The 111,831-nt window shown below is 68.8% G+C and carries 110 protein-coding genes and 2 pseudogenes (1 of these 112 running past the window's edge); 60 read left to right on the top strand and 52 right to left on the bottom strand.

Features of this window, described 5'->3' with window-relative positions; genetic code table 11:
• Positions 1-2,144: the 3' portion of a S9 family peptidase gene (locus tag ASE10_RS09090; RefSeq protein WP_055908495.1), read on the top strand. It extends 85 nt beyond the left edge of the window; 2,144 of the gene's 2,229 nt are visible here — the last part of the coding sequence; the start codon falls outside the window, past its left edge; it ends in the stop codon at positions 2,142-2,144.
• Between the two features lie 2 nt (positions 2,145-2,146).
• A complete protein-coding gene (locus ASE10_RS09085; RefSeq protein ID WP_056304715.1) occupies positions 2,147-2,986 on the top strand; it encodes a transglutaminase-like domain-containing protein in 840 nt (279 codons plus the stop codon).
• A 9-nt stretch (positions 2,987-2,995) separates the two neighbouring features.
• On the opposite strand, the gene ASE10_RS09080 is transcribed toward ASE10_RS09085, so the two are convergent.
• Positions 2,996-3,553, bottom strand: a complete 558-nt coding sequence (locus ASE10_RS09080) for a hypothetical protein (protein WP_055907674.1) — start codon at positions 3,551-3,553, stop codon at positions 2,996-2,998.
• 59 nt (positions 3,554-3,612) lie between these two features.
• Positions 3,613-4,137, bottom strand: a complete 525-nt coding sequence (locus ASE10_RS20565; RefSeq protein WP_162250469.1) for a hypothetical protein — start codon at positions 4,135-4,137, stop codon at positions 3,613-3,615.
• 131 nt (positions 4,138-4,268) lie between these two features.
• Here ASE10_RS20565 and ASE10_RS20560 point away from each other — a divergent pair, with 131 nt between their 5' ends.
• The gene (locus tag ASE10_RS20560; RefSeq protein WP_055907668.1) at positions 4,269-4,712 is read left to right on the top strand and encodes a cytochrome c oxidase assembly factor Coa1 family protein; all 444 of its coding nucleotides are present in this window, start codon (positions 4,269-4,271) and stop codon (positions 4,710-4,712) included.
• A 140-nt stretch (positions 4,713-4,852) separates the two neighbouring features.
• Positions 4,853-6,655: a DUF885 domain-containing protein gene (locus tag ASE10_RS09065; RefSeq protein WP_055907664.1), complete on the top strand. Its 1,803-nt coding sequence runs from the start codon at positions 4,853-4,855 to the stop codon at positions 6,653-6,655.
• A gap of 81 nt (positions 6,656-6,736) precedes the next feature.
• Here the strand turns inward: ASE10_RS09065 and ASE10_RS09060 are convergent, their stop codons facing one another.
• Positions 6,737-9,013, bottom strand: coding sequence for a serine hydrolase domain-containing protein (locus tag ASE10_RS09060; RefSeq protein ID WP_055907661.1), 2,277 nt, complete (start codon positions 9,011-9,013; stop codon positions 6,737-6,739).
• A 257-nt stretch (positions 9,014-9,270) separates the two neighbouring features.
• On the opposite strand from ASE10_RS09060, the gene ASE10_RS09055 reads away from it, so the two are divergent.
• Positions 9,271-10,005 carry an XRE family transcriptional regulator gene (locus ASE10_RS09055; RefSeq protein ID WP_082559859.1) on the top strand — a complete coding sequence of 245 codons (735 nt, stop codon included), beginning with the start codon at positions 9,271-9,273 and terminating at the stop codon, positions 10,003-10,005.
• Positions 10,006-10,083: 78 nt separating this feature from the next.
• Here ASE10_RS09055 and ASE10_RS09050 read toward each other — a convergent pair whose 3' ends face one another.
• Entirely contained in the window at positions 10,084-10,767 is a 684-nt protein-coding gene (locus ASE10_RS09050) for a YdcF family protein (protein ID WP_055907658.1), read from the bottom strand.
• Between the two features lie 227 nt (positions 10,768-10,994).
• On the opposite strand from ASE10_RS09050, the gene ASE10_RS09045 reads away from it, so the two are divergent.
• The 4 genes and pseudogenes from ASE10_RS09045 to ASE10_RS21000 all read left to right on the top strand — a co-directional run.
• Positions 10,995-12,176, top strand: coding sequence for a beta-ketoacyl-[acyl-carrier-protein] synthase family protein (locus tag ASE10_RS09045; RefSeq protein WP_056304713.1), 1,182 nt, complete (start codon positions 10,995-10,997; stop codon positions 12,174-12,176).
• The gene (locus tag ASE10_RS09040) at positions 12,173-12,952 is read left to right on the top strand and encodes a beta-ketoacyl synthase chain length factor (RefSeq protein WP_055907652.1); all 780 of its coding nucleotides are present in this window, start codon (positions 12,173-12,175) and stop codon (positions 12,950-12,952) included. Before ASE10_RS09045 ends, ASE10_RS09040 begins: the two co-directional genes overlap by 4 nt.
• Positions 12,945-13,772, top strand: coding sequence for a glycosyltransferase family 2 protein (locus ASE10_RS09035; protein ID WP_055907649.1), 828 nt, complete (start codon positions 12,945-12,947; stop codon positions 13,770-13,772). Before ASE10_RS09040 ends, ASE10_RS09035 begins: the two co-directional genes overlap by 8 nt.
• Before the next feature lie 34 nt (positions 13,773-13,806).
• Positions 13,807-13,959: pseudogene (locus ASE10_RS21000) on the top strand (cation:proton antiporter); the annotation flags it as partial.
• 26 nt (positions 13,960-13,985) lie between these two features.
• Here ASE10_RS21000 and ASE10_RS09025 read toward each other — a convergent pair.
• The 10 genes from ASE10_RS09025 to ASE10_RS08980 all read right to left on the bottom strand — a co-directional run bounded on the left by ASE10_RS09025 (position 13,986) and on the right by ASE10_RS08980 (position 21,759).
• Positions 13,986-14,468 carry a hypothetical protein gene (locus ASE10_RS09025; protein WP_082559857.1) on the bottom strand — a complete coding sequence of 161 codons (483 nt, stop codon included), beginning with the start codon at positions 14,466-14,468 and terminating at the stop codon, positions 13,986-13,988.
• Between the two features lie 130 nt (positions 14,469-14,598).
• Complete coding sequence (gene fabG, locus ASE10_RS09020) at positions 14,599-15,336, bottom strand: 3-oxoacyl-ACP reductase FabG (RefSeq protein WP_055907637.1); 738 nt, start codon at positions 15,334-15,336, stop codon at positions 14,599-14,601.
• Positions 15,337-15,419: 83 nt separating this feature from the next.
• Positions 15,420-15,905: a hypothetical protein gene (locus ASE10_RS09015; RefSeq protein ID WP_055907634.1), complete on the bottom strand. Its 486-nt coding sequence runs from the start codon at positions 15,903-15,905 to the stop codon at positions 15,420-15,422.
• A 72-nt stretch (positions 15,906-15,977) separates the two neighbouring features.
• Positions 15,978-16,409 (bottom strand): hypothetical protein, encoded by a 432-nt coding sequence (locus ASE10_RS09010; protein ID WP_055907632.1) that lies wholly within the window; start codon positions 16,407-16,409, stop codon positions 15,978-15,980.
• Positions 16,396-18,741 carry an MMPL family transporter gene (locus ASE10_RS09005; RefSeq protein ID WP_055908492.1) on the bottom strand — a complete coding sequence of 782 codons (2,346 nt, stop codon included), beginning with the start codon at positions 18,739-18,741 and terminating at the stop codon, positions 16,396-16,398. Before ASE10_RS09005 ends, ASE10_RS09010 begins: the two co-directional genes overlap by 14 nt.
• Complete coding sequence (locus ASE10_RS09000) at positions 18,738-19,331, bottom strand: LolA-related protein (protein WP_235565881.1); 594 nt, start codon at positions 19,329-19,331, stop codon at positions 18,738-18,740. Before ASE10_RS09000 ends, ASE10_RS09005 begins: the two co-directional genes overlap by 4 nt.
• Positions 19,332-19,368: 37 nt before the next feature.
• A complete protein-coding gene (locus tag ASE10_RS08995; RefSeq protein ID WP_055907629.1) occupies positions 19,369-20,394 on the bottom strand; it encodes an acyltransferase in 1,026 nt (341 codons plus the stop codon).
• On the bottom strand, positions 20,391-20,672 hold the full coding sequence (locus ASE10_RS08990) for a dehydratase (protein ID WP_055907626.1): 282 nt from the start codon (positions 20,670-20,672) through the stop codon (positions 20,391-20,393). The genes ASE10_RS08995 and ASE10_RS08990 overlap by 4 nt, the downstream gene beginning before the upstream one ends.
• A 77-nt stretch (positions 20,673-20,749) precedes the next feature.
• On the bottom strand, positions 20,750-21,439 hold the full coding sequence (locus ASE10_RS08985; RefSeq protein WP_055907623.1) for a hypothetical protein: 690 nt from the start codon (positions 21,437-21,439) through the stop codon (positions 20,750-20,752).
• A gap of 50 nt (positions 21,440-21,489) precedes the next feature.
• The gene (locus ASE10_RS08980) at positions 21,490-21,759 is read right to left on the bottom strand and encodes a phosphopantetheine-binding protein (RefSeq protein WP_055907620.1); all 270 of its coding nucleotides are present in this window, start codon (positions 21,757-21,759) and stop codon (positions 21,490-21,492) included.
• A gap of 123 nt (positions 21,760-21,882) precedes the next feature.
• On the opposite strand from ASE10_RS08980, the gene ASE10_RS08975 reads away from it, so the two are divergent.
• From ASE10_RS08975 to ASE10_RS08965, 3 genes are all read left to right on the top strand, one after another.
• The gene (locus tag ASE10_RS08975; RefSeq protein WP_082559856.1) at positions 21,883-23,304 is read left to right on the top strand and encodes an NAD(P)/FAD-dependent oxidoreductase; all 1,422 of its coding nucleotides are present in this window, start codon (positions 21,883-21,885) and stop codon (positions 23,302-23,304) included.
• Positions 23,305-23,330: 26 nt separating this feature from the next.
• Positions 23,331-24,320, top strand: a complete 990-nt coding sequence (locus ASE10_RS08970) for a hypothetical protein (protein ID WP_055908485.1) — start codon at positions 23,331-23,333, stop codon at positions 24,318-24,320.
• Positions 24,321-24,640: 320 nt separating this feature from the next.
• On the top strand, positions 24,641-24,889 hold the full coding sequence (locus ASE10_RS08965) for a hypothetical protein (RefSeq protein WP_055907617.1): 249 nt from the start codon (positions 24,641-24,643) through the stop codon (positions 24,887-24,889).
• 275 nt (positions 24,890-25,164) lie between these two features.
• Here the strand turns inward: ASE10_RS08965 and ASE10_RS08960 are convergent, their stop codons facing one another.
• Positions 25,165-26,721 (bottom strand): ABC transporter ATP-binding protein, encoded by a 1,557-nt coding sequence (locus ASE10_RS08960; RefSeq protein WP_055907614.1) that lies wholly within the window; start codon positions 26,719-26,721, stop codon positions 25,165-25,167.
• Positions 26,718-27,557 (bottom strand): ABC transporter permease, encoded by an 840-nt coding sequence (locus ASE10_RS08955; RefSeq protein WP_055907611.1) that lies wholly within the window; start codon positions 27,555-27,557, stop codon positions 26,718-26,720. Before ASE10_RS08955 ends, ASE10_RS08960 begins: the two co-directional genes overlap by 4 nt.
• 115 nt (positions 27,558-27,672) lie before the next feature.
• On the opposite strand from ASE10_RS08955, the gene ASE10_RS08950 reads away from it, so the two are divergent.
• The 8 genes from ASE10_RS08950 (at position 27,673) to hemB (ending at position 35,227) form a co-directional block, all read left to right on the top strand.
• Positions 27,673-28,107, top strand: coding sequence for an Rrf2 family transcriptional regulator (locus ASE10_RS08950; protein WP_200949781.1), 435 nt, complete (start codon positions 27,673-27,675; stop codon positions 28,105-28,107).
• Positions 28,104-28,337 carry a YezD family protein gene (locus ASE10_RS08945; RefSeq protein WP_055907605.1) on the top strand — a complete coding sequence of 78 codons (234 nt, stop codon included), beginning with the start codon at positions 28,104-28,106 and terminating at the stop codon, positions 28,335-28,337. The genes ASE10_RS08950 and ASE10_RS08945 overlap by 4 nt, the downstream gene beginning before the upstream one ends.
• 121 nt (positions 28,338-28,458) lie before the next feature.
• Complete coding sequence (locus ASE10_RS08940; protein ID WP_056304712.1) at positions 28,459-29,922, top strand: porin; 1,464 nt, start codon at positions 28,459-28,461, stop codon at positions 29,920-29,922.
• A 61-nt stretch (positions 29,923-29,983) separates the two neighbouring features.
• Positions 29,984-30,988, top strand: coding sequence for a sulfate ABC transporter substrate-binding protein (locus tag ASE10_RS08935; protein ID WP_055907597.1), 1,005 nt, complete (start codon positions 29,984-29,986; stop codon positions 30,986-30,988).
• A gap of 142 nt (positions 30,989-31,130) precedes the next feature.
• Positions 31,131-32,000 (top strand): sulfate ABC transporter permease subunit CysT, encoded by an 870-nt coding sequence (gene cysT / locus ASE10_RS08930; RefSeq protein WP_055907595.1) that lies wholly within the window; start codon positions 31,131-31,133, stop codon positions 31,998-32,000.
• On the top strand, positions 31,990-32,859 hold the full coding sequence (gene cysW / locus ASE10_RS08925; RefSeq protein ID WP_055907592.1) for a sulfate ABC transporter permease subunit CysW: 870 nt from the start codon (positions 31,990-31,992) through the stop codon (positions 32,857-32,859). The genes cysT and cysW overlap by 11 nt, the downstream gene beginning before the upstream one ends.
• Before the next feature lie 148 nt (positions 32,860-33,007).
• Positions 33,008-34,051 (top strand): sulfate/molybdate ABC transporter ATP-binding protein, encoded by a 1,044-nt coding sequence (locus ASE10_RS08920; protein WP_055907590.1) that lies wholly within the window; start codon positions 33,008-33,010, stop codon positions 34,049-34,051.
• Positions 34,052-34,234: 183 nt separating this feature from the next.
• Positions 34,235-35,227 carry a porphobilinogen synthase gene (gene hemB / locus ASE10_RS08915; protein WP_055907587.1) on the top strand — a complete coding sequence of 331 codons (993 nt, stop codon included), beginning with the start codon at positions 34,235-34,237 and terminating at the stop codon, positions 35,225-35,227.
• 171 nt (positions 35,228-35,398) lie between these two features.
• Here hemB and ASE10_RS08910 read toward each other — a convergent pair whose 3' ends face one another.
• Positions 35,399-36,310 carry a PD40 domain-containing protein gene (locus tag ASE10_RS08910; protein ID WP_055907582.1) on the bottom strand — a complete coding sequence of 304 codons (912 nt, stop codon included), beginning with the start codon at positions 36,308-36,310 and terminating at the stop codon, positions 35,399-35,401.
• A 50-nt stretch (positions 36,311-36,360) separates the two neighbouring features.
• On the opposite strand from ASE10_RS08910, the gene aroE reads away from it, so the two are divergent.
• From aroE to ASE10_RS08890, 4 genes are all read left to right on the top strand, one after another.
• The gene (gene aroE, locus ASE10_RS08905; RefSeq protein ID WP_056304711.1) at positions 36,361-37,206 is read left to right on the top strand and encodes a shikimate dehydrogenase; all 846 of its coding nucleotides are present in this window, start codon (positions 36,361-36,363) and stop codon (positions 37,204-37,206) included.
• A gap of 69 nt (positions 37,207-37,275) precedes the next feature.
• Positions 37,276-37,623: a hypothetical protein gene (locus tag ASE10_RS08900; RefSeq protein ID WP_156087512.1), complete on the top strand. Its 348-nt coding sequence runs from the start codon at positions 37,276-37,278 to the stop codon at positions 37,621-37,623.
• Between the two features lie 39 nt (positions 37,624-37,662).
• Positions 37,663-38,010: a DUF952 domain-containing protein gene (locus ASE10_RS08895; protein WP_162250468.1), complete on the top strand. Its 348-nt coding sequence runs from the start codon at positions 37,663-37,665 to the stop codon at positions 38,008-38,010.
• A gap of 10 nt (positions 38,011-38,020) precedes the next feature.
• Positions 38,021-38,308 carry a zinc/iron-chelating domain-containing protein gene (locus ASE10_RS08890; RefSeq protein ID WP_055907571.1) on the top strand — a complete coding sequence of 96 codons (288 nt, stop codon included), beginning with the start codon at positions 38,021-38,023 and terminating at the stop codon, positions 38,306-38,308.
• A 144-nt stretch (positions 38,309-38,452) separates the two neighbouring features.
• Here ASE10_RS08890 and ASE10_RS20110 read toward each other — a convergent pair whose 3' ends face one another.
• The 8 genes from ASE10_RS20110 to ASE10_RS08855 form a co-directional block, all read right to left on the bottom strand.
• A complete protein-coding gene (locus tag ASE10_RS20110) occupies positions 38,453-38,632 on the bottom strand; it encodes a hypothetical protein (protein WP_056304710.1) in 180 nt (59 codons plus the stop codon).
• Positions 38,633-38,714: 82 nt separating this feature from the next.
• Positions 38,715-40,064, bottom strand: coding sequence for a DUF58 domain-containing protein (locus ASE10_RS08885; protein ID WP_055907568.1), 1,350 nt, complete (start codon positions 40,062-40,064; stop codon positions 38,715-38,717).
• Positions 40,061-41,053: a MoxR family ATPase gene (locus tag ASE10_RS08880; RefSeq protein ID WP_055907564.1), complete on the bottom strand. Its 993-nt coding sequence runs from the start codon at positions 41,051-41,053 to the stop codon at positions 40,061-40,063. The genes ASE10_RS08885 and ASE10_RS08880 overlap by 4 nt, the downstream gene beginning before the upstream one ends.
• The gene (locus ASE10_RS08875) at positions 41,050-42,198 is read right to left on the bottom strand and encodes a DUF4350 domain-containing protein (protein WP_055907561.1); all 1,149 of its coding nucleotides are present in this window, start codon (positions 42,196-42,198) and stop codon (positions 41,050-41,052) included. The genes ASE10_RS08880 and ASE10_RS08875 overlap by 4 nt, the downstream gene beginning before the upstream one ends.
• Positions 42,195-43,898, bottom strand: coding sequence for a hypothetical protein (locus ASE10_RS08870; protein WP_055907557.1), 1,704 nt, complete (start codon positions 43,896-43,898; stop codon positions 42,195-42,197). The genes ASE10_RS08875 and ASE10_RS08870 overlap by 4 nt, the downstream gene beginning before the upstream one ends.
• On the bottom strand, positions 43,895-44,932 hold the full coding sequence (locus ASE10_RS08865) for a stage II sporulation protein M (protein WP_055907554.1): 1,038 nt from the start codon (positions 44,930-44,932) through the stop codon (positions 43,895-43,897). The genes ASE10_RS08870 and ASE10_RS08865 overlap by 4 nt, the downstream gene beginning before the upstream one ends.
• Positions 44,929-45,609, bottom strand: a complete 681-nt coding sequence (locus ASE10_RS08860) for an RDD family protein (protein WP_055907551.1) — start codon at positions 45,607-45,609, stop codon at positions 44,929-44,931. Before ASE10_RS08860 ends, ASE10_RS08865 begins: the two co-directional genes overlap by 4 nt.
• Before the next feature lie 130 nt (positions 45,610-45,739).
• Positions 45,740-46,285, bottom strand: coding sequence for a gamma carbonic anhydrase family protein (locus tag ASE10_RS08855; RefSeq protein WP_055907548.1), 546 nt, complete (start codon positions 46,283-46,285; stop codon positions 45,740-45,742).
• Positions 46,286-46,598: 313 nt separating this feature from the next.
• Between ASE10_RS08855 and ASE10_RS08850 the strand changes: the two genes are divergently transcribed.
• The 5 genes from ASE10_RS08850 (at position 46,599) to ASE10_RS08830 (ending at position 51,150) form a co-directional block, all read left to right on the top strand.
• The gene (locus tag ASE10_RS08850) at positions 46,599-48,020 is read left to right on the top strand and encodes a coniferyl aldehyde dehydrogenase (RefSeq protein ID WP_055907544.1); all 1,422 of its coding nucleotides are present in this window, start codon (positions 46,599-46,601) and stop codon (positions 48,018-48,020) included.
• A gap of 257 nt (positions 48,021-48,277) precedes the next feature.
• Positions 48,278-48,688 carry a hypothetical protein gene (locus ASE10_RS08845; RefSeq protein ID WP_055907542.1) on the top strand — a complete coding sequence of 137 codons (411 nt, stop codon included), beginning with the start codon at positions 48,278-48,280 and terminating at the stop codon, positions 48,686-48,688.
• Positions 48,689-48,768: 80 nt separating this feature from the next.
• The gene (locus ASE10_RS08840) at positions 48,769-49,791 is read left to right on the top strand and encodes a L,D-transpeptidase family protein (RefSeq protein WP_055907539.1); all 1,023 of its coding nucleotides are present in this window, start codon (positions 48,769-48,771) and stop codon (positions 49,789-49,791) included.
• A 26-nt stretch (positions 49,792-49,817) separates the two neighbouring features.
• Positions 49,818-50,498 (top strand): murein L,D-transpeptidase catalytic domain family protein, encoded by a 681-nt coding sequence (locus tag ASE10_RS08835; protein ID WP_055907536.1) that lies wholly within the window; start codon positions 49,818-49,820, stop codon positions 50,496-50,498.
• Between the two features lie 79 nt (positions 50,499-50,577).
• Positions 50,578-51,150 carry a GNAT family N-acetyltransferase gene (locus ASE10_RS08830; RefSeq protein WP_056304707.1) on the top strand — a complete coding sequence of 191 codons (573 nt, stop codon included), beginning with the start codon at positions 50,578-50,580 and terminating at the stop codon, positions 51,148-51,150.
• 43 nt (positions 51,151-51,193) lie between these two features.
• Here ASE10_RS08830 and ASE10_RS08825 read toward each other — a convergent pair whose 3' ends face one another.
• The 6 genes from ASE10_RS08825 to ASE10_RS08800 form a co-directional block, all read right to left on the bottom strand.
• The gene (locus ASE10_RS08825) at positions 51,194-54,439 is read right to left on the bottom strand and encodes an efflux RND transporter permease subunit (RefSeq protein WP_055907530.1); all 3,246 of its coding nucleotides are present in this window, start codon (positions 54,437-54,439) and stop codon (positions 51,194-51,196) included.
• Positions 54,432-55,502 carry an efflux RND transporter periplasmic adaptor subunit gene (locus ASE10_RS08820; RefSeq protein WP_055907527.1) on the bottom strand — a complete coding sequence of 357 codons (1,071 nt, stop codon included), beginning with the start codon at positions 55,500-55,502 and terminating at the stop codon, positions 54,432-54,434. The genes ASE10_RS08825 and ASE10_RS08820 overlap by 8 nt, the downstream gene beginning before the upstream one ends.
• A 15-nt stretch (positions 55,503-55,517) precedes the next feature.
• A complete protein-coding gene (locus ASE10_RS08815; protein WP_055907524.1) occupies positions 55,518-55,721 on the bottom strand; it encodes a DUF2892 domain-containing protein in 204 nt (67 codons plus the stop codon).
• Complete coding sequence (locus ASE10_RS08810) at positions 55,718-56,293, bottom strand: cytochrome b/b6 domain-containing protein (protein WP_055907522.1); 576 nt, start codon at positions 56,291-56,293, stop codon at positions 55,718-55,720. Before ASE10_RS08810 ends, ASE10_RS08815 begins: the two co-directional genes overlap by 4 nt.
• Positions 56,290-57,600: an FAD/NAD(P)-binding oxidoreductase gene (locus tag ASE10_RS08805; RefSeq protein WP_055907518.1), complete on the bottom strand. Its 1,311-nt coding sequence runs from the start codon at positions 57,598-57,600 to the stop codon at positions 56,290-56,292. Before ASE10_RS08805 ends, ASE10_RS08810 begins: the two co-directional genes overlap by 4 nt.
• Positions 57,601-57,703: 103 nt before the next feature.
• Positions 57,704-58,231 carry a hypothetical protein gene (locus tag ASE10_RS08800; protein WP_157480814.1) on the bottom strand — a complete coding sequence of 176 codons (528 nt, stop codon included), beginning with the start codon at positions 58,229-58,231 and terminating at the stop codon, positions 57,704-57,706.
• Between the two features lie 529 nt (positions 58,232-58,760).
• Between ASE10_RS08800 and ASE10_RS20995 the strand changes: the two genes are divergently transcribed.
• From ASE10_RS20995 to ASE10_RS08780, 5 genes and pseudogenes are all read left to right on the top strand, one after another.
• Complete coding sequence (locus ASE10_RS20995; RefSeq protein WP_235565880.1) at positions 58,761-59,462, top strand: MBL fold metallo-hydrolase; 702 nt, start codon at positions 58,761-58,763, stop codon at positions 59,460-59,462.
• A 78-nt stretch (positions 59,463-59,540) separates the two neighbouring features.
• Complete coding sequence (locus ASE10_RS20990; RefSeq protein ID WP_235565879.1) at positions 59,541-60,083, top strand: MBL fold metallo-hydrolase RNA specificity domain-containing protein; 543 nt, start codon at positions 59,541-59,543, stop codon at positions 60,081-60,083.
• A 71-nt stretch (positions 60,084-60,154) separates the two neighbouring features.
• Positions 60,155-60,805 (top strand): BON domain-containing protein, encoded by a 651-nt coding sequence (locus ASE10_RS08785; protein WP_055907513.1) that lies wholly within the window; start codon positions 60,155-60,157, stop codon positions 60,803-60,805.
• A 119-nt stretch (positions 60,806-60,924) separates the two neighbouring features.
• Positions 60,925-61,071, top strand: a pseudogene (locus tag ASE10_RS20985) (cytochrome d ubiquinol oxidase subunit 2); the annotation flags it as partial.
• A 144-nt stretch (positions 61,072-61,215) separates the two neighbouring features.
• Positions 61,216-61,989, top strand: a complete 774-nt coding sequence (locus ASE10_RS08780) for a glucose 1-dehydrogenase (protein WP_055907510.1) — start codon at positions 61,216-61,218, stop codon at positions 61,987-61,989.
• A 31-nt stretch (positions 61,990-62,020) separates the two neighbouring features.
• On the opposite strand, the gene ASE10_RS08775 is transcribed toward ASE10_RS08780, so the two are convergent.
• Positions 62,021-62,704 carry a hypothetical protein gene (locus ASE10_RS08775; protein ID WP_055907507.1) on the bottom strand — a complete coding sequence of 228 codons (684 nt, stop codon included), beginning with the start codon at positions 62,702-62,704 and terminating at the stop codon, positions 62,021-62,023.
• 53 nt (positions 62,705-62,757) lie between these two features.
• Positions 62,758-63,822, bottom strand: a complete 1,065-nt coding sequence (locus ASE10_RS08770; RefSeq protein WP_200945879.1) for a type IV toxin-antitoxin system AbiEi family antitoxin — start codon at positions 63,820-63,822, stop codon at positions 62,758-62,760.
• Positions 63,823-64,047: 225 nt separating this feature from the next.
• Here ASE10_RS08770 and xth point away from each other — a divergent pair, with 225 nt between their 5' ends.
• Positions 64,048-64,815 carry an exodeoxyribonuclease III gene (gene xth, locus ASE10_RS08765; RefSeq protein ID WP_055907501.1) on the top strand — a complete coding sequence of 256 codons (768 nt, stop codon included), beginning with the start codon at positions 64,048-64,050 and terminating at the stop codon, positions 64,813-64,815.
• 534 nt (positions 64,816-65,349) lie between these two features.
• Here the strand turns inward: xth and ASE10_RS08760 are convergent.
• Together ASE10_RS08760 and ASE10_RS08755 are read right to left on the bottom strand one after the other, a co-directional pair.
• Positions 65,350-65,622 carry a GlsB/YeaQ/YmgE family stress response membrane protein gene (locus ASE10_RS08760; RefSeq protein WP_055908482.1) on the bottom strand — a complete coding sequence of 91 codons (273 nt, stop codon included), beginning with the start codon at positions 65,620-65,622 and terminating at the stop codon, positions 65,350-65,352.
• 174 nt (positions 65,623-65,796) lie between these two features.
• Positions 65,797-67,158 carry an AMP-binding protein gene (locus ASE10_RS08755; protein ID WP_082586082.1) on the bottom strand — a complete coding sequence of 454 codons (1,362 nt, stop codon included), beginning with the start codon at positions 67,156-67,158 and terminating at the stop codon, positions 65,797-65,799.
• 184 nt (positions 67,159-67,342) lie between these two features.
• Between ASE10_RS08755 and ASE10_RS08750 the strand changes: the two genes are divergently transcribed.
• From ASE10_RS08750 to ASE10_RS08710, 9 genes are all read left to right on the top strand, one after another.
• Positions 67,343-67,945 carry a 4'-phosphopantetheinyl transferase superfamily protein gene (locus tag ASE10_RS08750; protein ID WP_082586081.1) on the top strand — a complete coding sequence of 201 codons (603 nt, stop codon included), beginning with the start codon at positions 67,343-67,345 and terminating at the stop codon, positions 67,943-67,945.
• A 33-nt stretch (positions 67,946-67,978) separates the two neighbouring features.
• Positions 67,979-68,674 (top strand): 16S rRNA (guanine(527)-N(7))-methyltransferase RsmG, encoded by a 696-nt coding sequence (gene rsmG / locus ASE10_RS08745; protein ID WP_055907500.1) that lies wholly within the window; start codon positions 67,979-67,981, stop codon positions 68,672-68,674.
• 101 nt (positions 68,675-68,775) lie between these two features.
• Positions 68,776-69,591: an AAA family ATPase gene (locus tag ASE10_RS08740; RefSeq protein WP_056097713.1), complete on the top strand. Its 816-nt coding sequence runs from the start codon at positions 68,776-68,778 to the stop codon at positions 69,589-69,591.
• Positions 69,588-70,490: a ParB/RepB/Spo0J family partition protein gene (locus ASE10_RS08735; RefSeq protein ID WP_055907493.1), complete on the top strand. Its 903-nt coding sequence runs from the start codon at positions 69,588-69,590 to the stop codon at positions 70,488-70,490. The genes ASE10_RS08740 and ASE10_RS08735 overlap by 4 nt, the downstream gene beginning before the upstream one ends.
• 47 nt (positions 70,491-70,537) lie before the next feature.
• A complete protein-coding gene (locus ASE10_RS08730) occupies positions 70,538-71,296 on the top strand; it encodes a suppressor of fused domain protein (protein ID WP_055907490.1) in 759 nt (252 codons plus the stop codon).
• 86 nt (positions 71,297-71,382) lie between these two features.
• A complete protein-coding gene (locus ASE10_RS08725) occupies positions 71,383-71,829 on the top strand; it encodes a hypothetical protein (protein ID WP_055907486.1) in 447 nt (148 codons plus the stop codon).
• Between the two features lie 251 nt (positions 71,830-72,080).
• Positions 72,081-73,046 carry an NAD-dependent epimerase/dehydratase family protein gene (locus ASE10_RS08720; RefSeq protein WP_055907483.1) on the top strand — a complete coding sequence of 322 codons (966 nt, stop codon included), beginning with the start codon at positions 72,081-72,083 and terminating at the stop codon, positions 73,044-73,046.
• Positions 73,047-73,239: 193 nt separating this feature from the next.
• Positions 73,240-73,971: a glycosyltransferase family 2 protein gene (locus ASE10_RS08715; RefSeq protein ID WP_055907480.1), complete on the top strand. Its 732-nt coding sequence runs from the start codon at positions 73,240-73,242 to the stop codon at positions 73,969-73,971.
• A 5-nt stretch (positions 73,972-73,976) separates the two neighbouring features.
• Positions 73,977-74,312 (top strand): lipid-A-disaccharide synthase N-terminal domain-containing protein, encoded by a 336-nt coding sequence (locus ASE10_RS08710; RefSeq protein WP_055907477.1) that lies wholly within the window; start codon positions 73,977-73,979, stop codon positions 74,310-74,312.
• Positions 74,313-74,409: 97 nt separating this feature from the next.
• Here ASE10_RS08710 and ASE10_RS08705 read toward each other — a convergent pair whose 3' ends face one another.
• Positions 74,410-74,805, bottom strand: a complete 396-nt coding sequence (locus ASE10_RS08705) for a GFA family protein (RefSeq protein WP_055907476.1) — start codon at positions 74,803-74,805, stop codon at positions 74,410-74,412.
• Positions 74,806-75,131: 326 nt separating this feature from the next.
• On the opposite strand from ASE10_RS08705, the gene rpmB reads away from it, so the two are divergent.
• The 3 genes from rpmB (at position 75,132) to ASE10_RS08690 (ending at position 79,398) form a co-directional block, all read left to right on the top strand.
• Positions 75,132-75,368: a 50S ribosomal protein L28 gene (gene rpmB, locus ASE10_RS08700; RefSeq protein WP_055907473.1), complete on the top strand. Its 237-nt coding sequence runs from the start codon at positions 75,132-75,134 to the stop codon at positions 75,366-75,368.
• Between the two features lie 11 nt (positions 75,369-75,379).
• Positions 75,380-75,544, top strand: coding sequence for a 50S ribosomal protein L33 (rpmG, locus tag ASE10_RS08695; RefSeq protein ID WP_036168663.1), 165 nt, complete (start codon positions 75,380-75,382; stop codon positions 75,542-75,544).
• A gap of 413 nt (positions 75,545-75,957) precedes the next feature.
• Positions 75,958-79,398 carry a PAS domain-containing hybrid sensor histidine kinase/response regulator gene (locus ASE10_RS08690; RefSeq protein WP_055907470.1) on the top strand — a complete coding sequence of 1,147 codons (3,441 nt, stop codon included), beginning with the start codon at positions 75,958-75,960 and terminating at the stop codon, positions 79,396-79,398.
• 28 nt (positions 79,399-79,426) lie between these two features.
• On the opposite strand, the gene ASE10_RS08685 is transcribed toward ASE10_RS08690, so the two are convergent.
• Complete coding sequence (locus ASE10_RS08685; protein WP_055907466.1) at positions 79,427-79,960, bottom strand: SRPBCC domain-containing protein; 534 nt, start codon at positions 79,958-79,960, stop codon at positions 79,427-79,429.
• Between the two features lie 74 nt (positions 79,961-80,034).
• Entirely contained in the window at positions 80,035-80,703 is a 669-nt protein-coding gene (locus ASE10_RS08680; RefSeq protein ID WP_055907463.1) for a response regulator transcription factor, read from the bottom strand.
• An 89-nt stretch (positions 80,704-80,792) separates the two neighbouring features.
• Between ASE10_RS08680 and ASE10_RS08675 the strand changes: the two genes are divergently transcribed.
• The gene (locus ASE10_RS08675) at positions 80,793-81,167 is read left to right on the top strand and encodes an endonuclease domain-containing protein (RefSeq protein WP_055907460.1); all 375 of its coding nucleotides are present in this window, start codon (positions 80,793-80,795) and stop codon (positions 81,165-81,167) included.
• A 203-nt stretch (positions 81,168-81,370) separates the two neighbouring features.
• Here ASE10_RS08675 and acs read toward each other — a convergent pair whose 3' ends face one another.
• Positions 81,371-83,323, bottom strand: a complete 1,953-nt coding sequence (gene acs, locus ASE10_RS08670; protein WP_055907456.1) for an acetate--CoA ligase — start codon at positions 83,321-83,323, stop codon at positions 81,371-81,373.
• 260 nt (positions 83,324-83,583) lie between these two features.
• Here acs and ASE10_RS08665 point away from each other — a divergent pair, with 260 nt between their 5' ends.
• From ASE10_RS08665 to ASE10_RS08650, 4 genes are all read left to right on the top strand, one after another.
• Positions 83,584-84,984, top strand: coding sequence for a DcaP family trimeric outer membrane transporter (locus ASE10_RS08665; RefSeq protein WP_055907455.1), 1,401 nt, complete (start codon positions 83,584-83,586; stop codon positions 84,982-84,984).
• Positions 84,985-85,002: 18 nt separating this feature from the next.
• Positions 85,003-86,667 carry an MFS transporter gene (locus ASE10_RS08660; RefSeq protein ID WP_055907452.1) on the top strand — a complete coding sequence of 555 codons (1,665 nt, stop codon included), beginning with the start codon at positions 85,003-85,005 and terminating at the stop codon, positions 86,665-86,667.
• 175 nt (positions 86,668-86,842) lie between these two features.
• The gene (locus ASE10_RS08655; RefSeq protein ID WP_200945878.1) at positions 86,843-87,244 is read left to right on the top strand and encodes a tetratricopeptide repeat protein; all 402 of its coding nucleotides are present in this window, start codon (positions 86,843-86,845) and stop codon (positions 87,242-87,244) included.
• Positions 87,245-87,416: 172 nt separating this feature from the next.
• Positions 87,417-87,815, top strand: a complete 399-nt coding sequence (locus ASE10_RS08650; protein WP_055907446.1) for a cupin domain-containing protein — start codon at positions 87,417-87,419, stop codon at positions 87,813-87,815.
• On the opposite strand, the gene ASE10_RS20735 is transcribed toward ASE10_RS08650, so the two are convergent.
• Complete coding sequence (locus tag ASE10_RS20735; protein ID WP_156087507.1) at positions 87,812-87,967, bottom strand: hypothetical protein; 156 nt, start codon at positions 87,965-87,967, stop codon at positions 87,812-87,814. The genes ASE10_RS08650 and ASE10_RS20735 overlap by 4 nt on opposite strands.
• A 142-nt stretch (positions 87,968-88,109) precedes the next feature.
• Between ASE10_RS20735 and ASE10_RS08645 the strand changes: the two genes are divergently transcribed.
• Together ASE10_RS08645 and ASE10_RS08640 are read left to right on the top strand one after the other, a co-directional pair.
• A complete protein-coding gene (locus ASE10_RS08645) occupies positions 88,110-88,787 on the top strand; it encodes a CGNR zinc finger domain-containing protein (protein WP_056304706.1) in 678 nt (225 codons plus the stop codon).
• Positions 88,788-88,814: 27 nt separating this feature from the next.
• On the top strand, positions 88,815-89,315 hold the full coding sequence (locus tag ASE10_RS08640) for a hypothetical protein (protein WP_055907436.1): 501 nt from the start codon (positions 88,815-88,817) through the stop codon (positions 89,313-89,315).
• 6 nt (positions 89,316-89,321) lie between these two features.
• On the opposite strand, the gene ASE10_RS08635 is transcribed toward ASE10_RS08640, so the two are convergent.
• From ASE10_RS08635 to ASE10_RS08615, 6 genes are all read right to left on the bottom strand, one after another.
• A complete protein-coding gene (locus ASE10_RS08635; protein ID WP_055907433.1) occupies positions 89,322-90,143 on the bottom strand; it encodes a penicillin-binding transpeptidase domain-containing protein in 822 nt (273 codons plus the stop codon).
• A 33-nt stretch (positions 90,144-90,176) separates the two neighbouring features.
• Entirely contained in the window at positions 90,177-90,527 is a 351-nt protein-coding gene (locus tag ASE10_RS08630) for an EF-hand domain-containing protein (RefSeq protein WP_055907430.1), read from the bottom strand.
• A 191-nt stretch (positions 90,528-90,718) separates the two neighbouring features.
• Positions 90,719-90,892: a hypothetical protein gene (locus ASE10_RS20100; protein ID WP_156087506.1), complete on the bottom strand. Its 174-nt coding sequence runs from the start codon at positions 90,890-90,892 to the stop codon at positions 90,719-90,721.
• A complete protein-coding gene (locus ASE10_RS19590) occupies positions 90,889-91,479 on the bottom strand; it encodes a redoxin domain-containing protein (protein ID WP_162250467.1) in 591 nt (196 codons plus the stop codon). Before ASE10_RS19590 ends, ASE10_RS20100 begins: the two co-directional genes overlap by 4 nt.
• A 211-nt stretch (positions 91,480-91,690) precedes the next feature.
• Positions 91,691-92,896: a fatty acid desaturase gene (locus ASE10_RS08620; protein ID WP_055907424.1), complete on the bottom strand. Its 1,206-nt coding sequence runs from the start codon at positions 92,894-92,896 to the stop codon at positions 91,691-91,693.
• A 305-nt stretch (positions 92,897-93,201) separates the two neighbouring features.
• Positions 93,202-94,107, bottom strand: a complete 906-nt coding sequence (locus ASE10_RS08615) for a CHAD domain-containing protein (protein ID WP_056306765.1) — start codon at positions 94,105-94,107, stop codon at positions 93,202-93,204.
• Between the two features lie 72 nt (positions 94,108-94,179).
• On the opposite strand from ASE10_RS08615, the gene mutM reads away from it, so the two are divergent.
• From mutM to ASE10_RS08600, 3 genes are all read left to right on the top strand, one after another.
• Positions 94,180-94,992 carry a bifunctional DNA-formamidopyrimidine glycosylase/DNA-(apurinic or apyrimidinic site) lyase gene (gene mutM / locus ASE10_RS08610; RefSeq protein WP_055907417.1) on the top strand — a complete coding sequence of 271 codons (813 nt, stop codon included), beginning with the start codon at positions 94,180-94,182 and terminating at the stop codon, positions 94,990-94,992.
• Positions 94,993-95,087: 95 nt separating this feature from the next.
• Complete coding sequence (locus ASE10_RS08605) at positions 95,088-95,651, top strand: ECF-type sigma factor (protein ID WP_055907413.1); 564 nt, start codon at positions 95,088-95,090, stop codon at positions 95,649-95,651.
• A gap of 12 nt (positions 95,652-95,663) precedes the next feature.
• Positions 95,664-98,483, top strand: a complete 2,820-nt coding sequence (locus ASE10_RS08600) for a serine/threonine-protein kinase (protein WP_055907410.1) — start codon at positions 95,664-95,666, stop codon at positions 98,481-98,483.
• Between the two features lie 155 nt (positions 98,484-98,638).
• On the opposite strand, the gene ASE10_RS08595 is transcribed toward ASE10_RS08600, so the two are convergent.
• The 6 genes from ASE10_RS08595 to ASE10_RS08570 form a co-directional block, all read right to left on the bottom strand.
• Positions 98,639-98,926 (bottom strand): colicin immunity domain-containing protein, encoded by a 288-nt coding sequence (locus ASE10_RS08595; protein WP_157480813.1) that lies wholly within the window; start codon positions 98,924-98,926, stop codon positions 98,639-98,641.
• Positions 98,916-102,440 carry a colicin D domain-containing protein gene (locus tag ASE10_RS19585; RefSeq protein WP_162250466.1) on the bottom strand — a complete coding sequence of 1,175 codons (3,525 nt, stop codon included), beginning with the start codon at positions 102,438-102,440 and terminating at the stop codon, positions 98,916-98,918. The genes ASE10_RS08595 and ASE10_RS19585 overlap by 11 nt, the downstream gene beginning before the upstream one ends.
• A 59-nt stretch (positions 102,441-102,499) precedes the next feature.
• Positions 102,500-105,466, bottom strand: coding sequence for an RHS repeat protein (locus ASE10_RS08585; RefSeq protein ID WP_082559849.1), 2,967 nt, complete (start codon positions 105,464-105,466; stop codon positions 102,500-102,502).
• Between the two features lie 252 nt (positions 105,467-105,718).
• Complete coding sequence (locus ASE10_RS08580; protein WP_055907402.1) at positions 105,719-106,339, bottom strand: thymidine kinase; 621 nt, start codon at positions 106,337-106,339, stop codon at positions 105,719-105,721.
• 135 nt (positions 106,340-106,474) lie between these two features.
• The gene (locus ASE10_RS08575) at positions 106,475-107,242 is read right to left on the bottom strand and encodes a hypothetical protein (RefSeq protein WP_055907399.1); all 768 of its coding nucleotides are present in this window, start codon (positions 107,240-107,242) and stop codon (positions 106,475-106,477) included.
• A 135-nt stretch (positions 107,243-107,377) separates the two neighbouring features.
• The gene (locus tag ASE10_RS08570) at positions 107,378-108,172 is read right to left on the bottom strand and encodes a sel1 repeat family protein (RefSeq protein ID WP_055907396.1); all 795 of its coding nucleotides are present in this window, start codon (positions 108,170-108,172) and stop codon (positions 107,378-107,380) included.
• A gap of 120 nt (positions 108,173-108,292) precedes the next feature.
• Here ASE10_RS08570 and ASE10_RS08565 point away from each other — a divergent pair, with 120 nt between their 5' ends.
• The 3 genes from ASE10_RS08565 to ASE10_RS08555 all read left to right on the top strand — a co-directional run bounded on the left by ASE10_RS08565 (position 108,293) and on the right by ASE10_RS08555 (position 111,361).
• On the top strand, positions 108,293-110,272 hold the full coding sequence (locus tag ASE10_RS08565) for a UvrD-helicase domain-containing protein (RefSeq protein WP_056097690.1): 1,980 nt from the start codon (positions 108,293-108,295) through the stop codon (positions 110,270-110,272).
• Between the two features lie 26 nt (positions 110,273-110,298).
• A complete protein-coding gene (locus ASE10_RS08560) occupies positions 110,299-110,811 on the top strand; it encodes a GNAT family N-acetyltransferase (protein WP_055907390.1) in 513 nt (170 codons plus the stop codon).
• A gap of 85 nt (positions 110,812-110,896) precedes the next feature.
• Positions 110,897-111,361, top strand: a complete 465-nt coding sequence (locus ASE10_RS08555; RefSeq protein ID WP_082586080.1) for a Rid family hydrolase — start codon at positions 110,897-110,899, stop codon at positions 111,359-111,361.
• The last annotated feature ends 470 nt before the right edge of the window (positions 111,362-111,831 follow it).

Genomic DNA, 111,831 nt, shown 5'->3' with positions numbered 1-111,831 from the left:
CCGGCGACGCACCGCTGTCCGGTCCCAGCCTGACCAAGCCGCGCGTCGCGCCCGACGGCAGCCGGGTCGGTTTCCTGCGCGGCAAGGAGCGCGACAAGAACCGCCTCGACCTGTGGGCCTACGACATCGCCAGCGGCAAGTCGACGCTGCTGGTCGATTCCGACGACGTGCTGCCGGGTGCGGAAGTGCTCAGCGACGCCGAGAAGGCGCGCCGCGAACGCCAGCGCATCTCCGCGCTGTCGGGCATCGTCGATTACCAGTGGTCGCCCGACGGCAAGACCCTGCTGTTCCCGCTCGGCGGCGAGCTCTACCTCTACGACTTGGGCATCGCGCGCTCGTCGAAATCGGGCAAGGCCGCGGTGCGCAAGCTGACCCACGGCGAGGGCTTCGCCACCGATCCCAAACTGTCGCCCCTGGGCGGCTACGTCAGCTTCGTGCGCGACCGCAACCTGTGGGTGATCGACCTGGCCGACGGCAAGGCGACCCAGCTCACCCGCGACGGCAGCGACACCATCGGCAACGGCATCGCCGAATTCGTCGCCGACGAAGAGATGGACCGCCACACCGGCTACTGGTGGGCCCCGGACGACTCGGCGATCGCGTTCGCGCGCATCGACGAAAGCCCGGTGCCGGTGCAGAAGCGCTACGAGGTCTACCCCGACCGCACCGATGTGATCGAGCAGCGCTACCCGGCCGCGGGCGACCGCAACGTGCTGATCCAGCTCGGCGTGATCGCGCCCAAGGGCGGCCAGGCGCGCTGGATCGACCTGGGCAAAAACCCCGACATCTACCTGGCCCGCGTCGATTGGCGCGACGGCCGGCACCTGAGCTTCCAGCGCCAGTCGCGCGACCAGCACCTGCTGGAGCTGATCGAGGCCGACCTCGACAGCGGCAAGCAGCGCGTGCTGGCGACCGAGCGCGCCAAGACCTGGGTGCCGCTCAACAACGACCTGCATTTCCTCAAGGACGGCCGCATTCTCTGGAACAGCGAGCGCAGCGGCTACGAACACCTGTACCTGCTGTCCGCCGACGGCCGCAAGGCCACCGCGCTGACCTCCGGCGACTGGCCGGTGGACGGCGTGCTGGCGGTGGACGAGGAGGCCGGCCAGGTCTACTTCGCCGCCGGCAAGGACTCGCCGCTGGACGTGCAGATCTACCGCGTGGCCCTGAGCGGCGGCCCGATCGAGCGCCTGTCCAAGAGCGACGGCATCCATAACGCCAGCTTCGCGCGCAATGCCAGCGTCTACGTCGACAACTGGTCCAACCCCTCGACCCCGCCGCAACTGGAGCTGTACCGCAACGACGGCAGCCGCATCGCCGCGCTGATCGACAACGACCTCGCCGACGCCAAGCACCCGTACGCGCGTTACCGCCAGGCCCATCGCGACATCGAGTTCGGCACGCTGACCGCCGCCGACGGCAAGACCCGCCTGCAGTACAGCGTGCTCAAGCCCTCCGGCTTCGATCCGGGCAAGCGTTACCCGGTCGTGGTCAACGTCTACGGCGGTCCCGCCGCGCAGACGGTCAAGCGCACCTGGGCGCCGGACTTCAACCAGTACCTGGCCCAGCACGGCTACGTGGTGTTCTCGATCGACAACCGCGGCACCCCGCGCCGCGGCGCGGCCTTCGGCGGCGCGCTGTACGGCAAGCAGGGCACGGTGGAAGTCGCCGACCAGCTCAAGGGCGTGGCCTGGCTGAAATCGCAGCCCTGGGTCGACGGCCAGCGCATCGGCGTGTACGGCTGGTCCAACGGCGGCTACATGACCCTGATGCTGCTGGCCAAGGCCAGCGACGCCTACGCCTGCGGCGTCGCCGGCGCGCCGGTCACCGACTGGGCCCTGTACGACAGCCACTACACCGAACGCTACATGGGCCTGCCCGACAAGAACGTCGACGGCTACCGCGAAGCGCGCGTGCTCGAACACATCGACGGCCTCGAGTCCAAGCTGCTGCTGATCCACGGCATGGCCGACGACAACGTGCTGTTCAGCAATTCCACCGTGCTGATGAGCGCCTTGCAGAAGCGCGGCCAGCCGTTCGAACTGATGACCTACCCCGGCGCCAAGCACAGCCTCAAGGGCAAGGACAATCTGCACCGGCTGCGCATCACCGAGGACTTCTTCGCGCGTTGCCTGAAGCCGTGAGCTTGCGCGCACCGTCGCGTTGGCGGCTGCCGCTGGCGGCGGCGCTGATCGTCGGTGCCGCCGCGCACGCCGGCACGCCGACGCTGGGCGCGACCGAGGCGCAGGCGCGCGCCGCGATCCATGCGCGCCTGGTCGCATCGCCGTACAAGATGTCCGAGCGCGCGCGCAGCGGCCGTATCCGCTACGCGCTCGCCTTCGAGCCCGCGCTGGCCTGGCCGTGGCCGGCCACCGGCGAACAGCGCGTGCAGCCGCGCGATGCCACGGCCGCGACGGCGCTGATCGACATCTGCGGCGACTGCGGCGACGAGGCCGCGCCCGACGCCGCCGAATTGCGGCGCCACCTCGCGTCCAACGCCTGGGTCGACAGCGACGAGCGCAGCGTGCGTGCGTTCGCGCGCACTCATGTGCGCGGCCGCGGCGTCGAGCACCGCATGCAGTCGCTGGTCGAGGCGGTGCAGCAGCACATGAACGGGCCCATCGCCTACCGCGACTATCTCAGCGCCTCGCAGGCGTTGAGCGCGCGCAGCGGCGACTGCACCGAGTTCGCCTTGCTGCTCGCGGCACTGGCGCGCGCCCAGGGCATTCCGACCCGCATCGTCTACGGGATCGCCTACTCCAGCCGCTTCACCGGCCAGAGCCACGTGTTCAGCCCGCATGTCTGGGTACAGAGCTGGAACGGCCGGCGCTGGATCAGTTACGACGCCGGCCTGGGCCGCTTCGACAGCGGCCATATCGCGCTGCGGGTCGGCGACGGCACGCCACAGGACGGCGCCGGCGTGATGCAGGCGATCGGCCGATTGAAAGTGATCGAGGCGACCGGCGTGACCGCCGCCGCCCGCTGAAGGCAAGGCTCAGTGCGCAGGGCGCGAGACCCCGTCGGCCGCGTCCACCCGCGTCGGTGCGGCGTCCGGACTCGCGGCATCGCGCATCGGCAACTCCGGCAGATCGCTGTCGTCGATCCACTGCGCGTCCTGCGGATTCCTGACGCCGCCGCCGACCACCGTGACGAATTCGAGCTCAGCCGACTTTTCGCCTTCCGTCGCCGCTTGCGACGGCAGCAGCGGAGCCACGGCGACCGGAGACGTCACCGGCCCGGTGGTGGTGGCGGGCGCGAGCAGCGACGGAGGATCGGCCGCGGGCGCACCGCCGGCGAACGCACCGCCCGACACCAGGGTCGCGGCGATCGCGATACCGAAACCGGCGCCACGACGGGCGGATGCCGGACGCGGCACACGGTAGGACACGCAGATCGGCCCAGCCGCCGCCCGCAGCAAGGCCTTGCGTTCCTGTTCGTCCATGCTGTCCAGGGCATGCACGTTCGTGCCGCAGTGCCCGCAGTAGCCTTGCAGGCGTCGCAGCTCATCGATGCCGAGCGGGCAAGGCGAATCGATCTTGGGAACCAGGGCCATGGCGCGTACTCGTGTGGGTGGGTCGTAAATCCCGGAACGGCTAGCGGCTCGGAACGGGGTTAACGACGGGGGTTAACGACCTGGGCCGAGACGGGCGCGCTCCCGACCTGCTCCAGCTCCTCGGCTTGGCGCATCGGCAGTTCGGGCAGATCGCTGTCGTCGATCCATTGCGCGTCCTGCGGATCGCTGACGCCGCCCACGAAGACGATGCGTTCGTCCTCATCCTCGCCGCCGGCCTGCCCGGACGGGACCAGCGGTGCGGCCGCGGTCACCGGCGGAGCCTGCTCGCTGGCGACGGGCGGCAGCAGCGGGGGCGGATCGGTCGCGAATGCGCCGCCCGACACCAGGGTCGCCGCGATCGCGATACCAAAGCCGGCGCCGCGACGCACCGGGCTCGGCCGCGCCGACCGGTAGGACACGCAGATCGGGCCGGCGGCGGTGCGCAGCAGTGCGCGCCGTTCGGCATCGTCCATCGCGTCCAGCGCATGCACGTGCTTGCCGCAGCGGCCGCAATGGCCGTCCAGGCGCAACTGCTCGTCTATCCCCAAAGGACAGGGCGAATCGATCTTCGGTACCTGGGCCATGCTCCCCTCCTGCATGCTCCTCTCTTGTAGCCCGGGTTGTATCACGGCCCGGCGCATCGCAGCAGACGCGTCTTGGCGCCCACGTCGCCGCTGCGGATACTCTGCCGGACACCGCTCCGGAATCCGCCCGCATGACCGCCGCCGCTCTGCCGCCGCCCCTGCCCCAGCGCGACTGGGCGCAGCGCAACCGCTACTGGTTCCTGCCGCTGTTGATCCTGGCCTCGGTCGGCCTGCTGCTGGGCTTCGTGCTCGGCATCGGTTCGCTGGTGATCGGGCAGCTGAAGTCCTCTCCGGCCTACATCGAAGGGGTGAAACGCGCGCGCGCCGATCCCGAGGTGATCGCCGCGCTGGGCCAGCCGATCGAGGAAGGCTGGCTGGTGATGGGCAGTTTCCGTCAGAGCAACGAGGAGGTCGACGTCACCATCAACGCGCCGCTGTCCGGCCCCCGCGGCGCGGCGCGGCTGTGGGTGACCGGCACGACCCGGGGCGAAGGCTGGGCCTACACCCAGATGAACGTGCAGCTGGAAGGCAGCAGCCAGCGCAAGATCGATCTGCTGGATGCGCCGGCGGACTAGCCGGTCCGGGTGCGTGTCCGCGCGGCGCGCAAGCCGACGAAACCGCCGCAAGGAAACGTGACCTACGGCGGATGCCCTCGCCCGGCGCAGGGCCTAAGGTCGGCGGACCCACTCCGGACCGCCACCAGGACCGCCATCTCATGAAAGCCCTCGCTCTAGCGATTTCCCTGGCGCTGTTCGCGCCGACCGCGGTGCTCGCCGCGCAGGCCGCCGCGAAACCCGCCGCAGCCGCCGCCAAGCCGGTGCCGGCCTGGGTCACCACGAGCAACGGCTACGCGCAGATCCTGCTCAAGGCCCAGGGCGAATTCGCGCCCGAACAGATGTCGTTCTTCGGCGTGCCCGGCTTCGACGAGCGCGTGAGCGACCTCAACCCGGACAACGGCAAGCGTTTCCGCGCCGCGATGGCCAAGGGCAAGGCGGAACTGCAGGCCAAGCTGGAGACCGAGCGCAATCCCGACGTGCGCCAGGATCTGGAAATCATGATGGCCGCCGCCGATCAGAACATCGAAGGCAGCGAGCTCAACGAACGTCTGGCGTTGCCGTGGAACGACGCGCCGCAGTTGGTGTTCCAGGGCATGCAGGGCCTGCTGTCCGACCAGACTCCGCCGGAACGCCGCGCACGCGCGCTGGCGCGGCTGAAGAACTACGTCGGCCTGGGCGCGGACGGCAAGCCGATCACCACGCTCGCGCGCGAGCGCTACGAGGAGCGCGCCGGCGACAAGGCCATGCTGCGTCCGACCAAGCTCGAAGTCGAACAGGCGCTGGGCAATGTCGAGACCTACGCGGCCGGCGTGCGCAAGCTGTTCGAGAAGTACAAGATCGCCGGCGCCGACGCCGCGCTGGCGGCGATGGACCAGCAGTTCAAGGACTATGCGGCCTGGGCGCGTTCCACCGTGCTGCCCGAGGCGCGCGGCGACAACCGCCTGCCGCCGGAGCTGTACGCGTTCCAGCTCAAGCAATACGGCATCAACATCGATCCGCAGCTGCTGATCCGCCGCGCCCAGGTCGAGTTCATGGAAACCCGCGCGGCGATGCGCCAGCTCGCGCCGCTGGTCGCGCAGGCCAAGGGCATCACCGGCGTCGATGGCCACGACTACATCGCGGTGATCCGCGCGCTCAAGCGCAACAGCATTCCCAACGACCAGCTCGAAGCGCGCTATCGCACCGTGATCGACGCGATCGACCCGATCATCCGCAAGGAGAAGATCGTCGACGTGCCGCAGCGGCCGATGGTGATGCGCCTGGGCAGCGAGGCCGAATCGGCGGCGCAGCCGGCGCCGCATTTCCTGCCGGCGCCGCTGGTCGGCAATACCGGCCAGCAGGGCCAGTTCGTGCTGCCGGTGGCGGTGCCCAACCCCGACGGCACCGCGCTGCAGTACGACGATTTCAACTTCGACTCGGTCGCCTGGACCCTGTCGGCGCACGAAGGCCGCCCGGGCCACGAGCTGCAGTTCACCGCCATGGTCGAGCGCGGCGTGTCGCTGGCCCGCACCATGTTCGCCTTCAACTCGGTCAACGCGGAAGGCTGGGCGCTGTACGCCGAAGCCGAGATGGTGCCGTACGAGCCGCTGGACGGTCAGTTGATCGCGCTGCAGTTCCGACTGATGCGCGCCGCGCGCGCGATGCTGGACCCGATGCTCAACCTGGGCATGACCGACCGCGAACGCGCCGGCAAGGTGCTGCTCGACGAAGTCGGCCTGTCGCCGGCGATGACCAAGCAGGAACTGGACCGCTACACCTTCAATGCCCCGGGCCAGGCCGGCAGCTACTTCTACGGCTACAGCCGCATCCTGGAACTGCGCATGGAGACCGAGCTTGCGCTGGGCGACAAGTTCGACCGTCTGGCGTTCAACAACTTCCTGCTCGACCAGGGCCTGCTGCCGCCGGATCAGTTGGCCAAGGCGGTGCGCGAGAACTTCGTGCCGGCCCAGCGCAAGCGCTGAGCGGTCGCGATACAGGCAGGGCCCGGACTGCGACGCGGTCCGGGCCCTGCGTTTTGTTTTTTGTTTTTTTGGCGCCGCGGCTCAGTAGTTCAGGTCCAGGCTCAGCAAACGCAGGCTGAGGACGAACCAGACCAGCGCGGTGCAGGCCAGCGCGATCAGGCTCGCGCCCAGGCGGCGCCAGCGATCGCGCGGCGCGCGCCAGGCTTCGATCGCGTTGCGGATCGCGAGCAGCGCGACCGGCAGCGACAGCAGGGCGAGCAGTTGCGCGAAACGGATCCAGCCGTCGAGGCCGCCGTCGAAATCGGCGATGCGGGCATCGGCGCGCGACAGCAGCCACAGCCACAGCAGGGCCATCGCCAGGTTCGAGATCAGTCCGAGCCGGGTCGCCAGGCGCCAGCGCTGCGCGGCCTGGGTCAGAGTCAGCCGGCGGCCGTAATGACGGCGTACCAGCGCCGCGACCGGCCACAGCAGCAAGGCCGCCGCGTGCAGCGCCAGCGCGCCGATCAGCAGGGGCAGCGACCAGCCCGCCGAGCGCCAGGCCGGCACGGGCTGCAGCCACATCGCCGGCGGATGCGCGTCGCTGGCGACCGCGATCACGCGGCCGCGGGCGAGCTTCGCCGCCAGCAGCGCGTCGCCGCCGACCTCGCGCCAGACATAGGGCCGCACTTCGCGCCAGCGCCGCGGTTGCTCGTCCAGACCGCGCAGCGACGACACCGTGAGCGTGGCGTCGTCGTTCAACACGATCCGGCTCTGCGACAGCAGGTTGGCGATGGCGAAGAAGTTGCTGAAGGAGGCGCGACTGCTGCCGTAGCGGCCGACCAGCTGGCGGCCGTGCTCGCGCGCGCTCGCCAGGGTCGGCTCCGGCGCCGGCGCTCGCGGAAAATAGCGCTGCTGGAAGCCGCGCACGATCTGCCGCCGCAGCGCGGACGCCGCGTCGCCGGAGCCGTCGACCGAGACGAACAGGCCGACCTGGGCGTCGGGGAACAGCAGCAGCGAACTCTGGAAGGCTTCGGTGGCGCCGTCGTGGCCGATGGTGAGCGGGCCGTTGCGGTCGTTGCGGAAGAAGCCCAGCGCCATCGCGTTCAAGGCTGGGAACGGTCGCTGCGCGGCCGCGTGCATGCGCCGCAGGGTCGCCGGCTGCAGCAGTTGGGCCTGGTCCAGGCGGCCATCGCCCAGCTGGGCGAGCATGAAGCGCGCCATGTCCTCGGCCGTGGCCGACAGGCTGCCGGCGGGCGCCGGGTTGACCAGTTCGAACGGGCGCGGCGGCGCGCCGCGGCCGTCGGCGTAGGCGCCGGCCATGTTCGCGGCCAGGAGCTTGGGCAGCGGCTGGCGGAAGCTGGAGCGGTACATGCCCAGCGGGTGCAGCACTTCGGCTTCGATGTAGTCGTCGTAACGCTGCCGGGTCACGCGTTCGACCACGTAACCGGCCAGCGCGGCGCCGTAGTTCGAATACGCGGGCACCTCGCCGGGCGCGAACACGCGCTCGGGCTGCACCGACTTGAGATAGCGGCCATTGCCGATCAGCGACGACGGACGGTCGGCGAACAAATGCCCGATCGATTCCTCGAAGCCGGGCGTGTGCGTCATCAACTGGCGCATGGTCACCGGCCGGCCGCGGTAGGGCGCGATCTTGAAGTCGAGGTAGCGGTTGATGTCGGCGTCGAGATCGATCCGGCCGCGTTCGACTTGCTGCATCACTGCGGTCCAGGTGAACAGCTTGGACACCGAGCCGGGGCGGAACAGCGTGCGCGCCGGATCGACCGGAATGCGGCGGGCGACATCGGCGTAGCCGTAGCCCTTGCTCAGCAGCAGCTGGCCGTCCTTGACCACGGCCAGGGTCACGCCGGCCACATCGCTGCGCGCGATGCCGTTGCCGATCAGGCCGTCGAAGTAGGCCAGGGCATCGGCGGCGTCGAGTTGCGGCGCGTCGTCCGCCTGCAAGGCGATCGCGACGGGAGGCGCGGTCGTCGTGGCGAGCGCGGGGTCCAGGATCGGCAACACCGTCGTCGGCGCGGGGCCGGCGACTTCGTTCGCGGTGACCGCCAGCGGCTCGACCACGGCCTGGTCCGTCGGCACGGTCTCGCCCGTCGGCACGGCTTCGCCGGTCGCGGCGGCATCGGTGCTGGAAGTGCGGCTGGGCGCGGCGTCCGGGCGCGGGGTTTCCTGCTCGAACACCACCGCCGCCGGATCGGCATTGGCTTGCACAGCACCAGCCGGCGGCGCGGCGGCGGTCTGCTGCTGGGCCGCTGCGGGCGCGGCGGCCTGCGGCGCGGCGGCGAGCGGCCGCCATCCCGCGGTCGCGACCACGATCAGGACCAGACCGATCCGGCCCTTGAACGAACCCAGCGACTTGCGCATTGCCAACGACTCCCCGGTGCGGCCGCGCGAACGGCGCGGCGACGCGCATCATCCTAAACGGCGGCGGCCGGGGGCGGGTCCGCGGCGATGCGATCGGCGCCGAGCGGAGCCATGCGGCCAGAGGCGGCGCCGTCTAAAACCGCGCCGTCCCGATCCGCGCCCATTCGTACTGCCGGGCCGTTTCTGTCCCGGACGACGGCCCCGGTCGCTTTGCAGCGCTCTCGTCTTGGCCCTAAAGTTCGGCCATGACACCAAAAATGCGCACCGCCCGCCCCAAGTCCAGCTCGCGGGGCGGCGCTTCCGAGTCTGCGAGCCAGCCGGGCGACACCCTGCGCATGCTGCGTACCCAGCGCGGCTGGACCCTGTCCGAACTCAGCGACCGCACCGGGCTGCCGATCTCGACCCTGTCCAAGGTCGAGAACAACCGCATGTCGCTGACCTACGACAAGCTGACCCGGATCAGCCGCGGGCTAGAGGTCGACATCGCCGACCTGTTCGGATCGCAGTCGGCGGCGCCGCAGCAGGTGCCGACCGGCCGCCGCAGCATCACCCGCGCCGGCGAAGGCTATTCGATCGAGACCGAGAACTACGGCCAGCGCTTCCCGGCCTCGGAACTGCGCCAGAAACGCTTCACGCCGATCATGGCCGAGGTGCGCGCGCGTTCGCTGCAGGAATTCGGCGAACTGGTCCGCCACTCCGGCGAGGAGTTCGCGCTGGTCCTGGAAGGCTCGCTGGAGCTGCATACCGATCTGTACGCACCGGCGCGGCTGGAAGTCGGCGACTCGATCTATTTCGACAGCAACATGGGCCATGCCTACATCGCGATCGGCGACGCGCCCTGCCGGGTGCTGTCGGTGTGCACCGAACCGGATTCGCCCTACGCCAGCGCCAGCGCCGGCGCCGGTGGCGATCACTTGCACGGTCTCGCGACCGGGCGCAGCGCCGGGGCTGTCGCCCCGCCGGCCCCGGTGCGCCGCCGCGCTGCAGGCTGATTCCGCGGCATCGAGCGCCGCGATTCATTGATGTAGTCGATATCGATCGGCGCGCCCCGATGCGGCGCGCCCAGACGCTCAAGTCACCCGCGCCAGCATCCGGCGGTGCCCGATCAGGCGCGCCCAGCGCGCGCCGATGTCGCTCATGCACACATAGGCCGCTTCGCCGGCCAGGCGCAGGACCATGCGCGGGCCCAGTTGCAGGCGCGGTTCGGCCGCGCACAGCTCCCAGTCGAACCCGAGCTGGCGCGCGAACAGGGCGCAACGCGCCAGGTGGTAGCGGCTGCTGAGCAGGGTCACCCGCGAGCGCATGCCCTCGCCGAGCAGGTGGCGGGCGTTACGCAGGTTCTGCAGGGTGTCGCGCGATTCGGCCTCCAGCCGCAGCGGCGCGTCCGGCGACAGCCCGCGCGCGAACAGACCGCCGCGCGCGACTTCGGCCTCGCTGGGTTCGTCCGGGGCGCCGCCGCCCAGCAGCACCACGCTCGCCGGCGGGCGCTGGCGCCACAGCGACACGGCGCGGTCCAGGCGCGCTTCGAAATCGCGGTCGATGAGTCCGCGCGGCGCGTGCTTACCGAACAGCAGCACGCATTCGCCGCGCTCGGGCTGGCAGGGCGCGTTGCGCGCGACCCGCAGCACGTGCACGAAGTAACCGACGTAGACCAGCCCCGCGCTGAGCGCGCACACCGCCGTGGCGACCGCGCAGGCGTGCAGCACGTCGCGGTCGCCGAACAGGGCCAGGCGGTGAGCGGTACGGCTGGACATGGCGGCGCGGACGGGAAGGAACGGCGGGACGCGCAGTCTACGCCTGCGCCGCTCCCACGCCGCGTGCCGGAAGACGCACCGCCGGCATGAAAGCTGCGCACGGCGGCATGCGCGCCCGCCGGCAAGCTGAACGGCGCGGCCCGGCCGTGGAACCTCGCGCTGGCTATACTCCGGCCTCATACCGCCCGGAGTCCTGCGTGTCGTTTGAGCCGTTGCCGCCCCCGCCGATGCCCGCGCTGGCGATCCGCGCGTACACCGCGACCACCGCACTCGGGCGCGGTCGCCAGGCCCAGGCCGAAGCCCTGCGCGAGCGTCGCGGCGGCCTGCGCCGCAACGACTTCGGCGGCGAGCCGCTGGACTGCTGGATCGGCCGCGTGGACGGCCTCGAAGACTCGCCCCTGCCGGCCGAATTCGCCGACTGGGACTGCCGCAACAACCGCCTGGCCTGGCTGGCGCTGAACCAGGACGGCCTGCGCGAGGCCCTGGCCGCGCTGGTCGCACGCCGCGGCGCCGAGCGCGTCGCCCTGGTCCTGGGCACCTCGACCGCCAGCATCGGCGCCACCGAGGACGCCTATGCGCGCCTGAGCGACGGCCGTTTCCCCGCCGACCTGGATCGCCCCCACGTCCACCAGCCGCATTCGCTGGGCGGTTTCCTGCAGCAGGCGACCGGCCTGCGCGGCCCCTGCGTCACCGTCGCCACCGCCTGTTCGTCCAGCGCCAAGGTGTTCGCCCAGGCCGCGCGCCTGATCGCCTCGGGCTACGCCGACGCCGCCCTGGTCGGCGGGGTCGATACCCTGTGCGGCAGCGTGCTGTTCGGCTTCAACTCGCTGCAACTCGTGTCCGCCGAACCCTGCCGCCCGTTCGACGCCGAGCGCGTCGGCCTGTCGCTGGGCGAGGCCGGCGGCTACGCCCTGGTCGAACGCATCGACGGCGACGACGCCGGCGCGCTGCAGTTGCGCGGCTACGGCGAATCCAGCGACGCCCACCACATGTCCGCGCCGCATCCGCAGGGCCTGGGCGCGCAGCTGGCGATGCGCGACGCGCTCGCGCGCGCCGGCATCGGCGCGGGCGAGGTCGGCTATCTCAACCTGCACGGCACCGCGACCCCGGCCAACGACCAGGCCGAAGCGATCGCGGTGGCGGCGCTGTTCCCCGAGGGCCTGCACGCCAGTTCCACCAAGGGCTGGACCGGCCACACCCTGGGCGCGGCCGGGATCGTCGAATCGGCGATCGCGCTGCTCGCGCTGGAGCGCGGCGAGCTGCCCGGCATCCTCAACAGCGTCACGCCCGATCCGGTCTGCGGGCCGCAGATCCGTTTCGGCAACGCCCAGGCGCAGATCCGCTACGCCATGAACAACTCCTTCGGCTTCGGCGGCAACAACTGCTCGCTGGTGTTCGCACGCGCATGAACGCTCCCGTCGTCATCGAAGGCATCGCCTACTGGAGCCGCGGCCTGCCGTCCTGGGCCGCCGCGCGCGATCACGTCCATGGCGCCGCGATGGCGGACGACGCACCCGCGCGGCCGTCGCCGCAGCTGCTGCCGGCGAACGAACGCCGGCGCGCGCCGGAAACCGTCGCGGTCGCGCTGGACGTCGCCCTGGCCGCCTGCCAGGCCGCCGGCCGCGATCCGGCGACGCTGGCCTCGGTGTTCGCCTCCGCCCACGGCGATCTGGCGATCACCGACTACATGTGCGCGACCCTGGCCGGCGATCCGCGCTCGGTGTCGCCGACGCGTTTCCACAATTCCGTGCACAACGCCGCCGCCGGCTACTGGACCATCGGCGCCGGCTGCATGCGCGCGGCGACCGCGATCAGCGCCGCCCAGGCCAGTTTCGCCCAGGGCCTGATCGAAGCCATGGCGCAGCTCGACGACGGCGCCGAGGCGGTGCTGCTGGTCGGCTACGACGGCGAATCCGCCGGCCCCCTGGCCGCGGTCACGCCCAGCGGCGGCCTGCTCGGCGGCGCGCTGGTGCTGTCGCGCACGCCGCGCGCGGGCGCGCCGCAGCTGCGCGCGCAGCTGCGCGACGGCCAGGCCGATCGCGGCGGCACGCTCAGCCGGCTCACCCAGGCCAATGCGATGGCGCCGATGCTGCCGCTGTTCGATGCCCTCGCCGGCGCCGGCGGCGTGGTGCGCCTGGCCGCCGGCGCCGGGCGCGTGCTCGAACTGGACATCGGCCATGGCTGAATCGCAACGCCCGGAGCGCGACACGGTCGCGGTGGTGATCCCCGCGCTCAACGAGTCGCTGCGCATCCGCGAGACCGTCGCCGGCGCGCTCGCGCATTGCCCGAACGTGATCGTGATCGACGACGGCTCCGACGACGGCACCGCCGACCGCATCGCCGACCTGCCGGTGACCGTGCTGCGCCATGCCCAGCGCATGGGCAAGGGCGCGAGCCTGCGCGACGGTTTCCGCGAAGCGCTGCGGCGCGGCTACGCCGGCGTGCTGACCATGGACGGCGACGGCCAGCACGACCCGGCCGACCTGCCGCGCCTGCTCGCCAGCGCGCAGCGCCACCCGCACTGCATCGTGATCGGCGCGCGCCTGCGCAAACGCGCGGCGGCGCCGACCTACCGGCGCCTGGCCAACGAATTCGGCGACTGGGGCATCGGCTGGGGCTGCGGTTACCGCATCGCCGACAGCCAGAGCGGCCAGCGCTACTACCCGGCGCAGGTGTGCGCGCTGGAAGACGTGCCCGGCGAGGACTTCGTGTTCGAAGCGCAGATCCTGATCTCGGCCGCGCGCCGGCTCGGCATGGGCGTGGTCTCGGTGCCGATCGAATCGCGCTACCAGCAGGCCGACGCCACGGTGCAGTACCGCAAGAGCCATTTCCGCCCGCTGCGCGATCTGTACCGCATCACCTCGCACGTGGTCTCGCAGGTCTGGAGCTACGGCCGGCTGGTGGACGAGTACCGGCGCACCCGCGCCGCCGCGCCGGTCATCGACGATCCCAGCGGCGAGTTCGCCGCCGCGCCGCCGCGCGATCTGCCCGCCGAACCGCGCTGACCCTTCCGCACCCGCATCACCGAGTAGCCGCTCGATGACCCATATGCTGCTGTTGCAGCTGCTGGTGATCCTGGTCGTGGCGCGCATCTGCGGCGCCTTGCGGCGCCGGCTCGGCCAGCCGGCGGTGGTCGGCGAGATGGCCGCCGGCTTCGTGCCCGGTCCGGTCGTGCTCGGGGCCTGTGTGCCGCGCGACGACCGTCTGCTGCGCGCCCTTCAGTTGCGCGGCGGTGCCGGCGGTGGCGGCGCGTTCGGGCCCGGATCGCCCAAGGGCGGCGGATTGGCGACGTAGATCGCCACGCCGTGGCCGTACTTCTGGCGCGGCGTGATGTCGACGCCGACGCCGCCGGAACTGAAACTGCGGCCGCCGTAACGGCCGCCGCCGGCGCCGACGCTGACTCCGCCGCCGCCGTAGCCGTCCTCGGTGCCCTGGAACAGCACGCCGTTGGCGCCGAGCTTGGCGGCCTCGTTGCGCAGCTTGCCGATCACCGAGTTCATCTTGTTCTGTTCGCCGTAGGTGAAGGCGCCGCTGTTGCTCTGGAGCATGGCGATCTGCTCGTAGCCGCCCGGCGGCGGCGTGAAGTACACCCGCACCTGGGCCGGATCGATCGGCGGCCGCGGCGAGCCGACCAGGACATGCGAACTGGCGCAGGCGGCCAGCAGCGGAATCAGCATTGCGAGGGCGAGATGACGGCGCATGGCGCGCTCCGCTCGTGGAGGTGTGCGGCCATGCTAACTCCGCGCCGGGGCGGCGGGGTGACGGCGCGCCGAACGGGCGCGCGGCCCCGACCGGTGGCGCCCGGCGTCCGCTGCGGCCGCTCGCGCGGGCTCAGCCCATGCCGCCGTTGATGCCGATCACCTGGCCGTTGATGTAGCCGGCGGCGTCCGAACACAGGAAGCCGACCAGGTCCGCGACCTCCTGCGGCCGCCCGGCGCGGCCGGCCGGCACCAGCTGACGGATCGTCTCCGGCGGAAACGCGTCGGCGGCCATGCGGCCTTCGATCACGCCCGGCGCGACCACGTTGACGGTGATGCCGCGCGAGGCCATCTCGCGCGCCAGCGACATCGAGGCGCCGTGCAGTCCGGCCTTGGCCGCGGCGTAGTTGGTCTGGCCGCGGTTGCCGAGCACCGCGGCGACCGAGGACAGGTTCACGATCCGGCCCCAGCGCGTGCGCGCCATCGGCAGCAGCAGCGGCTGGGTGACGTGGAAGAAGCCATGCAGCGACACGTCGATCACGCGCTTCCATTGCGGCTCGCTCATGCCGGCCATCGGCGCGTCGTCGTGCACGCCGGCGTTGTTGACCACCACCTGGATCGGGCCTTCGCCCAGCAGGCCTGCGATCGCCGCGCGCGCGGCCTCGCCGTCGGCGACGTCGAAGGCCACCGCCTCGGCGCTGCCGCCGAGCTCGCGGATCGCCGCGACCGTGGCCTGGGCGCGTTCGAGGTTGGCGTTGGCGTGCACGATCACGTGCAGGCCGTCGGCGGCCAGGCGCGCGCAGATGGCCGCACCGAGATCGCCGCTGCCGCCGGTGACCAGGGCGCGGCGGGTGGTGGGAGGCTGGCTCATGCGTTGGACTCGCGGCGACGGAAACCGCGATTGTCCGCGCAGCGCGGCCACGGAGGAAGCGGCAGGCTTCAATACGGCGCGCTTCAGTACGGTGCGAACCCTTCCGGATACGGCGGATCGCCGTCGTCGCCGCTGCTGTTGCCGGTCTGGACCAGGGTCTGGGTGCTGATCGCGCCGGTGTCGGTGCAGGCCAGTTCCTGGGTGCCCTGCCATACCGCCCAGTCGTCGCCGTTGCCGTCCAGGACCACGATCCAGAACTGCAGCGTGCGCCTCGCGTACGGCTCCATCCGCATCGACGGCGGATCCACGAAGCTCACCGTGGCCGCGCCGCTGTCGTCCTGGGACTCGTTCCAGCCGTTGAACACCGTCGACTGGCCATGCACCAGCTGGTACAGGTCGGTCCAGGTGTCGGGCTCCATGCCGGCCACATAGGGACGGTCGCTGCGCTCGATCCAGTTCAGGCGCGCGTTGTCGCGCTCTTCCAGGGCGATGCGCAGGGTGAAGGTGTGACCGAACTGGCCCGCGGCCTGGTACGGCTCCACGCTCAGCAGCTCGAATTCGATGGCCATGGCGGCTCTCCGGCAGTGCGCGAACGCGCGCGATACCTACCTGGAACGCGCCGCCGCCGGCGCCGTGAACGCTCAGTCCGGACGCAGCATCACCGCTGCCCGGCCCGAGGCGAGCAGGACGCCGTCGTGGTGCAGGGCGAACTCGTACTGCCAGCTGCCGCCGCCGTCGATCAGCTTGCGCGCCTGCGCTTCGATCGCGCCGGGCAGGTCGTCGATGCGCGCGCGCTGCAGTTCGACGCCGCGCAGGGCGACCAGCAGACCGGGTCGCGCGGTCGTGCCGGCGTCGCGCGCGAGCAGGCCGCCGTGCACCGCCATCGCCTGGGCGCCGTACTCGCACAGATGCACCGCGCGCAGGCGGCCGCCGCTGCGCAGCGGGTGCGCCGGATCGCGGTGGCCGTGGCTGCGCAGACGGATGCTGTCGGCGTCCCAGTCCAGCACTTCTTCCCACAGGCACATCGCGCCCTGGTGCGGGATCAGCGCGGCGATCGCCTCACGCGTGCGCATCAGCATCGCCCTGCATGGTCGCTGGCTCGCGCACGATCAGCAGCGCGAGCACGAAGTTGAAGGCCACGCCCAGCGCGACCGTGGCGCCGATCGCGCGCAGCACCGGGATCGACGACAGCGCCAGCAAGGCGAACACCAGCAAGGTGGTCAGGCTGCAGACGATCACCGCGTGCAGGGTGCGCAGTTGTTCGGCGTAGTCGTCGCCGGCGTGGTCGAAGAACAGCGCATAGTCCAGGCCCAGGCCCGCGGCCAGGATCAGCGCGACCAGGTGGAACAGGTTGAGCTCGATGCCCAGGCCGCGCAGCACCGCCAGGATCAGCAGCGTGGTCAGCGCCATCGGCGCCAGCACCCGCAGCACCCGCCGCGGCGAGCGCAGCGCGATCCACACCGTCGCCGCCAGCAGCACCGCCGCCAGCGCCAGCGCCCACAGCACGCGGCCGCGGTAGGCGGCGACCAGCGATTCGGAGGCTTGCTTCAAGTCCAGCAGCTGCGCGCCGTGCGCGGTGGCGATGCGCGCGACCGCGGCCGGATCGTTCAAGCCGCTCAACGACACCAGCGCGGTGGCGTGGCCGGGCCGCTGCAGCAGCAGACCGGCGACGCTGGCCGCGAGCGGGGTGCCGTCGAGATCGGCCGCGGTCAGCGGCGGCGCGCTGCGCGCGGCGGCGACATCGGCGGCGAAGCCGGCGAAGGCATCGGCGCGGAACGGGCTGTCGGCGACCGCGCTGGCCAGCGCCGCGTCCAGGGTGGCCGCGCCCGGCAACTTGATCTGGCGCGCGCGCTGGGTCGCGGCGCTGGGCAGGTAGCGCGCGGCCAGGTCGTAGCCGGCGATCGCGCCCTGCGCGCGCAGCCGGTCCAGGGCCGGCAGCAGGCCTTCGGAACCGCGCAACGCGGCTTCGGCGTCGCCGGCTTCCAGCGCGATCACGTAGCGCACGTCGGGCGCGCCGAGTTCGCCGCGCAGTTGCGCGTCGCGCGCGAGCGCGTCGGCCGGCACCGGAGTGAGCTTGGCCAGATCGTTCTGCCAGAACGGGCCCGGCGCCAGCCAGGCCAAGGCCAGCGCCAGCGCGGCCAGCAGCGCGATGCCGATGCCGCGCAGCCGCGGCAGCCGCGCCAGAGCGGCCCAGGCGCGCGCCAGCCAGGCCGAACCGGCGGCGTCGCGCGGCGAAGGATCGATCAGCGCAGGCAGCACGAAGCGCGTCGTCAGCGCGGCCGTGCCCAGGCCGACGATGGTGAACACCGCCAGCTGCTTCAACCCATCGACGCCGGAGACCATGAAAGTCAGGTAGGCGATGCAGGTCGAGGCCACGCCGGTGCCCAGGGTCGGCCACAGCGCGCGCGCGCTGGCCCACGGCGACAGGCCGGGACGCTGGTGACTGAAGAGGTGGATCGGGTAGTCCTGGGCGACGCCGATCAGGGTGAAGCCGAACGCGACGGTGATGCCGTGCACGCCGTCGAACAGCAGCGCGACCGCGCCCAGCCCGGCCAGGCCGGCGCTGGCCAGCGGCAGGCCGCCGAGCAGCGGCGCCTTCCAGCTGCGGTAGGCCAGCCACAGCAGCAGCACGAACACCAGGCTGTCGATGGTGCCGATCAGACTGGCCTCGCGCGCGGTGCGGCCGCCGATCTCGACCGAGAATGCGCCCGGACCGCTCAGGGTGAGTTGCGACTTCGACGCGCCGCGCGCCTGCGCGAACGCGGCGCGGATCGCGTCGATCGCGGCCTGCTGGCCGGTGGGATCGAAGCCGGCGGCGCGGGTTTCCAGCGCCAGCAGCGCTTCGCGACCGGCGCGGTCGAACCAGACGCCATGCAAACGCTGCGGCGCGTTCGCCGGCTGCCAGGCCTCGGCCAGCTTCAGGGTTTCCAGGGTCGGATCGTTCGGCAGCAGCGGTTCCAGCATCGCCGAAGCCGGCGAGCCCAGGTCCTGCACCCGCGCCTGCAGTTCGTCGCCGAGGTAGGCCGCGTCGAAGAGGTTCGTATCCAGCGTCGGCGACAACAGATAACGGTAGGGACGCAGGCGTTCGGGGATCGCATCCAGACCGACGTCGGCGCCGTTGGCGACCAACTTGAATTCCGGCTTCGTCGCCAGCCCATTGCGCATCGCCTCGGACTGCGCGGCCAGCGCCTGCGGCGTATCGCCGGACAAGGCCACCAGCAGCAGGCGCGAGCCCGGGCCTTCGCCGAGTTCGTCGATCAGCAGCTTCTGCGCCGGGGTCTGCGCGCTGGGCATGAAGCGGCGCAGGTCGCCGCTGAGTTGCAGGCGCTGGCTGATCGCCCAGCCCGCGAGCGCGAGCGCGGCCAGCCACAGCAGCGCGAGGGCAAGACGACGCGCTGGCGTCATCGCTGCGCGGCGCCGTGGCCGCGGCACAGCGCGGCGAGCTGGCTGGCGTCGACGATGCCGGCGGCCTCGCGCGCGGCGCCGGCCAGCAGGGTGCGTTGCAGCTCGATCCCGCCGCTGGCGTCCGAACGCGCCGGGCGCGCTTCGATGCAGCGCAGTTCGGCGCCGCGCCCGCGCAGGGTGATGCCCTGCAGCTTGGCCGCGACCGCGCTGCTGCGCGGCGTCAGGACCATGGTCCATTGCTGGTGCGTGCCTTCGGCGGCGACGCGGTAGTGCTGTTCCAGGCGCTTGCGGTCGCCGGCCAGCAGGGCGCCGAAGCTGGCCTGCAAGCCGGCCAGTTCCGGCGCGCGCGACAGCGAAAAGGTGCGCGCGGCCTTGCCGGCGCGCTGGATCTTCACTTCGCCGGCGCGGATGGTGGTGGTTTCCGCATACGGCGCGCGCACGTCGCGGATCAGGGTGTCGTCTTCCATCCGCTGGTACTCGCCGCTGAGCCGCAGCGGCGCCTTGAGCAGCGCCGAACCGCGGATCTCGACGAACGAGGTCCGCATCGCCGCCGGCTGCGCCAGCCGCGACAGGATCCAGTCCGGGTCCACCGCTGCGCCCGCGTCGGGGGTCGGCGCCGCGGCCGGCTCAGGGGGAGCGGCGTACAGCGAGCCGGCGGCGCAGGCCAGCGCCAGCGCCCAGGCCCAGCGCCGCGGCCGGATCGTCGTGCGCGCCCGGGTCGGCGCCGTCGTGAGCTGTGCTGTCTTGAACCGCGTCATCGGCATGCCAGAAGTCGTAGAAGTTGAACCAGTTGTAGGGCGCGTCGCAGGCGTGGTGCTGCAGGCGCGCGGCGTAGCGTTCGATCATCGCCGGCAGCGCACGCGACCGATCCTGGCGCGCGATCGCCGATCCGTCGCTGAACGGCTCGAACACCAGATCGTAGCGGGCGCCGCCGCGGTACAGGCCGAAGGCCAGCAACACCGGCGCCTTCAGGGTTGCCGCGACCAGCCAGGGCGCGACCGGGAACGGCGCCGGCGTGCCCAGGAACGGCGTGCGCAGCCAGGGCTCGCCGGGGCGGGCGCGGTCGACCAGCAGCGCGACCAGCGCGCCCTCGTCCAGCGCCTGCTTCACCGCCAGCACGATCGAGGGACCGTCCTGGCCGGCGTCGATCACCCCGGCGGCGATGCGCGGGTCCAGCGAATCCAGCAGCCGGGTCATGGCCGGGTTGTGCGATCGGTCGAACACCACCCGCACCTGCACCTCCGGCGCGCTGCGCGCGAGCACGCGCAAAGCCTCGAAGCTGCCCAGGTGGGAACCGAAGATCAGCGCGCCGCCGCGTCCGTGCTGGGCGTGGATCGCGTCCAGGCCGCTCACGCGCACGTCGAAGTACTGCATCCGCCCGACCAGCATGAACAAGCGGTCGAGGATGGTCGCGGAGAAGGTGTGGATGTGGCGGGCGATTTCGAACAGGCTCGGCGCCCGGCCCAGCACGCGCGTGAGGTAGTCGCGCGAAGCGCGTCGCTCGGGACCGCGCACGGCCACGAAGTACGCGGTGATCGGGTACAGGCACAGCCGCGCCAGACCGCGTCCGCCGCGCCGGCCGATCCAGCCGATCAGCCACAGCGCGAACGGGCTGCCGCCCTCGGGGCGTTGCTTCCAGTGCCCGGCGTTCACGGCGCGGCCACGACTTCGCCGCTGGCCAGCAGGGTTTCGCCGCGCAGCACCCGGAAGCGCCAGCGCGGCGCGGCGCCGTCGAGTTCGATGCGCGCGGTTTCGCCCGGCAGCAGCGGCTGGGCGAACTTCACCTGCGGCAGACGCAGCGCGGCCAGGGGCCCGTGGCCGGATTCGATCGCCTCCAGCACACGCTCCAGCACGACCACGCCCGGCACCACCGGCTGGCCGGGGAAATGCCCAGGCAGGCTGGGATGATCGGCGGCGATGACGAATTGCATGCGGGCGATGTTCGGCGGGCGGATCGGTCGAACGACAGGATAAGCCACCCGGCCGCGGCGCCATGCCGATCCTGGCGTCAATCGAACAGGCTGCGCCAGAACGAAGGCCCCAGCGCGGCCATGCGCCGCAGGAAATCCCAGAAGTTGCGGTAGGGGCGGTTCTGGAACAGGCGCTTGCGGAACAGGTACTCGCCGATGAAGAAGCCGCCGACGATGCCGTAGTTCAGCAAGTTGGCGAACAGCGACCATTGGTCCTGGCCAATCGCGAGCGGCGGCGCATGCCCCAGCCGCGCCAGCACCCCGCCGGGCACCGCGATCAGCGCCAGCACGGTATTGGCCAGCGACAGGCCGCCCAGCAGCCAGGCCCAGATCGCGGTCAGCTTGCGCGAGTAGCGGTAGACGTCGGCCGGCAGCTGTTGCGGCGCGCAGCCGTCCAGGGCGGCGACGATACGGGTGATCAGGCCCTCGCGCGGCGCGCGCAGGCTGCGCCCGAACCACCACGCCAGGACGCCGGTGAACAGCATCGGCGGCGCCAGCAGCAGCAGTTGCGGCCAGATCGTGCCGGCCAGCGCGGCCAGCGCCGCGACGATGGCCGCGAACAGCAGCCAGGCGCCGATGCGCAACCGCAGCAAGGCCTCGATCTGCACGATCAGGGTCAGGTCGACCAGGGCGATCACCGCCGGCCAGCCGCCGCCGTCGTGGCTGGCCCAGTGCGCGAGCGCCGGATAGGCGATCGCCAGCAGCAGCCGCAGCACGGCGCCGGTCATGGCCTGGGGTTCGGCGTCCGCGGCGGGCGACGGGCCGGGCGCGGCGGCGCTCAGGCCGCCCGGCTCTGCTCGATGTGCGCCGACAGGGCGCGCAGCGAGCCGAAGATGCGGCGGTTTTCGTCGCTGTCCGAGCGCAGCTGGAAGCCGTACTGCTTGGACACCGCCAGCGCCAGCTCCAGGGCGTCGATCGAGTCCAGGCCCAGGCCGTCGCCGAACAACGCCGCCTCGGGGTCGATCTGCGCCGGATCGACGTCTTCCAGGTTCAGGCTTTCGACCAGGAGCTGCGCAAGTTCGCGTTCGGCGGGGCTTTGTTCGGACATCGGACGATCCAACTACGGGCGGCAAGGTGCGCCACGATCCGGCATCGGGCGGCCGCGCGCAACCGCCGGTCCGGCCGGAGGGGACCGGGACAGCGATCACGAACGGCGGGCTATCATCTGCGGATGAGCTCAAGTATTCCTGCGCCCGGCCCCGCCGGCGCCCGCCCGGACCACAACCTGAACGACGCCGCCGGCCCGGCGGACCCCAAGCCTGAGGACCCCAGGCCCGAGGCCCTCAGCCCCGACGTGCTGGTCATCGGCGGCGGCCCCGCCGGCACCACCGCCGCGACCCTGCTCGCCCGCAAGGGCTGGAAGGTGCTGCTGCTGGAGAAGGACGCGCACCCGCGCTTCCACATCGGCGAGTCGCTGCTGCCGATGAACCTGCCCATCCTCGAGCGCCTCGGCGTGCTCGAGCAGGTCAAGGCGATCGGCACCCACAAGCCCGGCGCCGAGTTCCCGATCGACGAGCGCAACTACAACACCTTCCGCTTCGAGCGCGCGCTGAACCCGAAGTTCGGCTACGCCTACCAGGTCAAGCGCGAAGAGTTCGACCAACTGCTGTTCCGCAACGCCCAGGCCAACGGCGTGGACGCGCGCGAACAGGTCAAGGTCGAAAAGGTCGAGTTCGGCGCCGACGGCCGTCCGTCCGTGGTCCATGCGCGCGCCGCCGACGGCTCCGCCCTGAGCGTGCGTCCGCGCTACGTCGTCGACGGCAGCGGCCGCGACGCGTTCTTCGGCAGCCAGCTCAAGCTCAAGAAGAAGAATCCGCTGCACCAGTCGGCGGCGATCTTCAGCCACTTCACCGGGGTCGAGCGCCGCGACGGCGAAGATGCCGGCAACATCACCGTGCAGCGCTTCCCGCACGGCTGGATGTGGCTGATCCCGCTGCAGCAGGACGTAATGAGCGTCGGCGCGGTGTGCTTCCCCGAATACCTCAAGCAGCGCCGCGGCGAGACCGAGGCGTTCCTGATGAAAACCCTGGAATCCGAGCCGCAGGTGTGGGCGCGCATGCAGGGCGCGCAGCGGGTCGGCGCGGTCCACGTGACCGGCAACTACTCCTACACCTGCACCCAGATGACCGGCCCGGGCTGGGTCATGGTCGGCGACGCCTACGCCTTCGTCGACCCGGTGTTCTCCTCCGGCGTGTACCTGGGCATGAACAGCGGCGAGCAGGCAGCCGACGTGGTCGACGGCGCGCTGCGCGATCCGGCCAGCGAAGCCGCGCTGCAACGCGCGATGGTCAAGCGCCTCAAGCGCGGCCTCAAGCACTTCCAGTGGTTCATCTACCGCTTCACCACGCCGGTGATGCGCGCGCTGTTCAACGAGCCGCGCAATTACTGGCAGATCGAGCAGGCGGTCATCTCGATGCTGGCCGGCGACGTGTTCGACAACCAGGCGGTGCTGCGCCGCCTGCGCATGTTCCGCCTGATCTATTCCCTGACCGCGATCCGCATGGCGCCGCAGGCGCTGCGCGGCTGGTTGCGGCGCAAACGCCAGGTCGACGTCGACTTCCGCGGCGACACGCTGCAGCAGGGCAATCCGTGAGCGCGGCCGCGACCGTGGTGGCGCCGATGCCGCGCTACAGCGTCGATTACACCGACGCCGCGCCGGCGACCGTGCTGGCCGACGACGACGTGCTGGCGGTGTTCGGCTTCGGCGCCGACGCCCCGCATCACGACGACCCGCGTTACGTGCGTGTGGCCCTGGAGCCCTACGGCGAGCCCCGCCTGGAAGTCTGGCGCGGATCGGCGCCGGTGGCCTGCGGCCGCGACGGCGACCTGGTCTGGGCCGAGGATGGCGCGCTGCAGTTCGGCGCGATCGAACTCGACGAACCGCCGGGCCTGAACGTCAACGACGGCCTCGGCGCGGCCGCCGAGGCGATCTACGCGCGCATGACCGAATTCACCCGCGAGCGCGGCTACCGGCACCTGCTGCGGATCTGGAATTACCTCGACGGCATCACCGTCGGCCAGGGCGACGCCGAGCGCTACCGCGTGTTCTGCGTCGGCCGCGCCGCCGGCCTGGGCGACTTCGATCCGGCCCAGCTGCCGGCCGCGACCGCGATCGGCAAGGTCGCCGACGGCAGCCAAACCCGTCGCCTGCAGGTGTACTGGCTGGCCTCGCGCACGCCCGGCACGCCGCTGGAGAACCCGCGCCAGGTCAGCGCCTACCGCTACCCGCGCCAGTACGGCCCGCAGCCGCCCAGCTTCGCCCGCGCGATGCTGCCGCCGGCCGGTAGCGCGATACCGCTGCTGCTGTCGGGCACCGCGGCGATCGTCGGCCACGAGTCGCGCCACATAGATTCGGTCGACACCCAGCTCGACGAAACCCTGGCCAACTTCGACAGCCTGATCGCCGCCGCGCGCGTGCAACGGCCGTCGCTGCCGGCGCGCTTCGGCGCCGGCGCGCGCCTGAAGGTCTACGTGCGCGACCGCGAGGAAGTGCCGGCAGTGATGGCCGCGCTGGACGCACGCCTGCCCGGCATCGAGCGCATCGTGCTGCAGGCCGCGGTCTGCCGGCGCGAACTGCGCGTGGAAATCGACGGCGTCCACGACCTCTGACGCAGGGTGCGGTGCGCCCAAGGCGAACCGCACCGGCGCAAGCCTCCCGCTCCGACGCGAAGAGCGCGAAGCACGTAGGGTGCGGTGAGCCAAAGGCGAACCGCACCACCACGCCCCTGCACGCGCATGGCGAACCTGCCCTTCCTTAGTGAAGCCAGGAAAACGCGCCCGCCGCTGCGCTCATCCCTGCCAGCGCCGCGCTCCGCCTCCCCAGGGGTGCCGAAAGACACCCCCTGAACGCGACCGTCGGCCCTTGAATCGCCGCGATCCGGCAGCATCATGGGCTTGAGCGCATCCGCGCCCGAACGGGAGACCGCACGATGGGACTGATCAGCCTGATTTGGGGCATCCTCGCCATGATCTGGATGGTGATCGCCCTGATTCCGCTGTTGGGCTGGGGCAACTGGCTGCTGATTCCGTTCGCGGCAGTAGGCGCCATCATCGCCGCGGTCGGCATCCTGTTCACCCGCGAAACCAAGCGCGGCCGCGCCAAGGCCGGCCTGGTGCTCAACGCCATCGTGATCGTGGTCGGCATCGTCCGCTTGTCGATGGGCGGCGGCATCATCTGAGCGCGCCCGGCGCGGCGTGATCCACAGGGCGGCTTTCGCAGCCGCCCTGTGCGACGCAAACCTCTTTTGTGGGAGCGGCGTAAGCCGCGATCGAACCCCAGGCATAGCAGCCTCGTCGCTGCGAGTCGCGACCCGTATCGCTCGCACATCGCATACGGATGCACGACCGCCCGCGGAACGGATGCACGACCGCCCGCGAATCCGTTGGGGTAGGAGCGGCGTAAGCCGCGACCCGCGTCGTGGCCGAAGGAGTGCGGTCGCGGCTTACGCCGCTCCTACCCCACTGCCGCCTTCGGTCGCGCCGCGAGCAGCGCCCGCGTATGCGCATGCTGCGGCGCGCGCAGCACCTGCGCGGTCGCTCCGGTCTCGACGATACGCCCGGCTTCCAGCACCGCGATCCGCTCCGCCACCGCGGCCGCCGCGGCGAGGTCGTGGGTCACGAACAGCAAGGCCAGGCCGCGCTCGCGCTTGAGCGTCGCCAGCAAGGCCAGGATCGCGCCGCGGTGGTGCGCGTCCAACGCCGACACCGCTTCGTCGCAGACCAGCAACTCGGGATCGGTCGCCAGCGCGCGCGCGATCGCGATGCGCTGGCGTTGCCCTCCGGAGAACTGGTGCGGATAGCGGTCCAGCATCGCCGCTTCCAATCCGACCGCCTGCAACAACTCGCCGGCGCGCGCGCGACGCGCGGCGGCGTCGCCACGGCCATGGATGCGCAAGGGTTCGGCGACCAGCTCGGCCACGCGCATGCGCGGGTCCAGCGAGGCATACGGGTCCTGGAATACCACACCGGTGCGCGCACGCAAGTCGCGCAACGCACGCGGCGCCGCCGCACTCAGGTCGATGCCGTCCAACAGCACCCGGCCCTGCGCGCCGCGCAGCAAGCGCAACAAAACGCGGCCCAGCGTGCTCTTGCCGCTGCCGCTCTCGCCGACCAGTGCCAGGCCTTCGCCGCGACGCAGCTCCAGGGAGACATCGTCCAGCGCCGCACGCGGCGCACGCGGGTAGCGCATGCGCAGGCCTTCGCCGCGCAGCAGCACCGGCGCGTCCATCGTCGACGGCGCGGCCGGCGCGATCGTATCGGCGGCCAGCAACTCGCGCGTGTAGGCGTGCTGCGGCGCCGCGAACACCGTGCGGGTGTCGCCGCGCTCGACCGCCTGACCGCGCTGCAGCACCACCAGCCGCTGCGCGTAGGCGCCGACCAGCGGCAGGTCGTGGCTGATCAGCAGCAGCGCCAGGCCGTCCTGGCGGCGCAGGTCGTCGAGCAGGTCGAGGATCTCGCGGGCGATGCGCGCGTCCAACGCGGACGTCGGCTCGTCGGCGATCAGCACGCGCGGCTGCGTCGCCAGCGCCAAGGCGATGGCGATGCGCTGGCGCTGTCCGCCGGAGAACTGATGCGGATAACGCGCCAGGGCCGCGACCGGATCGGGCAGTTGCACGCGCGCCAGCAAGGCGGCCGCTTCGGTCTGCGCCGCCGCGCGCGGCAACGCCCGCAGCGCGCGCACGGTCTCGACCAGTTGCGCGCCGACGCTGCGCAAGGGATGCAACGCCGCAAGCGGGTCCTGCGGCACCCAGCCCAGCACGCGGCCGCGCAGCGCCGCATGCGCGCGCGACCCGAGGGCGATGCTCGCGCCGTCCGCGCTCAGCCGGCCCTCGGCGCGCAGGCCCGGAGGCAGCAGGCCCAGCAACGACAATGCGCTCAGGCTTTTGCCGCTGCCGCTTTCGCCGACCACGCCCAGGCATTCGCCGGCGCGCAGTTCCAGATCCAAGGGCCCGAGCAACCGGCGCGCACCGGTATCGACGGTCAGCGCCTGCAGCGCCAGGGTCGTGCTCATGCCGCAGCGGCCTCGCTTTCGCCGCGCACGTCCAGCCAGTCGCGCAGGCCGTCGCCGAGGAACTGGAACGTCGCCAGGGTCGCGACCAGGAAACCGGCCGGGAACAGCAGCGTCCACGGTGCGCTGTCGAGTTCCTGCACGCCTTCGGACAACAGCGTGCCCCAGCTCGCCGAGGGTTCGTCGACCGACAAGCCGAGGAAACCGAGAAAACTTTCCACCAGGATCGCCTGCGGCAGGATCAGCCCCAGATAGACGAAGGCCAGCGGCAGCAGGTTGGGCAGCACGTGCCAGCGCAGGCGTTGGCCGAAATCGGCGCCGGCGGCCTGGGCCGCGAGCACGAACGGCGCCTCGCGCAGGCGCGCGGCCTCGGCCCGCATCACCCGCGCCAGGTCGATCCAGACATAGCCGCCGATCGCCGCCAGCAGCAGCCCCAGCGAACGCTCGAACAAGGTCAGCAGCAGGATCACCACCAGCAGGAACGGCAGCGCCGAGAACACGTCCAGCACCCGCAGCAGGGCGCGCTCGACCCGGCCGCCGGCGAGCCCGGCGATCGCGCCGTAGCCCAGCCCGATCGCCAGCGCGACCACGCTGGCGAGCAGGCCGATGGTCAGCGACAGGCGCCCGCCGGCCAGGGTGCGCGCATAGACGTCGCGGCCGATCGCGTCGGTGCCGAACCAGTGCCCGGCCGTGCCGGGGGCGACCGACAGCGCCTCCCAATCCGGCGTGTGCGGGTCGTAGGCGCTCAGCCACGGCCCCAGCCAGCACAGCGCGGCCAGCGCCGCCAGCGCGATCAGGCAAGCGCGGGCCAGGGGCGGGAGGGTGCGCAGGGGTCGCATCGCCTCATCGTACCGGCCACATGCCGCCCAGGCATATGCAGATGACGCATCGCCTTTTCCTTCGCGCCCGGCTTTGCGGCTCTATTCCCTACATGGCGAATAGGAAATGCTGACGATGAAGGCGAAGTACGCACTGCGCGCCATGTGCGCGCTGGCGCGCGCCGACGACGGCCGGCTGCAGGCCCGGGCGATCGCCGAACATAGCCGCGCGCCGGAAAAATTCCTGGAATCGATCCTGGTCGACCTGCGCGAGGCCGGTTTCATCCACAGCCGGCGCGGCCAGAAGGGCGGGCATGCCCTGGCGCGGCCGGCCGAACAGATCCGGGTCGGCGACCTGATCCGCGCCATCGACGGCCCGCTGGCGCCGGTGCGTTGCGCCAGCGTCAGCGCCTACCGCGCCTGCGCCGACTGCCCGGACCCGGCGCAGTGCGAGCTGCGCGCGCTGATGCGCGAGGCGCGCGACGCGCTGTCGCGGGTGCTCGACGGCTGCAGCCTGGGCGAGCTGGCGCGCGGCCACGGCGCGCCGCTGCTGAGCGGAGACGCGGCATGAACGCAACCCGACGCAAACCGCGCGGCCACGACCCGGCCGCCTCGCCCGCAAGCGAGGCGGAGCCCGCGGTCAACATCGTCAACCTCAGCGACAGCGAGTTCGCGGTACTGACCGCGCTGCGCGAGATCGGCTACGGCCAGGTCGAAGTGGTGGTGCACGCCTCGCAGATCGTGCAGATCACCCGCAGCGAACGCGTGCGGGTGGAAGAAGTGCGGAGCCGTCCGCGGTGAGCGGGCGTCCGCAGCGCGCGCGCCGGCTGCGCTGTCGTCGCCGGCACCCGGCTTCGATGGACTGAGGCCCTCGCCGCACGCGCGCCACGCACTCTCACCCCACTTTCCCAAGGAATCCGCCATGCCCCATCGACATCGGCGACCTGCGACCGCGACACCGTCCCCCGCCTGGCTGCTGAGCGCACTGGGCTGCGCGCTGGCGCTGCCGGCGCAAGCGCAATCCTCCGCAGTCAACGTCGAAGACCTGGCCCGCCGCCTGCAGGCGATCGAACAACGCCTGGGCACCGCAACCGCCGACGCCGGCACCAGCGCCGCGGTCGATCCGGCCGACCTGGACCAGCGCCTGCGCGTGATCGAACGCCGCCTGGAACTGCAGGCCGAGGCCGAGGCCGCGCGCGTGGCCTCCACGCCGACCGTCACCCTCAGCGCCGCCAAGGGCCTGTCGGTGAAGTCGCCGCCGCCGGGCGATCTGGAAGTGAAGGTCCGCGCCCTGGTCCAGGCCGACGGCCGTTTCTTCATCGACGACCGGCGCAGCCCGCAGAACGACAGCTTCCTGTTCCGCCGCGTCGAGCCGACCATCGAAGGCAGCTGGGGACCGCTGTTCGCGTTCCGCCTTGGCGCGCAGCTGGCCGGGGACAGCGCCACCGTCAACGACGCCTACGTCGACGTGCGTTTCAGCCCGCGCGCGACCGTGCGCGTGGGCCGCTACAAAGTGCCGCTGGGTCTGGAGCGGCTGCAGTCCAGCAGCGCCGGCGCCATGGTCGAGGGCGGCTTCGCCAGCGAACTGGCGCCGGTGCGCGACCTGGGCGTGCAGCTGCAGGGCGAGTTCGCCGACGGCGCGATCAGCTACGCGCTCGGCGCCTTCAACGGCGCGCCCGACGGCCGCGACGGCGCCAGCACCAATCCCGACAACGAGTTCGACCTGATCGGCCGCGTGTTCGTGGAACCGTGGAAGAACAGCGGCGGCGCCCTGTCCGGCCTGGGCTTCGGCGTCGGCGCCAGCCAGGGCGACCAGCGCGGCGCCGGCAACAACTTCCTGCCGCGCTACCGCACGCCGGGCCAGGTCCCGTTCTTCAACTACCGCAGCGCGGTGCTGGCCGACGGCGAACACACCCGCTGGTCGCCGCAGGCCTACTACTACCGCAACCGGCTCGGCCTGCTCGGCGAATACATCCGTTCGCGCCAGCAGTTGCTGCTGCCGGCCGGCAACGTGCGCGACACGCTCGACCACGAAGCCTGGCAGCTCACCGCCGGCTGGGTGCTCACCGGCGAGGACGCCAGCTACAAGGGCGTGGTCAAACCCAGCCAGCCGTTCACGCCCGGCGGCGCCGGCTGGGGCGCGCTGGAGCTGGTCGCGCGCTACGGCCGCCTCAGCATCGACGACGACGCCTTCCCTCGTTTCGCCGATCCGGCCGCGGTCGCATCCGAGGCCAGCAGCTGGGGCCTGGGCTTGAATTGGTACCTGACCGGCAACTTCAAGCTGGTCGCCAACTACACCCAGACCGACTTCGAGGGCGGCGCGCCGGCCGGCGCCGATCGCGAAGACGAAAAGGTTTTCTTCACGCGGGCGCAATTCTTTTTCTGAGCATGCTCACCACCGGCGCGCGCCTCACCCGCGCACGCTTCACCACGCAAAGAGACCCCACATGAAAATCATGCTTTCCTCGCTCGTCGTCGCCTTGGCGCTGGTCGCCGGCCCGGCCGCGGCCAAAGACGTCGAATTGCTCAATGTCTCCTACGACCCGACCCGCGAGTTCTACGCCGAGGTCAACACCGCCTTCGCCGCGCAATGGAAGCAGCAGACCGGCGAGACCCTGAAGATCCGCGCCTCGCACGGCGGTTCGGGCAAGCAGGCGCGCTCGGTGATCGACGGCCTGGAAGCCGACGTGGTCACCCTGGCGCTGGCCGCCGACATCGACGCCATCGCCAGCAACGGCAAGCTGCTGCCGGCGAACTGGCAGTCGCGCCTGCCGCATCAAAGCGCGCCCTACACCTCGACCATCGTGTTCCTGGTGCGCAAGGGCAATCCCAAGGGCGTGCGCGACTGGGGCGACCTGGTCAAGCCGGGCGTGGCGGTGATCACGCCCAATCCCAAGACCTCCGGCGGCGCGCGCTGGAACTACCTCGCCGCCTGGGCCTGGGCCTCGCAGCAGTACCGCGACGGCGGCAAGGTCGTCGACTACCTCACCCGTCTGTTCAAGAACGTGCCGGTGCTGGACACCGGCGCACGCGGCTCGACCACCACCTTCGTCGAGCGCGGCATCGGCGACGTGCTGCTGGCTTGGGAAAACGAAGCCTTGCTGACCCTCGACGAACCCGGCAACCGCGGCAAGTACGAGATCGTCGTGCCCAGCCTGAGCATCAAGGCCGAGCCGCCGGTGGCCTGGGTCGACAAGAACGTGGCCAAGCACGGCACGCGCAAGCAGGCCGAAGCCTATCTGCGCTTCCTGTACACGCCGCAGGGCCAGCGTTTGGCCGCCAAGCACCATTACCGTCCGGCCGAACCGGACAAGGTGCCCGCGGCTGAGTTGAGCCAGTTCCCGGAGATCAAGCAGGTCACGATCGACAACGCGTTCGGCGGCTGGAAGAAAGCGCAGGCCGAGCACTTCGCCGATGGCGGTTTCTTCGATCGGATCTATCAGCCGAAGTGAGGTCGATCGGGCGAAACGCGGTGCCGGGCGGCTTCGGCACTGCGTGGTCGTCATTCCCGCGTTGGCGGGAATGGCGAGCAAAGCAAAACGAGCAAAAGCAAAACCCAAACCGCATACCGGAAGCGAACCCAGAAGACCGACCATGAGCTCCATCGCCCTCCCTTCGCTCTCCGCATCGCGCTGGCGCCGGCCGCTGCCTGGCTTCGGCCTCAGCATCGGCCTGGGCCTGGCGTGGCTGAGCCTGGTGGTGCTGCTGCCGCTGGCGGCGCTGACCATCCGCGCCGCCGGCCTGGGCGCCGACGGCTGGTTGCGCGCGGTCCAGGATCCGCGCGTGCAGGCCTCGCTCAAGCTCAGCTTCGGCGCCGCCCTGGCGGCTTCGGTGCTGGCCTTGTTCGCCGGCGCGCTGATCGCCTGGGTGCTGGTGCGTTATCGCTTTCCGGGCCGGCGCCTGCTCGATGCGCTGGTCGATCTGCCGTTCGCGCTGCCGACCGCGGTGGCCGGCATCGCCCTGACCGCGATCTATTCCTCCAACGGCTGGGTCGGGCGCTGGCTGGAGCCGGCCGGTTTCAAGATCGCCTACGCACCGGCCGGCATCGTGATCGCGCTGGTGTTCATCGGCCTGCCGTTCGCGGTGCGCACGGTGCAACCGGTGCTGGAAGCGCTGGGCCGCGAACAGGAAGAAGCCGCGGCCTCGCTCGGCGCTTCGCGCCTGACCACCTTGCGCCGGGTGATCCTGCCGGAACTGTTGCCGGCGCTGCTGACCGGTTTCTCGCTGGCGTTCGCGCGCGGTCTGGGCGAGTACGGCTCGGTGATCTTCATCGCCGGCAACCTGCCCTACAAGACCGAGATCGCGCCGCTGCTGATCACCATCCGCCTCGAAGAATACGATTACAACGGCGCGATCGCGATCGCCGCGCTGCTGCTGGCGGCGTCCTTCGTCTGCCTGCTGGCGATCAACGCGATTCCGTCGCTGTTCGCCCACGAACGCCGGGAGCGCCGCCGTGAGCCGTGAACACTCCGCTGCGCGCGAGCGCGACGATCTGCAAGAACCCGCATGGCTGCGCTGGACCCTGATTCTGTCGGCGGTACTGGTGATGGCGCTGCTGGTGGTGATGCCGCTGTTGATGGTGCTGGGCGCGGCCTTCGCCAAGGGCGTCGGGGTCTGGTTCGCCGCGCTCCGGGAGCCCGACGCCCTGTCCGCGCTCAAGCTGACCCTGTTCACCGCGGCGATCGTGATTCCGCTCAACGCGGTGTTCGGCGTGTTCACCGCCTGGGCGGTCACCCGCTTCGAATTCGCCGGCAAGCGCGTGCTGCTGGCCCTGATCGACCTGCCGTTCGCGGTTTCGCCGGTGGTCGCCGGCCTGTGCCTGGTGCTGCTGTTCGGCTCGCACGGCTGGTTCGCCGGGCTGCTGGCGCAGTACGACATCAAGATCCTGTTCGCGCGCCCCGGCATCGTTCTGGCGACCTTGTTCATCACCTTCCCGTTCGTGGTGCGCGAACTGATTCCGCTGATGCAGCAACAGGGCGCCGACGAGGAACTGGCCGCGCGCTCGCTGGGCGCCGGCGCCTGGACCATGTTCCGCCGCGTCACCCTGCCCAACATCAAATGGGGCCTGCTCTACGGCGTGCTGCTGTGCGGCGCGCGCGCGATGGGCGAGTTCGGCGCGGTATCGGTGGTGTCCGGGCATATCCGCGGCCTGACCAATACCCTGCCGCTGCATATCGAGATCCTCTACAACGAATTCGACAGCACCGCGGCGTTCGCGGCCGCGTCGCTGCTCGCCGGCCTGGCCCTGGTCACGCTGGTCATCAAGTTCTGGCTGGAAGCGCGCCACGGCGACGCCCTGGCGCAATCACACAGGCGGCATTGAAATGAATCTCATCGTTGCGAATCCGGCGAGGGCGAACGACCCCGCGCAATGGCGCTCGGCGGACCCGGACGTGGCTCTGCCAGCCGATGTCTTACCGCCGGCCGCGGCCTTGGGCCATCATGGCGCCGGGACGGTTCAAGGCAAAGGCATGGACCTGCACATCCAGGGCATCAGCAAGCAGTACGCGAACGTCGCCGCGCTGGACGCGGTCGATCTGGATATCGCGTCGGGCGAACTGGTCGCGCTGCTGGGTCCGTCGGGCTCGGGCAAGACCACGCTGCTGCGGGTGATCGCCGGCCTGCTCCATCCCGATCGCGGCCGCCTGCTGTTCGGCGACGACGACGCCACCCGCCTGAGCCTGCGCGAACGCAACGTCGGTTTCGTGTTCCAGCACTACGCATTGTTCAAGCACATGACCGTGGCCGAGAACATCGCCTTCGGCCTGCGCAGCCGCCCGCGCAGCCGGCGCCCGGACAAGGCCGCGATCGCGCGCCGGGTGCAGGAGCTGCTGACCCTGATCCAACTGCCGGAACTCGGCGGCCGCTACCCCGAGCAATTGTCCGGCGGCCAGAAGCAACGCGTCGCGCTGGCGCGTGCGCTGGCGATCGACCCGACCGTGCTGCTGCTGGACGAGCCCTTCGGCGCGCTCGACGCCAAGGTCCGGGTCGAGCTGCGGCGCTGGCTGCGGCGTCTGCACGAACAGACCGGACAGACCACGCTGTTCGTCACCCACGACCAGGAAGAAGCCCTGGAACTGGCCGACCGCGTGGTGGTGTTGCGCGACGGCCGCATCGAACAGGTCGGCACGCCGGAACAGATCTACCGCGAGCCGGCGTCGGCCTATGTGTTCGACTTCATCGGCCGCGCCAACAGCATCGACGGCCGCGTCGAGCGCGGACAGTTCGCGATCGATGGCCACGCGCTGCGGCTGCCGGCCGAGGGCGTCGCCGACGGCGCGGCCAGGCTGTACCTGCGGCCGCACGACCTGGCCTTGAGCGCAGCCGGCGACGGCCTGGCCGCGCGCGTGCTGGCCGTGCATCGGCTGGCCGACCGGATCACCTTGGAGCTGCAACTGGGCGGACAGGCGCGATCGCTGGAGCTGGACCTGGTGGCGACGCCGGATGCGGTGGTGCCGGCGATCGGAAGCGCGGTCGGGGTACGGCCGTTGAGGTATCGGGTGTATTCGGCTTAGTTCGGGGCATGCCTTCTCCGGCTCGCGGCGCGCTAAAGGTGTGAACACCCTCACCCCAACCCCTCTCCCGTCAGCGGGAGAGGGGCTAAGGGCCTGATGCCCGGCCTTGCCGTCTGTGGCAGAACGCTGCATCCGCGATCCCGCCGCCCAGCCCGCGCGCGACGAGGCGTAAACTAGCGCGCCATGAGCTACCCCTACACACGCCCGCGGCGGATGCGCCGCGACGAGTTCTCGCGGCGCCTGATGCGCGAGACGGTCCTGACCGCGAACGACCTGATCTATCCGGTCTTCGTCCACGAACTGCAGGGCCGCGCCGCGGTCGCCTCGATGCCGGGCATCGAGCGGCTGTCGATCGACGAACTGCTGCGCGTGGCCGAACAGGCCAGCGAACTGCGCGTGCCCGCGCTGGCGCTGTTTCCGGTGACCGCGCCGGAGGCCAAATCGCTGACCGCCGAAGCCGCCTGGCACGAGGACGGCCTGTGCCAGCGCGCGGTGCGCGCGCTCAAGCAGCGCTTCCCGGAACTGGGCGTGATCACCGACGTCGCCCTCGACCCTTACACCACCCACGGCCAGGACGGCCTGATCGACGACAGCGGCTACGTCCTGAACGACGAGACCGTCGAAGCCCTGGTCAAGCAGGCGCTGTCGCACGCCGTCGCCGGCGCCGACGTGGTCGCGCCCAGCGACATGATGGACGGCCGCATCGGCCGCATCCGCGAGGCGCTGGAACTCGACGGCCACATCCACACCCGCATCCTGGCCTACAGCGCCAAGTACGCGTCGAGCTTCTACGGCCCGTTCCGCGACGCGGTCGGCAGCGCCGGCGCGCTCGGCAAGGGCAACAAGTACACCTACCAGATGGACCCGGCCAACAGCGACGAAGCGATGCGCGAGATCGCGCTCGATCTCGACGAGGGCGCCGACATGATCATGGTCAAGCCGGGCATGCCCTACCTGGACATCGTGCGCCGCGCCAAGGACGAGTTCGGCGCGCCGACCTTCGTCTACCAGGTCAGCGGCGAGTACGCGATGCTGCGCGCGGCGATCGACAACGGCTGGCTGGACGAAAAGGGCTGCGTGCTGGAAGCGCTGACCTCGATCAAGCGCGCCGGCGCCGACGGTATCCTGACCTACTTCGCGCTGGATGCGGCGCGCTGGTTGCGCGAGGCGAAGTAAGCGACGCGGCGGGCGCTGCGGTTCGCTGCGCTCACCGCATCCTACGGTGATGGTCGCGAGGCTCGATGAGCCCCGCGACTGCTTGAACCGGCATTCCCGGAACGTATAGAACCGAGCGTTCGATCGCAATGTAGGATGCGGTGAGCGCAGCGAACCGCATCGCCACGCAGCTCACGGCACGACGCAACTGCCCTGCCCCGTCGCCGTCGCCGCCGGCGCCTTCATCCGATAGATATCCATCTTGCCGGCCTTGGGCGACTTGGCGCTGCCGGTGACCAACAACTCGCCGGGTTTGTTCCAGTCCAGCGCCGGACCCAAGGTGTAACCGTCCTCGCCGTTGAACGACAAGGCCAGCGGCGTGGCCTCCGCATACTTCGCGCCTTCGCACTGGGCGACATACAGCCGGATCGGTTGCTGCTCCACGTCTTTGGAACGCGCGAACACGATCGCGCGGCCGTCGCCGAGCCAGGCCGCGTCGAACTCATCGGCGGCCGTGTTGACGCCGGCCACCGGCTTGGGATCGACAAAGGCCTTGCCGTTCCAACGGGCCACGAACAGGTCGTGGCGGCCAGCGCCGCCGAAGCTGTCGCTGGCGAACAGCAGATGCCTGCCGTCGCGGCTGGGCGTGGGCGCCCACTCGTCGCCGCGGCCGTTCACGCCCGCACCCAGGTTCTCGGCCGGGCCATAGCCGCCGTCGGCGAGGACCGGCGCGCGATACAGATCGTCGCCGCCGCGTCCGCCGGAGCGGTTGGAGAAGAAGTACAGCCAGCGTCCGTCGGCGCTGAACGACGGGTCGAAGTCGTTGGCGCCGGTATTCAGCGGCAACGGCGACGGCTCTTGCCAGCGGCCCTGCTTCAGCGTGGCCTGCCACAGGTCCCAGCCGCCGGCGCCGCCTGGACGGTCGGTGCTGCCCCAGACGATGCGCCGCCCGTCGGGGCTCACGCTGGCGCGCACTTCGCTGTACGGCATGGAAACCACGCCCATGCCCTCGATGCCGAACTCTGACAGAAAGCCCAGTGCGGGCATGGCCAGCAGCAGGCCGGAGAGTAGACTGAGGCCGGACAAGGCCGTGGCGCGCCGCATAGTGCGTCTCCCTTGAATATTCCCCATCAGCATCCCCAACGAGGCTGTCCATGTCCATTCCACGTTTTGCGGTGATCGGCCACCCGGTGGCGCACTCGCTGTCGCCGCGGATCCATGCCGCATTCGGACGCCAGCTCGGGATCGCCCTGGAGTACGTCGCCATCGACGCCGCGCCGGAACAGTTCGACGCGCTGCTGGCCGAGTTCGCCGCCGAGGGTGGCCTGGGCGCCAACATCACCCTGCCGCACAAGACCCGCGCGGCCAGCATCTGCACCCATCTGAGCGAACGCGCGCGCCGTGCCGGCGCCGCCAACACGCTGATCCGCAGCGCCACCGGCTGGGAAGGCGACAACACCGACGGCGCCGGCCTGGTCCGCGATCTCACCGACCGCCACGGCCTGGACCTGCGCGAGCGCCGCACTCTGCTGATCGGCGCCGGCGGCGCCGCGCGCGGCGTGGCCCCGGCCCTGCTCGATGCCGGTATCGGCGACCTCTACATCGTCAACCGCACGCCCGAGCGCGCCGATGCCCTGGCCGATGCGCTCGGCCAGCCCGGCCGCGTGCATCCGCGCTACATGAAGGACATGGTCGCGCTGGGAACCTTCGACCTGATCGTCAACGCGACTTCGGCCGCGCGCGACGCGCAGCTGCCGTCGCTGCCGATGTCGCTGGCCAACCCGCGCGCCGCCGCGGTGGACCTGAGCTACGGCGAAGTCGCGATCCCGTTCCTAGCCTGGGCCAAGGCCGCCGGCGCACACGACCGCATCGACGGATTGGGTATGCTGGTCGAACAGGCCGCCGAGAGCTTCGAACGCTGGCACCGGGTACGCCCGGAGACCGACCCGGTCTACGCCGCCCTGCGCGAACGCGACGACGCCCTGGTCACCGCCGACTGATCCGCCGCCCACGGCGTGCGGCCGCCAAGCGCGGCCGTGCCGACGTGCCGGCACATAACGGAAACGACAATGGACCCCAAAGCTCTATCCGCCATGCTGCTCGGCCCGGTGCTGTACGCCACGCCGCACCTGCTGGTGTGCACGGTCGGCCTGGTGCTGTGCCTGATGCGCCGGCCCGCGCTGGGCGCGGCCGGCGTTTACGCCAGCGTGGGCTTCGGCTTGTTCATCTTCGGCTCGTTGCTGGGCCTTTGCGGCCAGGTCTGGCTGCTGTGGATGCAACAGAAGGGCGAACCATCGGCGTCCTCGCTCGCGATGGGCATGGGCGCTTTCAGTGCGCTGGTCATCCTGCTCCACGCGATCGCGATGGGGCTGCTGATCGCCGCGATCCTGGTGCGGCGGCCGGCGCGGGCGGCATGAGCGCCGTCGAGCGCGCCACGTCCTGTTGAGGCGATGCCCGTGTCCACGCAAGCCGCGCCTGCGGATGTCACGCCCGCAGGCACCGTCTATCACTTCGCCGATCCCGCCGACTGGGCGCGGGCGCAATCGACGGATGCCTACGCGCCCGATGCGCTGCGTCGCGACGGTTTCCTGCATTGCGCGACCCAGGCGCAGCTGGCCGCCGTGATCGAACGCCACCAGCGCGGCCGCGGCGAGCTGGTGCTGCTGCACCTGGATGCGGCGGCGCTGGGCGAGGCGCTGCGTTACGACTTCAGCCCACGCAGCGGCGAGGCCTATCCGCACGTTTACGGCCCGATTCCGCTGCGCGCCGTGCGCACCGCCGAACCGTTCCACGCGCCGGCTTGAGTCCGCACGCATGAACTGCCGCGAACGCTGCGGGGCCTGCTGCACCGCACCCTCCATCGCCAGCCCGATCCCGGGCATGCCCGACGGCAAACCCGCCGGCGTGCGCTGCATCCAACTCGACGAACACGAGCGCTGCAAGCTGTTCGGCAAACCCGAACGGCCCGCGTTCTGCGCGTCGCTGCGGCCGGCCGCGGACATGTGCGGCGGCAATCGCGCCGAGGCGATGGCCTTGCTGTCGGCTTTGGAGATCGCAACGCGGCCCGATCCGCCCGCACCGCTTTCTGTGGGAGCGGCGTAAGCCGCGATTGAACCCCCAAGCGGGTCCGATGGTCCGCCTGCTCGCCGGGCCATCGATCGCGGCTTACGCCGCTCCCACAGACACCGCTCCCACCGGCGCAGCTCCCGCAGAAAGCGCCGCGTATCCGCGCTGCGCACGGCGGCGTTACGGCAAGCCGCCGCGCTTCACCGCCACATATTTTTCCATCCGCGACGCCGCCAGCTGATCGCAGGACACGTCCAGGACCATCACACCGTGGTTGCGCAGGGCATCGCGGCCCTCTTCGCATTCTGTGGGAGCGGCGTAAGCCGCGATTGAACCCCAGTCGGATGTGATGGTCCGCATGTTCGCCAGGCCATCGATCGCGGCTTACGCCGCTCCCACAGAAAGCGGTGCGTTGCGCGTATCCGCGCTGCGCACGGCGGGGTTACAGCAAGCCGTCGCGCTTCACCGCCAGGTACTTTTCCACCAGCGACGCCGCCAGCTGATCGCAGGACACATCCAGCACCATCACACCGTGGTTGCGCAGGGCATCGTGGGCGGCGCTGCGCTGTTCCAGGTACTGCGCGGCGGCGCCGGCGCGGACTGCGTCGCGCAGCTCGTGGACCTCGCTCGCGAGGGCGGCGTCGACCGAGTCTTCGCGCAGCGAGGCGACGCAGACCAGATGGCGCTTGCGCAGCATCTGCACCGCAGCCAGCACGTCGTCCATGTCTTCGTCGCGCAGGTTGGTGACCAGCATCACCAGCGAACGCCTGCGCTGGCGCAGCGACAGTTCGGTGGCGGCGGCGAGGAAGTCGGTGGCGACCGGTTGCGGCTGCAGGGCGTAGCTGGCGCGCAGCAGGCTGTCGATGGTGCCGACGCCGCGCTTGGGCGGCACCCAGGCCGAGGCGCCGCCGCTGGCGAGCAAGCCGACCGCGTCGCCCTGGCGCAACGCCAGGTAGGCCACCACCAGCGCCGCATCCAGCACGCGGTCGAAATGCGAGAGTTCGCCGTCGCGCGCGAGTAGGCGGCGACCGGTGTCCAGCATCAGCACCAGCTGTTGATTGCGTTCGTCCTGATACTCGCGCGAGATCAGGCGGCGCGCGCGCGCGGTCGCCTTCCAATCGATCTGGCGCAGGCTGTCGCCGACGCGGTACTCGCGCATCTGGTGGAAGTCGGTGCCTTCGCCGCGACGGCGCTTGAGGTGCGCGCCGACCAGGCGCGAGGCCTGTTCGGCGCTGAACATCGCGAACTTGGCCAGCGGCGCGAAATTCGGGAACACGCGCACCGGCTGGACCGCGCCGGCCAGGCGCGACTGCCACCACAGCCGCCACGGCGAATGCAGCCGCAGCTGCACGCCGTCGAAAGCGAAATCGCCGCGCACGTTGGCGCGCAGGCGGTAGTCGATGCTGCTGCTCTCGCCGCGACGCAGGGTCAGGCGGCGCGGCAGGCCGGCCATGCTCCAGCCGCCCGGGTGCAGGTCGAACACGTCCAGCGCTTGCCGGCGCGCCGCCGCTTCCAGGGTCAGGGTGACCTCGCGCTCCAGACCGATCGGCCAGGTGTCGGGCATGCGCCGCTGCACCTGCGGAGTCGCGCGCAAGCCGACCCGCCAGGCGTCGAACAAGGCGATCAGCGCCAGTGCAGCGCCGGCGACCCACCATGCGCGCAGCGACGCCCAGCCGATGGCGACCGCCAGCCCGAACGCGCCCCACAGCACCAGCAACGCGAGCAGCGCCGGCGCCGGGCGCGGCAAATTGCGCGCGCGGGCGGCTTTGGCCGGGGCGACGACCGCACTCATTGACGCGGCGCTTCGACCTTGGCCAGCAGCGCATGCAGCACATCGTCGGGCGACTGGCCTTCGATCTGCATTTCCGGAGCCAGGGCGATGCGATGGCGCAGCGCCGGCTTGGCGATCTCGCGCACGTCGTCGGGGGTGACGAAGTCGCGGCCCGACAGCACCGCCTGGGCGCGCGCGGCGCGCACCAGCGCCAGGCTGCCGCGCGGACCGGCGCCGAGCGCGATGCCGGCCCATTCGCGGGTCGCCGCGGCGATGCGCACGGCGTAGTCGATCACGGCGTCGTCGACGGTGATCAGCGCGGTGCCGTGCTGCATGGCCACGATCTCCTCCGGGCCGAGCACACGCTGCACCTGCGACAGGTCGAAGTCCGAGGCGCTGCGGCCCTGACTGACCGCGGTGACCATGCGCTTCTCGTCGGCGCGACTGGGGTAGCCGATCAGCACCTTGAGCAGGAACCGGTCCAGCTGCGCTTCCGGCAGCGGGTAGGTGCCTTCCTGCTCGACCGGGTTCTGGGTGGCCAGGGTCAGGAACGGCGGCGCCAGTTCGAAGCTGTGGCCTTCGATGGTGACCTGCAGTTCCTGCATCGCCTCCAGCAGCGCCGACTGGGTCTTGGCCGGAGCGCGGTTGATCTCGTCGGCCAGCAGCAGGTTGGTGAACACCGGGCCGCGGCGGATGTTGAAGCTCTCGGTCTTGGGGTCGTAGACCGCATGGCCGCTGATGTCGCTGGGCATCAGATCGGGGGTGAACTGGACGCGCGCGTAGCCGCAGTCCAGGGCCTTGGACAGGGCCCGCACCAGCAGAGTCTTGCCCAGCCCGGGCACGCCCTCGATCAAGGCATGGCCGCCGGCGAGCAGGGCGATCAGGATCTGATCCAGCGCCTCGGCCTGGCCGATGAAGGCCTTGCCGACCTCGTCGCGCACGGCGGCGGCGCGCTGCGCCAGTTCGGGGCCGGTGATCGGAGCGGGCAGGTGCGCGTTCGCGGTGGTCATAGCGAGTTTCTCAGTCGGATCAATGTGGCGATGCGGGATCGGAACGCGGCGTGATCGCGCGCGACCGGCGTGGCCAGCGCTTCGCGGATGTCCGCGGGCGCGAGCTTGAAACGTTCGGCCAGCAAGGCCGCCTGCGGCTCGCCGTCGAGCGCGGCGGCCTGCGGGTCGCGGCGGCGCAGGCGGATCAGGAAGGCGTTGCGCACGGCCGCGTGCAGCAGATGGCCGTAGCCGTAGCGATAGGTGTGTTCGCCGCTGGCGACGATGTGCTCGAGCAGCGAGCGGCGTTCGCTGGCCGGCGCCGGCAGCAGCGGACCGAAGCGCTCGGCGCGCCGCCACAGCCACAGCAGCAGCGCCAGCAGCAGCGGACCCCAGGCCATCCAGCTGCGGGTCAGCAGGGTCATCCATAGCGACGGCATGTCGGCGGCGTAGATCAGGTGCACGGTGCCGGCGCGGTAGTTCGGCGCCAGAAGCTGGCGCAGCAGGGCGATGTGCGGCACGTCCTTGATCGACTCGGTGCGCGCTTCGCCGGCGGCGTTGACCGCGAAGTCGAGATCGGCGATCACGTCGACGCTGCCCTTGCCCTGCGGCAGGCGCGCGAACACGTAGCCGGTGTCCTCCCCGCCCCAGGCGCGCAGCGGGGTCACGGCGCGTTCCATCAGCAGGAAGCGCCGACCCTGGCAGAACTCGACGTGCGAGTCCTGGCGCTCGACGTACATCGCCACGCAGTCGGTGTCGCGCTGCGGGAAGAACTTCACTCCCAGATCGGTCAGCAGCGGAATCCGCATCGCCGCGCTGAGTTCGCCCGGCGGCGGCGTGCGCACGATCAGGTGACCGCCGCCGTGGACCCAGGCGATCAGGGCCTGCGCGTCCTGCGGCGACAACTGGCGCGGATCGCGCAGCAGCAGCACGGTGTCGCGCGCGCCCAGCGGATGGCGGTCGGGCTGCAGGCGCTGGCGCGAGAGCGCCTTCACCCCGTCCTTCTGCAGCGCCAGCTTGAGCACGTACAGCGGGTTGCTGGCGGCCTCGCCGCTGCGCGGCAGGTCGATCCATTCCTCGACCCGCTCGCGGGTGCGCCACCACCAGAAGCCCAGCCCCGCCAGCAGCAGGACCACCAGCGCGGTCGCCAATGCGGTGCGCAGGTTCATGCGGCCCACCCGAAGCGTTGCGTGAGCGAACGCAGCAGGGCGTCGAACTCGTCGGCACCGGGCAGGCGCTGGGCGTAGGCGGCGTACTGCCAGGTGCGCACGGCGCTGGCGAAGACTTCGCGGTCTTCGCTCAGCGGCATCCTGCGCGAGGCGCGCAGGCATTCGGCCTCGGTCGCGCCGGGTACCAGCACGACCTGGGCGCGCGCGACCATGGCCTCGACGCTGGCGCGGTACAGCAACGCCAGCGCATCGCGCTGACGGCCGGACTGCCACAGGCGGCGCACGGCGGTGGGGATGTCGTCGGGCAGCGGCTCGGATTCGGTCACGGCGTTCTGACGGACTTGTTCGGGTTCGCGCTCCTCCGCGCGCACGCTGTCGCGCAGCCAACGCAGCCAGCGCGGCGAGGTCAGCACGATCAACAGCGCCAGCGCGCCGATCAGCACCCACAGGCCGTACTTGCCGATCGCGGCGATGATCGCGCCCAGGCCCGCCAGCGCGGCGGTCTCGCCCGATGCGTCCTTGGGCTTGGCCGGATTGCGCGGCTTCCAGGTCGTGACCTTGCGCTTGGGGGCGACGGTCGGATCCTTGTAGGCCTGCTCGACGGCCTTGCGCAGGCCGGCGTCGTCGGCGCGGGCCTCGCCGAAGACTTCGTCCAGGGTCGGCGGCGCCTTCGCTTCGCGGGCGGCGACGGCTTTCTGCAAGGCCGCTTCGTCGTCGCCCTCGGCTTCGACGTCGGCCGGGCCGACCGGTTCGCGCAGCGGCGCGCCGATGCGCGGCGGTGCGTCCTCGTCCTCGACGAATGCCTCTTCCGATGCCCCGTCTGCCGGCACGCTCGCCGCGGCCGCCGGTTCCGACATAGGTGCCGGCGGCGCGATGTCCTGCGCCGATGCTTCCGGCAGCAGGCCCATGCCCAGACACAAGGCCAGCAGCAGCGGTGCGCTCGCCGCGCTCAGGCGCGCGCGCAGGCGCCGGAACACGATTTCGATATCCCAGGCCTCGATTTCGGTGCGGCGGTTGAGATACAGGCCGAAGCCGGCGCCGACGTAGAACGGTTCGATCACGCAGACCGACACCCAGGCCAACACGTTGGTGGCCAGCTGCACCCAGCTCGCCTCCGCCAGCAGCGCCTGCCAGGCGCCCTGAGCGGTGTCGGCCAGGTATTCGGACGGAATGAAGATCGCTGCGCCGGCCGCGATGCCCAGGTTCAGCGCGAACTCGAAATTCACGCAGACCAGGGTCAGCAGCGCGGCCACGCCGTACACCGGCGCGCCCAACGCGCTGCGGCGTTGGCGCGCTTCGGCGCCGCGCCCGCCTTCGAGCAGGTCCACCGGCAGGTACAGCGAACGCGCCGGGCTGAGCCGGCGCCAGGTCAGATAGGGCAGCCACCAGCGTGCGCCCCAGCGCAGCTGCGCGCGCAGGGTCTGGCGCGTGCTGGGCACGTCGCCGAACACCGCGCGCGACAGCACGTACAGCGGCACCCGGTCGAACAGCGGCTTGAGCCACCACATCAACACTGCGGCCAGCCACAGCTTGTCCAGCGCCCAGGCCGCGGCGTTGACCGCGACGAACAGCGGCAGAGTCAGCAGCAGATACGGCGCCCAGATCGCGGCGGCATGGCGGCGCACCAGGGCGGTGCCCAGCTCGACCGCTTCCCAGGCCGTGCGCGGACGCAGCGCGACAGTGAGCGATTCGATCCTCATGGCTCGATCCGATCTTCGAGCGCGACGTTCTGATTGCGCCCGCCGAACCACAGCCAGGTGCCGACCAGCAGCCACAGGACCGCGCCGACGCCGTACTTGACCGCGGCCGGGATGGTCGCGATCGACGACCAGAACGCTTCGACGAACGCCGCGAACACCAGCATCGCCAGCACACCGACGCAGATCATCGCGCCGCGTTTGCCGCCTTCTATCAAGGCATCCATGCGCCGACGCCGCCCCGGCGCGACCAGGTTCAAACCCAGGCGCAGCCCGGCGCCGCCGGAAATCCAGATCGCGGTGAGCTCCGGCGCCGAGTGTCCGGCGACGAAACGCCAGAACGGATCGCCGTGGCCGACCGCCTGCAGGTGGCCGGCGACGCCGCCGATGATCAGGCCGTTGCTGATCAGCACCACGATCGAGCCCAGGCCGAACAGCAGTCCGCTGGCGAAGGTGCGGAAGCCGATGCTGACGTTGTTGAGGATGTAGTAGCCGAACATCGCCATGTCGGTCTCGGCGCCGCGGCCGAGGGTCTGCAGCGGGCTGTTCGGGTCGTACATGTGCTCGAACTCGACCAGCTGTTGCGGCGCGAACAGCGCGCTGGCCAGTTCGGGCTGGATCTGGATCGCGACGAAGATCGCGATCAATGGCAGCCAGAACAGCGCCGCGGCGGCGGTCATGCAGCCGCGTTCGGCGCGCACCAGGCGCGGGAAGCCGGCGAACAGGAACTCCAGCGCACGCCGCCAGCGCGGACGCGGCGCGCGGTACAGCAGGCCGTGGCCGCGTTGCATCAGCTCCTGCAGGCGGTCGGTGACCGCCGCGCTGTAGCCGCGCCGGCGCGCCAGGGCGAGTTGCTGGCACAGGCGGCGGTAACGCGCCGGGATCTCGTAGTCGGGCACGCCCTGCCAGCTGCGGCGCTCGGCGCGCGCACGCTTGGCGCTGCCGCCGCGCGCGTCCAGCCAGGTTTCCAGCTCGTTCCATTCGGCCTGGTGGCGCTCGACGAAGCGCTCTTGCTTGACTGCGGCGCCCTGGATCATCGACGCCCCAGCAGCCAGTTGGCGATGCCGTACACCCGCGCGACCGCGGTTTCACCGCGCGCACCGGTCAAGGGCTGGACCAGGTCGGCCAGCTCGATCTGGCGCGCCGCGGCCAGGCGCGGCGCGCGTTCGGCGAAGGCAACCATCGCGGCCTGCTCGTAGGGCAGCAGCGGCACCGCCGGCGCGGTCGCGGTATCGATCGGCGCGGCCGCGGATTCGTGGCGACGCGCCTCGTGCACGACCAGGGTGCCGGCGACCATGTCGCCCAGGCGCCGACCGTAGGGGTCGGAGTAGCTCGCGATCAGGCCGAAGGCGTAGCCGAACGGCAGCATGTCGACCACCCGCAGCAGGTTGCGCACGAACGACTGCATCCAGCCCACCGGCGCGCCGTTGCCGGCGACCACGCGCAGGCCCAGCGCGCGCTTGCCGGGCGTGCGGCCGTCCCACATCGCTTCGAACGCGACCGCGTAGAACCACAGCAGCAGGAACATCAGCACCAGGAAGAAGCCCATGCCGCCCTGGCCCAGCAGGCCGAGCACCAGCGAGCCGACGAACATCAGCGTCAGGCGGATGCAGAAATCGATCAGCCAGGCCAGCGCGCGCGGCACCGGACCGGCCGCGGGCAGGCGCAGGGCGACGCCTTCGGGCGTCACCACTTCGCGGTAGGTATCCAGCATCACGGCGGCGCGGCGCCCGCGGGCGGCATCGGCCGCATCCGGTATCGCGCGGCCTGTGTTCGGTGCAACTCGTCCATGCGTTTTCCGGTTTTCCCCCTGCCGCGACTGTAAACGCGGCCCACCGCCCTGCCTAGCCTGCGCTCAGCATGCCCAGGTAACGGTCCTTCAAGCGTACGTAGTGCTGCGCGCTGTATTGCAGCTGTTCGATCTCGCGCTCGCTCAGCTTGCGCACGAAGCGCGCCGGGTTGCCGAGCCACAGCTCGGCCTCGCCGACCGTCTTGCCGGGCGCTATCACCGCGCCTGCGCCGACGAAGCCGTAACGCTGCACGGTGGCGCCGTCGAGGATCTTGGCGCCCATGCCGATCAGGCTGAACTCCTCCAGCCGGCAGGCGTGCACGATCGCGCCGTGGCCGATGGTGACGTCGTTGCCGATCACCGTCGGCAGGCCGCCCGGGCGCGTGAACGGACCCTCGTGGGTGACGTGGACGATGGTGCCGTCCTGGATGTTGGTGCGCGCGCCGATGTGGATGCTGTTGACGTCGCCGCGGACCACGCAGCCGGGCCAGATCGAGACGTCGTCGCCGAGGACGACGCGGCCGATGACGGTGGCGGCGGGGTCGACATAGACCCGTTCGCCGAGTTCGGGGTGATGCTCTAGGTAAGGACGCAGGCTCATGCACCGATTGTAAGCCGCGAGGCATGGCCTCACGCGCACGGCTGGGCGCAGGCACGGCGGCATTCGGCGCTTGGCGTTCGATGCGGTGCTTGCCCGACGCCATGATCGGCACAACGGCCGATCTGGAGTGAGGCGCCGCCAGCCGGCCGTCGCAGCGGAGGTTCGCAGCCCGCGCCGAGGGCACCGCCCGCCTCACCGACGCCCTCGCCCGGCCGGTCCGCCCTCAGGACGGCCGCATCGCCCCCCATGGCTGGCCTCTGCCGCCCCGTCGCGGTCGCTCCCTAGCGAGCCCGGCGCGACTACACTGCGGCGTATGGATATCACCGCCGACACCACCCCCAGCGAACTCGACGCCACCCGCGAACGCCTGCGCGCGGCCTGGCGCGCGCGCAAGCCCGACTACGCCCAGCGCCGCGCCGACCTGCTGCGCCTGCGCGACGCATTCCGGGCCCGGGTGCCGGCGATGGACGCGGCGATCCAGGCCGACTTCGGCCACCGCTCCAGCCACGAGAACCTGCTGTCCGAGGCCATGATCACCCTGGCCGAGATCGACCACGCACTGGGCCACCTGCGCCGCTGGATGCGGCCGCGCCGCGCCGCGGTGGGCTGGCGCTTCTGGCCCGCGCGCGCCGAGATCCGGCCCGAGCCGGTCGGCGTGGTCGGCATCCTGTCGCCGTGGAACTACCCGGTGAATCTGGCCCTGGTGCCGCTGGTGTCGGCGATCGCGGCCGGCAACCACGTCTACCTCAAGCCCTCCGAGCACACCCCGCGCACCAGCGCCTTCCTGCGCGAACTGCTGGCCGAGGCGTTCCCGGCCGACCGGGTCGCCGTGGCGATGGGCGGGGCGGACGTCGGCGCCGCGTTCTCGGCGCTGCCGTTCGACCACCTGCTGTTCACCGGCTCGACCGCGGTCGGACGCAAGGTCATGGCCGCGGCCGCGCCCAACCTGACCCCGGTCACCCTGGAGCTGGGCGGCAAGGCGCCGGCCGTGGTCTGCGACGATTTCCCGATCGGACTGGCGGCCGCGCGCATCGCCAGCGGCAAGTGGTTCAACGCCGGACAGACCTGCATCGGCGTGGACTACGTGCTGGTCGACGCCGCCCGTCGCGACGCCCTGGTCGCGGCGCTGCAGGCCGAACTGCGCGCGCGCTACGGTCAGCTCGACGCGCCGCAGGATTACACCCGCATCATCAACGACAGCCAGTACGCGCGCCTGCGCGGCTACCTCGACGACGCGCGCTCGCGCGGCCTGCAGGTGATCGAACCGTTCACGCTCGATCCCGACACCGCCGCGCGCGAACGGATCTTCCCGCCGACCCTGGTGATCGAGCCCGGCGCCGACGCCCAGGTGATGCAGCACGAGATCTTCGGCCCGATCCTGCCGGTGCTGTCCTACCGCAATCTGGACGAGGCGATCGCGCGCATCAACGCCCTCGACCGGCCGCTGGCGCTGTATCCGTTCGGCTACGACCGCGCCCAGGTCGAGCGCATCCTGAGCCAGACCCTGGCCGGCGGCGTCACCGTCAACGACACCCTGCTGCACTTCGGCGCCCACGACCTGCCCTTCGGCGGCGTCGGCCCCAGCGGCATCGGCGCGATCCACGGCCGCAACGGCTTCGACACCTTCAGCAAACTGCTGCCGGTGTTCCGCCAGCGCCGCATGGCCGCCAGCGACTGGCTGAAGCCGCCGTACCGGGGAAAGATCGACAAGCTGATCCGCTTCCTGAGCAAGTGAGGCCGCGCCGGCGCGCGAGCCCGGTACAGGCCAAACCACGGCGGACGTGGTTACGCTCGCGCCCATGAAAATCGTCGGATGAAGTAAGAAACGACGTCTCAAGCAATCCATTTCCATCTCGGGAGTGCGCGCCGAACACGCGAAGTCCCGCAAGCTGGTGGAGCAGGGCATTCATCCTGTCCAGGGACGCAAGCAGCGCCGTGAGGTGCTGGCGATCGAATACCTGAACCGCGATAAGGGTGAGTTCGGCGCCATCCATGCGCAGTGGGGCGACGCGACTTCGGTCGACCTCAAGGGAGGAACGGCCAGGCAGCGCCGGCGCGAGATCAAGAACGATCTTTTGCCGAGCCTCAAGACCCGGGGCGATCGCGAGCATCACGCGCCTCGAACCGACGGCCATCCGGAAGGATGTCGAGAAGCGCGCGCAGGAAATTGCCCGGAACCTCCGCAACTATCTTTGGGGCATCTTCGAGTACGCCATCGATTCGGGTTTGCTCGAAATCGATCCCGTGCCGCCCTTGCGCATCCTGAAGAAGCGCAAGCAGAAGGACCATGCCGCGTTGTCGTCCCCGCAGATCGGCGAGTTCCTGGGTGCGGTTGCGTTTGGCGTCAGCGAGCTCGGCACGTGCATCACCATGCGGCTTCTGTACATGACGGCTACACCTTGAGCGGCGCACGCATTGGGCGCCCGTTCCCTCGCTGAAGGCTTGATCTGGATCAACGCGGCGATGCCACCGCGACATCGGACTTGACGCAAGTCAAGTCGGGCCCGGAGGCGCGCCGCGAGACTGCGGACATGACTCACCAGTCCATCGCCGCGATCGGATCGTCCTGGCTGGCCTTGTTGGCCATTCCCACCTGTCTCTTCTTCTCGAATCCATCGCCGGCGTTGGCGTCGGAACCCGACCAAACGCCGCTGTACGAATGGCAGCCGCAACTGGCTCCTGAAGGCCCGGTCACCATCGTTGTCCGCATCCCGCAACAGACCGCCTACGTCTACCGCAATGGTGTGCGCATCGGCCGCTCGCACGTCAGCACAGGACGGCCGGGCTACCAGACTCCGGCCGGTGTATTCGCCATTTTGGAAAAGCAGCGCGAGCACTACTCCAATCTCTACGATGATGCGCCCATGCCTTACATGCAGCGGCTGACCTGGAACGGGTTCGCCCTGCACGCAGGCTCCTTGCCCGGCTATCCGGCGTCGCACGGCTGCATTCGGCTGCCTTATTCCTTCGCGGAAAAACTCTTCGCCATTACATCCAAAGGCACGACCGTCATCGTCAGCGATACAACTGCGCCTGCGGCCGCGGCCATCGGAGACCCGTTCCGAATGGCGCCCGTCGTTGGCGACCGGGCAGCGGAGTGGCACCCCGAAAGATCGGCCGTCGGCCCGGTAGCGGTCATCCTGAGTTTGAGCGACCGGGAGCTCGTCGTCTTACGCAATAGCCTGGAAATCGGCCGCGCGCCGGTGGCCGTCTTCGCGAACGCATGGCGCGGGACGCACGCCTATGTCCGCCTGCCGGGCGATTCGATCTTGCCCAGCTCGATCGTTCCTGATCGCCCGGCGCTAAAATGGCTGGAGATCCCGCTGACGCCGGATGCCGCCTCCGCCAACCTGAATGTGCTGGCCGAAAGTCTCCAGGTGGATACCGGATTCGCCGCGCAGGCCTACGACGTACTAGCGCCGGGCAGCACGCTGATCGTCACCGATGAGCCCATTTCGGCGGGGCCGGACACAACATTAATCCTCGCCGGGACTCCGATGCCCTGAACCGGCACGATCCGCTATGCTGAGGCATGGTCAGACCCCTCGCAATCGCCCTACTGGCGGTACTAGCGGCTGCATCCGCGCCGGCGGTGGCCGAGGAGGGGCTCCTCCGGCGACTGCAGGCGGCAGCCCCGGAAATCGATCCGCATGTCCTCTCCCTGGCGCTGGAAGCGCGCGACTGCGCGATGAGCCATGGCGTTGCGACGGCCGGCGAGCGATTGGCCGTCATTGATTATTCGCGTCCCTCCACCGAGCGGCGGCTCTGGGTCTTCGACGTGCCGCAGGCCCATCTGCTCTACCGGGAATACGTTGCTCACGGCCAGGGCAGTGGTGAAAACCTGGCCAACCGATTCTCGAACGCCAGCGGTAGCCACCAGTCGAGCCTGGGGTTGTTCCGCACCGCGGATACCTACCAGGGCGGCAACGGCTATTCGCTGCGCATGGATGGCCTGGAAGCCGGCATCAACGACCAGGCGCTTGCGCGCGCGATCGTCATGCACGGCGCTCGCTACGTCGATCCGGCGCTGGCCGAAAAACAGGGCCGTCTGGGTCGCAGCTATGGTTGCCCCGCGTTGCGCACGGCCGTGGCCCGGGAAGTCATCGACACCCTCAAACAGGGCCAGCTGCTGTTCGCCTACTATCCCGACGGGGACTGGCTGCGGCATTCCCGTTTCCTCGGCTGCGTCACCGCGAGGGTCGCCGGCGGCTGACACCTGCGTTGATCTAGGTCAAGTCCGGCGCGGCGTTTCCCACCGATGCTGGCTGCGTCCGAAGCACCGGAGCAGCGCCATGACCGATACCTATTCGCCCTCAGCCTACGTCGGACCCGACTACCCGCGCTGGAGCCAGACCCTGTCCGACGGCACCTGGGTGCTGATCCGACCGATCGGCCGCCAGGACGCGAAAGCCGAGCGCGAGTTCATCCAGGGGTTGTCGGCGCAATCCAAGCGCATGCGTTTCCTGGGCCAGATATCCGACCCGAGCGACGATTTCATCGAACGCCTGACCGACATCGACTACGTCAATGACGTCGCCCTGGCCGCCCTGGCCCAGGTCGGGGGCAAGGAAAAGGTCGTGGGCGTCAGCCGTTATGCGGCCGACGCAACCCGCGAGCGTTGCGAATCGGCGATCGTGGTGGCGGACGATTGGCAGGGCAAGAGCCTAGGCACCGCGCTCATGCACAAGCTGATCAAGATCGCCCAGGAACGCGGCTTGCGCCTGATGGAGTCTACCGACTTCGCCGAGAACACCGAGATGCGCGAGCTGGCCGCCGACCTGGGCTTCCATTGCCGCCCAGATCCGAACGACGCTCGCCAGGTCATCTATTCGCTGCCGCTGAACGATTACAAGACAGGCGCCTAGTGCCGCCCTCAGTCGCGACCGAATATCCGGCGACGGCGATCTACTAGCGGCGCGGCGGCGTGCGATGGGCTCCGACGAGAGTTCCGTAATACAGCAGCGGAATCACGATCAGGGTGAGAACGGTGCTGGCCAGGATGCCGAAGATCAGCGACACCGCCAGCCCGTTGAAGATCGGATCGTCGAGAATGAAGGAGGCCCCGAGCATCGCCGCCACGCCGGTCAGCGCGATCGGCTTGGCGCGCACAGCGCAAGCCTCGATTACGGCTTCCGCGGGCAGGCGGCCCTCCGCGATGGCCTGATTGACGAAGTCCACCAGCAGGATGGAATTGCGCACGATGATGCCAGCGAGCGCGATCATGCCGATCATCGACGTCGCGGTGAACTGCGCGCCAAGCAGCGCATGCCCTGGCATCACGCCGATCACCGTCAGCGGTATCGGCGCCATGATCACCAGCGGCACCCGATAGCTGCGAAACTGCGCGACCACCAGCAAATAGATCAACACCATGCCCGCGGCGTAGGCGATGCCCATATCGCGGAAGGTCTCGTAGGTGATCTGCCATTCGCCGTCCCACTTCACCGCAAAACGGCTGGTGTCCTCGGGTTGGGCGATGAAGCCCTGCCGCAGCCGCTGTCCACTGACATTCTCACGGCGCAACTGTCCGACTAGGTCGAACATGCCGTACAACGGGCTGTCCAACTCGCCGGCTTCGTCGCCGGTCACGTACACCACCGGCAACAGATCCTTGTGGTAGATCGCGCCGTCCCAGCGTGCGCTCCTCACCGCGACCAGTTCCGATAGCGGGATCAGCTGCCCCAGCCCGCCCCGCACCTTCATCGCGAGCAGGCGGTCGAGCGTGGCCTGGTCGGCCGTTGGCAAGCGCATGCGGACCGGACGCGCGTATTTGGATCGGCCATCGTACAGCCAAGTCGCATCCAGTCCGCCCACTGCAGCAGCGACCGCGTCCGCAATCGACGACTGCGGCACGCCCAATCGCGCTGCGCGGACGCGATCGATCGCGAGCGTCTCGCGTGGGGCATCGCTCTCCACGCTGGTGTCGACATCGACGACGCCTTCGGTGGCCAAGAAGCGTTTTTCCAGTGCCTTGGCCAGAACGCGCGCGCGGCCATAGTCGGGTCCGTACAGCTCGGCCACTATCGGCGCCAGCACGGGGGGGCCCGGCGGCACTTCGACCACTTTCACCGAGGCGCCGTGACGCTGCCCGATCTCGGTAAGCACGCGTCGCAGCGTGAGGGCGATCCCGTGACTTTGGCGGTCGCGCTGGTGCTTGTCCACCAGGTTTACCTGCAGGTCGCCGACGTTGCTTCCGCTGCGCAAATAGTACTGCCGCACCAGGCCGTTGAAGTTCATCGGCGCGGATGTGCCGGCATAGCCCTGGTAATCGAGCACTTCGGGCACCGCATCGACGGCCGCCGCAAGCTCGGCGAGCAGGGCGTCGGTGTCCTCCAGCGTGCGGCCCTCCGGCAAATCGACGACCACCTGCAACTCGGATTTGTTGTCGAACGGCAGCATCTTCAGCACGACCCATTGCAGCGCCGCCAGCGACACCGCGGCGAGCACCAGTCCGGCCATCGAGGCGTACAGCCAGCGCCGGCGGCGCGTGCCGCGAGCGGGATCGAGGAACGGGCGCATGATCCGGTCGAAAAGGCGATGCAAGCGTGCGGATCCGTGCGCGTCGGGATCCGAATCGCTGCCGGAGCGCTCTGCTGGGGACTTTGCCGCATGCCGCCCGAGCAGCTTCAGCGACAGCCACGGCGTCACAATCAACGCGATCGCCAGCGACAGCAGCATGCCCGCCGAAGCGTTGATCGGAATCGGCCGCATGTAGGGCCCCATCAGGCCCGAGACGAACGCCATCGGCATCAGCGCGGCGATCACCGTGAAGGTGGCGAGGATCGTCGGGCCGCCGACCTCATCCACAGCCGGCGGTATCGCCTCGCGCAGCGTCGTCCCGCCGCGCGCCATGTGCCGATGGATATTTTCCACCACCACGATGGCATCGTCGACCAGGATGCCGATCGAGAAGATCAGCGCGAACAGCGACACGCGATTGAGCGTGAAGCCCATCGCCCACGACGCGAACAAGGTCACCGCCAGCGTCAGCACGACCGCGCTGCCGACGACGACGGCTTCGCGCCAGCCGAGCGCGAACAGCACCAGCAGCACTACCGAACCGGTCGCGAACACCAGCTTCTGAATCAGCTTCTGCGCTTTGTCGGTGGCGGTGCGGCCGTAATCGCGGGTCACAGCGACCTGCACGCCCTCGGGAATCAGTTCGCCCCGCAGCTGCCGCACGCGGCGAGCGACGGCCTGGGTGATGTCGGCGGCGTTGCTGCCGGGCTTTTTCGCTATCGCGATGGTCACCGCCGGCGCGATGCCCTGCGCCGGCCCCTGCCGACCGGGAGGCGCGCCATGCCAAACGTAGCGCGTCGCCACGTCGCCGCCGGCGCGCACCTCGGCCACGTCGGACAGGCGCAGCGGACGGCCATCGCGCAGACCGATCACCAGGTCGGCGACGTCTCGCTCGTCGGCAAGGAATTCGCCGATCGTCAGCGGCGTCGCACCGGCCGCACCCACGCGCTCGCCGGCGTGCCGCACGACATTGGCGGCCTGCAGGGACCGACTGAGGTCGGAAACCGTCAATCCGTAGGCGGACAGCTTTGCCGGATCCAGCCGCACCACTACCACCCGATCCGGGCCGCCGATGGTGTATACATCGCGCGTTCCCGGTATGCGCTTGAGTTCGGTCTCCAGCGAGTGGGCGACTTCGGCCAATTCGGCGGCGCCGCGCTGCGGATCGTCGGTCCACAGGGTGAGGCTCATCACCGGGACATCGTCGATGCCCTTGGGCTTGATCAACGGCGTGCCGACGCCGAGTCCGGCCGGCAACCAGTCCATGTTCGAGTACACCTGGTTGTACAGGCGCACGATCGCCGGCTGGCGTTCGACGCCGACCACGTATTCGACCGTCAGCACCGCCTGGCCGGGACGGCTGATCGAGTAGACGTGCTTGATGCCCTCGATCTCGGCCAGCTTCTGTTCCAGCGGCGTGGCGATCATCTGCTCGACGTCGCGCGCGCTCGCGCCGGGCAACGGCACGAACACATTGGCCATGGTCACGTCGATCTGCGGCTCTTCTTCGCGAGGCGTGACCAGCACCGCGACCAGGCCGAGCATCAGGCCGAGCAAGGCGAGCACCGGCGTCAACGGATTGGCCTGAAACGCGGCCGCGAGCCAGCCCGAAAGGCCGAGACGAGGCTCAGTCACGGACGATCGCCTCGCGCTGCTCGGCGAGCGCCTGCATCGCAGCGACCGGATCGAGGGCGATGCGCTCGCCCGGCTTCAAGCCGGCCAGTATTTCGACTCCGTCGCCGATCCGCTGGCCGATGCGTACCTGGCGTAGGACCACGCGCCCTTCCACGACGACGTAGACGCCGCTGACCTCGCCGCGCTGAACGACGGCGGAAGCCGGAATCCGCGGCGCTTGCGTGCCGGCGGCGATCGGGAACACCACCTTCGCGGTAGTGCCCGGCTGCGGTGCGTTCTTCATGTCCGGCAACATCACGCGCACGCCCACGCTGTGCGTGGCGGCGTCCGCGGCGGGAAACACGGTCAGCCCGGCGGCATCGATGCGCCGCCCGTCGGACAGCACGATCCAGGCGTGGGCAGCGGCGCGGATCGCTTCCGCCTCGGACTGCGGGATCTGCACCTCGATGCGCAGCGCGCCGGGCGCGTACATCGACATCAGCGGCTGGCCCAGCGCTATCGCCTCGCCCGGCTCGACTCGTCGCGCGGCGACGATGCCCGCGAATGGCGCCCGCACCACGGTGTATGCCGTCTGCTGGCCGGCCCGGACGAGATCGGCCCGTGCGGCATCACGGGCGGCGACCGCGCTGTCGCGCGCCGCGCGCGCCAGGTCGACTTGCGCGCGCGAGACGTATTGCTGCGCGGCCAACGATACGAAGCGGCGATGAGTGTTTTCCGTCTCGATCGCGGCGGCCTCGGCGGCGCGCAGTTGCGCGCGCGCGGCGTTCGCACCGGCCTGCTGCTCGAAGGCGGTGATGCGCAGGAGCACATCGTCGCGCGCGACGCGATCGTCGACATCGACGTAGACCGCGACGACGCGGCCCGCGGTCTGCGCGGACAGATCGGCATGCCGCACCGCTTCCACCACGCCGTCCCAGATGCGCCCATCGATGCAGCTACCGGCGCCTACGATCTGCGTACGCAGCGTCGGCGCCCGGGTACGCGTGCCTGCGGCGGGCTCGGCGCCGCAGGCGGACACCACCAGCGCGGCGGACAGAAGGAGGGCGAGGATGCGCGGCGTCATCGTCCATCCACCGGTTCAGCGGAACGCGCAGCCGCTGCGGACGCCGAGCTTGCGGAACAGCATCGCCGCCGGGCAGAAGCCGGTGAAGCTGGCCTGCAGCAGGTTGAGCCCGACGAAGGCGGTGAGCAGCCACCACCATGGCGACACGAGCTGGGTCAGCGCGACGCTGACCAGGATGACGACGCCTGCGAACGCCATTACGGCACGGTCGATGTTCATGCGATTCTCCATCGAAGGGTGGGGAAGGAATGCGTACTCATGCGCGAGGCCGGTGCGGCCACATGCGGCGCAGCGCGTCGTCGCGGACGAGGGTAGTGACGGACTAGCGCGGCTGCGGTATGCAGCCCGATCAGCCAACGGCCGCGCACCGCCATGGCTACGTGCGGTTCTTCCGCAGTCTCGCCCAAGGATTCGTCCACGCCGGGCGGTGGCGGAACCGCCCAACCCAAGCCGGGCAACCGTGCCGTTTTTCCTTCGCGGCTGAACGCCATCCACCCGAGCAGCGACATGGCGATCACGAACAGATACAGCGCCAAGCGGGTCAGCCTCGCGAGCAGGCGTTGCCGTGCGGGCGGTTGCGAATGGATCGGCGGCACGGGGCCGTCCGTGCGCACCGCGGTGCGCACGGCCACCAACGCCAGCACGCACAAGCCCAGCGCGTAAAGCCGGGCTTCCACGGCCTCCTCGCCAGCGGAGAACGCGTCATCGAACTCCATCGCCGCGTAGACCGCGACCAACAGCATGGCCATCGTCCAGTGCCAGCGTGCCGCTTTCGGCTTCGTCGCGCTCATAGCCGCTTCTCCTGGCGTCGGTTGCTCTCGCTCTGCGGCTTCAGGCGATCTATGCCCAGCGCGGCCAGCACGCGTTTCTCGATGACGGGCTCGGAAGTGCCGTGCCGCATCTTGAACAGGAAGTATTTTTCGAACGCGACCTTCGCCAGGTGCACCCAGCGTCCTTCCTTGGTCCAGGTCACGTTGCGCGGCGGAATCTGCGGTAGCGCGACGAAGGCGATGCCGGAATCGCCAGTATCGGCCAGGCATACTGCGTTCCACGTGCCTTCGAACGTCGCCGGCTCGCCATGTAGTTCCGCGGCGATGTTGCGCACGGCGGTGGTGACCATCGATTCGATCATGAAACCGGTCTTCGGCGCGCCGGTCGCCACCGGCGTGGCTTCGATAGGCGCGATCGCGACGCACACGCCGGCGGCGAAGATGGCCGGATACCGCGGGCTGCGCTGTTGCTTGTCGACCAGCACGAAGCCCCGCGGGTTGCACAATCCCTCCACCGCCGCGACCGCATCGACGCCCTTGAACGCCGGCAACAGCATCGCGTAACTGAACGGCAGCACGCGTTCACGCTTGGTCTGGCCGTCTTCGCCGCACTCGACGATGACCGCTTCGCCGGCGCGCATTTCCTGCACCTTCGCATTGGTGATCCAGCGGATGTGCCGCCGGCGCAGCTCGGACTCGAGCATGCTTTTCGAGTCGCCGACCCCACCCAGGCCCAGATGCCCGATATAGGGCTCGCTGGTGACGAAGTGCATCGGCACGCGGTCGCGCAGTTTGCGCCTTCGCAGGTCGGCGTCCAGGATCAAGGCGAATTCGTAGGCGGGGCCGAAGCAGCTCGCGCCCTGCGCTGCGCCGATCAGGATCGGCCCCGGGTCGTCGAGGAAGGCTTGATAGGCTTGCCAGGCGAGCGCGGCGTGAGGCGTGGTGCAGATCGACTGCGTGTGGCCGCCGTCGGGCCCGGCTCCGGGTACTTCGTCGAAGGCGAGTTTCGGCCCGGTGCAGATGATCAGGTAATCGTAGTCGTGCTGGGCGCCGTCGGCGGTGTGCACGCGCTTGCGTTCCGCATCGATGCGCACTGCGGCATGTGGGACGAACGCGATGTCCTTGCGCGCCAGCGGTTCCGCGGCCGCGAGCGTGAAGTCCTCAGCGGTCCGCCATCCGACGGCGAGCCATGGATTGGACGGCGTAAAACTGAACCGCTCGCCGGCGCCGATCACGCTGATGCGGTGCGCGGCACCGAGCGTATCGCGCAGCTCGTACGCGGCGCTCATACCGGCCAAGCCGGCGCCTAAGACCAGGATGTGAGACATCGTGCCGCTCCGGTAGGGGAAGCGCTTTCGATGCTAGAAGCGCCAACCTCAGCCGCTCTTGATCCCGATCAATAGAACGACGGATCAGCCGGTACGCCTGGTGTCACGGCGCATTGGGCTTGTCGACTTCGGTTTCGTCCTCCTCCGGCTGGGCGTCTTCCGGCTTCGGGCGCTGCGTGCTCAACGTCGCCGCCAGGTCGCGATAAGCCCGCACGAATCCCGCGCGCGCGCCTTCCCAGGCCTGCGCACTGCTTTGCTGCATTTCGTGGTAGCGCCTCTCCAGCACCGCCCGCCGTTCGCGGGCTTCGGCCAGCGCCCGCTCGCGATTGGCTTGAACGTCCTCGCCGATGCGCTTGGCTTCGGCAGACCAGTCGGCCTGGAGCTGCCGCAGGCGACGATCCATGGCGTCCATGGCCTGCTGCGCCCTTTGCACCGCAGCGGCCCGGCGCGCCACCGTGTAGGCGTTGATGGCGCGTGCCGCCTCTTCGACTTCCCGACGCATTTCCGCCCGCTGATCGACCTCAGTGGATTCCGAAGCTTTTTTCTCTTCCCGGGGAGGCGGTTGTTGTGCCGCTACGGTAGCGCCTACCGTCAGCAACAACGCCAGCGCGAGATTTCGAAGCTTAAGCATGTGCGTGGCTCCTCTTCCCGAACATGGGGCGATTGCACGCTAGCCCGGCCAAGACCGGATGGAATTGATCCCGATCAACTAAGGGGTTGCGCGCTGCGCAAGCGCCCGCGGCCGTAGCCGAAGCGCGATCGGCCGGGATCCGGGTGATCCTGATGACCGGCGATCATGTCGAGACGGGGCGTTCTATCGCCCGGGCCGCAGGCATCGACGACACGCCGATAGTCGCGTTTGGGGCTGAGCTCGAGCAGTTGGATGCGGCAGGCGTGGCCGAGCTACTGCGGCGAACTCGCTGGCGATAGCGATTGCCCTCCCCTGGCGCTTACTCCTGGCCAGCCGTGGGTGTCGCACGAGCGGAGCGCCCCCGGCTAAACACGTTCGAATTGATGTCGGTCAACGCGCCCCGACCGCGCGAGCCGCTGAATGGCGGTTCTCGAGCCAAGGATCACCGATATGGTTTCGCCTGCTGCCGATCCGAGTCGCTTCACCCTGTCGTTCCTCGGCGCCAACGCCACGGTGACCGGTTCCCGACATGCTGGAGGCCGGGAACGCGCGCTTGCTGGTGGATTGCGGCTTGTTCCAAGGATCCAAAACCTTGCGTTTTCGGAACGGGGCGCTGCTTCCGGTTGATCCCGGATCGATCGACGCCGTCGTGCTGACCCACGCCCACCTCGATCATTCCGGTTGCCTGCCGCGCCTGGTGCGTGACGGCTTTCCCGGCCCTATCTGGTGTACCGAGGCGACTCGGGCGCTCTGCGGCATCCTGTTGCCGGATTCGGCCAGGCTTCTGGAGGAAGAAGCCGGGTACGCCAACAAGATCGGTTCGTCGCGGCACCACCCGGCCGAGCCGCTCTACACGGAAAGGGACGCGCACGCCTGTCTTGATCGCTTCCGCACCGTGCCGTTCGAACAGCACTTCACCGCCATTCCCGGCATCCAGGGATTTCTCAAGAACCAGGGCCACATCTTGGGCGCGGCGGCCGTCACTCTCGATCACGGCGGTATTCGCATCACCTTCAGTGGCGACATCGGCCGGCCCAACGATCCGATCATGCCGGCGCCGGCACCGCCGGCCGAAAGCGATTGGATCGTTTGCGAATCTACCTATGGCGATCGGCGCCACCCTCCGGGAACACTCAAGAACGAATTGAAAAACGCACTCGCGCGTGTGCTGGAAAGAAGCGGGTCGCCATCGCCCCGGCCTTCGCAGTGGGCCGCGCGCAACTGCTGCTGAACACGGTCGCCCAGCTGCAGCAGGAGCGTTCCATCGCCGATGGGGCCCGTTTATCTCAATAGTCCGATGGCGACGGACATGACCGAGCTTTACCAGCGTTATGCCAGCCAGAACCGTCTGGACAACGACGCACTGGAACACATGCGGCGAATGACCCGATTGGTCAATTCCGCCGAAGAGCCCAAGGCCCTCAACCGCAGGAAGAGGCCGATGAGCATCGTCTCCGCGGCGGGGATGCTGACGGGAGGCAGGGCACGCTATCACCTGATCGCGTTCGCGCCCGCCCCGCGCAACGCGATCTTGTTGAGCGGCTACCGAGCCGGCGGCACGCGCGGCGCGGTGCTGGCATCGGGCGCCAAATCGGTGCGCATCTATGGTCAGGACGTCTCGGTGAACGCCGAAGTGGTGTCGCTGGGCACCGCATCGGCCCATGCCGATTCGGACGAAATCCTGGCCTGGCTCGACGCGGCGCCCCGCCAGCCGCGAGCGGTGTTCCTGGTGCACGGGGAACCCGAGGCTTCGGATACGCTGCGCAAGCGGATCGAGCGGGAACTGCATTGGCAAGCCCGTGTCCCGGAATACAGGGACGCGGTCGACTTGCGCTACAAGCTTCCGGCTTGATCCAAATCAAGGCGCTGTCCCGCATTCAATGCCGGAATGCAGGCTCCCCCATCGCTTCGGAGGTGCCTGCAATGAACGACAAAGAATTGCGCCAATTCGTTCTGGACGAGTTGGAATACGAACCGAGCATCGATTCGGCCAACATCGGCGTGACCGCCGAACACGGCGTGATCACGCTGAGCGGGCATGTCGCCGATTACGCGCAGAAGGTGGCAGCCGAACGCGCCGCATGGCGTGTGAAGGGCGTCAAGGCCATCGCGCAGGAAATCGAAGTGCGCCTGTCGTTCGACAAAAAGCAGAACGACGACGAGATCGCGCAACGGATCCTGAACATCCTCGCCTGGAACACGGTCGTTCCCAAGGACGCCTTCAAGGTCAAAGTCTCTGAAGGCTGGGTTACCTTGACCGGCCAAGTCCACTGGCATTACCAGCGGGAAGCGGCCGCGGCGGAAGTGCGCAAGCTCACCGGCGTGAAGGGCGTCATCAACGACGTCAAACTCGCGCCCGCCGCCCAGATCGGCGACGTCAAACGGCGCATCCAGGATGCGCTGAAGCGCTATGCGGAGATCGAGGCCAAGGGTATCCGAGTCGAGATCAAGGATGGCAGCACCGTCCGCATCGAGGGACAGGTGGACAACTGGGACGAAAGGCAGGCGGTCGAGCGTGCGGCGTGGTCCGCGCCCGGCGTGCGCATCGTCGAGGACCATCTGACCATCGGCTGACCGCTTCTTTTCCCGGTGGGCGTCGCCCGCCGGGATGGTCATGCCATGGCCTCGCGTTCCGGCGCGCGCCACAGCGTCGACGATGCGCTCCCATTAGCCTCATCCTGACCGCAGATTTGTCCCTATTCCCATTCCTCATGCTTTCCTCTACGGATCCGAACCATGGCTTGACGGTTTTGGACGCGTCTTCCAGTCGGCTTACGCTCTTGTTCCTACTGGCAGCGACCACCGTCTTCGCGCCGATCGCGCTGGGTTACTCCGCCTGGACCTCGCGGACGAAGCGGGGCAACGGCGCCCGCATGCGGCCGCATCGTTCCAAAGAGCTCTACTGACATGCCGTTCATCGGCGCCGATCCACATGCTCGCTGAAGGCGCGATCTCCGCATCGCGGCCGGCGAAGGAGATATCCCATGAACCGGGTGCAGGACAAAGTCTGCATCGTCACCGGAGCGGCGCTGGGCATCGGCCGGGCATGCGCACAGCGGCTGGCGCAGGAAGGCGCGCGCGTCGCGCTCTTCGACGTGCTCGATGCCGAAGGCGCAGCGCTGGCGGACGATCTGCGGATGCAAGGCTTCGATGCCGGGTATTGGCACGTCGACGTTAGCCGAGAGGCGGAGGTTTCCCGCGCGACCGAAGAAGTCGCCCGTACGTTCGGCGCAGTTCACGTGCTGGTGAACAATGCCGGCATCGCAGGGAGCAACAAACCCACCCACGAACTCACCGAAGCCGAATGGGACCAGGTCCAGGCGATCAACGTGAAAGGCGTGTTCTTCTGCACCAAGCACGCCATACCGCACATGCGGCGCGCCGGCCACGGCAGCATCGTCAACCTGTCGTCGATCTACGGCCTGGTCGGCGCCGCCGACGTGCCGCCTTACCATGCCTCGAAGGGAGCGGTGCGCCTGATGAGCAAGACCGATGCTCTGATCTACGCGCCGGACCGCATCCGTGTCAACTCCGTGCATCCGGGCTATATCCGCACACCGATGGTAGAGCATCACCTACGCGACAACGGCGCCGCCGACCTTGAAGCGGCCATGATCGAAGTCGGCAAGCTGCATCCATTGGGCCACATGGGCGAACCGGACGATATCGCCTGGGGCGTGGTGTATCTGGCCTCGGACGAAGCCAAGTTCATGACAGGTGCCGAACTGGTGGTGGACGGGGGCTACACCGCGCGGTAATGAGAAAACGCGTTTCGGCGGAAATGATGGCTCAGCGGCGGCCGCCGCTTCGAAAAATCGACCACAGCAGCCATACGCCGGCCAGCGAGGCGCTAACGAAGCCCAATAGCCCGAAAAGCGCCAGCCCCCCCAATAACGTCGGCCTGCCTTCGACCGTCATCGCGATCGACGAGCCGACGATCACAGCCGCTATCGCCATCGCGCCGGACAGGCGATTGGCCGCGCGACCAATCCCATGGTTGAACTCATGGAGCTCGTCCACCTGCATATGCATGCGCGCTCCTCCAGCACGCAGCAATCGCAGCAAGCGTTTTAGATCGCGGGGAACCACGGCTAACAAGGACGCCGCATCCGCCATCGCCCGCGTCCCGCTTCGGCCTATGGCCCGGGGAGCGAACTGTCGCGCTATCGCCCGGCGCAGGAAGGGCTGGGCCTGGGGCGCCATATCGAAGTCGGGGTCGATGGTGCGCCCGAAACCTTCGAGCGTCAGGCAGACCTTGATCAGCAGCGTCAGGTCGGCAGGCGAGGCCAGGCGATGGGAACGCAGCGGCGTCGCCGGGCACTTCCGTATCCAGGCCGAGGTCCAAGTCGAGCGTGCCGACATGCGGCTGTCCTCGTGGGCGAGCAGCAGCCATGGCACCGCACCGCCGACCACGGCAAATTTTCCCTTGAAGCTGCCGAGGATCTGGCCGTTCTCGACCAGCACGGTCTTCACCGCGGCCGTGGTGCGGTCGTCGTAGTCGGCGGCGGATCGCGGTTCCTACGGGATCAACCTTTCGGCCACGCCAGCTTTTCCTTTCGTAGATGGTCGGCCGCTTCCGTGCCGCGTTCGCTGGACACGACCAGGTCCAGATAGGTTTGCACGGGGCTGGTGCAGACTGCACCGGGCGCCGGCTCAATGATGTCGAGGAACAGCCCTTCGTCCTTGGGCAGCGTCACGACGACATTCTGGCCGTTTGAAGCCGAGGATAGGTTCAGCACGGAACGAAGTCGTTCAAGGCCCTTGGCGTCCGCGTAGAAATAATGGGTGCCGGTGCGCGCATAAGACGCCAGCCAATGCGCCGCCGAATAGGAAGCGAACACGGCCTGTCCTACTTCAGCGTCCGTGCCTAGCGCCTGTCGCGCCGCCTCGTCCAGCGCCTTGCCGTGCAGCGTCGTATAAAAGTTCACCCGTTGCCCGGTGGGAGCCGCGTACGTGGCCGCCCATGCGTCGAGCAATGCGTCAGGCTTGGACAAACGCAGTCCTTCTTCGGAGACTTCCGCCCATTCCCTGTCCAGCAAGCTGCCGCGCACGTTGCTGACATGGCCCACGCTGACGGCGGCCGCTTCGGCGAGTTCGACTACCCGCCAGGTCCGGTCCGGATCACGGAGCAGCACGCGCAGCACCTGCGCCGACTTCGGCGTGAACAACGACTTTAGTTCGCGGCGCTCCGTCTTCGGCTTGCTCGCGACCTGCCGCTCGATGAAGATGCCGCCGAACGCCAGGTAGGCGTTGCCTTCGAGGTCGAGGAACCCTACGCCTTCCTCGCGGCACAGCGATTGGACGTTGGGCGACAGGTAGGGAGCGACCAGCACCGGTATGGTTTCCGGGGTTCGTCCAGCAACGTAGTCGCGCAACTGTAGAAGCGCCGGACGGACATACCGTGGCTGGCCGTTGGACTTCACCTCGCACGCCAGCGTGTAGCGGCGACCGTCGGCGTCGAGGCGCGCAAGAATATCTACCTGTTTACCGGCGTCGGCGACTTCCTGCTTGACGTCCAACACTCGGATCGCAGGCACCCGCTCCAGCAGTTCCCGGAGCGCCTCGGCAGCGCGGGATTCGGTGCTTTTCACTGATTCGGCCTGTTTCAGAATTTGCTGAAATTAGCAATTCTAGTGAAATAATCAAGCAGCGTTCAGTGGAATGGCAGGTTTCAGCAAATGCTGAAAGAGGGCTATAGTCTGAAAATGAGGCCCGGCCACAGGCATCTGCGACCTAGGCAAATTGCGGGTATCGCTGGGAGCATGATCGATGAAGCGAAGAAATAAATATAATAAATTCAATAGGTTGATGCCCATATGAAAATCGTCAGCTGGAACGTCAACTCGCTCAACGTGCGCATGCCGCACCTGGAAACCTGGCTGGGCCTGCGCATGCCGGACGTGGTGGCGCTGCAGGAAACCAAGCTCGAAGACCACCGCTTCCCCGACGACGCCCTGGCCGCGCTGGGCTACCGCAGCGTGTTCGCCGGCCAGAAGACCTACAACGGCGTGGCGATCCTGTCGCGCGAAAGCGCGCGCGACGTGCAGATCGGCGTGCCCGGCTTCGAGGACGAGCAGAAGCGCGTGATCGCCGCCACCGTCGGCGATGTGCGCATCGTCAACCTGTACGTGGTCAACGGCCAGGACGTGGGCACCGACAAGTACGCCTACAAACTGCGCTGGCTGGATGCGATCCACGACTGGCTGGCCGAAGAACTGCGCGCGCACCCGCAGCTGGTGGTGCTGGGCGACTTCAACATCGCACCCGACGAGCGCGACGTGTACGACCCGGCCGTGTGGAACGAGGGCCACATCCTGACCTCGACCGCCGAACGCGATGCGCTGCGCCGCCTGTACGCGCTGGGCTTGCACGACAGCTACCGCATGCACAACGACGGCGCCGGCGAGTTCAGCTGGTGGGATTACCGCCAGGCCGCGTTCCGCCGCAACCTCGGCCTGCGCATCGACCTGGCGCTGGTCTCCGACGCGTTGCGCGCCCGCTGCGCCGGCGCCGGCATCGACCGCGAGCCGCGCACCTGGGAACGGCCCAGCGACCACGCGCCGGCTTGGGTGGAGTTGGGCTGAGTCTGGTTGCACGGAAGGGCGAGCTTCGCCGTTGCAGTTGCAGTTGCAGTTGCAGTTGCCGTTGCCGTTGCCGTTGCCGTTGCCGTTGCCGTTGCATTGAAATCCATAGCACCGCACCACGACGAACAATCGTAGACCCGAAGGGCGGCGCGCAGGACGCGCGCCGTTTTTCGAGGAACAGGATGTTCCTTCGAAAAATCCCCGCGTCAGCAACGAACTCGCAAGGGAGGGTTGTCAAGGCAAGCCCTTCTCTTTGGTTACTTTCTCTTGGGCTAGCAAGAGAAAGTGACCCGCATGCGCAGCAGGCGGAAGCCTTTGACTTAGGCAACGAAACCAACGCAGCAAACGGAATTCGCAATCGCGGCTTACGCCGCTCCCACAGGAGGCAGGAAGCAGAAGGCAGAGCCGTAGCGAAACCGCCGTCGGAAGACGAAGGTCGCGGTCGCGGCTTACGCCGCTCCCACAGAAGGCAGAAGCAGCAGCACAAAAAAGCCCGGCGATGCCGGGCTTTTTCGTTTCCGTCGGCCTGCGCGCTCAGCGCACGCGACCGCGCCGGAACAGGTTGACGATGCCGAGCAGCACGATCGCGCCGACCAGCGACAGCAGCAAGCCGGTCAGACTGAAGTTGCCATCGTTGATATCGCCCGCACCTAGACCCAGCACGCCGCCGAGCCAACCGCCGAGAAATGCGCCGACGATGCCTACGATGACGTTGAGAAAGATGCCCTGCTGCCCATCGGTGCGCATGACCAAACTGGCCAGCCAACCGATGACGCCGCCAACCACGAGCCAAATGATGATGCCCATCATGTCGGTGTCTCCTAATAGTTCAGAGGACGCCCGATCGCACTTGCGCCGTGAGGATGCACTCGCCTGTCGCATCGGACGATTGCAGTCTGGATGCGTATTTGTGATGGCAACGTTAAATGTTCGCGCTGCGGCGAAGCGCGTCACGCGGCGTAGACACGCCGCGCGTGGAGTTTAACCACCGTTGCTGCGCAGCAGCTGCAAGAGCAGGTCGCGCGGCAATTTTCCGGTCTCGTTGCGCGGCAGCGCATCGACGCGGCGCAGCGGACGCGGCAGGAATACCGGATCGATGCTGGCGCGCAATGCGCGCAGGATTTCGGCCTCTTCCAACCGCGGCGCGACCGCGAGCGCGGCGATCCGGCGCACCGCGCCGTCGTCGCTGTCGAGCTGGAACACCACGCCGTCCTCGACGCCGTCGATCGCGAGCAGTTTGCGGGTGAGGTCGCCCAACGAAGCGCGCTTGCCGGCGATTTCGAGCAGGTCGGCGCTGCGTCCGCGCAGCACGAAACGGCCGTCGGCGCCGACTTCCATCAGATCGGCCAACACCACCGCCTCGGGCAGGTGCGGCGCGTGCACCGCGGTGCCGTCGGGTTGCGGCGACAAGCGCACGCCCGGCAGCGGCGTCCAGGCGTCCTCGTGGGCGGTGCGGCGGCGTGCGATCACGCAGGTTTCGGTGGAACCGAACACTTCGCGGACCTCGCAGCCGTAGCGCGTTTCCGCGGCCAGGGCGAGTTCCCGCGGCAGCGGCGCGGTGGCCGAGACGATGCCGGCCAGCGCCGGCAAGGCGATGCCGGATTCGACCAGGGCGCGCAGATGCACCGGCGTGGTCACCAGCAGCGGCGGCGCCGGCGCGTCGGCCAGGGCCAGGGCGACGTCGCCGGGAAAGAACGGACGCGCCGCGTGCACCGCGACCGGGCCCAGCAGCGGCAGCAGGACCGACATCTCCATGCCGTACATGTGCTGCGGCGGCACGGTCGCGACCAGTGGCGTGATCGTGTCGGGCGCGAGCAGATCGGCGAGCGCGGCCAGGTTCTGCGCGGTGCTGGCGCGGAAGCAGCGCCAGGTTTTCGGATTGGGCTTGGGCTGGCCGGTGCTGCCGGAGGTGAAGCCGATCGCGACCAGCGCATCGGCCGCGACGGTCGGCGCCGGGCCGTCGAGTTGCGCCAGCGTCCCGGGCAGGCGCCAGTAGCGCGGCGGCGGCGGTTCCAGCGCGGTATCGCCCAGGCAATAACTGTCGGCGTGCTGGGCCAGCGCGTCGCCGACCACGGCCGGCGCGCGCGAGGGCGGCAGCAGCGTGGTCTGGCCGCGCAGGGCGGCCGCGCTGAAGGCGACCAGGAAGCGGTAGCGGTCTTCGCACAGATTGATCGCATAGCGCGCCGACGGCAGCGCCGCCGCCAGCGCGCGCACTTCGCGCTCGAAGCGCTGCTGCGCGATCGCATCGCCATGCGCGAACGCGAACAGACGCTCGCCCGTACCGGTCGCCAGGGCGACGCGTTCGTCGCCGGGTACCGCATCATGATCAACTACCGCTGACATCGTCCGCCATTCGTCGCTCCGGCCGCAGCCGCACCATTCCTACGCCGACGGCAGCGCCGTCTTCCCCTAAGCGCCGGCCGTGCGGCATCGGCATCGATCGCGGCCTAGCGCCGCGTCCCCGTCTTTAGCTTACGCTGGCGCGCTGGCGTTCCGCCAAACGATTGTTCATGTCCCTGACCTGCCGATGACTCCCACCGACCCTGCGCCGCGCTGGACCTGGCAGCCGCACACGCCCGGCCATGCCGCCGAGGCGCAGGCGCGGACCTGGCTGGCCGAACAGCTGGGCACCGCGCCGCAAACCCTGCATCTGGGCCGCGACGGCCGCCAGCGCCCCTACCTGGAAGCGCCGTACGAGCGCTGGGACTGCAACTGGAGCCACAGCGGCGACAGCCTGCTGATCGCCCTGACCGCGCGCGGACGGGTCGGCGTCGACCTGGAACGGCTGCGTCCGCGGCCCCGCGCGCTGGCGGTGTCCGATCGCTATTTCACCGCCCCCGAAACCGCCTGGCTGAACGTCCAACCCGACCGCGACCGCGCCTTCCTGCGCCTGTGGTGCCTGAAGGAAGCGGTACTGAAAGCGCACGGCCACGGCCTCTCGTTCGGCCTGCACCGGCTGCGTTTCGAAGAACGCGACGGCCGCCTGCTGCTGGTCGACAGCGACCCCGCCTTGGGTGCGCCGTCGGAATGGCGGCTGCAGGAACTGGCGCCGGCGCCGGGCTACGTCGGTGCGCTGGCCTGGCGGCCGTTCGCCGACGCCGCGGCGCCCGCCGGCACCGGTGCGGCCTGAGCCCGGCCGGCGCCATCGGCGATACTGTCGCCGATGAACGCACCCGCTCCCCTCCCCGCCGGGCTCCGTCGCGAGCTCGAAGCCGGCCTGTCCGCGCTGGCCCTGGATCCGGCCCTGGCCGCGCCGCTGCTGGACTATCTGGCCCTGCTCGCGCGCTGGAACCGCACCTACAACCTCACCGCGGTGCGCGACCCGCAGGAGATGGTGACCAAGCACCTGCTCGACTCGCTGGCGATGCACCCCTACGTCGACGCGATCGCGCAGCGCGGCGGCGCCCTGGCCGACCTGGGCACCGGCGCCGGCCTGCCCGGGATCCCGCTGGCGATCGTCAAGCCGGGCCTGCGCGTGACCCTGGTCGAGAGCAACGGCAAGAAGGCGCGCTTCATGCGCGAAGCCCTGCGCACCCTGGGTTTGAAGGACGCGCGCGTGGCCGAATCGCGGATCGAGGCCTTCGCCGAGCCCGGCGCCTACGACGCCATCACCGCGCGCGCCCTGGCGACCCTGCCGCTGATCCTGGAACTGGGCGGCCACCTGCTCAAGCCCGACGGCGTGCTGCTGGCGATGAAGGGCGCCCACCCGGTCGACGAGATCGCCGCACTGCCGGCGGGCTGGCGCGTGCGCGCGTCGCACCCGCTGGCGGTGCCGGGGCTGAACGCCGAGCGCCATCTGGTCGTGGTCGACCGCGCCCCTGCCGGCCCCGGGCCGGACGCGGACCGAAATGACGCATGACGGACCGCGAACGCGTCCCGTCCGGGCATAATCCCCAGTCCGACCGGCGCCCGGCGCCGTCCGAACACACCTCACAGCCGGTACAGCAGGGGACGAGCCGCATGGCCCGCATCATCGCCGTCGCCAATCAGAAAGGCGGGGTAGGCAAGACCACCACCGCGGTCAACCTGGCCGCCGCGCTCGCGCGCACGCCCAAGCGCGTGCTGCTGGTCGACCTGGACCCGCAGGGCAACGCCACGATGGGCAGCGGCATCGACAAGCGCACGATCGAGGACTCGATCTGCGACGTGATGCTGGGCGAAGCCGACGCCGCCTCGATCCTGGTGCGCGCGCCGGAAGAGTTCGACCTGCTGCCGGCCAACATCGAGCTGACCGCCGCCGAAATCCGCCTGATGGGCGAGGACGCGCGCGAGCAGCGCCTGAAGAGCGCATTGGCGCCGCTGCGCGCCAACTACGACTACATCCTGATCGACTGCCCGCCGGCGCTGTCGCTGCTCACGCTCAACGCGCTGACCGCGGCCGATTCGATCATCGTGCCGATGCAGTGCGAGTACTACGCGCTGGAAGGCATCAGCGCCCTGCTCGACACCATCAACGCGCTCAAGGCCAGGCTCAACCCGGACCTGGAGATCGAAGGCGTGCTGCGCACCATGTTCGACGTGCGCAACAACCTCGCCAACGCGGTCTCGGCCGAGCTGACCAATCACTTCGGCGACCGCGTGTTCCGCACCATCGTGCCGCGCAACGTGCGCCTGGCCGAAGCGCCCAGCCACGGCCAGAGCATCGTCGGCTACGACAAGGCCAGCCGCGGCGGCATCGCCTACCTGGGCCTGGCCGGCGAAGTGCTGCGCCGCCAGCGCGAGCGCGACCAGGCCGCCAAGACGGCGCAACGCGACCACAAGGAGACCGTGGCATGAGTGCGGCCAAGAAGCGCGGCCTCGGCCGCGGGCTGGAAGCCCTGCTCGGCCCCAAGGCCGCCGCCGAGGCGCCGATCCTGGAAGCCACCGAAGCCGACGTGATGCGCAAGCTGCCGGTGGACGCGCTGACCGCCGGCAAGTACCAGCCGCGCAAGACCTGGGACCACGACAAGCTCGCCGAGCTGGCCGAGTCGATCAAGGCCCAGGGCGTGATCCAGCCGATCGTCGTGCGCGACATCGGCGGCAAGCGCTACGAAATCATCGCCGGCGAACGCCGCTGGCGCGCGACCCAGCTGGCCGGGCTGACCGAAATCCCGGTGGTGATCCGCGAAGTCGACGACCGCACCGTGGTCGCGATGGCGCTGATCGAGAACATCCAGCGCGAAGATCTCAACCCGCTGGAAGAAGCCACCGCGCTGCAGCGTCTGATCGACGAATTCGACCTCACCCACGCCCAGGCCGCCGAAGCGGTCGGCCGTTCGCGGGTGGCGGTGTCCAACCTGCTGCGCCTGCTGGAACTGCCGGCCGAGATCCGGGTGCTGGTCGAGACCCGCGCCCTCGACATGGGCCATGCGCGCGCGCTGCTGACCCTGGCGCCGCAGGCCGCGATCGCGCTGGCACGCCAGGCTGCCGAACTGGGCTGGTCGGTGCGCGACGTCGAACACCGCGTGCAGCAGCTGGCCGCGGGCAAGGTCCCCACCGGCAGCGGCAAGCCCAAGCCGACCAAGGCCAAGCCGCAGGCCGACATCGCCACGCTCGAGCGCGAGCTGTCGGAATCGCTCAACACCCAGGTCAACGTGCTGCACGGCCGCGGCGGCAAGGGCCGCCTGGTGATCCATTACAGCGACCTGGACTCGCTCGACGGCGTGCTGGAAAAGCTGCGCGGCAAGGTCGAATAAGGCCCGGCACGCAGCGACCACGGCCGGACCTGAGGGGGGAGGCGGACATGGCGGAAGACCAGACGGAAAACCAGGCGGAAGGCGCGGAAGGCAGGAAGGCCGAGGTGGTCAGCCTCAGCGGCAGCCCGATCTACCGCTACGACGCAGCGCCGGAGTGGGAGCCGGTCCAGGGCGAGATCTGCCTGGAACAGATTTCCGAGCATATCGAAGCCCATCTGGGCCCGATCGGCAGCGTGTTCCATGAGCTGGCCTCGGACCTGGTCCACATCGACGTGCATTTCCTGCCGGCCAGCGAGAACCAGCCCTACGTCCGCCTGGTGACCTCCGGCATGAGCGACCTGGCGATGACGGTGCCCGAAGGCTCGGACGCGCCGCGCTATCTGGAACTGATCGCGACCCTGCCGGCCGACTGGCGGCTCGACCAGGAATCGATGAAGGACGAGCGCTGGTACTGGCCGGTCCGGCTACTGAAGATGCTGGCGCGCTTTCCGCACAAGCACCGCACCTGGCTGGGCTGGGGCCATACCGTCGCCAACGGCGACCCGCCGGAGCCCTACGCCGACGGCACGCGCCTGGATACGGCGATCCTGCTGCCCTCGGTCAGCGTGCCCGACGGCTTCCACCGCCTGCGCATCGACGACGACAAGGAGATCCAGTTCCTCGCCGTGGTGCCGATGTACCCGGAGGAGCGCGAGTTCAAGCTGCGCAAGGGCACCGACGGCCTGCTGGACAAGTTCGCCGACCTCGACGACATCATCGACCCGACCCGGCGCAACGTCGCCAAAAAACGTTTCGGCCTGTTCTGACATCCCGGCGCGATAAGCTCCGCTTCCACGGCCGCCCCACTTCCACCCCTCGTCCAAAGCCCATCGCAATCACCAAGGAGATGCATATGAAACGGATAGCCCTCGCGGCCCTGCTGCTGGCCCCGTCCCTGGCCTTCGCCCAAGCCTACGCCCAGGCCGGTGCAACCTGCCCCAGTCTCAACAGCGCCGACCTGGCCTGGACCGAGCGCAGGGGCGACGACTACACCCTGTGCTACCTGGAACTGCCGTCCAACATCGCCGCCGGCAAGGGCCTGGGCGTGTACCTGGGCACGCGCAGCTTCAAGCCGGACAAGAAGGCCCGTGCCGAAAAGGGCACGGTCGGCAGCCAGCAGGTCGTCTGGTACAAGAAGGCCACCGTCAACGACGCGCGTCCGTTCTCGCGCGAAACCACGATCGTGTTGCCCGGCGAAAAGCCCAAGAGCAAGGTCCGGGTCTACGTCTGGATCGACGCGGCTACCCAGTCCGAGCTCAACGAAGCCTTCGGCCTGGCCAAGCAGCTCGCGGTGAAGTAAGCGCGACCGGCGCGGCGGACTCCGGCCAGCGCGCGGAGTCTGCTGCGCTTCAGGCGCGGGCGGCCATGCTGGCGCCCGCGCATCGGTCGCCCGCGCATCGGTCGCCCGCGCATCGGTCGCCCGCGCATCGGTCGCCCGCGCATCGGTCGGAACCGCGACGACGCGGTTCCGACCCGGGATCGCCGACATTGTCGATACGGTAACCACCGCCAGCGCATGCTTCCCGCTCCCGAATCCGTCACCATCGCCCCATGACCCTTCTCGTCACCGGCGCCGCCGGTTTCATCGGCAGCTACGTCTGCCGCGCCCTGCGCGCCCGCGGCCAAGCCGTGATCGGGCTGGACAACTACAACGACTATTACGACCCGCAGCTCAAGCGCGACCGCGTCGCCGCGCTGTGCCCGGACACGGACATCCGCGCCATCGACCTGAGCGACCGCGACGGCCTGGCCGCACTGTTCGACGAGGTCGCGCCGACCCGGGTGATCCACCTGGCCGCCCAGGCCGGCGTGCGCTATTCGCTGACCCACCCGCACGCCTACGTCGACAGCAATCTGGCCGGCTTCGTGAACCTGCTGGAGCTGTGCCGCCATCGCGGCGTGCAGCACTTGGTCTACGCCAGCTCGTCCTCGGTCTACGGCGACTCGGCGGTGCCGCCGTTCTCCGAAGACCAGCGCGTCGACCAACCGCGCTCGCTGTACGCGGCGACCAAGGCCGCCAACGAGCTGATGGCGCACACCTACGCCCACCTCTACGGCCTGCGCGCGACCGGCCTGCGCTTCTTCACCGTCTACGGCCCCTGGGGCCGCCCGGACATGGCGCCGCTGCTGTTCTCGCGCGCGGTGCTGGCGGGCCGGCCGATCCAGGTTTTCAACCATGGCCGCATGCGCCGCGACTTCACCTTCGTCGACGACATCGTCGCCGGCGTGCTGGGCGCGCTCGAACACCCCTCGCAGGACGAGCCGCCGCACCGCGTGTTCAACCTGGGCAACCACACCCCGGTCGAGCTGGAGCATTTCATCGGCGTGATCGAGACCGCCGCCGGCCGCACCGCCGAAAAGGTCTACCTGCCGATGCAGCCGGGCGACATGGTCGAGACGATGGCCGATACTGCGCGCGCCAAGGCCGCGTTCGGGTTCGAGCCGACGACCTCGATCGAGACCGGGCTGCCGCAGGTGGTCGCCTGGTGCCGGGACTATTTCGGCGCCGACGCCTGACTCTTCGCCGCCCCGCCGGAGCGGGCGCGCGGGGCATGGATCGCGGCCCGGCGCCGGTTTCGAGCGCTGCCGGTTCGTAGGCGTCGCTCCCAATCGAGGCCGTGCGTCGTACCCTCTTACCGGCCCCTGTTCCGATGCTCGGGGGCCCCGCACCGCCAATCCCGGCTCATGCGAGCCGCGACGAGTCCGCTAGATGACCGCAAACCATAGCCCCGAACTGTCCGTCGTCGTCCCCGTGTTCAACGAGCAGGACAACGTCGCCCCGCTGGTCCACGAGATCACCGCCGCCCTGCGCGGCGTGGCCGACTTCGAGATCGTCTACGTCGACGACCGCTCGCGCGACGGCACCCTGGACGCGCTGCGCGCGCTCAAGGCGCAGGTGCCCGAGCTGCGCGTGGTCCACCACGTCAGCCAGAGCGGCCAGAGCACCGCGATCCGCAACGGCGTCAAGGCCGCGCGCGGCGCCTGGATCGCGACCCTGGACGGCGACGGCCAGAACGACCCGGCCGACATCCCCAAGCTGCTGACCAAACGCGCCGGATCCGCGCCCGACATCAAGCTGTTCGCCGGCTGGCGGGTGAACCGCCAGGACTCGGGCAGCAAGCGCTGGGCCTCGAAGTGGGCCAACGCGATCCGCAGCCGCATGCTGCGCGACGACACCCCCGACACCGGTTGCGGCATCAAGCTGTTCGAGCGCGAGGCCTTCCTCGACCTGCCGCACTTCAACCACATGCACCGCTACCTGCCCGCGCTGATGCAACGCGCCGGCTGGAAGACGGTCAGCGTCCCGGTCAACCACCGCGCCCGCTCCACCGGCGTGTCCAAGTACAACAATCTCAACCGCGCCCTGGTCGGCATCAGCGACCTGCGCGGCGTCGCCTGGCTGATCAAGCGCGGCAAGGTCACCTCCACCGAAGAGGTCTAAGACGCATGGACTTCATGAATTCGCCGATCGAGTGGCTGGCCTGGACCGGCCTGCACATGTCGCCGTGGAAGCTGATCGGCCTGACCGGCGCGCTGATGTTCGGCGGCCGCTGGCTGGTCCAGTTCGTCGCCAGCAAGCGCCACGGCAAGCCGGTGATCCCGCGCGCGTTCTGGTACATGAGCCTGATCGGCAGCGCGATGACCCTGAGCTACTTCGTGTTTTCGCAGAAGCAGGACTCGGTCGGCGTGATCCAGAACCTGTTCCCGGCCTTTACCGCCGCCTACAGCCTGTACCTGGACATCAAGCACCGCGGCTGGCACCGGGATCGCGCCGGGCACTAGCCGGACCCGCATGCGCGGCGGGACGGCTTGCCCGCCCTGCCGATCCGCTGGGACCGCCATGCGGCAGCATGGGGACGGCAACCGCCTCGCCCCCGCCTCAATCGATGTGCTCGATCCCCTCGGGCAAGCCCACCCAGGCATGCCGGCGGACTTCGTAGACCGAGTGGGCCGGCGCCGGGTAGCCCGGCTCGGCAAAGTTCCCGACCGCGACCGCGACATGGCCCGGCACCGCCTCCAGCTCCCAGTAGACCGTGGAGCCGCAGTCCTGGCAGAACCGGAAGCTGGCCAGGCTGCCGGTGTCGCCACGGCGCTCGAACCGCCCGGAACGGCCCTCAAGCAGGCGCACCCGCTCGCGCGGGTAACGCGCCTGAACCCCGAACGCGCTGCCGGTGCGGCGCTGGCATTCCAGGCAATGGCAGACCGAGACCCGGACCGGCTCGCCCTCGCAAGCCAGGCGCAATTGGCCGCAGGAACAGGTGGCTACGCGGATCATGGGCACCTCGTGGGGTCGATGTGGAAAGGGCGGAACGCCGCGAACGGCGATTGGCGGCCCTGAAGGATACTGCGCCGGCCGGGCCGCCCGACCCGCCTGCGCGGCCAAGTGCTTGTCCCGGCTCGGATTTACCTGCATAATGCGCGGCTCGCTGTGTCCGACGCACCCTTAGGGGCAAGTCCGGACGGGACCGGAAGCGCGAATCCGACCCGTGCCGCCCAGCTGAGGTAATCACCCGTATCGCGCGCTGTCCGCGGATTTCCGCGCCGACGGCGGGGCCGCCGCCTCCCTGGCCAAGGGAAGCATCCAATCCTTTCGAGGTGCACATGTCCCGCGTATGCCAAGTAACGGGCAAGCGAACGACGACCGGCAACAACGTCTCGCATGCCATGAACAAGACCCGCCGCCGCTTCCTCCCCAACCTCCACGAGCGCCGCTTCTGGGTCGCCAGTGAGAACCGTTGGATCAAGCTGCGTGTTTCCGCCAACGCCATGCGCACCATCGACAAGAACGGCATCGACGCCGTTCTGGCCGATCTCCGCGCCCGCGGCGAAAAGATCTGAGGACCTGACCCATGGCTTCCAAGCGCGACAAGATCCGACTGATCTCTTCGGCCAACACCGGTCACTTCTACACGACCGACAAGAACAAGAAGAACACCCCGAACAAGATGGAGGTCAAGAAGTACGACCCCGTCGTTCGTAAGCACGTGATCTATAAGGAAGGCAAGATCAAGTGATCTTCCGGCCCGTTCGCGCGGCGCGCGAACGGCTTTGCCGGTAGGTCATCCCGCGCAGGCGGGGATCCAGGCCTCGCGAGAAACCCGCCCACAAGGCGGGTTTCTTGTTTTTGGCCTTCTCTTTTGGGGCCGGCGGAGCGGTGATGGCGTGAGGATCCAGAGCATTCGCGCTGCGCGCTCATCCCCTCGCCCTGGCCCTCTCCCGCAAGCGGGAGAGGGAATCCCCGCAACGCCGCCGCTTCTAGCCTCGCAACGCCGCTGCTTTGCAACGCTACTGCTTTTAGCCCCTCTCCCGCCTGCGGGAGAGGGGTTGGGGTGAGGGCGGCCGCCCCACCTAAGACTTTCGTAGCCCCCAAGCCTCCCCCGCCTCGCCCGCCGTACACTCGTTAATCCGAACGCGGAGTGGTCCTGCGGTGATCCCAGGCTGGATATTGCTGCTGGTGTCGGCCGGCTACGTGGGCCTGCTGTTCGCGGTCGCCTACTACGGCGATCAGCGCACCGCGCGCATCCCGAAGCTGCGCTGGCTGCGCCCGGCCGTGTATTCGCTGGCGCTGGCGGTGTACTGCTCGTCCTGGACCTTCTACGGCGCGGTCGGCACCGCCGCGCGCACCGGCCTGGGCTTCCTGCCGATCTACCTGGGCCCGCTGCTGATGCTGGCCTTCGGCTGGCGCATCCTCGAACGCCTGGTGCTGATTTCCGGCGAGCACCGCATCGTCTCGATCGCCGACTTCCTGTCCTCGCGCTACGGCCGCGCGCCCGGCCTGGCCGCGCTGGTCGCCGCGGTCGCCCTGACCGCCGCGGTGCCCTACGTCGCCCTGCAGTTCAAAGCCGTGGCCATGAGCGTGGAAGTGCTGGCCGGCGTGCCCTCCGACGCCAGCCTGCTCGCCGATCCGGCGTTCTACGTCGCGCTGATGCTGGCGGTGTTCGCGATCCTGTTCGGCACCCGCCAGATCGACGCCACCGAGCACCATCACGGCATGGTGCTGGCGGTCGCGCTGGAGTCGCTGGTCAAACTGGTCGCCTTCGTCGCGATCGGCCTGTTCGCGCTCGCCCACCTGCCCGGCGACGGCAGCCTGGCCGCACGCGTGGGCCAGGCCGCGCACGTGGTCACCGCGCCCGGGCTGCCGCCCGGCTTCGTCGCCCAGACCCTGCTCGCCTTCGCCGCGATCCTGTGCCTGCCGCGGCAGTTCCACGTCGCCGTGGTCGAATGCCAGGACCCGAACGACCTACGCCCCGCGCGCTGGCTGTTCGGCGGCTATCTCGCCCTGATCAGCCTGCTGGTGGTGCCGATCACCCTGACCGGCCAGGCCGTGCTCGCAGGCAGCTCGGTGTCGCCGGACACCTACGTGCTGGCCCTGCCGCTGGCGCTGAAGCAGGAAACCCTGGCGCTGATGGTCTACATCGGCGGCTTCTCGGCCGCGACCGGCATGGTGATCGTGGCCAGCGTCGCCCTGGCGACCATGGTCAGCAACGACCTGATCGTGCCGTTGCTGCTGCGCAGCGGCGCCCTGCGCGAAACCCAGGGCATCGACCGCCAGGTGCTGTGGGTGCGGCGCGCGACCATCCTGGTGCTGGCGATGATGGCCTACGCCTACCACCGCGCCTCGGTCGGCGCCGACAGCCTGGCCCAGCACGGTCTGCTCGCGTTCGCGGCGGTCGCGCAGTTCGCGCCGGCGCTGATCGGCGGGCTCTATTGGCGTGGCGCGAGCCGCGCGGGCGCGTTCGCCGGCCTGCTCGCCGGCGCGCTGCTGTGGCTCTACACCCTGCTGCTGCCGGCGCTGGGACGGGTCGGCTGGATCGACACCGGCTGGATCGAGCACGGGCCGCTGGGCGTGTCCTGGCTGCGGCCGGAGCAGCTGTTCGGGCTCACCGGCTGGGACGCGCTGACCCACGGCACCTTCTGGTCGCTGCTGTTCAACATCGGCGCCTTCCTGTTCGTCTCGGTGCGGCAACGCCCGCGCCTGCAGGAGCAATTGCTCGCCGCGACCTACCTGGATCCTTACGTGCAGCGCCCGGCCCTGGGCCCGGGCGGCTGGGCCGGCAGCGTGCGCAGCGGCGAACTGCTGACCCTGGCCGAACGCATCGTCGGCGAACGCCACGCGCGCCGCGCATTCGAGGAATACGCGCAGGCCCGGGGCCGCACCTGGCTGCCCGACCAGCCCGCCGACCGCGCCCTGGCCCAGTTCACCGAACGCCTGCTGGCCTCGGCGATCGGCGCGGCTTCGGCGCGGCTCACCCTGACCAGCGCGCTGCGCGGCTCGGGCATGGAACTGGGCGAAGTCGTGGCCCTGCTCGACGAGGCCAACCAGGAACTGCGCTTCAATCGCCAGGTGCTGTCGACCACGCTGGAGAACATCAGCCAGGGCGTGAGCGTGGTCGACCGCGACATGCGCCTGGTGGCCTGGAACCGCCGCTACCAGGAATTGTTCGACTACCCCGACGGCATGCTCTACGTCGGCCGTCCGGTCAGCGACCTGATCCGCTGGAACGCCGAACGCGGCGAGATGGGCCCGGGCGACATCGACGCCCAGGTGCGGCGCCGCCTCGCCCATCTGCGCGCGGGCGCCTCGCACGTGTTCGAGCGCGTGCGCGCCAACGGCCAGGTGATCGAAATGGTCGGCCGCCCGCTGCTCGGCGGCGGTTACGTCACCAGCTACAGCGACGTCACCGACTACAAGCGCTCCGAACAGGCGCTGCGCGAGGCCAACGAGACCCTGGAGCAGCGCGTCGAACAGCGCACCCAGGAAGCCGAGGCTGCGCAGCAATCCAAGACCCGTTTCCTGGCCGCGGTCAGTCACGACGTGCTGCAACCCTTAAACGCCGCGCGCCTGTTCACCACCGCGCTGCGCGAAACCACCGACGCCGACGAACAGACCCGCCTGGCCGAACGCGTCGACGCCTCGCTGCGCGCAGCCGAGGACCTGCTCGACGGCCTGCTCGACATCTCGCGCCTGGACGCCGGCGCGCTGCGTCCGGAACTCACCGATTTCGACGCCGGCGAACTGCTGCACGAACTCGCCGCGCAGTACGCGCCCAGCGCCGCCGGCCGCGGCCTGCAGTTGCGCGTGCGCGTGCCCGCCGACGAGATGCCGGTGCGCAGCGACCGCCGCCTGCTGCGCCGCGCCCTGCAGAACTTCATCGCCAACGCCCTGCGCTACACCCGCGAAGGCGGCGTGCTGATGGCCGCGCGCGCGCGCGACGGCCAGGTCGAACTGCAGGTCTGGGACACCGGTCCGGGCATCCCCGAGCATCATCTGGAGCAGATCTTCGACGAGTTCCGCCGCTTCGATCAGCCCGGCGTCGGCGGCGAACGCGGCCTCGGCCTGGGCCTGTCGATCTGCCAGCGCATCGCGCGCACGCTCGACCACCCGCTGCAGGTGCGCTCCCACGTCGGCCGCGGCAGCGTGTTCTCGATCGCGGTGCCCTGCGGCCGCACGCCGCGCGCGCGCGGCGTCGCGGCGCCGGCGATCGCCGACTCCCTGGCCGGCCTGCGCGTGCTCTGCGTCGACAACGACCTGGAGATCCTGGACGGCATGCGCACCTTGCTGATGCGCTGGCAGGCCACCGCCCTGGTCGCGGCCACGGTCGACGAAGCATTGGCGCTGATGGATCAGCGGCCCGACGTAGCCCTGGTCGATTTCCACCTGCACGACCGTCTCGACGGCCTGGGCGTGGTCGATGCCCTGCGCGAGCGCGCCGGCCGCATCCTGCCGGCGGCGCTGCTTACCGGCGACGGCAGCGACGCGCTCAAGCTGGCCGCGCGCGAACGCGGCTGCCGGGTGCTGACCAAACCGATCAAGCCGGCTTCGCTACGCGCGTTCCTGGCCGCGCAGCGGCAGACCGTGCAGGCCTGAGGGCGAACCCGGGCGCGCCATCGGCGGCCTACGGCAGCGCGGCGTCGGTCCGCGCGGCGTCTGCGGCTTCGCAGTAACGCTGCAACGCCGCCAGCGTTATTTCCCAGTAGTAGTTGATGTGCCCGTACACCGCGTAGTTGTTCATGTTGCTCAGGGTCAGGTCCAGGCGCGTGCCGGCGCCCGACGGGCTCAGCTCGAAGCGCAGCACGGTGTGGTGCTCGAGCGCATCGGACATCACCCTGCGCGACAGCGAACTCCAATGCGTGTACTGCAGCAACCGCGGCGGCTCGAACGCCTGCACCACGCCCTTGTTCTCGAAGCGCAGGCGGTCGTGCAACACGCCACGGAATACGATCGGGCCGCCGACCCGCCAATCCGTCTCGACCGCGAAGGCCTCGTCGGACATCCAAGCTGCGATGCAGCGCGCATCGGTCATGGCCTGCCACACGCGTTCGGGCGGCACGGCTATCTCGACCGACTTGGTCACGCGTTCCGGGAATTCCTGGCCTGCCTCGAATCTCAGGCTCGATCCGGGCTCGTTCTGGCGCGCGTCGTCAGTCATGCGGTCGCAAGCTCTTGTCTTCGCATGCGTCCTTAGCTGGCGCGACTATCGACTGCGGCATGCACATCCGCGAGCTACTCGCCCTCTTCCGCCGGCAGCACGATCGCGCCCGGATCCAGCGCCAGGCGTCCGGCGATCAGCACCGCCTGGGTGCGGTTGTTGGCGCCGAGCTTGCGCAGGATCGCGGTCACGTGCGCTTTCACCGTGGCCTCGGACACGCCCAGTTCGTAGCCGATCTGTTTGTTGAGCAGGCCCGAACCCAGCATCTGCAGCACGCGGAACTGCTGCGGGGTGAGATCGCGCAGGCGTTGCGCCGCGTCGTGCTCGTCGGCCGCCGCCGCCGGTGCCGACAGCGCGGCCGGCGGCGCCCAGCGATCGCCGGCCAGCACTGTCGAGATCGCTTCGCCCAGGGTCGCCGCGTCGGCCGACTTGGGGATGAAGCCGACTGCGCCATGATCGAGCGCGCGCCGCATCACCGCCGGCTCCTCGCGCGCGGACACCACCACGATAGGCAGTTGCGGATGTAGCGCGCGCAGATGCACCAGGGCGCTGAAGCCCTGCGCGCCGGGCATGTTGAGATCCAGCAGCAGCAGGTCGGCGTCGGACTCGGCCTCGACCAGCACGTACAGCGCATCGACGCTGTCGGCCTCGCGCAGCACCGCGTCGGGCAGCACCCGCGCCACCGCGCCGCGCAAGGCTTCGCGGAACAGCGGATGGTCGTCGGCGATCAGCAGGGTGGCCACGGCTGCGCTCCTGGATAAGGGTTTTCCGGGTCGGGCGTGCGGTGTGCACCGACTATCGCGACCGTCGTATCGCGCGATCCAATGGCCGCATGCAGCCGTATCGACGCCAACTCAAATACCCGGCGCGGAGATTGCGGACGGCCATGACAGCTGCGGAACAGGCCCTGTGGTTCCGGCTTCGTCGGAAACAAGTCTTGGGCGTGCAGTTCTACAGGCAAAAGCCGCTGCTGGACTTCATCGTGGACTTTTACGCACCCGCTGCCGGGCTGGTGATCGAAGTGGATGGGAGCCAGCACTGCGATAAAGGTCGTGTGCTTGCCGACAGGGCGCGCGACGCCGCCTTGGCTGGGCGCGGTTTGCGCGTGTTGCGATTCGATAATCGGCAGGTTCTTGTGGAGACCGACAGTGTGATGCTGGTCATCTGGCAGATCGTGGCTGAGCGGCTGTGCGGAGGAGAGCGTTAGGAGCGAATCCCCCCTGCCCCCCTTTTTCAAAGGGGGGAAAGGCGAAAGGCCAAAGGGCGGCGAAGACAGAGGACGCGAAAGGGAACGCGCTCCAGCGCAAGACGACCCATCCGCGGGAAACGACGCACCCGCAGACAGCGACGCCACAGATCCCCCCCTTTGAAAAAGGGGGGTTAGGGGGGATTTGCTTTTACTCGCCGCGATCACTTGCCCAAGCGCTCGCTGACCAGGCTATCCACCACCGACGGATCCGCCAGGGTGCTGGTGTCGCCGAGCTGGTCCGGCGCGTTCTCGGCGATCTTGCGCAGGATGCGGCGCATGATCTTGCCCGAGCGGGTCTTGGGCAGGCCCGGCGCCCATTGCAGATGGTCGGGCGTGGCGATCGGGCCGATCTCCTTGCGCACCCAGGCCACCAATTCCTTGCGCAGGTCCTCGTTGGGCGCTTCGTCCGCGATCAGCGTCACGTAGGCGTAGATGCCCTGGCCCTTAAGATCGTGCGGGAATCCGACCACCGCGGCCTCGGCGACCTTGGGATGCAGGACCAGCGCGCTCTCGACCTCGGCGGTGCCGATGCGGTGGCCGCTGACGTTGATCACGTCGTCGACGCGGCCGGTTATCCAGTAGTAGCCGTCGGCGTCGCGGCGGCAGCCGTCGCCGGTGAAGTAGCTGCCGGGGTAGGTCTTGAAGTAGGTCTCGATGAAGCGCGGGTGGTCGCCGTAGACGGTGCGCATCTGGCCCGGCCAGGAATCCAGCAGCACCAGGTTGCCCTCGGCCGCGCCTTCCAGCGCCTCGCCGTTGGCGTCGACCAGGGCCGGCTGCACGCCGAAGAACGGCTTGGTCGCCGAACCGGGCTTGAGGTCGATCGCGCCGGCCAGCGGCGTGATCAGGATGCCACCGGTCTCGGTCTGCCACCAGGTGTCCACGATCGGGCAGCGGGAATCGCCGACGACCTCGTAATACCAGCGCCAGGCTTCGGGATTGATCGGCTCGCCGACCGAACCCAGCAGGCGCAGCGATTTGCGCTTGGTGCGCGTCACCGGCTCGTCGCCGTCGCGCATCAATGCGCGGATCGCGGTCGGCGCGGTGTAGAAGATCGTGACCTGGTGCTTGTCGATCACGTCCCAGAAGCGCGACACGTTCGGATAGTTGGGCACGCCCTCGAACACCAGCGCGGTGGCGCCGTTGGCCAGCGGCCCGTACACGATGTAGCTGTGGCCGGTGACCCAGCCGACGTCGGCGGTGCACCAGTAGATGTCGTCCTCGCGCAGGTCGAACACGGTCTCGTGGGTGTAGGCGGCGTAGGCGAGGTAGCCGCCGGTGGTGTGCAGCACGCCCTTGGGCTTGCCGGTACTGCCGGAGGTGTAAAGGATGAACAGCGGATCCTCGGCATTCATGCGCTCGGGTTCGCAGCTGTCGGGCTGCCCCTCGACCACCGCGTCGTACCAGCGGTCGCGCGGCATCTGCATGTCGACCGCGGCGCCGGTGTGGCGCACCACCAGCACGGTCTCCACCGAGTTCGTGCCCGGCAGCTTCAGCGCCGCATCGACGTTGGCCTTGAGCGGAATCTTCTTGCCGCCGCGCAGGCCTTCGTCGGCGGTGATGATGAGCTTGCTGGCGCAGTCGGCGACGCGGTCGGCGATCGAGTTGGGCGCGAAACCGCCGAACACCACCGAGTGGATCGCGCCGATGCGCGCGCAGGCCAGCATCGCGACCACCGCTTCCGGAATCATCGGCAGGTAGATGGTGATGCGGTCGCCCTTGCGCACGCCCAGCGCGCGCAGGGCGTTGGCCAGGCGGCAGACGCGCGCGTGCAGGTCGCGGTAGGTCACGTGCTCGGCCGGCAGGTTGGGATCGTCGTGCTCGAACAGCAACGCGGTCTTGTCGCCGCGCGTATCCAGATGACGGTCCAGGCAGTTGACGCTGGCGTTGAGCTCGCCGTCCTCGTACCAGCGGATGTGGAAGTCGTCGAGCTGGAAGCTGACGTCCTTGATCTTGGTCGGCTTGCGGAACCAGTCCAGGCGCTCGGCGACCCGGCCCCAGAACGCTTCGGGCTGCTGCACCGATTCGGCGTACAGGCGCTCGTAGTCTTCCCGCGTGACCCGCGCCTGGGCGGCGAAGTCGGCGACGACGGGATAGACGGTGGCGGGCTGGTTCATGGGGTGCTCCGATGGGCGGTTGGACGTGGGACGTGGCGGCGGGACGTGGTCGGCAGGACACGGGACGCTCGCGCAGGCGCGGGCGAACCTCCAGTGTGCCGCATCCGCCACGATAGCCGCCCCGGCCGCGATTTAGACCATGGTCGTACGCGGTGTCTGAACGCGGCTTTTTACGACCAATGGCGAATGGCCCCTCCCCGGCGCCGCGCGCAGGCTGGCCGCAGTCGCGCGTCCTGCGCGGCATTCCTCGGGAGGGAATCATGTCCATTCGCATCGCATCGCCGGCGGGGAGCGCGATCCGGCGGCGTCCGCTCGCCGCGGCCCTGTTGCTCGCACTGGCGCTGCCCGGTATGGCCTTCGCCCAGACGGCGAAGGAGAAGGAGCTGGAGGCGCGCGTCGCCCAGCTCGAAGCCATGGTCCAGCAGCTGGTCTCGCAACAGCAGCAACAACAAAGCCAGATCGCCGAGGTCAAGACCGCGCAGGCCACCGCGCCCGCGGCGCCGGCCGCGACGCCAGGCAAGCCCGCGCTGCAGACCGCAGCGATCACGCCCGGCGCCAATCCGGGCACCCGCTTCAGCTACGGCGGCTTCATCAAGCTCGACGCCTCGGTCACCCAGACCAACGACGGCGACATCGCCGACGGTTCGGTCGGGCGCCTGTTCTACGTGCCCAAGGCGATTCCGGTCGGCGGCGGCCGCACCCGCGAGGGCGGCACCGACACCGATATGGGCGCGAACTTCTCGCGCTTCTGGTTCGCAGCCGACACCGACCTGGACAGCGGCGACAAGCTCAAGGCCTACCTGGAGTTCGACCTGTTCGGCGGCGGCACCACCGCCTTCACCGGCAATGAAGTCGCCACCAACACCTACGCCCTCACCTTGCGCCAGGCCTACGTGACCTGGAACAACTGGCTCGCCGGCCAGGCCTGGTCCAACTTCCAGGACACCGCGGCGCTGCCGGACACGGTCGATTTCCTCGGCCCCACCGAAGGCACGGTGTTCGTGCGCCAGGCCCAGTTGCGCTACACCAAGGGTCCGTGGTCGTTCTCGATCGAGAACCCGGAGACGGTGTACACGCCGTTCCGCGGCAACATGGCCCAGGTCGCCGGCGACGACGGCAGCATGCCGGACCTGACCGCGCGCTACACCGCCAAGGGCGACTGGGGCCACTTCGGCGTCGGCCTGCTCGCGCGCCAGCTCAAGTACCAGACCGGCCCGGTCAACGACAGCAGCACCGGCTACGGCGCCAGCGTCTCGGGCAAGTTCAATCTCGGCAAGAACGACGACCTGCGCTACATGGTCACCGCCGGCAGCGGCATCGGCCGCTACGTCGGCCTGGCCTTGAACAACGACGCCGTGCTCGATTCCACCGGCAACCTGGAGAACATCGACCTGATCAGCGGCTTCGTCGGCTGGCGTCACGTGTTCAGCCCCAAACTGCGCACCAACCTGTTCTACTCGCGCGCCGAGTACGACAACGATACTGCGCTGACCGGCGTGGGCATCACCAGGTCGGCGCAATCGGCGCACGTCAATCTGATCTACACGCCGCTGCCCAAGCTCGACGTCGGCGCCGAGCTGATCTGGGGCAAGCGCGAACTCGAGAACGGCGACTCCGGCGAGCTCAACCGCCTGCAGACGCACGTCAAGTACAGCTTCTAACCTTTAGGGGAACGCATCATGTCCAGCGTCACCGCCACCGCGTCGCCCGGATCCGGCGATCTCACCAAGGACCACAAGAAGGTCATCTTCGCGTCCAGTCTCGGCACCGTGTTCGAGTGGTACGACTTCTATCTGTACGGTTCGCTCGCCGTCATCATCGGCAAGCAGTTCTTCGGCGGCCTCAACGACACCAGCCAGTTCGTGTTCGCGCTGCTGGCCTTCGCCGCCGGCTTCGCGGTGCGTCCGTTCGGCGCACTGGTGTTCGGCCGTCTCGGCGACATGATCGGGCGCAAGTACACCTTCCTGGTCACCATCGTGATCATGGGCCTGGCGACCTTCCTGGTCGGCATCCTGCCCAGTTACGCGACCATGGGCATCGCCGCGCCGATCATCCTGATCAGCCTGCGCATGGCGCAGGGCCTGGCGCTGGGCGGCGAGTACGGCGGCGCGGCGACCTATGTCGCCGAGCACGCGCCCCACGGCAAGCGCGGCCTGTACACGAGCTTCATCCAGACCACCGCGACCCTGGGCCTGTTCCTGTCGCTGCTGGTGATCTGGGGCTGCCGCAATTACTTCGGCAAGGAAGACTTCGAGGCCTGGGCCTGGCGCATTCCGTTCCTGGTCTCGGTGCTGTTGCTGGGCGTGTCGGTGTGGATCCGCCTGCAGCTGGCCGAATCGCCGCTGTTCCAGCAGATGAAGGCCGAAGGCAAGACCTCCAAGGCGCCGATCACCGAGAGCTTCTTCTCCAAGAACGGCAGGATCGCCCTGCTCGCCCTGCTCGGCGCGACCGCCGGCCAGGCCGTAGTCTGGTACGGCGGCCAGTTCTACTCGCTGTTCTTCCTGACCAAGACCCTGGGCCTGGACCCGAACCGCGCCGACATCCTGATCGCCATCGCCCTGGCCCTGGCCACCGGCGGCTTCATCTTCTTCGGCTGGCTGTCGGACAAGATCGGCCGCAAGAAGATCGTGCTCGCCGGCTGCCTGATCGCGGTGTTCACCTACTTCCCGGTGTTCAAGGCGCTGACCCACAACGTCAACCCGGCGCTGGAGTCGGCGGTGGCGAAGTCGCCGGTCACGGTGACCGCCGATCCGGAGCGCTGCGCGTTCCAGTTCGACCCGGTCGGCAAGGCGACCTTCAAGCAGTCCTGCGACATCATCAAGTCGGCGCTGGCCAAGAAGGGCATCCCGTACAACAACGCCCCGGCCGCGGCCGGCAGCGTGGCGACGGTGTCGATCGGCGGCACCAGCCTCAACAGCTTCGAAGGCGAAGCGCTGGGCAAGGACGAGTTCAAGGCCCAGTCCGACGCGTTCGGCAAGCAGTTGAGCGAAGCGCTCAAGACCGCCGGCTATCCGGAAAAGGCCGACCTGGCGCAAGTCAACACGCCGGTGGTGATCGCGCTGCTGACCTTCCTGGTGCTGTTGGTGACCATGGTCTACGGCCCGATCGCGGCCTGGCTGGTCGAGCTGTTCCCGACCCGCATCCGCTACACCTCGATGTCGCTGCCGTACCACATCGGCAACGGCTGGTTCGGCGGCTTCCTGCCCTTCACCGCCTTCGCCATCGTCGCCGCCACCGGCAACATCTACAGCGGCCTGTGGTATCCGATCATCGTCGCGGCGATCACCGTGGTCATCGGCACCTTGTTCCTGCCCGAAACCAAGGACCGCGACATCCGCGACTGAGGTCGCACCCGAACGACCCCACGTCGTATGCGGTAAGGCAACGCCGGCGCAAGCCGGCGTTGTTCTTTATGCGCCCGTCGCGCGACTGTGCTTATGCTCCGACGACCGCGGATGCGGGGGCCCAGGAGCGCAGATAATGGAACTATCCGATCAGGTTCATGAACGAGTTCAGGCGTTGTCCGCAGAAGGAGACGCCAGCGCCGAGCAGGGCCGCTATCGCGAAGCCCTGGCCAAGTACGCCGAGGCCTTGGGCTTGCTGCCCGAACCGACCACCGACTGGGAGGCGGCGACCTGGCTGCTCGCCGCGATCGGCGACGCGCACTTCCTGGCCGGCGACTACGAGCCGGCGCGCGCGGCGCTCTCCGACGCGATGCATTGTCCGGACGCGATCGGCAACCCCTTCCTGCATCTGCGCCTGGGGCAGTCGCAGTTCGAACTGGGCAACCTGGAGCGCGCCGAAGACGAACTCACGCGCGCCTACATGGGCGCCGGCCCGAGCATCTTCAAACACGAGGACCCGAAGTACTTCGAGTACCTCAAGAGCGTGCTGAATGCGCCGGCCGATGGCGGCGGCTAGGACCCCGCGCCATCGCCAGCGCCACGACCCAGGATGAGGCCGGCACCCGGCTCGACCGGTGCACTGCCCACAGCGCCGCCGCGATTGCGGGATCGCCAGCGGAACCCAACACTGGCCGCAGTCGCGCGACGCCGCGGCTGCGCCCGAACTCAGACCCGGCCCGGACCCCGCCATGAAACCGTCGATCCATCGCTACGACCCCAGCACCGAGTTCTACATCTCCGAGCAGTGCCACATCGTCGAGCTGTCCAACCACGCCGACGATCCGGAGGTCTCGATCGCGCGGGCGCGGGTTGCGCCCGGCGTGACCACGCGTTGGCACCGGCTGAGCGGGACCACCGAACGCTACGTGATCGCCGAAGGCCTGGGCCGGGTGGAAGTCGGCGAACTGCCGCCGCAGGAGGTCGGGCCCGGCGACGTGGTGCTGATCCCGCCGGACTGCCGCCAGCGCATCGCCAACCTGGGCCACGGCGACCTGGTGTTCCTGGCGATCTGTTCGCCGCGCTTCCGGCCCGAGGCCTACCAGGACATCGACGAGGCGCCCCTGCCCTGCAGTTTCGACGACGCTTAGCGTCGCCCGCCCGCGGCTGCATTTCCGCGCGGCTGATCCGTGGGCAGCGCGAAGCGTCCGCTCTCCGCGAACGCGGCCTCGACGGTCCGCGCCAGACGCGCGCCGTAGACGCCGTCCGGGTCGAGGTCCGGGTCGTAGATCGTCAGTTCCAATCCGATCGCCTTGGGACTGGCCAGCAAGGGCGCGAGCGTGCGAGACGCAGCTTCCGGCCCCACGACGCTGAACCTTTAAATACAATTTTGACGGTTATATGCCCGCGGGCATAACCTGTCAATATCGCTTAGCAGGTTACGCATGCGCATCGAACACCACGCCTTCCAGCCCGCCGACCTGGTCGCCGGCCATCTCGCCCTCGACCTGGCGAATACCGTCACCGCGCGCGACACCCAACCGCGCGACTGGCTGGACGATTACGACGCACTGCTGCGCTGGGCGCGGCAGTCCGGTCACTACGCGCGCGCCGATCTGGCCAAGCTGGAGGAACTGGCGAACGCCGAGCCGGCCAAGGCCGCCACCGCCTTGAACCGCTGCAAGAGCCTGCGCGAAGCGCTGTGCGCGATCCTGTACGCGCTGGCACAGGACACACCGCCGGCGGCCGACGATCTGGCGACCTTGGACAAGGCGCGCCTGGCCGCCTCGTCCGCCGCCCGTCTGGTCGCCCGCAAGGGCCGCCTGCTGGCCGAGTGGTCGGTCGAGCGCTCGGGGCCGGACCTGATCGCGCATGTGGTCACCGCGCACGCGATCGACCTGCTCAAGGACGCCCAGCTCGACCGCCTGCGCATCTGCGACGGCCACGACTGCGGCTGGGTGTTCATCGACAGCTCCAAGAACGGCCGCCGCCGCTGGTGCGACATGGCCACCTGCGGCAACGTCGCCAAGGCGCGCCGGCACCAGCAACGCACCAGCGCGGCGCTGAACCGCGCCCAGGAAAGTGCGCAGACGCGTCAAATCGCGCGTCCAGGCGGGTGCTAAGGTTTGCGCAGATTCCGGAGCCGCGCCATGAACCCCATCCGCGCCGCACTGCTGCTCGCCGTGCTCCATGCCACGCCGGCCATGGCCGCCGACGACATCGACTTCGTGCGCGGCTGCTGGGTGTCGCGGGCGACGCCGGGCGGTCCGATCGACGCCTTCCTGCGCCTGCTGCCCGACCGCGAGATCAAGGACACGCTCAGCGGCCACGCCATGAGCGCGACCGGCGATCCGCCGGTGCCGCGACTGGATCTGATGTTCGCGCGCGACGGCAGCGTGCTCGGTCTGCGCCGGCCGATTCCGAACTACCAAGCCCTGGACGCACGCCTGCTGAGCCATTACGCCCGCGTGCCGCAGGTCGGCGCCGCATTGCTGAGCGGCGACGGTCAGGTCGCGGCCTACGCGCAGCAAGGCGCGGACGACTGGATCGTGGTCAAGGCCCACGACGAGCGCCTGTCGATCCAACGCATCGGCGCAGACGGCCGCGTCGCCGAGACCTATTTCGACGGCGAACGCGACGGCTGCGACTGAGCCGCGCTACAGCACCTTGGCGTCGTGCAGGCCGCGCGCGGCCAGGTCGATCGCGGCGTTGGCGTCGAGATCGCGCGCGCCGACGACGCAACTGACGAACACGTAGGAACGCCGGCCGCGCTGGACGTGGCCGATCAGCCAGCGCACACCGCGGCGTTCGCGGTCACTGGTCGATCCGGTCTTGGCGCTGAGCACGGTGCCGGCCGGCCAGGGCGCGGCGAACGCGTGCTCGCCCATCGCATTGACGACCCGGCCCTGCGGCTGCACCAGCATCGCCTTGACCTGGGCGACCGCGCGCTTGGACAGCGGCAGACGGCCGGCATAGAGATCGAGCAGGAAGCGCTGCTGTTCCTGCGGCGAGATCGTCAGGCTGTCGCCGAGCCAGAATCGGGTCAGCGCGCCGCTGGCGTCCTCGTTGCCGTAGTGGATCTTGCGCAGGTAGTCGGTCTCGCGCTGCGCGCCGAGCCGTTCCGCGATGCGCTGGAAGTACCACACCACCGAATTGCGCATCGCCGAGGCCAGGTCGTGGTCGCGCCGCGACGAAGCCGGCCAATCGCCCTGGCCGTCGAAAGCCATGCGCTCGTCGGGGCCGGAGACCACGCCCGCGTCCAAGGCGAACAGGGCGTGCGGCACCTTGAAGGTGGAGGCCGGGCTGTAGCGCTGCGTGCAGGCCTGGGCCGGATCGCGGCGCAATTCGCCGACGCCGACTTCGTAGAGCAGGAAGCAGGATTGACTGGCGACCTGGGGCGTATCGGCCGCGCGCAGCGGCGGCGCGGCGAAAGCGCTCGACAAGGCGATCGAAACCAGCAGACGACGGAATCCGCTCATGGACGACCTCAGCAGGCGATAGGCGGAGCGAGTCTACTGCGGCGGCGAGGCCAGTTCGCGTGCGTCCAGCGAACCGTCGCGGTTGCGGTCCTGCTTGCGGAAGGTCTCGGCCAGTTGCGCCCGGTGCTGTTCGCGGGTGAGCGCGTTCTGGGCGCTGCGGCGGCTGGGCGGGAACTCGTCGACCTCGAGTACGCCGTTGCGGTTCTTGTCCATCGCATCGAAGCCGTAGCTCAGCCAGTCCTGGTATTCGACCAGCGAGACCTTGCCGTCGCCGTCGCCGTCCATGCGCGACAGATAGTCGCCGGTGGAGCGGACCTGGGCCGCGGCCAGCGCGGGCAGCAGCAGGGGCAGACAAAACGCGAGGGCGGTAAGCGGACGGCGCATGCGCGAGGAGACGGTGCCAGGGGTGTGCGCAGCCTGACGCGCGCGCGCGTCGCAGACAAGCCTGGGCGCGGCCGGCGTGGGATGCGATTCAGCCTGAAGGCGCGCTGCGCAGAACGCATGGCCGGCCACGAGGGCCGGCCACGCGCGGGCGATACAGGGGATCGCCCTGGGGGAGCTGGAACAGAAACTGATTACGGCAGCTGGCAGCAGCCGCCGGTGCGGAGCCCGCCGTACTTGCAGCCCGGCTTGGTCGGGCAACCGGTATCCGGGTCGGTACCGAACGCCTGCGCGGCGCCGAAACCCAGGGTGCCGACAATCGCGATCGCGAACACGACCGCCTTCAGACGCTTCGACAAAACCTTCATCGCTCTCTCCCTAGTGACTGAACCGCGACCTGCCTTTCCGTGGCATGCAACGCGGTCAAGATGGTGGGCACCTGCTCCTTGGTATCGATTTTTCCGACGTGCGAGTACACGACGCGGCCGTCGCGGTCGACCACGACCAGCAGCGGCACCACGTTGACGTTGAACAGCGCGCGGATCTTCGGCGTCGACAGCGCGACCGGGAAGCCGAAGCCGCGCGCGCGCAGATAGGCGCCCAGGCCGGGCGCGTCCGGGCGGGCGACGCCGAGCATCTGCACCCGCGCCGGATCGTGGCGCTGCAAGGCGCGGCCCAGATCGAGAATCGCGGGCACCGAGGCTTCGCAGACCGGGCAGCTGGGATCGAAGAAGTACAGCACCTGGCGGTCGCCGGAGGCGCGGCCGAGCACGACGGATTCGCCGGCGAGCGTTTTTGCTTGGGTATCGGGCAACCAGGCGCCGACGCGCGGCTTGGCGCCTTCGACGATCAGAGCGGCATAGTCGCTGCGCAGCTGGCGGTTCTGCACGCCCAGCATGACGACCAAGGCGCAGGCCAGCGCCAAAGCGACATAGGCATAGCTCTCCCTGCGCATGCACGCACCTCCCTGTGGCCTTCGCCTGCGTATCGCGCGCTTGCAGCGCGGATCGCGTCCTGGCATCGAAGCTAACACCGCCGATGCGAGCGCCGCAACCGACGCGGCCACAGTGAGACTTCGGTGTGAAGATCGCGCCAGGCGCAGCGCAAAAACGAAAAGCCCGCGCATCGCTGCGCGGGCTTTCGGGATTGCAATTACGAGGTGCGGATCAGGCGCGCGCGGGCGCCAGCGCGTAGCCCTTGAGGCGTGCGGAGAAAGCCTGCAGCGCCTGAATGCCGCTGGCTTCGGCCTCGGCGCACCAGGCATGCAGCTTCTGCAGCGTGGCCTGGGCGTCGTGCGAACGGTCGTCGAGCACCTGGGCCAGACGCTGGCGGAAATCGGCCAGGGTGGCCATGCGCGGACGCTCGGCGACCCAGTTCTGCAGACGCTCGCGGGCGTCGCCGTCGAGCCAGCGGCCGCCGTCGGCCAAGCCCTTGCGCAACTTGCGCGGCAGCGCGCGCATGCGGTCGCCGGCATTGCCGGCTTCCTCGCGCAGCGCCGGCAGGGTGACGCTGCGGTAGTAGTCGGTCATGGCCTGGAAGCGGATCGCGAGCAGCGCCTTGAGCGTTTCGGCGTCGGGCATGGCGATGTTCGGACGCACGTCCAGCGACGGCGCCACGCGCAGCACCTTGGCCAGGCGCACGGCCTGCAGGCCGCGGATCACGGTCCAGCCGATGTCGAACTCCCACTTGCGCAGAGCGAACTTGGCCGAACTCGGGAACGCGTGGTGGTTGTTGTGCAGCTCTTCGCCGCCGATCCAGAAACCCCAGGGGGTCAGATTGGTCGCGGTGTCGGTGGTTTCGAAATTGCGGTAGCCCCACCAGTGGCCGAGACCGTTGACCACGCCGGCGGCCCAGAACGGGATCCACAGCATCTGCAGCGCCCAGATCGCCACGCCGGCGAAGCCGAACAGGGCGAAGCTGATCAGCAGCAGCAGGGTCGGGCCCTTGGTCGCGTGCGGGGTGTACAGATGGCGTTCGATCCAGTCGTCCGGGCAGCCCTTGCCGTACTTCTCGATGTCCTCGCGCTCGCCGCGCGCTTCGCGGTAGAGCTCCACGCCGCGCCACATCACCGTGTCGATGCCCTTGAACTGCGGGCTATGCGGGTCTTCTTCGGTCTCGCACTTGGCGTGGTGCTTGCGATGGATCGCGGCCCACTCCTTGGTGATCATCGAGGTCGTCAACCAGGTCCAGAAGCGGAACAGGTGGGCGAGCGCGGGATGGAAGTCGACCGAGCGGTGCGCCATCGAGCGGTGCAGGTACAGCGTCACCGACATGATGGTGAGCTGGGTGACCGCCAGGAAATAGAAGGCGAGTTCCCAGAAGCTGGCCTGGATCAGGCCGCCGGCGAGGAAGTCGAGCAATGAAGCGAGCATGGAATGGAACTCCGTAACGGACGACCGGCCCATGGAAGGAAGGGAGCCGGAGGGGAGGCGCAGGAAGCACCTCCCGCGCGGGATGATGCCACCGCGGCCATACCGTTCGCGCCGGTACGGGCTGGTTCTGTGATGGGGGTCGCCGGGCCTGTACGCAAGCACCGCGGGGCCCTCCGCGGACCAACGGCTTCAGCCTGGATAGTGGCGGACGGAGGGCAGGCCCGGGCCGCCGGCGCGGCGCCGGCTTTGCGGGGGTCCGCCCAGGCAATTTCGGCGATTTGCGAAGTTGGCCGCGGCAATTTCGCTCAAGTTCGGCCATCGCTCGGGACCGGAGCTTCTTCGCGGACGCCGTTGCGGGTGTCCGCCTCGGCCAGGGCCGCGACGATGCGCTTGCGGGCGCGCGCCTGCTGGGCCCGACCGTAGCGCCGCAGCGCCGCCCGGTCGGCGGCGGCGAAGGGCGAGCGGCGGCCGCAATGGTCCAGCAGCAGGGCCAGGTCCTGGGCGAGGCCGAGCCGCTCGGCGGTGTGCTTGTCCAGGTCCGGCGCGTGCACCTCTACCCCCGCCGCCTTCAGCGCCCGCCGCTGCTGCGACAGCCGGCGGGCACGACGGCGCCAGCGATGCCAGGCCTCGTCGTTGCCGTCGGCACGGGCGCGCCGGCCGGCGCGGTCCAGGCGCTCGCGGCTGTCGGCGATCGCCTGCTCCAGGGCGGCGACCTGCAAGGCAGGCCAATCCAGCGCAGCGACGCCGGCGCGCAGCACCGCCAGCATGCTGCGACGGCCCTGCAAGCCGGGATCGGCCAGCCGCGCCTGGCGCGCATGCTCGGCGCGTGCGCCCGCCGCGACCCGGCGGGCGCGCCGCAACAGGCCCAGCGTGTCGGCGTCGGCATCGCGGGCGATGAGGCGGTCCAGGGTTTCGACCAGGGCGTGCGCATCGCGCAGCGCCGACAGACCGGTGTTGAGCCGGCGCAGCTCGCGGTCGATCAGGGGCGCGCCGGGGCCCAGCGCCGCGCCGCCCAGGGCCAGGGTCGCGCGGGCGCGACGCAGGCTCTTGCGCGCCAGGTGCACGCCCTCGTGCAGCGCGCCGCCGCGGCGGGCGAGTTGGGCGATGGCGGCGTCGAGTTCGGCCAGGAGGTAGCCGCGCAGCGCCAGCGCGGGCGCGGCCTGCGCGGCGGCGGCGGGTATGGCGGGATCGGGCACGGCAGGATCGAGCACGGAACCTCCGGCGGCGGCGGCCGGTGCGCATCGCGCGCTGGCGTGCCGGCACGACGATAGTACGCTTGCGCCATGCCCGAACTCCCCGAAGTCGAAACCACCCGCCGCGGCCTGGCGCCGCACCTGGAAGGCCGCGACGTGGTCGCCGCGATCCTGCGCCGGCCCGACCTGCGCTGGCCGATCCCGCACGAAATCGAGACCGACCTGCCCGGCCAGCGCATCGACGCGGTGCGCCGCCGCGCCAAGTACCTGTTGCTGGACACCGCCGCCGGCAGCGCCCTGCTGCACCTGGGCATGTCCGGCAGCCTGCGCGTGCTGCCGGCCGATTCCCCGGTACGCGCCCACGACCACGTCGACCTGCTGCTGGATTCCGACCGCGTGCTGCGCTTCAACGACCCGCGCCGCTTCGGCTGCCTGCTCTGGCAGCGCCCCGGCGAGACCCACGAACTGCTGCGCGACCTCGGCCCGGAACCGCTGTCGGACGACTTCGACGGCGACTACCTGTTCGAGCTCAGCCGCGGCCGCAAGGCGCCGGTGAAGACCTTCCTGATGGACCAGCGCGTGGTGGTCGGGGTCGGCAACATCTACGTCGCCGAGGCCCTGTTCGCGGCCGGAGTCTCGCCGCTGCGCGCGGCCGGCAAGGTCGCGCGCGAGCGCTACGGCGAACTGGCCGGGGCGATCAAGACCATCCTGGGCTATGCGATCCAGCGCGGCGGCACCACCCTGCGCGATTTCATCAGCCCGGACGGCGCACCGGGCTACTTCGAGCAGGAACTGGCCGCCTACGGCCGCGGCGGCGAACCCTGCCCGCGCTGCGGCCGGGCCCTGAAACAGGCCTCGGTCGGCCAGCGCACCACCGTCTGGTGCGGTCACTGCCAACGTTGACTTGGCATGCCCTTCTGGGCAATTTTGATGCCAACCGGTGAATACGCCGGGCTAAGATCAACACGTTATAGTCGCGCCTTGCCCCGGGGAACACGATGGCCGAAAGCGCTGACATCACCCTGCTGTTGGACGCCGCGCGCGAGGGCGATCGGGGCGCGCTGGACAGCGTTCTGGCCACCCTGTACCAGGAACTGCACACCATGGCGCGGCGCCAGCTCGCCGGCCAGCACGGCCAGACCCTGGACGCGACCGCGCTGGTGCACGAGGCCTACCTCAAGCTGGTCGGGCGCCGCGAGGCGCAATTCGACGACCGCGCCCATTTCTTCGCCTATGCCGCCTCGGCCATGCGCAGCGTGGTCGTGGATTACGCGCGCCAGCGCCTGGCGCAGAAGCGCGGCGGCGACCTGCACCGGGTTACCGAACTGCCCGACGACGTCGAAGGCGGCCTGCGCCTGGACGAGGAAACCCTCGGCCTGGACACCGCGCTGACCAAGCTGGCCGCGGTCGATCAGCGCCTGGCCCACGTGGTCGAGTTGCGCTACTTCGCCGGACTGTCGGAGCTGGAGATCGCCGCCCTGCTGCAGCGCTCGGAGCGCAGCATCCGCCGCGACTGGCAGAAGGCCCGCCTGTTCCTGCTGGCGTCGCTCAAAGACAGCTGAGCGCCGCCGCCCATGGACGCCGAGCGTTGGCAACGGCTGTCCCCCCTGCTCGACGCGCTGTTCGAGCTCGATCCGCCGGCGCGGGCGGCGCGCCTGGGCGAACTTCGCGATGAAGACCCCGCGCTCGCCGACGAACTGCAGACCCTGATCGCGCTGGAGGAAGGCCACGAGGACTTCCTCGCCGAACCGCTGGTCGCTGCATTGGCCGGTGTGCGCGTCGGCAGCACGGTCGGCCCCTACCGGCTGGAAAGCATGCTCGGCGAAGGCGGCATGGGCCAGGTCTGGCTGGCCTCGCGCGCCGACGGCCTGTACCAGCGCCGGGTCGCGCTGAAACTGCTGCGTCCCGGCCTGGCCGACACCAACCTGCGCATCCGCTTCACCCGCGAGCGCCAGATCCTCGCCCGCCTCGCCCATCCGCACATCGCGCGCCTGCTCGACGCCGGCATCAGCACCGACGGCCTGCCCTACCTCGCGCTGGAATACGTCGAAGGCGAACCGATCACCGACTACTGCCGCAACCAGTCCACGCCGCTGGACAAGCGGCTGCACATGTTCCAGCAGATCTGCGACGCGGTCAGCCACGCCCACGCCAACCTGATCGTGCACCGCGACCTGAAGCCGTCGAACATCATGGTCACGCCCGGCGGCGACGTGCGCCTGCTCGACTTCGGCATCGCCAAGCTGCTCGACAGCGACGCCCCGGTGCCCGAGCAGACCCGCACCGGCATGCGCGCCTTCACCCTGCACTACGCCGCGCCGGAACAGGTGCGCGGCGAGCCGGTCACCACCATGACCGACGTCTACTCGCTGGGCGTGGTGCTGTACGAACTGCTGACCGGGACCAAACCCTACCGGCTCAAGCGCCAGACCGACGCCGAGTGGGAAGAAGCGATCCTCGCCGCCGACCCGCTGCGGCCGTCGCAGACCGTGCTGCGCAACGCCGAGAGCACCGGCGAGGAAGGCCCGCCGCCGGACAGCGCCGCGCTGCGCCGGCACGCGCGCCAGCTCGCCGGCGATCTCGACAACATCGTCCTCAAGACCCTGTCGAAACGGCCCGAGCAACGCTATCCCTCGGTCGAAGCCCTGGCCCTGGACCTGCAGCGCTTCGGCGCCGGACGCCCGGTGCAGGCACGCGCGCAGAGCCTGGGCTACCGCTTCCACAAATACGTGCTGCGCCACCGCTGGGCGCTGGCGACCGGCACCCTGGTGACCGTGGTACTGGCCGCGGCGCTGGCGATCGTCGCCTGGCAGGCGCGCCAGGCCGTGCGCGAAGCCAGCCGCGCGCAGGCCATGCAGGACTTCATGGTCGGCCTGTTCGAGAACGCGCGCGGCACCCCGGAGGGCGAAGCGCTGGACCTGCGCGGCCTGCTCGACGCCTCGGTCGCGCGCGGCAACCGCGAGCTCGCGCGCCAGCCGCGCGCGCGCGCCGAACTGCTAGGCGTGGTCGCGCGCCTGCGCACCGGCCTGGGCGACTACAACGAAGCCAAGACCCTGCTCGACCGCCAGGCCGGCATCCTCGAACTCACCGACGACGTCCCCAGCAGCCTGCAGCTGGAATCGCTGACCCAGCGCGGCCAAGTGCTGCGGTTGCTGGGCGAAGCGCGCGCCTGCATCGACCTGATGCAGCCCTGGGCCGACCAGGCCCGGCGCGAACAGGCGCAACTGCCGACCCAGGCCGCCGAGTTCTATTCGCAACTCGGCCGCTGCCGCCGCATCAACGGCGAGCGCCAGAGCGCGCGCCTGCTGTTCGAACGCTCGCTGGCGCTGCGCCGCGAAGTGCTGCACAACCAGGCCGGCGAAGTCGAGAACCTGATGGACCTCGCCGGCCTGCAGGCCGACGTCGGCGAAACCCGCGCCGCACTCGAAGCTTTCGAGCGCGCACGCGAGCAACTGCGCCAGAGCGGCGGCGAGAAGCACCCGCTGCTGGTCGAAATCGGCTGGAACATCGCCGCCCGCCTGCGCGACCTGGGCCAGGTCGACGCCTCCGAACGCGAAGCGCAGAACGCGCTGGCGATCGCCCTGGAGGTCAACGGCGCGCAACATCCGACCACCCTGTCCGCGCGCCGGCAAGTCGCGGCGATCCACGTCGACCAGGGCCGTTTCGCCCTGGCCGAGAACGAATTCCGCGAAATCCGCGACCTGCTGACCGCGCGCCTGGGCGCCGACCACACCGACCTCAGCGCGACCTACAACAGCCTGGGCGTGATCGCCTGGGAACGCGGCCAACTGTCGGATGCCGTGGCCGCGCTGCGGCGCGCGATCGAGATCGCCCGCAAACACGGCGACACCGGCCGCCTGTCCGGCACCCTGTTCAACCTGGCGATGGTGCTGCACGAACAGGGCCGCGACCGCGAAGCCCTGACCCTGCTGCGCGAATCGCGCCAACTGCGCGACACGCGCTACGGCGTCGACCACCCGCTGCTGGGCGACACCGACCGCCTCGAAGGCGAAGTCCTGTTGGCCCTGGGCGACCGCGACCGCGGCCTGGCCATGCTCGGCGAAGCCGTGCGCCAGACCCGCAGCGGCTACGGCGCCGCGCACTCCCACACCCGCCGCGCCGAACTCAGCCTGGCGTATCCGCAGGCCCTGGCCGGCGACCTCGACGCACTGGCGCAACTGGATGCGTTATCGGCGCTGCCGAACGCCGATATCGAACTGCGCAAGATCGGCTGGCTGGCCCAGGCCTACGCCGCGCGCGTGCGCTGCGACGGTCCTGCGCGCGAGCAGGCGCGCGAGCGGCTCGACGTCCTGCATCGCACCTTGGCTACGCAGCGGCCGGATGGGAGTGCGATTGGGCGGGAGATTGATGGGATTCGGGCGGCGTGTGGGTAACCATCCGCAGCTACTACGTCATTCAACGCATAGCGGCAGGTTCAAGGCATAGAGTTTTGGAACTATCTTGAATGGCGCCACATTCTCTGCCCGCCAACTGTGCGAGCCTCGCAAAGATCAAGAATCGCTTTCATCGCCTTAGCTGAAGCAAGGCCTTACTCGATACCAACAACAATACTCAAGGCAACACGGACCTCAAGCTTGCACGCCGCCTCTGTGCTTATGTGATCCATCGAGCCTTCGCCCGCGTGTTCAATGCTCGTAAAAACAACGTCAAGCGCTCTTTGCAAGTAAGGACTGAGCCCAGAAAAATAATTCATGTCGCGTGCGCGCTTCCACCATTTTTGATATTCGAAAGAAAACTCTTCGATCGTCATCTTTCCACGAACAAAGACCTCCATAAGCTGAATGGCGTCACTTGCCTTAATTTCATTAGTAGACATTTCCGCTCTCCATGATGTCGGCCTGCTGGCGTGGACTAAGGCGCCACCCAGATACGAAATTCATGTCTGCATCCCGCATAATGTTTAATCCAGTAGAAGGATTATAAAAATGAGTAACATCATTCACCCACCTATACGTACCTTGTATGACCAATGTGCCCTCAGCATCGACGTGGCTCCTAAGTGCCTGCTCAAACAAAGCTCCCGCCTCGCGATTCCATCCGCTGCTCACGCCAAAATCACCTGCGTGCTTGAACTTGCTTTGCAATTGCGCCCTAGAGAAAGACATTCCACGGTTAACGGCAGCCCCCATTGACCGCATTATCCGAGGACCTGAGGCGGACGCTCTTTTTCCAAACAAAGCAAGCATAACGGCCGCTGCGGGAGCCATATCTCTACCGAACTGCTCTTCATTATTCTTAGTTGCCGAGAACGGAGAACGATATGCGCACCCGCATTGTTCGGCAAATGAGAACTCTCCGGGATAAGCAGGAACCGCCAGTGAACTGGGCGTCGAGTTAAATGCATCCTCTGCGACTGCGTCAAACGTTTCCTTTCCCATCCCCTTAGAAAAGTTGGTGACGCTTGCCCTCAGTCGAATATAAGCGCTTTTAATGGACTGGCGCCCATCGGGATCATAGTAGCCATATGGATTGTTATTGGCGTAACTGTATCTATTGAAGTTACGACCGGAACCTGCATCTACCGAAACCGGGTCAGCGCTCAAAAAACGCCCAATTGCGGGGTCATAGTAGCGTTGCTGCATGTAAGTCAAACCGGTTTCACGGTCCATAACATGACCTACATAACCAATGCCATCGACCGTCTTATTAATTGCACTACCGTAGGGTTCGTAGTTCGTCCGCTCGATCACCGTACCACTCGTGTCGGTGACCGCGACCGGGCTGCCCAATGCGTCGGTATGGTGGTACTTGGTCGCGATGACGGTATTGCTCGGCCAGTTATGGTCGATCGTCGCGATCAAGCTGCCGGACAGATAGACGTTCTCGTACGTTGTCTGAACACCGGCGGACGAGACCTTGGAACTGAACAGCAGCTGCCCCGCTTGGCTGTACTGGAAAACATGCAAGGAGCCGTCGTCATTGGCCGACTCCGATCGGCGGCCGAGACTGTCGTAGCGATAGCTTTCCTTACCCAGCACCCGGCGCAGACGATTGCCGTAGTCGTAGGTGTACAGCTGGCCATTCTTGTTGCCGAGATTACCCTGTACGTCATAACCCATACCTACGACCGTCGCGCCGCTGGGAGCCTGGACATTCGTCAAACGATTGTTGGCGTCGTACCAATAGCTATGCTCACGCACACCGGGATGGCTTACGGTGCGAATGTTGTCTAAGGCGTCGTAGGTGTAGTTGATGTAATGCGTGGTTCCGCCGAACATTGCTGAGCCAGCTGCCGTCAGGCGATCGAGGTCGTCGTAACTCAGGTAGCGCTTGAAGCTCTGGCCCTGCGCTAAGTCGTCGATCAACGTGGTGTTGCCGTTGGCGTCATAGAGGTTGGTGAAACCCACCACGCTGCCGTCCTGCGTGGTCTGGGGCAGCAGGCGAGCGTTTTGCACCATGGTGTGCACAATGCCGTTGCCATAGGTGAACTGCTTGATCGCGCCGTTGGGGTAATAACCCACGCCGGTAGCGTAGGTACCCGAAGTGCTACTGGTTGACGTCGTTCCCACCTGGGTCGGTTGACCCAGAGCGTTAGGGACATAGGCCAGCGCCAGACCAGTCGGGTAGGTCTGCGCTGCCAGGTTACCGTTCTGATCGTAGCCATAGCCGATGGCCCATTCGTACGGCCTCAGCAAGGACTCCTTGGTCAGCAGGCGACGCTTGTTGTAGGTGTAGACGGTATCGACGATGGTGGTACCGGCATCGTTCCAAGTCCGTACTTGATGCGGCAGGCCATCAGGTGTGTAGCCCCAATGCTGATTGCCGTTACCGTCCGGGAACGACTGATCGGTCACCCGGTTGCGAGCGTCGTACAGGCGATCGGAGCGACGACCGGATCCATAGGCCGCCGCAAAATCGCAGCTGGTCGTGCTCGGCAAGTTCAAGCCGGATGCGGACCACATCAGATTGCCCGCGCTGTCGTACCGCATCACAGTAGCGCCGGTTTCCGGCTCGATCACCTTGCATAAGCTCTGATCGGCGCCATATGCCGGGTCGTTGTTGTAGACGTAGTAACGCCCCACACCACCTGTCGCAACGGGCGGCGGCGAACTGACGCTGATACCAACGGCCGCCGAAGTCGTCTGCGCATTCAGAGGGTCGATCGCGACCGCCGTGAGCGAATGCCCGCCCGCCGTTGAGCTCCAATTGGCAGTGTAGGGCGCACTGGAATCCTCGCCTACCTTGACTCCGTCGACGTAGAACTCGACCCGCTGCACTCCGTTATCCGGATCCGATGCCGTCGCCTTCAAGCTGACCGCGCCGGCGGATGGGAATACCTGTCCGCCGACCGGCGCGGTCAGTTGCACCGATGGAGCGACATTGGCCGCGAGCTGACCCACCACATCGATGGTGTCCAGGGTCAAGGCGCCGCTCTTGAGATGGAAACGCACACCGCCGGCATTGATCCACGAAGCCGCTTGCGAGCCGCTCTTGGCGCTCGCGAAGAGTTGTGGGTTGGCGTTGTCCAAACCCGTCACCCAGACCTGGGCATTGGCGGCGCTGGACACCCAACCGATGCTGCTGGAGCAGGTCGAACTTCCGCTCGGGATGGAGCACGGGTTCGGTGTCGCAGAAAGCGAGCCGGAGGTCACCGCGATCGAGAGGTTAGGGCTGAGCTCGCCGAACCAGTCGCTGCCGTCTTTCAGCATCCGCCACTGGAAGTTGTGGCTGCCGGCACCATTCGGCGCTTGCACCGTGAAATTGAACGTCGCCGTCTGGCCTGGCGCCACGCTGCCAGACAACGAGACCCGAGAACTGCCCCACTTGGTGTTGTCGGCCGGATTCTGCGAGCCGAGCCGATACGAATCCGCCGCCGTCCAGGTCGCTGTGCCCGTATTCTTCATCTGCACGGAGACGGCGTAGGACTGGCCAGCCGCCATTGCGGCCGGCACCGTCTGCGCGATGAATTGAGCGTTGTGCGCCGGCGCAGCGGTGACGACGAACTGACCCGACACTTCGACAGGGTCCAGCAGCGCCTGACCGCCGCTGTACGCGATCCCGGATGCATAGATATTGTACGTGCCCGGCGCCAGGTTCTGCAGCGACGTGTTGTTCTGGACGGGCTCGTCGTTGACCTGGACGAAGATATCTTCGACCGTCTGATTGGGATCCGTGCTTCCGCCCTCGATGCTGATGAAGACGTTGCCGGGTACCGGAAACGATGCGCCGTTGGTCGGGCTCGCTATGCGGATCCAATGGCCATTGGCCGCATGCGCAAAGCCAAGGCCCGTCAGCATCAACGACAGCACCAAGAAGCCTCTGACCATCAGAGACCTCGCAAACCCAGCGGCAACCACTTGCGAATGGAGGTACTGGTCGACTCCGCTCATAAGTTTCTTAGCTCGCGATGCGAAAGACCCAACATTCGTGTCAATCGAGAGACCGGGGCTCATGGCGCCACCTCGGTGCGACGGGTCTGGACAGGCCGCAACAGCGCGTCGCGCACGATCTGAGTAAACGCACCTTCAGGATGGAAAACCTCGATCGGATAATCGGTGCTCGGCTTATCCCAGGCCGCGTAGCGGGTCCGAGTCGCTTTACCGCGCGGATTGGTGACCGTGATATCGCCACCGAGTTGATATGTGGTGGTGGTAGCCAGACGTGCGCCGAGCTCGGAGTCCTGCTCGACCTTGATCACGCGACCCAGCGCATCGTATGACGTGTAGATGCCGGTATTGATCGCCCAGTTGCCGTCCGCATAGGGGTTCCGCGGGTACGAAGCGAAGGTCTGCCGGCCTTCCTGATCGTAGCCATTGATAGTGATCTTGTAGGTCTGATCGTTGCTGGCAATGTCGCGCTCGTATTGGAGCACCGGCCGCAGCAGCGCATCGAAGAGGGTCACTTTTTCGTAGTTGCCCTGCAGCACTATCTGGCGCCAATGGCCAGCCGGGACCCCCATCTCCGTCTGATTCACTTGCACGAAAGAACTCGTCGTGCTGTTCCAGAGCACCGAATCGTCTGTTGGGTATGTCACCGTGGATACGCGCCCCATGCTGTCGTAACCGTAAGCCGTGGCATAGCCGTTCTCATCGCTCGCCGAGGTAACCCAACCTGCGTCGTTGACGACTGCGGTCTCGGTGCTGCCGCCTGGCGCTTCGGGCGTGGCAGGGTATTGAACAGTCCTGGGGACGCCGCGCTTCCAGTCCGACATCATGGTGATGTGGTTGTTGCTGTCCTTGACCGTAGCGACGGTGCCGTCGGGATTGTAGGTCACGGTCTGCACCAGGTTGCCGAAGGCGTAGTTGCGGATCGGCAATGCCGTGGCGCTGTCGTAGTCGGTCTGCGTGGGCACCAACCCGGCAGTAGTGACGGAGGCCACCTGCCCCAGCACCCACTTCGACAGGTTGTCGTGATAAGTCGTGACGTCGCTGCGGCTGTACCCGTAATTGATATTGCTGGAGCGGGTCACCGATACCGGGCGTGCGAATTGGTCGAAGCTGTCGACGATATTGGAATAGGTGACACCATCGCGCTGCAGCACGGTGGAGACCAGCGGGCGCAGCTTGGATTCCATCCGATCATGGAAACCGAACCCGGCCTCGTCCGGGAAGGGCTGCTGCCCCATTTCCTCGTCCTGGACATAGGCGTAGTCGGCCCGCTGCATCTGCGTGCCACTGGAACTAAAAACTTGCTCGCTCAGCAATTCACCTTCGTTCTTTTCGAAGATGACACCAAATCGCTTCTTGACTACGGTTCCAGTAGGAAGGGTGATCGTGGTCAAACGCCCCACACCGTCGCAAGAGCCGTCCGCGCAGGGGTCCTGGTTGCAACCTACGCCGGAAGGCAAACCTGTCTGATGGTCGTAGATACCGCAATAGGGATAGCTTTCCTCTCCGTAGGTATACGAGGTCGTCGCTGTAGCAGTGCCAGGCCCTGATACCACCAGTGATTTTAAGGAGTAGACGTCGAAGTAGTTCGGCGTCCCGATTCGGGCATAACCGGACACACTAATGAAGTCTTCGGTCGTGCCCTGCGCTTCGTAGTTGTCGACCCCCTGGAGCGTTGCGGCCCAACTTATTCCAGCCATCGACATTTCATACACCTTCGTCCAAAGGACCGAAGCCGTAAAGTCGATTGTTCCACCGGAAACCTTCACTTCATGGTCGAAGAAGTCGATGAAGCAAAGGTAAGGAACCCGGCTGCGATAGAAGCGATGTCCGTCGAACTGGAACGTTGCGTTCGCTCCGCTTGGGTGCTTGACCGTAAAAGGAAACTCGCCCGCATAGCGGCCGCGATCCGATTCGGTTAAACACATGTTGCCCGGATCAAAATACGACAGGCCTAGCGAGTCGGACTGCGGCTCGTTGTAGATCCCGCCAAAACCATACGGCGAGTATTGCCAGGTCGAGCCATCGGGATTCGTAACCGTTGTCAGGTGCCCGTTCTGCAGCGCATACGTCCACGTGCGGCCGTGGCTGGTCGCCGTTACGGAGTTTGCGCCGTACTGCACCGAAATCTGTCGTCCGTCGTTAGCGGAAATTCCGGTCAGCTGCCCATTCGTGTAGGTGTAGTCCACATAGTTGCCGAACCTGTCCTCGACGCGGCTCGCCAGCAAATAGATGTTCTTGCGCGCCATGTTGTAGCCCGGGATTCCCTTGGGCCCTTTGCGCACCGTGAGCGCCGTCCGTTCGACCGGGTAGTCGAAGTAGTACTTCACGCCATCGGTGGCGAGCAGATAGAAACCCTCGCCGGGATAACCGTTCTTCACGGTAGGCAAGCAGCCTAATCGCCCCATCGACTTGAGCACCCAGGGATGGCTTGCGCCATTGGTGGGGTCGATGTTCGTGGTGTTGTCGACCAGCATCGGCTCATCGCCCATTCCGGGCACATGCAGCCGATAGCCCTGAGATACTTCCTCAGGATTGACCAACAGGCCTTCCACGTACGGCAGCCCAGGGAAAGAGCAGCGCTTGTACCGGTTCGGAGAGGAAGGGTTGTCGATCGACCATCCCATATTGCTGGACACGGTCGTCTGGATATACGGGACCTCGACATCCCAGTTGCCGAAGCCGCCCAGCTGCTCCGGCAGATATAGCCAGTCGATGGACAATCGTCGCCCCAGCTGTACGGGCAGATCGCTGTTGCCGGGCACGTCGATATCGACATTCACGAATTCCGTCTTGCCGGTCGAATCCGTCGTGCGGTTGCCGAAGAATCCGACGCTCGCCGCCGTGATCGTCGACGCCGCCTGGATCTTCTTCTGATACTCGGCCTCGGCGGTGATGCTTTGGGCCGATACCGCGCCGGTTATCAAGGCCAGCAATGGCAATGTCGCGTGGGCGAGGCGCGCACGCATGCGGGACGGACGCACACCGGAAACCGTGCCCGTCGAAGCGGAGGCGAAATGGGATTGCATGCGATAGCTGCTCTCGCCGGGCCGAACGGCGCGGACTGTGATGCCTGAACTCAAGCCGACATGGTCGGCTCCCCTAACCACAGTGTGGAGGCTATCGTGGGGTGATCGCAAACACTGCGACGAAGGGAGGAAGGTGGCGCGGCCCAGCAAGGCCTGGACGCAATAATCGGTTGCAAACCAACCCGTACGAGGCTGTTACAAGCCGCTGAGCACCTTGCTGGAAACGAGAGGCGGTAAATCCATAGCCCGAACCTACAACGGCAACGGCTGCTGCAACGGCTCGATCGTGCCTTCCCCGCGCATCACTCGCTTGTACTCCGCGCGCGACACCGACACGTAGCGGTCGTTGCCGCCGATCTCCACCTGGGGGCCGTCCTGGACCGCGCGGCCGCGTTCGTCCACGCGCACAGTCATGGTCGCCTTCTTGCCGCTGTGGCAGATGGTCTTGATCTCGGTGAGTTCGTCGGCCCAGGCCAGCAGGTACTGGCTGCCTTCGAACAGTTCGCCGCGGAAATCGGTGCGCAGGCCGTAGCACAGCACCGGAATGCGCAGTTGGTCGACGACTTCGCTGAGCTGCCAGACCTGTGCGCGGGTCAAGAACTGGGCCTCGTCGACCAGCACGCAATGCAGGGTGCCGTGGGCGGCGATGTCGGCGCGGATCAGCGCTTCCAGGTCTTCGCCCTGGTTGAAGCCGATACCGTCGGCTTTCAGGCCGATGCGCGAGGCCACGGTGCCGCTGCCGGCACGGTGGTCCAGGCGCGGGGTCAGGATCGCCACCCGCATGCCGCGTTCGCGGTAATTGTGCGCGGACTGCAGCAGGGTGGTGGTCTTACCGGCGTTCATCGCCGAGTAGTAGAAATAGAGCTTGGCCATGCGCCTAGTGTAGGCATCCGCGGCCCAAGTTCCGAGATTGCGCGGGCAGCGGGGGCGTGCTTGCGCGGCGCCGGGTGCGGTTCGGATGAACGACGGGCGGCGGCGGCGCCGGAATGCGCCGCCGTCGGCGCGGCTTCATGGATCGCGCTGCCCTCCTACCTTGCGCGGCGTGCCGACTTCGACCGTGCCCAGGTCGAGTAGGCGATCCTGTTCATTCCAGTACGCGCCCAGGCGCTGCAGGCCGCCTTCCTTGCCGTAGAGCTCGTCGGGCGTCGCCGCGGCGGCGATGGCATAGGCCGCGGCATTGCTGCCGGTGTCGACGGCGAAGGCGCCGTTGACCGGCGCGCCGGAGATGTTCATGGCCTGGTTGCGGTAGCCGACCCGGCTGCCGGTCATGTCGCGGGCGAAACTGCGGATCTGGCTTTCCGCGCGCGGCTTGGCGACCTCGTCGCCGTAGCGCGCGTAGTAGTCTCCGCCCTGGGCCTCGACCTGCGCGCGCTGCTCGGGCGTGAGTTCGGCCCACATTTTTTCGCGGATCGCCAGCAGCCGGCGCGAACCGCGCTCGGCGGCCAGGTCGGCCCAGATGTAGCCCTGCACGCGATCGGGGGCGCCGCCCACACCGTGCCAGCGCATCAGGCTGAGGTAATGCTGCGAATATTTGTCGGCGTACTGCGCGGCATGGCGGAAACGCTCTTCGGCCTCACCGTAGCGGCCCTGCACGTAGGCTTTGAGACCGTAGAGACGGTGCTCCTCGTTCGGGCGGCCTTTGGCGGCCAGCACCATGGAGTCGATGTCCATGTAACTGGCATCGGTGAACTTGAGCGGTTGCGCGGCGGACGCGGCCCAGGCGGCGGTCAGGGTCAGCGCCAGGAATGCGAATCGACTGCGCGTGGATATCGCCATGACGATGCCTCCGGCGGAACACGGGCGCGGATGCGCCCGTGGCCGGTTTAGCACCCAATCCGGGCCGGGACCATGCCCGGCGCAGCGATTTCGCTCCGCGGGCGACCGACGGTCGCCGCGGCGGAGTGGCCCGACTTAAGGCTTGGGCGCGGGCTCGTCGGGCACGGCGGGAGCCGGCGCATCGATGTTCGGCGCGTCCGATTGAATTCGAGTGCCTACGACCTGTCCGGCCTCGACTTTCTCGACATCGCCCACGTCGACCCGGCCGACGCGCGGCTTCATCCAGATCTGGTCGTGCCATTGCGCGTACTGCGCCGGGTCCCAGTAACGCTCGTCGTAGAACTTGGTGCCCGAAATGACCTGCTGGCTGCCGCCGGGGCCGGGCACGATGATCTGCATGTTGCCGGTAAAGCCGGTACGGCTGCCCGTGGTCTGGCGGCGTCCGCGGCGCAGTTCGCGATTCAGGCGTTCGCGCGCGGCGGCGTCGCCGTTGACCGCGTAGAGGGCCGGGCCTTCGCTCAGCGCGCGCGCCTGTTCGGCTTCGCTCATTTCGCCCCAATACTTCTCGCGCAGGCCCAGGAAGCCGCGGTAACCACGCTCAGCGGCCAGATCCATCCAGACATAGCCCAATGCCCGGTCTTTGGGGGCGCCTTCGCCGTTCCACAGCATCTCGCCGACCATGCCCTGCGAGGCCTTGTCGGAGTAATAACCAGCGCGCATGAAGAACTTCAGCGCCTTTTCGAACTTCTTCTCCTTATAGGCCTCCAGTCCGAGCAAGCGATAGCGCAGGTCCGGGTGGTGGGTCAGAAAGCCGGAGCTGAGCATCAGCGGGTCTTCCGTCGGATCCGGCGGCGGCGCGGCCTTCTTCTGGGCCGCGACGGCCCCCAGCGACAGCGGCAGCAAGGCCAGCAGCATGATCGTCTTACGCATTGCGTCAGTTCCTTCTTTCGTTTCTGGAGGTCCAGGGGTACAGGTTAGCGGGTCGGGGCGACCCGAGCGGGTAAACTCATGGGCTAGATAGACCGGCCGACCGGCCGAAAGATGACAACGATGCACGGCCTCAATCCCCCCCAACGCGCTGCTGTCCTGCATACGGATGGCCCCCTGCTCGTGCTCGCCGGCGCGGGCAGCGGCAAGACCCGTGTGATCGTCGAGAAGATCGCCCACCTGATCGCCTCCGGCCGGATGCCGGCCAAGCGCATCGCGGCGATCACCTTCACCAACAAGGCCGCCAAGGAAATGCGCGAGCGCGTCGCCAAGCGCATCAAGGGCGACGCCGCGGACGGGCTGACGATCTGCACCTTCCACGCCCTGGGCCTGCGCTTTTTGCAGATCGACCACGCCAAGGCCGGGCTGCGGCGCGGCTTCAGCGTGTTCGACAGCGACGACTCGGCCGCTCAGATCAAGGACCTGCTGCCGCCTGGCAGCAAGCCGGACGTGCTCGACGGCATGCGCAACCTGATTTCGCGCGCCAAGAACGCCGGCCTGTCGCCCGAGGAGGCCCTGGCCGCGGCGACCAGCCCGCGCGAGATGGAGGCGGCGCTGCTGTACCAGCGCTACCAGCAGCGCCTGAGCACCTTCAATGCGGTCGATTTCGACGACCTGATCCGCCTGCCCGTGCAATTGCTGGAAGCCGACGAAGACCTGCAGCTGGCCTGGCGCGAGCGCATCGGCTATCTGCTGGTGGACGAATGCCAGGACACCAACGACGCCCAGTACCGCCTGCTCAAGTGCCTGGCCGGCACCCGCGGCCTGTTCACCTGCGTGGGCGACGACGACCAGTCGATCTACGCCTGGCGCGGCGCCAATCCCGACAATCTGCTGGAGCTGGGCAAGGATTATCCGACGCTGGAGATCGTCAAGCTGGAGCAGAACTACCGCTGCAGCAACCGCGTGCTGCGCGCGGCCAACACCCTGATCGCCAACAACCCGCACGAGCACCCCAAGACCCTGTGGAGCGAGCAGGCCGATGGCGAGCGGATCCGGGTCTGGGAATGCCGCGACAGCGCGCACGAGGCCGAGAAGGTCGCCAGCGAGATCCACTTCCTGGCCCAGAAGCACAGCGCGCCGTGGAGCGACTTCTGCATCCTGTTCCGTGGCAACCACCAAAGCCGCGCGTTGGAAAAGGCCCTGCAGCTGCTGCGCGTGCCCTACCACCTCAGCGGCGGCACTGCGTTCCTGGAGCGGCACGAGGTCAAGGACGCGCTGTCCTGGCTGCGCCTGATCGCCAACCCCGACGACGACGCCGCGTTCCTGCGCGCGGTCACCTCGCCCAAGCGCGAGGTCGGCGCGACCACCCTGGCCAAGCTCGCCGAACTGGCGCAGCAGGCGCACATGCCGATGTCGCGCGCGGCCGAATCGGTGGGCGCGCTTAAGCAATTGCAACCGCGCGCGGCCAATGCGCTCGACGGCTTCGTCAATATCGTGCGTTCGCTGCGCGGCGAAGCCCAGCGCATCAGCCCGGCCGAACTGGTGCGCGTGCTGGCCGAGCGCAGCGGCCTGCTGGCCGCGATCCGCGCCCAGTGCAAGGACGAGGCCAGCTTCCAGCGCCGCAAGGAAAATCTGGAAGAACTGTCCGATTGGTTCGACGGCGGCAAGGGCGCCGGCCCGGGCGAACTGGCCGCGCAGCTGGCGCTGCTGTCGCACGCCGACAAGGGCGAGGCCGGCAACCAGGTGCGGCTGATGAGCCTGCACGGCGCCAAGGGCCTGGAATTCCGCTATGTGTTCATCGTCGGCGTCGAGGACGGCAACCTGCCGCACGAGGCCAGCATCGAGGAGGGCCGCCTCGACGAGGAGCGCCGCCTGATGTACGTCGGCATCACCCGTGCCAAGGAAGCGCTGTACCTGTCGCATGCGCGCGAAACCCAGCGCTGGGGCGACCGCATCCGCCTGCAGCCCAGCCGCTTCATCGAAGAATTGCCGGCGGCCGAACTGCAACGCGACGGCGCCGATCCGGTGGCCGATGCGGCGCGTAAACAGGAACGCGCCACCGCCGGCTTCGCTGCGATCAAAGCCCTGCTGGAAGGCTGAGCGCGCCACCGACCGGATACGAAACCATGACCGTGCACGACGATACCCGCCTGCGCATCCGCGATATCGCGCCCGACGACCATGCCGCGGTGCTGGCGCTGAACCTGGAATCGGAGGAACTGCTCAGTCCGATGGATGCGGCGCGGTTGCGCGAACTGCTGGCCGAAACGGCCTACCAGCGGGTGGTCGCCGACGGCGACGACGTGATCGCATTCCTGCTCGCGTTCCGTGAAGGCTGCGGCTACGACAGCCCGAACTACCGCTGGTTCCAGGCGCGCTACCAGCGCTTCCTGTACATCGACCGGGTCGTGGTGTCGGCGGCGCAGCAGGGGCGCGGGCTCGGCGCCCTGCTCTACCGCGATCTGTTCGATTTCGCCCGCGATCAGCGTATCGACGCGGTCGCCTGCGAGTTCTACAGCGAACCGCTCAACGAAGCCTCCAGCCGTTTCCACGGCAAGTTCGGCTTCCGCGAAGTCGGAACGCAATGGGTGGCCGAGGGCCGCAAACGGGTGTCGCTGCAGATCGCGGCGCCGGGCTGACGAACGGCCGCAGCGGACCATCCGGGATTGCGTGGCCACGGCGCTTGCGCGATGGTGCGATTCCCTGCCTCGTCCGGACATGCCCATGCCTGCGCCCACTGTGCTGTCGCGCTGCGTTTTCGTCGCTGCCCTGTTCGCCGCCACTGCCGCCATCGCCGGCGAACCGCCCGAGTTCCTCAGCTCGCCCGATCCCGCCGCCGCCTCGCTGCCGTTCTCCGAAGCGGTGCGCAGCGGCGACCTGCTGTTCCTGTCCGGCCAGATCGGCACCGCGGAAGGCAAGAACGAGCTCGTGCCCGGCGGCATCGCGGCCGAGTCGGACCGGATCCTGCAGCGCATCGAAGACGTGCTCAAGCGCCACGGCGCGTCGATGCGCGACGTGATCAAGTGCACCGTGTTCCTGGCCGACATCAAGGGATGGCCTGCGTTCAACGAGGTCTACCGCCGCCACTTCCAGACTCCGTATCCGGCGCGCAGCGCGCTGGCCGCATCGGACCTGGCGATGAACGCGCGGGTGGAAGTGGAATGCATCGCGCAAGCTCCAAAGCGCTGACGCTTTCGCGCTCCAGCCGATCCAACACCCCGTAGCGGGGACCCGCGTACCGCGGTTGCGGTTGCGGTTGCGGTTGCGGTTGCGGTTGCGGTTGCGGTTGCGGTTGCGGTTGCGGTTGCGGTTGCGGTTGCGGTTGCCGTTGCCGTTGCCGTTGCCGCGGCATTGAAATCCAATGCCCCGCACTCGCCCAACCCCACTCAGACCCGAAGGGCGGCGCGCAGGACGCGCGCGCGGCATTGAAATCCAATGCCCCGCACTCGCCCAACCCCACTCAGACCCGAAGGGCGGCGCGCAGGACGCGCGCCGTTTTTCGAGGAACAGGATGTTCCTTCGAAAAATCCCTGCGCCACCTCCGATCTCGCACGGGAGGGTTGTCAAGGCAAGCCCTTCTCTTTGGTTACTTTCTCTTGGGCTAGCAAGAGAAAGTGACCCGCACGCGCAGCGGGCGGAAGCTGTTGCTTAAGAACGAA

It is taken from the genome of Lysobacter sp. Root76, assembly GCF_001428685.1.
In the GTDB taxonomy this organism is placed as follows: Bacteria; Pseudomonadota; Gammaproteobacteria; order Xanthomonadales; family Xanthomonadaceae; genus Lysobacter.
The sequence above is the reverse complement of the archived record's forward strand: the minus strand, read 5'-3'. Positions and strand labels throughout refer to the sequence as shown.

Coding starts and splice junctions, on each gene's coding strand:
- ASE10_RS09080 (WP_055907674.1), bottom strand. CDS start 3,553: ATGGCCCTGGTTCCCAAGATCGATTCGCCTTGCCCGCTCGGCATCGAT.
- ASE10_RS20565 (WP_162250469.1), bottom strand. CDS start 4,137: ATGGCCCAGGTACCGAAGATCGATTCGCCCTGTCCTTTGGGGATAGAC.
- ASE10_RS20560 (WP_055907668.1), top strand. CDS start 4,269: ATGACCGCCGCCGCTCTGCCGCCGCCCCTGCCCCAGCGCGACTGGGCG.
- ASE10_RS09065 (WP_055907664.1), top strand. CDS start 4,853: ATGAAAGCCCTCGCTCTAGCGATTTCCCTGGCGCTGTTCGCGCCGACC.
- ASE10_RS09060 (WP_055907661.1), bottom strand. CDS start 9,013: ATGCGCAAGTCGCTGGGTTCGTTCAAGGGCCGGATCGGTCTGGTCCTG.
- ASE10_RS09055 (WP_082559859.1), top strand. CDS start 9,271: ATGCGCACCGCCCGCCCCAAGTCCAGCTCGCGGGGCGGCGCTTCCGAG.
- ASE10_RS09050 (WP_055907658.1), bottom strand. CDS start 10,767: ATGTCCAGCCGTACCGCTCACCGCCTGGCCCTGTTCGGCGACCGCGAC.
- ASE10_RS09045 (WP_056304713.1), top strand. CDS start 10,995: ATGCCCGCGCTGGCGATCCGCGCGTACACCGCGACCACCGCACTCGGG.
- ASE10_RS09040 (WP_055907652.1), top strand. CDS start 12,173: ATGAACGCTCCCGTCGTCATCGAAGGCATCGCCTACTGGAGCCGCGGC.
- ASE10_RS09035 (WP_055907649.1), top strand. CDS start 12,945: ATGGCTGAATCGCAACGCCCGGAGCGCGACACGGTCGCGGTGGTGATC.
- ASE10_RS09025 (WP_082559857.1), bottom strand. CDS start 14,468: ATGCGCCGTCATCTCGCCCTCGCAATGCTGATTCCGCTGCTGGCCGCC.
- fabG (WP_055907637.1), bottom strand. CDS start 15,336: ATGAGCCAGCCTCCCACCACCCGCCGCGCCCTGGTCACCGGCGGCAGC.
- ASE10_RS09015 (WP_055907634.1), bottom strand. CDS start 15,905: ATGGCCATCGAATTCGAGCTGCTGAGCGTGGAGCCGTACCAGGCCGCG.
- ASE10_RS09010 (WP_055907632.1), bottom strand. CDS start 16,409: ATGCGCACGCGTGAGGCGATCGCCGCGCTGATCCCGCACCAGGGCGCG.
- ASE10_RS09005 (WP_055908492.1), bottom strand. CDS start 18,741: ATGACGCCAGCGCGTCGTCTTGCCCTCGCGCTGCTGTGGCTGGCCGCG.
- ASE10_RS08990 (WP_055907626.1), bottom strand. CDS start 20,672: ATGCAATTCGTCATCGCCGCCGATCATCCCAGCCTGCCTGGGCATTTC.
- ASE10_RS08985 (WP_055907623.1), bottom strand. CDS start 21,439: ATGACCGGCGCCGTGCTGCGGCTGCTGCTGGCGATCGCCTATCCGGCG.
- ASE10_RS08980 (WP_055907620.1), bottom strand. CDS start 21,759: ATGTCCGAACAAAGCCCCGCCGAACGCGAACTTGCGCAGCTCCTGGTC.
- ASE10_RS08975 (WP_082559856.1), top strand. CDS start 21,883: ATGAGCTCAAGTATTCCTGCGCCCGGCCCCGCCGGCGCCCGCCCGGAC.
- ASE10_RS08970 (WP_055908485.1), top strand. CDS start 23,331: ATGCCGCGCTACAGCGTCGATTACACCGACGCCGCGCCGGCGACCGTG.
- ASE10_RS08965 (WP_055907617.1), top strand. CDS start 24,641: ATGGGACTGATCAGCCTGATTTGGGGCATCCTCGCCATGATCTGGATG.
- ASE10_RS08960 (WP_055907614.1), bottom strand. CDS start 26,721: ATGAGCACGACCCTGGCGCTGCAGGCGCTGACCGTCGATACCGGTGCG.
- ASE10_RS08955 (WP_055907611.1), bottom strand. CDS start 27,557: ATGCGACCCCTGCGCACCCTCCCGCCCCTGGCCCGCGCTTGCCTGATC.
- ASE10_RS08950 (WP_200949781.1), top strand. CDS start 27,673: ATGAAGGCGAAGTACGCACTGCGCGCCATGTGCGCGCTGGCGCGCGCC.
- ASE10_RS08945 (WP_055907605.1), top strand. CDS start 28,104: ATGAACGCAACCCGACGCAAACCGCGCGGCCACGACCCGGCCGCCTCG.
- ASE10_RS08940 (WP_056304712.1), top strand. CDS start 28,459: ATGCCCCATCGACATCGGCGACCTGCGACCGCGACACCGTCCCCCGCC.
- ASE10_RS08935 (WP_055907597.1), top strand. CDS start 29,984: ATGAAAATCATGCTTTCCTCGCTCGTCGTCGCCTTGGCGCTGGTCGCC.
- cysT (WP_055907595.1), top strand. CDS start 31,131: ATGAGCTCCATCGCCCTCCCTTCGCTCTCCGCATCGCGCTGGCGCCGG.
- ASE10_RS08920 (WP_055907590.1), top strand. CDS start 33,008: ATGGACCTGCACATCCAGGGCATCAGCAAGCAGTACGCGAACGTCGCC.
- hemB (WP_055907587.1), top strand. CDS start 34,235: ATGAGCTACCCCTACACACGCCCGCGGCGGATGCGCCGCGACGAGTTC.
- ASE10_RS08910 (WP_055907582.1), bottom strand. CDS start 36,310: ATGCGGCGCGCCACGGCCTTGTCCGGCCTCAGTCTACTCTCCGGCCTG.
- aroE (WP_056304711.1), top strand. CDS start 36,361: ATGTCCATTCCACGTTTTGCGGTGATCGGCCACCCGGTGGCGCACTCG.
- ASE10_RS08900 (WP_156087512.1), top strand. CDS start 37,276: ATGGACCCCAAAGCTCTATCCGCCATGCTGCTCGGCCCGGTGCTGTAC.
- ASE10_RS08890 (WP_055907571.1), top strand. CDS start 38,021: ATGAACTGCCGCGAACGCTGCGGGGCCTGCTGCACCGCACCCTCCATC.
- ASE10_RS20110 (WP_056304710.1), bottom strand. CDS start 38,632: ATGCGGACCATCACATCCGACTGGGGTTCAATCGCGGCTTACGCCGCT.
- ASE10_RS08885 (WP_055907568.1), bottom strand. CDS start 40,064: ATGAGTGCGGTCGTCGCCCCGGCCAAAGCCGCCCGCGCGCGCAATTTG.
- ASE10_RS08880 (WP_055907564.1), bottom strand. CDS start 41,053: ATGACCACCGCGAACGCGCACCTGCCCGCTCCGATCACCGGCCCCGAA.
- ASE10_RS08875 (WP_055907561.1), bottom strand. CDS start 42,198: ATGAACCTGCGCACCGCATTGGCGACCGCGCTGGTGGTCCTGCTGCTG.
- ASE10_RS08870 (WP_055907557.1), bottom strand. CDS start 43,898: ATGAGGATCGAATCGCTCACTGTCGCGCTGCGTCCGCGCACGGCCTGG.
- ASE10_RS08865 (WP_055907554.1), bottom strand. CDS start 44,932: ATGATCCAGGGCGCCGCAGTCAAGCAAGAGCGCTTCGTCGAGCGCCAC.
- ASE10_RS08860 (WP_055907551.1), bottom strand. CDS start 45,609: ATGCTGGATACCTACCGCGAAGTGGTGACGCCCGAAGGCGTCGCCCTG.
- ASE10_RS08855 (WP_055907548.1), bottom strand. CDS start 46,285: ATGAGCCTGCGTCCTTACCTAGAGCATCACCCCGAACTCGGCGAACGG.
- ASE10_RS08850 (WP_055907544.1), top strand. CDS start 46,599: ATGGATATCACCGCCGACACCACCCCCAGCGAACTCGACGCCACCCGC.
- ASE10_RS08845 (WP_055907542.1), top strand. CDS start 48,278: ATGCGCAGTGGGGCGACGCGACTTCGGTCGACCTCAAGGGAGGAACGG.
- ASE10_RS08835 (WP_055907536.1), top strand. CDS start 49,818: ATGGTCAGACCCCTCGCAATCGCCCTACTGGCGGTACTAGCGGCTGCA.
- ASE10_RS08830 (WP_056304707.1), top strand. CDS start 50,578: ATGACCGATACCTATTCGCCCTCAGCCTACGTCGGACCCGACTACCCG.
- ASE10_RS08820 (WP_055907527.1), bottom strand. CDS start 55,502: ATGACGCCGCGCATCCTCGCCCTCCTTCTGTCCGCCGCGCTGGTGGTG.
- ASE10_RS08815 (WP_055907524.1), bottom strand. CDS start 55,721: ATGAACATCGACCGTGCCGTAATGGCGTTCGCAGGCGTCGTCATCCTG.
- ASE10_RS08810 (WP_055907522.1), bottom strand. CDS start 56,293: ATGAGCGCGACGAAGCCGAAAGCGGCACGCTGGCACTGGACGATGGCC.
- ASE10_RS08805 (WP_055907518.1), bottom strand. CDS start 57,600: ATGTCTCACATCCTGGTCTTAGGCGCCGGCTTGGCCGGTATGAGCGCC.
- ASE10_RS08800 (WP_157480814.1), bottom strand. CDS start 58,231: ATGCTTAAGCTTCGAAATCTCGCGCTGGCGTTGTTGCTGACGGTAGGC.
- ASE10_RS20995 (WP_235565880.1), top strand. CDS start 58,761: ATGCTGGAGGCCGGGAACGCGCGCTTGCTGGTGGATTGCGGCTTGTTC.
- ASE10_RS20990 (WP_235565879.1), top strand. CDS start 59,541: ATGACCGAGCTTTACCAGCGTTATGCCAGCCAGAACCGTCTGGACAAC.
- ASE10_RS08785 (WP_055907513.1), top strand. CDS start 60,155: ATGAACGACAAAGAATTGCGCCAATTCGTTCTGGACGAGTTGGAATAC.
- ASE10_RS08780 (WP_055907510.1), top strand. CDS start 61,216: ATGAACCGGGTGCAGGACAAAGTCTGCATCGTCACCGGAGCGGCGCTG.
- xth (WP_055907501.1), top strand. CDS start 64,048: ATGAAAATCGTCAGCTGGAACGTCAACTCGCTCAACGTGCGCATGCCG.
- ASE10_RS08760 (WP_055908482.1), bottom strand. CDS start 65,622: ATGGGCATCATCATTTGGCTCGTGGTTGGCGGCGTCATCGGTTGGCTG.
- ASE10_RS08755 (WP_082586082.1), bottom strand. CDS start 67,158: ATGTCAGCGGTAGTTGATCATGATGCGGTACCCGGCGACGAACGCGTC.
- ASE10_RS08750 (WP_082586081.1), top strand. CDS start 67,343: ATGACTCCCACCGACCCTGCGCCGCGCTGGACCTGGCAGCCGCACACG.
- rsmG (WP_055907500.1), top strand. CDS start 67,979: ATGAACGCACCCGCTCCCCTCCCCGCCGGGCTCCGTCGCGAGCTCGAA.
- ASE10_RS08740 (WP_056097713.1), top strand. CDS start 68,776: ATGGCCCGCATCATCGCCGTCGCCAATCAGAAAGGCGGGGTAGGCAAG.
- ASE10_RS08735 (WP_055907493.1), top strand. CDS start 69,588: ATGAGTGCGGCCAAGAAGCGCGGCCTCGGCCGCGGGCTGGAAGCCCTG.
- ASE10_RS08730 (WP_055907490.1), top strand. CDS start 70,538: ATGGCGGAAGACCAGACGGAAAACCAGGCGGAAGGCGCGGAAGGCAGG.
- ASE10_RS08725 (WP_055907486.1), top strand. CDS start 71,383: ATGAAACGGATAGCCCTCGCGGCCCTGCTGCTGGCCCCGTCCCTGGCC.
- ASE10_RS08720 (WP_055907483.1), top strand. CDS start 72,081: ATGACCCTTCTCGTCACCGGCGCCGCCGGTTTCATCGGCAGCTACGTC.
- ASE10_RS08715 (WP_055907480.1), top strand. CDS start 73,240: ATGACCGCAAACCATAGCCCCGAACTGTCCGTCGTCGTCCCCGTGTTC.
- ASE10_RS08710 (WP_055907477.1), top strand. CDS start 73,977: ATGGACTTCATGAATTCGCCGATCGAGTGGCTGGCCTGGACCGGCCTG.
- ASE10_RS08705 (WP_055907476.1), bottom strand. CDS start 74,805: ATGATCCGCGTAGCCACCTGTTCCTGCGGCCAATTGCGCCTGGCTTGC.
- rpmB (WP_055907473.1), top strand. CDS start 75,132: ATGTCCCGCGTATGCCAAGTAACGGGCAAGCGAACGACGACCGGCAAC.
- rpmG (WP_036168663.1), top strand. CDS start 75,380: ATGGCTTCCAAGCGCGACAAGATCCGACTGATCTCTTCGGCCAACACC.
- ASE10_RS08685 (WP_055907466.1), bottom strand. CDS start 79,960: ATGACTGACGACGCGCGCCAGAACGAGCCCGGATCGAGCCTGAGATTC.
- ASE10_RS08675 (WP_055907460.1), top strand. CDS start 80,793: ATGCAGCCGTATCGACGCCAACTCAAATACCCGGCGCGGAGATTGCGG.
- acs (WP_055907456.1), bottom strand. CDS start 83,323: ATGAACCAGCCCGCCACCGTCTATCCCGTCGTCGCCGACTTCGCCGCC.
- ASE10_RS08665 (WP_055907455.1), top strand. CDS start 83,584: ATGTCCATTCGCATCGCATCGCCGGCGGGGAGCGCGATCCGGCGGCGT.
- ASE10_RS08660 (WP_055907452.1), top strand. CDS start 85,003: ATGTCCAGCGTCACCGCCACCGCGTCGCCCGGATCCGGCGATCTCACC.
- ASE10_RS08650 (WP_055907446.1), top strand. CDS start 87,417: ATGAAACCGTCGATCCATCGCTACGACCCCAGCACCGAGTTCTACATC.
- ASE10_RS08645 (WP_056304706.1), top strand. CDS start 88,110: ATGCGCATCGAACACCACGCCTTCCAGCCCGCCGACCTGGTCGCCGGC.
- ASE10_RS08640 (WP_055907436.1), top strand. CDS start 88,815: ATGAACCCCATCCGCGCCGCACTGCTGCTCGCCGTGCTCCATGCCACG.
- ASE10_RS08635 (WP_055907433.1), bottom strand. CDS start 90,143: ATGAGCGGATTCCGTCGTCTGCTGGTTTCGATCGCCTTGTCGAGCGCT.
- ASE10_RS08630 (WP_055907430.1), bottom strand. CDS start 90,527: ATGCGCCGTCCGCTTACCGCCCTCGCGTTTTGTCTGCCCCTGCTGCTG.
- ASE10_RS20100 (WP_156087506.1), bottom strand. CDS start 90,892: ATGAAGGTTTTGTCGAAGCGTCTGAAGGCGGTCGTGTTCGCGATCGCG.
- ASE10_RS19590 (WP_162250467.1), bottom strand. CDS start 91,479: ATGCGCAGGGAGAGCTATGCCTATGTCGCTTTGGCGCTGGCCTGCGCC.
- ASE10_RS08620 (WP_055907424.1), bottom strand. CDS start 92,896: ATGCTCGCTTCATTGCTCGACTTCCTCGCCGGCGGCCTGATCCAGGCC.
- mutM (WP_055907417.1), top strand. CDS start 94,180: ATGCCCGAACTCCCCGAAGTCGAAACCACCCGCCGCGGCCTGGCGCCG.
- ASE10_RS08605 (WP_055907413.1), top strand. CDS start 95,088: ATGGCCGAAAGCGCTGACATCACCCTGCTGTTGGACGCCGCGCGCGAG.
- ASE10_RS08600 (WP_055907410.1), top strand. CDS start 95,664: ATGGACGCCGAGCGTTGGCAACGGCTGTCCCCCCTGCTCGACGCGCTG.
- ASE10_RS08595 (WP_157480813.1), bottom strand. CDS start 98,926: ATGTCTACTAATGAAATTAAGGCAAGTGACGCCATTCAGCTTATGGAG.
- ASE10_RS19585 (WP_162250466.1), bottom strand. CDS start 102,440: ATGAGCGGAGTCGACCAGTACCTCCATTCGCAAGTGGTTGCCGCTGGG.
- ASE10_RS08585 (WP_082559849.1), bottom strand. CDS start 105,466: ATGCAATCCCATTTCGCCTCCGCTTCGACGGGCACGGTTTCCGGTGTG.
- ASE10_RS08580 (WP_055907402.1), bottom strand. CDS start 106,339: ATGGCCAAGCTCTATTTCTACTACTCGGCGATGAACGCCGGTAAGACC.
- ASE10_RS08575 (WP_055907399.1), bottom strand. CDS start 107,242: ATGGCGATATCCACGCGCAGTCGATTCGCATTCCTGGCGCTGACCCTG.
- ASE10_RS08570 (WP_055907396.1), bottom strand. CDS start 108,172: ATGCGTAAGACGATCATGCTGCTGGCCTTGCTGCCGCTGTCGCTGGGG.
- ASE10_RS08565 (WP_056097690.1), top strand. CDS start 108,293: ATGCACGGCCTCAATCCCCCCCAACGCGCTGCTGTCCTGCATACGGAT.
- ASE10_RS08560 (WP_055907390.1), top strand. CDS start 110,299: ATGACCGTGCACGACGATACCCGCCTGCGCATCCGCGATATCGCGCCC.
- ASE10_RS08555 (WP_082586080.1), top strand. CDS start 110,897: ATGCCTGCGCCCACTGTGCTGTCGCGCTGCGTTTTCGTCGCTGCCCTG.